The 115,343-nt window shown below is 47.8% G+C and carries 107 protein-coding genes, 12 tRNA genes, 2 rRNA genes and 2 pseudogenes (2 of these 123 cut by a window edge); 27 read left to right on the plus strand and 96 right to left on the minus strand.

Translation table 11 applies throughout. The features are described 5' to 3' along the window. The 15 genes from NSU00_RS14490 to NSU00_RS14560 form a co-directional block, all read right to left on the minus strand. Positions 1-1,283: ribosomal RNA gene (locus NSU00_RS14490) — 23S ribosomal RNA — on the minus strand (it extends 1,649 nt beyond the left edge of the window). A 319-nt stretch (positions 1,284-1,602) separates the two neighbouring features. Next, a 16S ribosomal RNA gene (locus NSU00_RS14495) occupies positions 1,603-3,158 on the minus strand. Together the 16S and 23S rRNA genes with 12 tRNA genes alongside form the textbook arrangement of a ribosomal RNA operon. Before the next feature lie 120 nt (positions 3,159-3,278). Next, positions 3,279-3,352: transfer RNA gene (locus NSU00_RS14500), tRNA-Gly, on the minus strand. 7 nt (positions 3,353-3,359) lie between these two features. Then, positions 3,360-3,433, minus strand: a tRNA-Pro gene (locus NSU00_RS14505). A gap of 120 nt (positions 3,434-3,553) precedes the next feature. Further along, positions 3,554-3,627 (minus strand) — tRNA-Arg (locus NSU00_RS14510). A 5-nt stretch (positions 3,628-3,632) separates the two neighbouring features. Next, positions 3,633-3,717 (minus strand) — tRNA-Leu (locus tag NSU00_RS14515). Positions 3,718-3,778: 61 nt separating this feature from the next. Continuing rightward, a tRNA-Gly gene (locus tag NSU00_RS14520) sits at positions 3,779-3,853 on the minus strand. Positions 3,854-3,869: 16 nt separating this feature from the next. Then, positions 3,870-3,951 (minus strand) — tRNA-Leu (locus NSU00_RS14525). A 7-nt stretch (positions 3,952-3,958) separates the two neighbouring features. Further along, positions 3,959-4,034, minus strand: a tRNA-Lys gene (locus tag NSU00_RS14530). 5 nt (positions 4,035-4,039) lie between these two features. Continuing rightward, positions 4,040-4,114, minus strand: a tRNA-Gln gene (locus NSU00_RS14535). A gap of 1 nt (position 4,115) precedes the next feature. After that, positions 4,116-4,191, minus strand: a tRNA-Asp gene (locus NSU00_RS14540). Positions 4,192-4,215: 24 nt separating this feature from the next. Beyond that, positions 4,216-4,287: transfer RNA gene (locus NSU00_RS14545), tRNA-Glu, on the minus strand. Positions 4,288-4,308: 21 nt separating this feature from the next. Further along, a tRNA-Ser gene (locus tag NSU00_RS14550) sits at positions 4,309-4,399 on the minus strand. 4 nt (positions 4,400-4,403) lie between these two features. Next, positions 4,404-4,478: transfer RNA gene (locus NSU00_RS14555), tRNA-Asn, on the minus strand. A 111-nt stretch (positions 4,479-4,589) separates the two neighbouring features. After that, positions 4,590-5,081 (minus strand): SprT family protein, encoded by a 492-nt coding sequence (locus NSU00_RS14560; protein ID WP_017553282.1) that lies wholly within the window; start codon positions 5,079-5,081, stop codon positions 4,590-4,592. Positions 5,082-5,229: 148 nt separating this feature from the next. Between NSU00_RS14560 and cmpA the strand changes: the two genes are divergently transcribed. Beyond that, entirely contained in the window at positions 5,230-5,346 is a 117-nt protein-coding gene (gene cmpA / locus NSU00_RS14565) for a cortex morphogenetic protein CmpA (protein WP_100181618.1), read from the plus strand. 22 nt (positions 5,347-5,368) lie between these two features. Here cmpA and NSU00_RS14570 read toward each other — a convergent pair whose 3' ends face one another. From NSU00_RS14570 to acpS, 14 genes are all read right to left on the minus strand, one after another. Next, complete coding sequence (locus tag NSU00_RS14570; RefSeq protein ID WP_017553284.1) at positions 5,369-7,546, minus strand: Tex family protein; 2,178 nt, start codon at positions 7,544-7,546, stop codon at positions 5,369-5,371. A gap of 301 nt (positions 7,547-7,847) precedes the next feature. Beyond that, positions 7,848-8,441, minus strand: coding sequence for a PP2C family serine/threonine-protein phosphatase (locus NSU00_RS14575; protein ID WP_328004998.1), 594 nt, complete (start codon positions 8,439-8,441; stop codon positions 7,848-7,850). 5 nt (positions 8,442-8,446) lie between these two features. After that, the gene (gene sigB, locus NSU00_RS14580; RefSeq protein ID WP_328004997.1) at positions 8,447-9,226 is read right to left on the minus strand and encodes an RNA polymerase sigma factor SigB; all 780 of its coding nucleotides are present in this window, start codon (positions 9,224-9,226) and stop codon (positions 8,447-8,449) included. Continuing rightward, a complete protein-coding gene (rsbW, locus tag NSU00_RS14585) occupies positions 9,204-9,674 on the minus strand; it encodes an anti-sigma B factor RsbW (protein WP_017553287.1) in 471 nt (156 codons plus the stop codon). Before rsbW ends, sigB begins: the two co-directional genes overlap by 23 nt. Before the next feature lie 3 nt (positions 9,675-9,677). Next, positions 9,678-10,007, minus strand: coding sequence for an anti-sigma factor antagonist (locus NSU00_RS14590; protein ID WP_340703933.1), 330 nt, complete (start codon positions 10,005-10,007; stop codon positions 9,678-9,680). Between the two features lie 68 nt (positions 10,008-10,075). Then, the gene (locus NSU00_RS14595) at positions 10,076-11,086 is read right to left on the minus strand and encodes a PP2C family protein-serine/threonine phosphatase (protein ID WP_340703862.1); all 1,011 of its coding nucleotides are present in this window, start codon (positions 11,084-11,086) and stop codon (positions 10,076-10,078) included. 14 nt (positions 11,087-11,100) lie between these two features. Further along, positions 11,101-11,502, minus strand: coding sequence for an anti-sigma regulatory factor (locus NSU00_RS14600; RefSeq protein ID WP_013860676.1), 402 nt, complete (start codon positions 11,500-11,502; stop codon positions 11,101-11,103). Between the two features lie 4 nt (positions 11,503-11,506). Next, positions 11,507-11,863: an STAS domain-containing protein gene (locus NSU00_RS14605; RefSeq protein WP_017553290.1), complete on the minus strand. Its 357-nt coding sequence runs from the start codon at positions 11,861-11,863 to the stop codon at positions 11,507-11,509. Between the two features lie 3 nt (positions 11,864-11,866). Continuing rightward, positions 11,867-12,694, minus strand: a complete 828-nt coding sequence (locus tag NSU00_RS14610; RefSeq protein WP_061574530.1) for an RsbT co-antagonist protein RsbRA — start codon at positions 12,692-12,694, stop codon at positions 11,867-11,869. A 566-nt stretch (positions 12,695-13,260) separates the two neighbouring features. Continuing rightward, on the minus strand, positions 13,261-13,611 hold the full coding sequence (locus NSU00_RS14615) for a type II toxin-antitoxin system PemK/MazF family toxin (RefSeq protein WP_013860680.1): 351 nt from the start codon (positions 13,609-13,611) through the stop codon (positions 13,261-13,263). 4 nt (positions 13,612-13,615) lie between these two features. Continuing rightward, positions 13,616-13,894: a CopG family ribbon-helix-helix protein gene (locus tag NSU00_RS14620; protein WP_014096808.1), complete on the minus strand. Its 279-nt coding sequence runs from the start codon at positions 13,892-13,894 to the stop codon at positions 13,616-13,618. A 152-nt stretch (positions 13,895-14,046) separates the two neighbouring features. After that, positions 14,047-15,198 carry an alanine racemase gene (gene alr, locus NSU00_RS14625; protein ID WP_019720977.1) on the minus strand — a complete coding sequence of 384 codons (1,152 nt, stop codon included), beginning with the start codon at positions 15,196-15,198 and terminating at the stop codon, positions 14,047-14,049. 209 nt (positions 15,199-15,407) lie between these two features. Further along, a complete protein-coding gene (locus NSU00_RS14630) occupies positions 15,408-16,424 on the minus strand; it encodes a LolA family protein (protein WP_340703076.1) in 1,017 nt (338 codons plus the stop codon). A 140-nt stretch (positions 16,425-16,564) separates the two neighbouring features. Then, complete coding sequence (acpS, locus tag NSU00_RS14635) at positions 16,565-16,915, minus strand: holo-ACP synthase (RefSeq protein WP_328196268.1); 351 nt, start codon at positions 16,913-16,915, stop codon at positions 16,565-16,567. 274 nt (positions 16,916-17,189) lie between these two features. Between acpS and NSU00_RS14640 the strand changes: the two genes are divergently transcribed. Beyond that, complete coding sequence (locus tag NSU00_RS14640; RefSeq protein ID WP_340703077.1) at positions 17,190-17,789, plus strand: rhomboid family intramembrane serine protease; 600 nt, start codon at positions 17,190-17,192, stop codon at positions 17,787-17,789. Between the two features lie 238 nt (positions 17,790-18,027). Here NSU00_RS14640 and NSU00_RS14645 read toward each other — a convergent pair whose 3' ends face one another. Next, positions 18,028-19,452: a DEAD/DEAH box helicase gene (locus NSU00_RS14645; RefSeq protein ID WP_019720981.1), complete on the minus strand. Its 1,425-nt coding sequence runs from the start codon at positions 19,450-19,452 to the stop codon at positions 18,028-18,030. A gap of 398 nt (positions 19,453-19,850) precedes the next feature. Between NSU00_RS14645 and NSU00_RS14650 the strand changes: the two are divergent. From NSU00_RS14650 to NSU00_RS14705, 12 genes and pseudogenes are all read left to right on the plus strand, one after another. After that, positions 19,851-20,309 (plus strand): annotated as a pseudogene (locus NSU00_RS14650) (IS30 family transposase); the annotation flags it as partial. Positions 20,310-20,714: 405 nt separating this feature from the next. Then, the gene (locus tag NSU00_RS14655) at positions 20,715-21,335 is read left to right on the plus strand and encodes a LysE family transporter (protein ID WP_340703078.1); all 621 of its coding nucleotides are present in this window, start codon (positions 20,715-20,717) and stop codon (positions 21,333-21,335) included. Between the two features lie 363 nt (positions 21,336-21,698). Beyond that, positions 21,699-22,382, plus strand: a complete 684-nt coding sequence (gene pgmB, locus NSU00_RS14660; protein ID WP_340703079.1) for a beta-phosphoglucomutase — start codon at positions 21,699-21,701, stop codon at positions 22,380-22,382. 6 nt (positions 22,383-22,388) lie between these two features. Then, entirely contained in the window at positions 22,389-23,345 is a 957-nt protein-coding gene (locus NSU00_RS14665; RefSeq protein WP_340703080.1) for a LacI family DNA-binding transcriptional regulator, read from the plus strand. A gap of 160 nt (positions 23,346-23,505) precedes the next feature. Next, positions 23,506-25,197, plus strand: a complete 1,692-nt coding sequence (locus NSU00_RS14670) for a glycoside hydrolase family 13 protein (protein WP_340703081.1) — start codon at positions 23,506-23,508, stop codon at positions 25,195-25,197. A 19-nt stretch (positions 25,198-25,216) separates the two neighbouring features. Then, a complete protein-coding gene (locus NSU00_RS14675) occupies positions 25,217-27,022 on the plus strand; it encodes an alpha-glycosidase (RefSeq protein ID WP_340703082.1) in 1,806 nt (601 codons plus the stop codon). Between the two features lie 129 nt (positions 27,023-27,151). Then, complete coding sequence (locus tag NSU00_RS14680; RefSeq protein WP_340703083.1) at positions 27,152-28,423, plus strand: extracellular solute-binding protein; 1,272 nt, start codon at positions 27,152-27,154, stop codon at positions 28,421-28,423. 300 nt (positions 28,424-28,723) lie between these two features. Then, positions 28,724-30,031, plus strand: coding sequence for a sugar ABC transporter permease (locus tag NSU00_RS14685; RefSeq protein WP_340703084.1), 1,308 nt, complete (start codon positions 28,724-28,726; stop codon positions 30,029-30,031). A gap of 1 nt (position 30,032) precedes the next feature. Further along, positions 30,033-30,884: a sugar ABC transporter permease gene (locus NSU00_RS14690; protein ID WP_340703085.1), complete on the plus strand. Its 852-nt coding sequence runs from the start codon at positions 30,033-30,035 to the stop codon at positions 30,882-30,884. A 96-nt stretch (positions 30,885-30,980) separates the two neighbouring features. Then, a complete protein-coding gene (locus NSU00_RS14695; RefSeq protein WP_340703086.1) occupies positions 30,981-31,823 on the plus strand; it encodes a DUF1189 family protein in 843 nt (280 codons plus the stop codon). A gap of 29 nt (positions 31,824-31,852) precedes the next feature. Further along, positions 31,853-34,135 carry a glycoside hydrolase family 65 protein gene (locus NSU00_RS14700; RefSeq protein WP_340703087.1) on the plus strand — a complete coding sequence of 761 codons (2,283 nt, stop codon included), beginning with the start codon at positions 31,853-31,855 and terminating at the stop codon, positions 34,133-34,135. Continuing rightward, entirely contained in the window at positions 34,132-35,799 is a 1,668-nt protein-coding gene (locus tag NSU00_RS14705; RefSeq protein ID WP_013860699.1) for a glycoside hydrolase family 13 protein, read from the plus strand. Before NSU00_RS14700 ends, NSU00_RS14705 begins: the two co-directional genes overlap by 4 nt. An 83-nt stretch (positions 35,800-35,882) precedes the next feature. Here NSU00_RS14705 and NSU00_RS14710 read toward each other — a convergent pair whose 3' ends face one another. From NSU00_RS14710 to NSU00_RS14720, 3 genes are all read right to left on the minus strand, one after another. Continuing rightward, positions 35,883-37,259, minus strand: coding sequence for a UDP-N-acetylmuramoyl-tripeptide--D-alanyl-D-alanine ligase (locus tag NSU00_RS14710; RefSeq protein ID WP_061574547.1), 1,377 nt, complete (start codon positions 37,257-37,259; stop codon positions 35,883-35,885). A gap of 59 nt (positions 37,260-37,318) precedes the next feature. Then, positions 37,319-38,386, minus strand: coding sequence for a D-alanine--D-alanine ligase (locus NSU00_RS14715; RefSeq protein ID WP_195850669.1), 1,068 nt, complete (start codon positions 38,384-38,386; stop codon positions 37,319-37,321). Between the two features lie 241 nt (positions 38,387-38,627). Further along, the gene (locus NSU00_RS14720; RefSeq protein ID WP_019720997.1) at positions 38,628-39,401 is read right to left on the minus strand and encodes a hypothetical protein; all 774 of its coding nucleotides are present in this window, start codon (positions 39,399-39,401) and stop codon (positions 38,628-38,630) included. A gap of 442 nt (positions 39,402-39,843) precedes the next feature. Between NSU00_RS14720 and NSU00_RS14725 the strand changes: the two genes are divergently transcribed. The 3 genes from NSU00_RS14725 (at position 39,844) to NSU00_RS14735 (ending at position 43,211) form a co-directional block, all read left to right on the plus strand. Next, the gene (locus tag NSU00_RS14725; protein ID WP_017554381.1) at positions 39,844-41,157 is read left to right on the plus strand and encodes a hemolysin family protein; all 1,314 of its coding nucleotides are present in this window, start codon (positions 39,844-39,846) and stop codon (positions 41,155-41,157) included. Positions 41,158-41,317: 160 nt separating this feature from the next. Further along, positions 41,318-41,746, plus strand: a complete 429-nt coding sequence (locus NSU00_RS14730; RefSeq protein ID WP_061574549.1) for a MerR family transcriptional regulator — start codon at positions 41,318-41,320, stop codon at positions 41,744-41,746. A gap of 82 nt (positions 41,747-41,828) precedes the next feature. Then, complete coding sequence (locus NSU00_RS14735; protein ID WP_013860705.1) at positions 41,829-43,211, plus strand: hemolysin family protein; 1,383 nt, start codon at positions 41,829-41,831, stop codon at positions 43,209-43,211. Positions 43,212-43,306: 95 nt separating this feature from the next. Here the strand turns inward: NSU00_RS14735 and NSU00_RS14740 are convergent, their stop codons facing one another. After that, positions 43,307-43,450: an Lmo0850 family protein gene (locus NSU00_RS14740; RefSeq protein WP_013860706.1), complete on the minus strand. Its 144-nt coding sequence runs from the start codon at positions 43,448-43,450 to the stop codon at positions 43,307-43,309. A gap of 352 nt (positions 43,451-43,802) precedes the next feature. Here NSU00_RS14740 and NSU00_RS14745 point away from each other — a divergent pair, with 352 nt between their 5' ends. From NSU00_RS14745 to NSU00_RS14755, 3 genes are all read left to right on the plus strand, one after another. Then, positions 43,803-45,401 carry an SWIM zinc finger family protein gene (locus NSU00_RS14745; protein WP_340703863.1) on the plus strand — a complete coding sequence of 533 codons (1,599 nt, stop codon included), beginning with the start codon at positions 43,803-43,805 and terminating at the stop codon, positions 45,399-45,401. Further along, positions 45,385-48,186: a DEAD/DEAH box helicase gene (locus tag NSU00_RS14750; protein WP_340703864.1), complete on the plus strand. Its 2,802-nt coding sequence runs from the start codon at positions 45,385-45,387 to the stop codon at positions 48,184-48,186. The genes NSU00_RS14745 and NSU00_RS14750 overlap by 17 nt, the downstream gene beginning before the upstream one ends. A gap of 90 nt (positions 48,187-48,276) precedes the next feature. Then, the gene (locus NSU00_RS14755) at positions 48,277-48,711 is read left to right on the plus strand and encodes a DUF4944 domain-containing protein (protein WP_013860709.1); all 435 of its coding nucleotides are present in this window, start codon (positions 48,277-48,279) and stop codon (positions 48,709-48,711) included. 23 nt (positions 48,712-48,734) lie between these two features. Here NSU00_RS14755 and NSU00_RS14760 read toward each other — a convergent pair whose 3' ends face one another. Next, complete coding sequence (locus NSU00_RS14760) at positions 48,735-49,157, minus strand: YwpF-like family protein (RefSeq protein WP_013860710.1); 423 nt, start codon at positions 49,155-49,157, stop codon at positions 48,735-48,737. 349 nt (positions 49,158-49,506) lie between these two features. Between NSU00_RS14760 and NSU00_RS14765 the strand changes: the two genes are divergently transcribed. Further along, entirely contained in the window at positions 49,507-49,866 is a 360-nt protein-coding gene (locus tag NSU00_RS14765; RefSeq protein WP_013860711.1) for a single-stranded DNA-binding protein, read from the plus strand. A gap of 6 nt (positions 49,867-49,872) precedes the next feature. Continuing rightward, complete coding sequence (locus NSU00_RS14770) at positions 49,873-50,037, plus strand: hypothetical protein (RefSeq protein ID WP_013860712.1); 165 nt, start codon at positions 49,873-49,875, stop codon at positions 50,035-50,037. Between the two features lie 189 nt (positions 50,038-50,226). On the opposite strand, the gene fabZ is transcribed toward NSU00_RS14770, so the two are convergent. The 47 genes from fabZ to NSU00_RS15005 all read right to left on the minus strand — a co-directional run bounded on the left by fabZ (position 50,227) and on the right by NSU00_RS15005 (position 92,909). Continuing rightward, entirely contained in the window at positions 50,227-50,652 is a 426-nt protein-coding gene (gene fabZ / locus NSU00_RS14775) for a 3-hydroxyacyl-ACP dehydratase FabZ (protein WP_019721004.1), read from the minus strand. A 130-nt stretch (positions 50,653-50,782) separates the two neighbouring features. After that, positions 50,783-51,613 carry a flagellar hook-basal body protein gene (locus NSU00_RS14780; protein WP_061566098.1) on the minus strand — a complete coding sequence of 277 codons (831 nt, stop codon included), beginning with the start codon at positions 51,611-51,613 and terminating at the stop codon, positions 50,783-50,785. A gap of 27 nt (positions 51,614-51,640) precedes the next feature. Continuing rightward, positions 51,641-52,429: a flagellar hook-basal body protein gene (locus tag NSU00_RS14785; protein ID WP_019721006.1), complete on the minus strand. Its 789-nt coding sequence runs from the start codon at positions 52,427-52,429 to the stop codon at positions 51,641-51,643. A gap of 38 nt (positions 52,430-52,467) precedes the next feature. Then, positions 52,468-53,469, minus strand: a complete 1,002-nt coding sequence (locus NSU00_RS14790; RefSeq protein ID WP_026683914.1) for a rod shape-determining protein — start codon at positions 53,467-53,469, stop codon at positions 52,468-52,470. A gap of 392 nt (positions 53,470-53,861) precedes the next feature. Further along, entirely contained in the window at positions 53,862-54,128 is a 267-nt protein-coding gene (spoIIID, locus tag NSU00_RS14795) for a sporulation transcriptional regulator SpoIIID (protein WP_017553086.1), read from the minus strand. Between the two features lie 324 nt (positions 54,129-54,452). After that, the gene (locus tag NSU00_RS14800; RefSeq protein WP_013860719.1) at positions 54,453-55,223 is read right to left on the minus strand and encodes a M23 family metallopeptidase; all 771 of its coding nucleotides are present in this window, start codon (positions 55,221-55,223) and stop codon (positions 54,453-54,455) included. A gap of 81 nt (positions 55,224-55,304) precedes the next feature. Continuing rightward, on the minus strand, positions 55,305-56,315 hold the full coding sequence (gene spoIID / locus NSU00_RS14805) for a stage II sporulation protein D (protein WP_195850674.1): 1,011 nt from the start codon (positions 56,313-56,315) through the stop codon (positions 55,305-55,307). Between the two features lie 371 nt (positions 56,316-56,686). Further along, positions 56,687-58,000, minus strand: a complete 1,314-nt coding sequence (gene murA, locus NSU00_RS14810) for a UDP-N-acetylglucosamine 1-carboxyvinyltransferase (protein WP_019721010.1) — start codon at positions 57,998-58,000, stop codon at positions 56,687-56,689. Positions 58,001-58,032: 32 nt separating this feature from the next. Beyond that, the gene (locus NSU00_RS14815; RefSeq protein ID WP_013860722.1) at positions 58,033-58,773 is read right to left on the minus strand and encodes a YwmB family TATA-box binding protein; all 741 of its coding nucleotides are present in this window, start codon (positions 58,771-58,773) and stop codon (positions 58,033-58,035) included. A gap of 232 nt (positions 58,774-59,005) precedes the next feature. Next, positions 59,006-59,242, minus strand: a complete 237-nt coding sequence (locus NSU00_RS14820; RefSeq protein WP_013860723.1) for a DUF1146 family protein — start codon at positions 59,240-59,242, stop codon at positions 59,006-59,008. A 131-nt stretch (positions 59,243-59,373) separates the two neighbouring features. Next, on the minus strand, positions 59,374-59,784 hold the full coding sequence (locus NSU00_RS14825) for a F0F1 ATP synthase subunit epsilon (RefSeq protein WP_013860724.1): 411 nt from the start codon (positions 59,782-59,784) through the stop codon (positions 59,374-59,376). Between the two features lie 22 nt (positions 59,785-59,806). Further along, the gene (atpD, locus tag NSU00_RS14830) at positions 59,807-61,228 is read right to left on the minus strand and encodes a F0F1 ATP synthase subunit beta (RefSeq protein ID WP_013860725.1); all 1,422 of its coding nucleotides are present in this window, start codon (positions 61,226-61,228) and stop codon (positions 59,807-59,809) included. 75 nt (positions 61,229-61,303) lie between these two features. After that, entirely contained in the window at positions 61,304-62,161 is an 858-nt protein-coding gene (gene atpG / locus NSU00_RS14835; RefSeq protein WP_029142415.1) for an ATP synthase F1 subunit gamma, read from the minus strand. Positions 62,162-62,304: 143 nt separating this feature from the next. Further along, complete coding sequence (gene atpA, locus NSU00_RS14840; protein ID WP_013860727.1) at positions 62,305-63,819, minus strand: F0F1 ATP synthase subunit alpha; 1,515 nt, start codon at positions 63,817-63,819, stop codon at positions 62,305-62,307. A 23-nt stretch (positions 63,820-63,842) separates the two neighbouring features. Next, positions 63,843-64,379, minus strand: a complete 537-nt coding sequence (locus NSU00_RS14845) for a F0F1 ATP synthase subunit delta (RefSeq protein WP_017553094.1) — start codon at positions 64,377-64,379, stop codon at positions 63,843-63,845. After that, entirely contained in the window at positions 64,376-64,897 is a 522-nt protein-coding gene (atpF, locus tag NSU00_RS14850) for a F0F1 ATP synthase subunit B (protein ID WP_017553095.1), read from the minus strand. Before atpF ends, NSU00_RS14845 begins: the two co-directional genes overlap by 4 nt. 184 nt (positions 64,898-65,081) lie before the next feature. Further along, positions 65,082-65,294, minus strand: a complete 213-nt coding sequence (atpE, locus tag NSU00_RS14855) for a F0F1 ATP synthase subunit C (RefSeq protein ID WP_026104500.1) — start codon at positions 65,292-65,294, stop codon at positions 65,082-65,084. 65 nt (positions 65,295-65,359) lie between these two features. Then, entirely contained in the window at positions 65,360-66,076 is a 717-nt protein-coding gene (gene atpB / locus NSU00_RS14860) for a F0F1 ATP synthase subunit A (RefSeq protein WP_014096761.1), read from the minus strand. Positions 66,077-66,092: 16 nt separating this feature from the next. After that, complete coding sequence (locus tag NSU00_RS14865; protein ID WP_017553097.1) at positions 66,093-66,467, minus strand: ATP synthase subunit I; 375 nt, start codon at positions 66,465-66,467, stop codon at positions 66,093-66,095. Between the two features lie 495 nt (positions 66,468-66,962). Next, on the minus strand, positions 66,963-67,592 hold the full coding sequence (upp, locus tag NSU00_RS14870) for a uracil phosphoribosyltransferase (RefSeq protein WP_013860732.1): 630 nt from the start codon (positions 67,590-67,592) through the stop codon (positions 66,963-66,965). A gap of 244 nt (positions 67,593-67,836) precedes the next feature. Then, positions 67,837-69,081 carry a serine hydroxymethyltransferase gene (gene glyA, locus NSU00_RS14875; protein WP_013860733.1) on the minus strand — a complete coding sequence of 415 codons (1,245 nt, stop codon included), beginning with the start codon at positions 69,079-69,081 and terminating at the stop codon, positions 67,837-67,839. Between the two features lie 134 nt (positions 69,082-69,215). Then, positions 69,216-69,779, minus strand: a complete 564-nt coding sequence (locus NSU00_RS14880; RefSeq protein ID WP_041819525.1) for a TIGR01440 family protein — start codon at positions 69,777-69,779, stop codon at positions 69,216-69,218. Positions 69,780-69,793: 14 nt separating this feature from the next. Further along, complete coding sequence (rpiB, locus tag NSU00_RS14885; protein WP_013860736.1) at positions 69,794-70,234, minus strand: ribose 5-phosphate isomerase B; 441 nt, start codon at positions 70,232-70,234, stop codon at positions 69,794-69,796. Between the two features lie 260 nt (positions 70,235-70,494). Further along, complete coding sequence (locus tag NSU00_RS14890) at positions 70,495-71,784, minus strand: methyl-accepting chemotaxis protein (protein ID WP_013860737.1); 1,290 nt, start codon at positions 71,782-71,784, stop codon at positions 70,495-70,497. 3 nt (positions 71,785-71,787) lie between these two features. Next, the gene (locus NSU00_RS14895) at positions 71,788-72,237 is read right to left on the minus strand and encodes a low molecular weight protein arginine phosphatase (RefSeq protein WP_081106229.1); all 450 of its coding nucleotides are present in this window, start codon (positions 72,235-72,237) and stop codon (positions 71,788-71,790) included. A 116-nt stretch (positions 72,238-72,353) separates the two neighbouring features. Then, entirely contained in the window at positions 72,354-72,905 is a 552-nt protein-coding gene (locus NSU00_RS14900) for a manganese efflux pump MntP (RefSeq protein WP_340703094.1), read from the minus strand. Positions 72,906-73,054: 149 nt separating this feature from the next. Beyond that, a complete protein-coding gene (locus NSU00_RS14905; protein WP_340703193.1) occupies positions 73,055-74,110 on the minus strand; it encodes an L-threonylcarbamoyladenylate synthase in 1,056 nt (351 codons plus the stop codon). 198 nt (positions 74,111-74,308) lie between these two features. After that, entirely contained in the window at positions 74,309-75,070 is a 762-nt protein-coding gene (spoIIR, locus tag NSU00_RS14910) for a stage II sporulation protein R (protein WP_340703095.1), read from the minus strand. 75 nt (positions 75,071-75,145) lie between these two features. Further along, entirely contained in the window at positions 75,146-75,997 is an 852-nt protein-coding gene (prmC, locus tag NSU00_RS14915) for a peptide chain release factor N(5)-glutamine methyltransferase (protein WP_340703934.1), read from the minus strand. An 11-nt stretch (positions 75,998-76,008) separates the two neighbouring features. Next, a complete protein-coding gene (prfA, locus tag NSU00_RS14920; RefSeq protein ID WP_013860743.1) occupies positions 76,009-77,079 on the minus strand; it encodes a peptide chain release factor 1 in 1,071 nt (356 codons plus the stop codon). 140 nt (positions 77,080-77,219) lie between these two features. Further along, positions 77,220-77,606: a hypothetical protein gene (locus NSU00_RS14925; protein ID WP_013860744.1), complete on the minus strand. Its 387-nt coding sequence runs from the start codon at positions 77,604-77,606 to the stop codon at positions 77,220-77,222. 65 nt (positions 77,607-77,671) lie between these two features. Next, entirely contained in the window at positions 77,672-78,244 is a 573-nt protein-coding gene (locus NSU00_RS14930; RefSeq protein WP_029142835.1) for a thymidine kinase, read from the minus strand. Positions 78,245-78,360: 116 nt separating this feature from the next. Continuing rightward, positions 78,361-78,561 (minus strand): 50S ribosomal protein L31, encoded by a 201-nt coding sequence (rpmE, locus tag NSU00_RS14935; RefSeq protein ID WP_013860746.1) that lies wholly within the window; start codon positions 78,559-78,561, stop codon positions 78,361-78,363. A 160-nt stretch (positions 78,562-78,721) separates the two neighbouring features. Then, positions 78,722-80,002 (minus strand): transcription termination factor Rho, encoded by a 1,281-nt coding sequence (gene rho, locus NSU00_RS14940; protein WP_328013754.1) that lies wholly within the window; start codon positions 80,000-80,002, stop codon positions 78,722-78,724. A 434-nt stretch (positions 80,003-80,436) separates the two neighbouring features. Beyond that, positions 80,437-81,402 carry a class II fructose-bisphosphatase gene (gene glpX, locus NSU00_RS14945; RefSeq protein WP_014096744.1) on the minus strand — a complete coding sequence of 322 codons (966 nt, stop codon included), beginning with the start codon at positions 81,400-81,402 and terminating at the stop codon, positions 80,437-80,439. Positions 81,403-81,511: 109 nt separating this feature from the next. Beyond that, positions 81,512-82,798 carry a UDP-N-acetylglucosamine 1-carboxyvinyltransferase gene (locus NSU00_RS14950; RefSeq protein WP_017554520.1) on the minus strand — a complete coding sequence of 429 codons (1,287 nt, stop codon included), beginning with the start codon at positions 82,796-82,798 and terminating at the stop codon, positions 81,512-81,514. Between the two features lie 178 nt (positions 82,799-82,976). Further along, entirely contained in the window at positions 82,977-83,624 is a 648-nt protein-coding gene (gene fsa / locus NSU00_RS14955) for a fructose-6-phosphate aldolase (RefSeq protein ID WP_013860750.1), read from the minus strand. Positions 83,625-83,923: 299 nt separating this feature from the next. Beyond that, complete coding sequence (locus tag NSU00_RS14960; protein WP_013860751.1) at positions 83,924-84,781, minus strand: class II fructose-bisphosphate aldolase; 858 nt, start codon at positions 84,779-84,781, stop codon at positions 83,924-83,926. Positions 84,782-84,992: 211 nt separating this feature from the next. After that, positions 84,993-85,358, minus strand: a complete 366-nt coding sequence (locus NSU00_RS14965; protein WP_340703865.1) for a response regulator — start codon at positions 85,356-85,358, stop codon at positions 84,993-84,995. A 197-nt stretch (positions 85,359-85,555) separates the two neighbouring features. Next, on the minus strand, positions 85,556-86,698 hold the full coding sequence (locus tag NSU00_RS14970) for a hypothetical protein (protein WP_340703866.1): 1,143 nt from the start codon (positions 86,696-86,698) through the stop codon (positions 85,556-85,558). Between the two features lie 12 nt (positions 86,699-86,710). Next, a complete protein-coding gene (locus NSU00_RS14975) occupies positions 86,711-87,544 on the minus strand; it encodes a hypothetical protein (protein WP_340703867.1) in 834 nt (277 codons plus the stop codon). Continuing rightward, positions 87,541-88,230 carry an ABC transporter ATP-binding protein gene (locus NSU00_RS14980; RefSeq protein WP_340703868.1) on the minus strand — a complete coding sequence of 230 codons (690 nt, stop codon included), beginning with the start codon at positions 88,228-88,230 and terminating at the stop codon, positions 87,541-87,543. The genes NSU00_RS14975 and NSU00_RS14980 overlap by 4 nt, the downstream gene beginning before the upstream one ends. After that, positions 88,223-88,627 carry a GntR family transcriptional regulator gene (locus NSU00_RS14985; protein WP_019721030.1) on the minus strand — a complete coding sequence of 135 codons (405 nt, stop codon included), beginning with the start codon at positions 88,625-88,627 and terminating at the stop codon, positions 88,223-88,225. Before NSU00_RS14985 ends, NSU00_RS14980 begins: the two co-directional genes overlap by 8 nt. 272 nt (positions 88,628-88,899) lie before the next feature. Then, positions 88,900-90,501: a CTP synthase gene (locus NSU00_RS14990; RefSeq protein WP_133537293.1), complete on the minus strand. Its 1,602-nt coding sequence runs from the start codon at positions 90,499-90,501 to the stop codon at positions 88,900-88,902. Between the two features lie 230 nt (positions 90,502-90,731). Then, positions 90,732-91,289 (minus strand): DNA-directed RNA polymerase subunit delta, encoded by a 558-nt coding sequence (rpoE, locus tag NSU00_RS14995; RefSeq protein WP_017554528.1) that lies wholly within the window; start codon positions 91,287-91,289, stop codon positions 90,732-90,734. A 668-nt stretch (positions 91,290-91,957) separates the two neighbouring features. Further along, on the minus strand, positions 91,958-92,506 hold the full coding sequence (locus NSU00_RS15000; RefSeq protein ID WP_340703869.1) for a VanZ family protein: 549 nt from the start codon (positions 92,504-92,506) through the stop codon (positions 91,958-91,960). Between the two features lie 16 nt (positions 92,507-92,522). Next, positions 92,523-92,909, minus strand: coding sequence for a hypothetical protein (locus tag NSU00_RS15005; RefSeq protein WP_061575676.1), 387 nt, complete (start codon positions 92,907-92,909; stop codon positions 92,523-92,525). Between the two features lie 253 nt (positions 92,910-93,162). Between NSU00_RS15005 and NSU00_RS15010 the strand changes: the two genes are divergently transcribed. Together NSU00_RS15010 and NSU00_RS15015 are read left to right on the plus strand one after the other, a co-directional pair. Then, positions 93,163-93,843: an ABC transporter ATP-binding protein gene (locus NSU00_RS15010; RefSeq protein WP_061575694.1), complete on the plus strand. Its 681-nt coding sequence runs from the start codon at positions 93,163-93,165 to the stop codon at positions 93,841-93,843. Next, positions 93,836-96,301: an ABC transporter permease gene (locus NSU00_RS15015; protein ID WP_327077165.1), complete on the plus strand. Its 2,466-nt coding sequence runs from the start codon at positions 93,836-93,838 to the stop codon at positions 96,299-96,301. Before NSU00_RS15010 ends, NSU00_RS15015 begins: the two co-directional genes overlap by 8 nt. A 412-nt stretch (positions 96,302-96,713) precedes the next feature. On the opposite strand, the gene NSU00_RS15020 is transcribed toward NSU00_RS15015, so the two are convergent. The 7 genes and pseudogenes from NSU00_RS15020 to NSU00_RS15050 form a co-directional block, all read right to left on the minus strand. Beyond that, on the minus strand, positions 96,714-96,893 hold the full coding sequence (locus NSU00_RS15020) for a zinc ribbon domain-containing protein (protein ID WP_259299137.1): 180 nt from the start codon (positions 96,891-96,893) through the stop codon (positions 96,714-96,716). 1 nt (position 96,894) lies between these two features. Beyond that, positions 96,895-97,974: pseudogene (locus NSU00_RS15025) on the minus strand (cobalamin-dependent protein); the annotation flags it as partial. 85 nt (positions 97,975-98,059) lie between these two features. Next, positions 98,060-98,695 carry a TetR/AcrR family transcriptional regulator gene (locus NSU00_RS15030; protein WP_019721034.1) on the minus strand — a complete coding sequence of 212 codons (636 nt, stop codon included), beginning with the start codon at positions 98,693-98,695 and terminating at the stop codon, positions 98,060-98,062. A 19-nt stretch (positions 98,696-98,714) separates the two neighbouring features. Beyond that, positions 98,715-99,857 carry an acyl-CoA dehydrogenase gene (locus tag NSU00_RS15035; RefSeq protein WP_017550325.1) on the minus strand — a complete coding sequence of 381 codons (1,143 nt, stop codon included), beginning with the start codon at positions 99,855-99,857 and terminating at the stop codon, positions 98,715-98,717. 32 nt (positions 99,858-99,889) lie between these two features. Then, a complete protein-coding gene (locus NSU00_RS15040; protein ID WP_340703870.1) occupies positions 99,890-101,026 on the minus strand; it encodes an acyl-CoA dehydrogenase in 1,137 nt (378 codons plus the stop codon). A gap of 41 nt (positions 101,027-101,067) precedes the next feature. After that, positions 101,068-102,246 carry an acetyl-CoA C-acetyltransferase gene (locus NSU00_RS15045; protein ID WP_340703104.1) on the minus strand — a complete coding sequence of 393 codons (1,179 nt, stop codon included), beginning with the start codon at positions 102,244-102,246 and terminating at the stop codon, positions 101,068-101,070. Positions 102,247-102,682: 436 nt separating this feature from the next. After that, positions 102,683-104,800, minus strand: coding sequence for a heterodisulfide reductase-related iron-sulfur binding cluster (locus tag NSU00_RS15050; protein WP_013860766.1), 2,118 nt, complete (start codon positions 104,798-104,800; stop codon positions 102,683-102,685). 238 nt (positions 104,801-105,038) lie between these two features. Here NSU00_RS15050 and cls point away from each other — a divergent pair, with 238 nt between their 5' ends. Further along, positions 105,039-106,238: a cardiolipin synthase gene (gene cls / locus NSU00_RS15055; protein WP_326242363.1), complete on the plus strand. Its 1,200-nt coding sequence runs from the start codon at positions 105,039-105,041 to the stop codon at positions 106,236-106,238. A 341-nt stretch (positions 106,239-106,579) separates the two neighbouring features. On the opposite strand, the gene argS is transcribed toward cls, so the two are convergent. From argS to speB, 3 genes are all read right to left on the minus strand, one after another. Continuing rightward, a complete protein-coding gene (gene argS, locus NSU00_RS15060) occupies positions 106,580-108,250 on the minus strand; it encodes an arginine--tRNA ligase (RefSeq protein ID WP_019721039.1) in 1,671 nt (556 codons plus the stop codon). Next, the gene (locus NSU00_RS15065; RefSeq protein WP_017552683.1) at positions 108,247-108,687 is read right to left on the minus strand and encodes a DUF1934 domain-containing protein; all 441 of its coding nucleotides are present in this window, start codon (positions 108,685-108,687) and stop codon (positions 108,247-108,249) included. Before NSU00_RS15065 ends, argS begins: the two co-directional genes overlap by 4 nt. A gap of 155 nt (positions 108,688-108,842) precedes the next feature. Then, positions 108,843-109,715, minus strand: a complete 873-nt coding sequence (speB, locus tag NSU00_RS15070; RefSeq protein WP_017552682.1) for an agmatinase — start codon at positions 109,713-109,715, stop codon at positions 108,843-108,845. Positions 109,716-109,896: 181 nt separating this feature from the next. Here speB and NSU00_RS15075 point away from each other — a divergent pair, with 181 nt between their 5' ends. Further along, a complete protein-coding gene (locus NSU00_RS15075; RefSeq protein ID WP_029713825.1) occupies positions 109,897-111,948 on the plus strand; it encodes a transglycosylase domain-containing protein in 2,052 nt (683 codons plus the stop codon). A 106-nt stretch (positions 111,949-112,054) separates the two neighbouring features. Here the strand turns inward: NSU00_RS15075 and NSU00_RS15080 are convergent, their stop codons facing one another. Together NSU00_RS15080 and NSU00_RS15085 are read right to left on the minus strand one after the other, a co-directional pair. After that, positions 112,055-112,567: a YwhD family protein gene (locus NSU00_RS15080; RefSeq protein ID WP_013860773.1), complete on the minus strand. Its 513-nt coding sequence runs from the start codon at positions 112,565-112,567 to the stop codon at positions 112,055-112,057. A gap of 30 nt (positions 112,568-112,597) precedes the next feature. Then, the gene (locus NSU00_RS15085) at positions 112,598-113,260 is read right to left on the minus strand and encodes a site-2 protease family protein (RefSeq protein WP_014096720.1); all 663 of its coding nucleotides are present in this window, start codon (positions 113,258-113,260) and stop codon (positions 112,598-112,600) included. Positions 113,261-113,406: 146 nt separating this feature from the next. Between NSU00_RS15085 and NSU00_RS15090 the strand changes: the two genes are divergently transcribed. Then, entirely contained in the window at positions 113,407-113,592 is a 186-nt protein-coding gene (locus NSU00_RS15090) for a 2-hydroxymuconate tautomerase (protein ID WP_013860775.1), read from the plus strand. Positions 113,593-113,606: 14 nt separating this feature from the next. On the opposite strand, the gene NSU00_RS15095 is transcribed toward NSU00_RS15090, so the two are convergent. Both NSU00_RS15095 and NSU00_RS15100 read right to left on the minus strand, forming a co-directional pair. Then, positions 113,607-114,125, minus strand: a complete 519-nt coding sequence (locus tag NSU00_RS15095; RefSeq protein WP_019721043.1) for a YwgA family protein — start codon at positions 114,123-114,125, stop codon at positions 113,607-113,609. 17 nt (positions 114,126-114,142) lie between these two features. Further along, positions 114,143-115,343, minus strand: the 3' portion of a protein-coding gene (locus NSU00_RS15100; protein WP_017552678.1) for an HD domain-containing protein. The gene runs 116 nt beyond the window's last position; the window shows 1,201 of its 1,317 coding nt (coding positions 117-1,317); its start codon lies off the right edge, out of view; the stop codon is at positions 114,143-114,145.

Here is a 115,343-nt window from a genome sequence, read left to right on the forward strand (position 1 = left end):
GCTCCACCGGTCCTTCCGGTCCGGCTTCAACGCCCTTAGAACGCTCTCCTACCACGGACACCAAACGGTGTCCATCCGCAGCTTCGGTGATACGTTTAGCCCCGGTACATTTTCGGCGCAGCGTCACTCGACCAGTGAGCTATTACGCACTCTTTGAATGATGGCTGCTTCTAAGCCAACATCCTGGTTGTCTAAGCAACGCCACATCCTTTTCCACTTAACGTATACTTTGGGACCTTAGCTGGCGGTCTGGGCTGTTTCCCTTTCGACCATGGATCTTATCACTCACAGTCTGACTCCCAAGCATAAGTTTTTGGCATTCGGAGTTTGTCTGAATTCGGTAACCCGATGAGGGCCCCTCGTCCAAACAGTGCTCTACCTCCAAAACTCTCCGCTTGAGGCTAGCCCTAAAGCTATTTCGGAGAGAACCAGCTATCTCCAAGTTCGATTGGAATTTCTCCGCTACCCACACCTCATCCCCGCACTTTTCAACGTGCGTGGGTTCGGGCCTCCAGCAAGTGTTACCTTGCCTTCACCCTGGACATGGGTAGATCACCTGGTTTCGGGTCTGCGGCCTCATACTCTTTCGCCCTGTTCAGACTCGCTTTCGCTGCGGCTCCGCTTCTTCAGCTTAACCTTGCATGAGACCGTAACTCGCCGGTTCATTCTACAAAAGGCACGCCATCACCCGTTAACGGGCTCTGACTACTTGTAGGCACACGGTTTCAGGATCTCTTTCACTCCCCTCCCGGGGTGCTTTTCACCTTTCCCTCACGGTACTGGTTCACTATCGGTCACTAGGGAGTATTTAGCCTTGGGAGATGGTCCTCCCGGATTCCGGCGGGATTCCTCGTGTCCCGCCGTACTCAGGATCCACTCGGGAGAGAACGAAGTTTCAGTTACAGGGCTTTTACCTTCTCCGGCAGGCCTTTCCAGGCCGCTTCACTTACCCCGTTCTTTTGTAACTCCCATATGAGTGTCCTACAACCCCGGAAGGCAAGCCTTCCGGTTTGGGCTGTTTCCTGTTCGCTCGCCGCTACTTGGGAAATCGCAATTGCTTTCTCTTCCTCCGGGTACTGAGATGTTTCAGTTCCCCGGGTGTGCCCTTCCTGCCCTATGGATTCAGGCAGGAATCCTGTCCGATTAAAGACAGGGGGTTTCCCCATTCGGAAATCTCCGGATCAAAGCTTACGTACAGCTCCCCGGAGCATATCGGTGTTTGTACCGTCCTTCATCGGCTCCTAGTGCCAAGGCATCCGCCGTGCGCCCTTTCTAACTTAACCATAAAAGGTTTAAATCCAAAAATAAGCGATTCTCGGTTTACTTGGTTTATTTCTCCTATCCGGTTTTCAAAGAACACATACTGAAGGATTGGACCTTCAAAACTGAACAAAACGGAAACGCCAAACTTAATTTCGGAAAACCGAAGGTTTTCCTTTTATGTCTAGCTCCGGGCGCTATCGGCTAGCGTATTTCTACGTCTTCTCCCTACGATAAGCGGGCATCGATTCGCCTTTAAGGCTCATCGTGTTTCCTTTATCTCAGTCGAAGACTTCGAAATCCGTACGCCGATGAACGAGCGCCCTACGCTTTTCCCCTTAGAAAGGAGGTGATCCAGCCGCACCTTCCGATACGGCTACCTTGTTACGACTTCACCCCAATCATCTGTCCCACCTTCGGCGGCTGGCTCCGTAAAGGTTACCTCACCGACTTCGGGTGTTACAAACTCTCGTGGTGTGACGGGCGGTGTGTACAAGGCCCGGGAACGTATTCACCGCGGCATGCTGATCCGCGATTACTAGCGATTCCGGCTTCATGCAGGCGGGTTGCAGCCTGCAATCCGAACTGGGAATGGTTTTCTGGGATTGGCTTAACCTCGCGGTCTCGCAGCCCTTTGTACCATCCATTGTAGCACGTGTGTAGCCCAGGTCATAAGGGGCATGATGATTTGACGTCATCCCCACCTTCCTCCGGTTTGTCACCGGCAGTCACCTTAGAGTGCCCAACTCAATGCTGGCAACTAAGGTCAAGGGTTGCGCTCGTTGCGGGACTTAACCCAACATCTCACGACACGAGCTGACGACAACCATGCACCACCTGTCACTCTGTCCCCCGAAGGGGAAGGCCCTGTCTCCAGGGAGGTCAGAGGATGTCAAGACCTGGTAAGGTTCTTCGCGTTGCTTCGAATTAAACCACATGCTCCACCGCTTGTGCGGGCCCCCGTCAATTCCTTTGAGTTTCAGCCTTGCGGCCGTACTCCCCAGGCGGAGTGCTTAATGCGTTAGCTGCAGCACTAAAGGGCGGAAACCCTCTAACACTTAGCACTCATCGTTTACGGCGTGGACTACCAGGGTATCTAATCCTGTTTGCTCCCCACGCTTTCGCGCCTCAGCGTCAGTTACAGACCAGAGAGCCGCCTTCGCCACTGGTGTTCCTCCACATCTCTACGCATTTCACCGCTACACGTGGAATTCCACTCTCCTCTTCTGCACTCAAGCCTCCCAGTTTCCAATGACCGCTTGCGGTTGAGCCGCAAGATTTCACATCAGACTTAAGAAGCCGCCTGCGCGCGCTTTACGCCCAATAATTCCGGACAACGCTTGCCACCTACGTATTACCGCGGCTGCTGGCACGTAGTTAGCCGTGGCTTTCTGGCCGGGTACCGTCAAGGCGCCGCCCTGTTCGAACGGCACTTGTTCTTCCCCGGCAACAGAGTTTTACGACCCGAAGGCCTTCTTCACTCACGCGGCGTTGCTCCGTCAGACTTTCGTCCATTGCGGAAGATTCCCTACTGCTGCCTCCCGTAGGAGTTTGGGCCGTGTCTCAGTCCCAATGTGGCCGATCACCCTCTCAGGTCGGCTACGCATCGTTGCCTTGGTGGGCCATTACCCCGCCAACTAGCTAATGCGCCGCGGGCCCATCTGTAAGTGGCAGCCGAAGCCGCCTTTCCTTTTTCCTCCATGCGGAGGAAAAAACTATCCGGTATTAGCCCCGGTTTCCCGGCGTTATCCCGGTCTTACAGGCAGGTTGCCCACGTGTTACTCACCCGTCCGCCGCTAGCCTTGTTAAAAGCAAGCTTTCAACAAGGCCCGCACGACTTGCATGTATTAGGCACGCCGCCAGCGTTCGTCCTGAGCCAGGATCAAACTCTCAGTAAAGATGTTTGATAAAAGCTCAAAAAGAATTTGACGTTTCGTTTTGTCCAATTTTCAAGGAACAATTTCAAGCAGCAACTTATTAAGTATAGCATGATAACAAGTCACTGTCAACATAAAATTTGGAGCGGGTGATGGGAATCGAACCCACGACAACAGCTTGGAAGGCTGTGGTTTTACCACTAAACTACACCCGCATGCAAATCGGGAAAACAGGATTCGAACCTGCGACCCCATGGTCCCAAACCATGTGCTCTACCAAGCTGAGCTATTTCCCGCTTTTCCCTGCCCCAAAAACTATAAAACCAATGCCTGTTTTTATAAAGTTTTCAACTGCTCGATAAGCTTTTAAGCTTTTTATGCAGATGGAAACCGATCTTTTTTTGCATGAAAAATAGCGCGCCCAAGAGGAGTCGAACCCCTAACCTTTTGATCCGTAGTCAAACGCTCTATCCAATTGAGCTATGGGCGCGTAAATGCGGCCGAGAGGACTTGAACCTCCACGGGATTTAACTCCCACTAGGCCCTCAACCTAGCGCGTCTGCCATTCCGCCACGACCGCGTTATTAACTTGACACCTTTACATTATATCAAAGGGTTTTGTGGATGTCAATCATTTTTTATGGAGCGGAAGACGGGATTCGAACCCGCGACCCCCACCTTGGCAAGGTGATGTTCTACCACTGAACTACTTCCGCATATCATACTAAACAGTGCGGGTGAAGGGAGTCGAACCCCCACGCCGTGCGGCGCCAGATCCTAAGTCTGGTGCGTCTGCCAATTCCGCCACACCCGCGGATAAATGGTGAGCCATGCAGGATTCGAACCTGCGACCCTCTGATTAAAAGTCAGATGCTCTACCAACTGAGCTAATGGCTCAAAAATGGCTGGGCCAGCTGGATTCGAACCAGCGCATGACGGAGTCAAAGTCCGTTGCCTTACCGCTTGGCTATGGCCCAATGGCGGTTCCGACGGGAATCGAACCCGCGATCTCCTGCGTGACAGGCAGGCGTGATAACCGCTACACTACGGAACCACTGATGATATGATAAGTTTTAAATGACCCGTACGGGATTCGAACCCGTGTTACCGCCGTGAAAGGGCGGTGTCTTAACCGCTTGACCAACGGGCCGCGATTACTGCTTTGTATGTATGGCGGAGAAGGAGGGATTTGAACCCTCGCGCCGCTTACGCGACCTACGCCCTTAGCAGGGGCGCCTCTTCAGCCACTTGAGTACTTCCCCAAAATGGCTCCGCAGGTAGGATTCGAACCTACGACCGATCGGTTAACAGCCGATTGCTCTACCACTGAGCTACTGCGGAATAACAAGCAACATCTTGTCGACTCTTAACATTATAATGACGGGACACGAAGGTGTCAACCCTGTTTTGAAATTTATTTTTAAAGCTTGTTTCGAAGATGCTCCATGCCCATTATTTCCGGCCCGGTTCAGCATACATTTTGTGCAGCACCAGTTTGCCGCCGCATCTTCCGCAAACGTACCGGTTGGTGTTGACCTTTCTTTGCCTTCTGTATAGGATGCCGCATTCCCTACAGACATATTCGTAACGCGGGGACGGGCGGCGGGACGGGCGGGAAGCTGCTTTACTCGGCAGGACGGTACAATAGCGGGGCGCGTCCGTTTCCTTTAACAATTGTTTGAAATCCGCATCCCGGTGCCGGTATCCTTTCCCTTCCAGATGAAGATGGTAATGGCAAAGTTCATGTTTGATAATGCCGATCAGTTCTTTTTCCCCGAGTTCTTCTAAATATTTTTTATTGATTTCGATATTGTGGCTTTTTAACAAATATCTTCCCCCGGTGGTCCGCAGCCGGGGATTAAATGAGGCTGCATGCCGGAAAGGTTTGTGAAAATACTCCATCGATATTTTTTCCACAAGGCCTTGCAGTTCCTTGTTATCCATGGCCGTAAGCCCCCTTACTCATAATGAAAATAGATGCCGCGGGCACCCGCGCTTTTCTTTTCACATGACAAGTTATTATAGCATATACTTTAGTAAAAGTGCGGGGGATTGGTTTTGTTTCAGCATTCAGGAACAAGGGGGCGTTTGTGTGCCGGTATGGTTTCAAAACCAAATACGGAGAGCTTTTTGCGAGAAAAGGCGCAGTGAAATTAAACTGCTAAATGAATGCTGGTTTTTTTACAATGAAAAGAAGATGCGCGCATGACCGGCGCATCTTCTTTTCGCTTTTAAGCGTTCGGAAGCATGGTGAGCGATAATCTTCCTTTTTGGACGTCCACTTTCTCCACCCACACGGTGACAATATCGCCGACCGAGACGATATCAAGCGGATGTTTAACAAAACCTTTACTTAATTTCGAAATATGGACAAGCCCGTCTTCTTTCACGCCGACATCGACAAACGCCCCGAAATCGACGACATTCCGGACGGTTCCTTGCATCTCCATCCCCGGTTTCAGATCTTCCAGTTTCATAATATCCTTTTTCAAAAGCGGTTTCGGCAGTTCGTCGCGCGGGTCGCGGCCCGGTTTTTTCAAGGCTTCAAAAATATCTTGCAAGGTCAGTTCGCCGATGCCGAGTGTCTTCGCCATTTCCGGGACAGACAGCGCTTCAAGCGATTGGATCAGCTTTTCTGTCCCGATATCCGCTGTCGTCATGCCCAGTTCATTCAGCAAAGCTCTTGCCGCATCATAACTTTCCGGGTGGATCGGTGTTTTGTCAAGCGGTTCTTCCCCGTCCGGTATGCGGAGAAAGCCAATACTTTGTTCGTATGTTTTTGCGCCGAGGCGGGGAATCTTTTTCAGTTCGGCCCGGTTTTTGAATTTGCCGTTCTCGTCGCGGAATTTTACAATATTGCCCGCTACAGTGCTGCTGAGCCCGGACACATATTGCAAAAGAGACGGGGATGCGGTATTGACATCGACCCCGACCTGGTTGACGGCCGTTTCAACGACGAAAGTGAGCGATTCATTCAGTTTCTTTTGCGAAACGTCATGCTGGTACTGCCCGACACCGACCGATTTCGGATCGATTTTCACAAGCTCTGCCAGCGGATCCTGGAGCCTGCGGGCGATGGAGACAGCGCTCCGTTCTTCGACATGCAAATCGGGAAATTCTTTGCGTGCAAGGTCGGATGCGGAGTAGACGCTTGCCCCCGCTTCATTGACGATCACATAGGAAACATCTTCTTCTATTTCTTTTAAAATACCGGCAATCCATTGCTCCGTTTCCTGTGAGGCTGTGCCGTTTCCGATCGCGATGACCTCCACCTTAAAATCCCGGATGATGCTTTTTACAATCGCTTTGGCTTCTTCTGTTTTCGGTTTTGGCGGATGCGGGTAAATCACGCCGATTTTCAGCACTTTGCCCGTTTCATCCACGACTGCGAGTTTGCAGCCGGTCCGGTACGCAGGGTCAACCCCGAGCACCGTTTTTCCTTTTAAAGGCGGCTGGAGAAGCAGGTTCCTTAAATTTTCGGCAAAAATATGGATCGCCCGGTCTTCCGCTTTTTCGGACAGTTCGTTGCGGATTTCCCTTTCAATGGCGGGCTCAATCAGCCGTTTGTAGCCGTCTTCCACCGCTTCCTTGACGATTCGAGCTGTAATGGAGGCTTCATTCCGGATCACTTGCCGGTTCAAATACGCCAAAATCCGCTCGGTGTCCGCCTCAACGGATACGCGCAGAATGTTTTCTTTTTCGCCGCGGTTAAGGGCAAGCACGCGGTGTGGAACGATTTTGCGGACCGGTTCTTCGTAGGCGTAATACATTTCGTAAACCTTTTTCTCATCTTTTTCCGCATCTTTGACAGTGCTTGCCATCACACCTGTTTTAAACGTTTGGCCGCGGATCCAGCCGCGGTATTTTGGCTCATCCGAAACCATTTCGGCGATAATATCTTTTGCGCCCTGCAATGCTTCTTCGGCAGATGCCACCTGCTTTTCCGCTGATACATACGATGCCAGTTCAGCATCCAGATCGCCTTCAACCGGAAACGAAAGCATCCAGCTGGCCAGCGGTTCCAGCCCTTTTTCCTTTGCAATCGTGGCCCTTGTCCGGCGTTTTTGCTTATACGGGCGGTAAAGGTCTTCCACCAGCTGAAGCTTTTCTGCCTGTAAAATTTTCCCTTTTAGCTCTTCTGTTAATTTCCCCTGCTCATCGATCAGGCGGATGACTTCCTCTTTCCGCTGCTCAAGATTTTGCAAATAGTTCCACCGCTCCATAATGTCCCGGATCTGCACTTCATCAAGCGCACCGGTCATTTCTTTCCGGTAACGGGCAATAAAAGGAACGGTATTGCCGTCTTCCAGCAAACCGATGACATTCCGGATGCTCTTTTCCGGGAACTGTAATTCTTTTCCCAGCCGGCTGATCAGCCTTTCCTGTTTTTCTTCCAAATTGAACACCACACTTCTGATTACTGGTTCCGAAAATCTACATAAAGCTATATAATAATACAGATTATCCAGATTTCCGAATGATTCGCTCCTGAAAACAGGTCTTAGTTGAGCCAGTGAAACAGCTGTACACACAATTGCTTTATGCCATCATCGTTTCTTCCCACAACCGTAATTTTGAAATACAGATAGGCCCTCACCACCCCAGAGTAAAATGTAACCAGTGGTGACATTTGTAATAGGAGAAGGCCTCTTCTGTTATTTTACCATGCTTTCCGGGCTGAAAAAAACCGCAAAATAAAAAAGCTTGCCTTTACTGCAAGCTCCCAATAATAAATGTAGCATCGTCATCCATGGTCTGTTGTTCTTTTAACTGGTCGGCAATCCGTTCGATGGATTCACATTTCTTCAAATAGGATTGGACATTCCGCTCTTTCACGCCGTCTGAATGGATGATAAACCTGGAACCCGGTTCATAATCAAAAATCTCGGTTTTGAATTGCTGCGGCCTGCCGGACAAGTACCCGGTAATCGGAATTGGGTAAGTCAGTTTGCCGCCCGGTGCCACCATAAAAAAGCGGATGTTGCCGACACAGCTGTAAACAAATTTGCGCGATTTAAAACAGGCTTTGAAAATGGCAACCGCTGCGCCCCGTTTCCGGTACAAAGCGCGATTGCACGCATCCATCAGCGTGTCAACATCGTCATCCGATTGTTCTTTCACAACTTTTGCAACAGCCTGGGAAGAGTAATAGGCATATTCCCCGCTCCCCAGCCCGTCTGCCAGCACACAGAGGAAATAGTCATCCGTCTCCTTCATAAAATAGGCGTCTCCGCACAAGTCCCGGCCGGCCTTTGTTGTCTGAAATCCGTATACTTCCACTTGCTTTGAACTAAGATAATTCATAATGGCTAATTCTCCACATGTTGCAGTTCACCTTCTATGGCGTCCCGCAGTTTTTTGATCGCACGGCGTTGCAGGCGCGAGACGTGCATTTGCGAAATCCCCAATCTCTCGCCTGTGTCCTTCTGGCTTAAATTTTTAATATACGTGTAGTGGATGACCTGGCGTTCCCTCTCGCTCAGTACGTGCAACACTTTTTCCAGCACAAGCCGCTGGTTGACTTTTTCATATCCGTCATCTTCACTGCCGACCATATCCAGCAGGGTCACGGTACTGCCGTCTGAATCCGACTCAATTGAATGGTCAACGGAAAGTGCGTGGTAGCTTTTGCTCATTTCCATTGCTTCCAGCACTTCTTCTTCCGAAATCTCAAGATGTGCAGCAATTTCAGCGATTTTTGGCGAGCGTTGCAGTTCGTTCGTCAGTTTTTCAACAGTGGATTTAATCCGCGGGCCGAGTTCTTTAATCCTTCGGGGGACGTGGACACTCCATGTTTTGTCTCTCAAAAACCGCTTAATTTCTCCGATGATGGTCGGAATCGCAAAGGATACAAAGCTTTTTCCAATATTCGGGTCAAAGCGCTGAATGGCGCCGAGCAGGCCGATAATCCCCACCTGGAAAATGTCCTCCTGGTAGGCCCTTCCTTTCGAATATTTGCGGGCAAGCGACTCCACAAGTTTCTGATAGTGCGCGACAAGTATTTCCTGCGCCTCTTTGTCGCCGTTTTGCTGATAAGATTGTATCAATTGATTGACATCAATCTGATCAGGTTGAGGCAGTTTTGACATTGGTCTCCACCTGCTCCCCTTGAAGGTACTTGGTCATCATGACTGTTATTCCGCCATCATAATGTATGCGGACTTCATCCATTAAACTTTCAATGAGATAAAGGCCCAATCCTCCTTCTCTCATAAATTCGATCTGCACATCTTCCGTGTAAGGCCCTGCGAGTTCCCTTACTTTTTCCAGATCAAAACTGTCTCCTTTATCGGAAACCATTACTTCAAGGCGGTCCGGATAGAGGCTGAAATCGATGGTGACTTCCCCGTCCTCCTTGTCCTTATAGGCATGCTGGACAGCATTGGTAATGGCTTCGCTCGCGGCGATCTTCAAATCCTCGATGAGTTCGTAATCAAACCCCATGCGGCTTGCAATACCGGAAATGGTGAGGCGGATGACTCCGACATATTCCGCTTTGGCAGGGATTTTCATACTGATATGATCAAACTCCTCCATGTCTCACACTCCACCTTCTATTTCGGTATTAATCTTCATGATGTCGGAAAGGCCTGTAATATCAAACAGCCGTTTCAAACGGTCGGAAAGCCCCGTCAACGTGAGCATCCCGCCGTTTGCCCGCAAGCTTTTGAACAAACCGACCAGTACGCCCAGCCCGGTGCTGTCCATGTAAGAAACATTGGTAAAATCTATTAAAACTTCCAAACCTGCTTTTCCTTCATATGGTTCAAATGCTTCTCTTAATTTTGGAGCTGTAAATGCGTCAATTTCCCCCGAAATGGTTACGTTTAAGGCATTCTGTTTTTCCTTTACATCTACTTCAAAGTCCAATTCTTTCACCTCTTTAACATTCATCACTAAGTGCTTCTACCCTTTCCGGGCTGATGACAAACCTCCTTTTAGGCAGTTCTTTTTAAAATCAGCAAGGTAAAATCATCCCGCAGTTCAAATTCCTGCCATCTTTCCAGCTCCCTGTACACATTTTCCACGATTTCCTGTGCGCTCTTGCGGATATTTTTCCGGATCAAGCTGGTAATCATTTCCCGGCTGACAAATCCTTCCTTTGTTCGGCATTCCGTTACGCCGTCTGACAACAGCACAGTCATATCGCCAAGCTGCACATCTTTTATATATTCATGGTACTTCGATTTTTTTTCTATGCCTAAAAGGAGCCCTTTTGCGATTAAATCCTCAAATTCATCCGTTTCCGCATGATAGAAAAAACCGGGCTCGTGCCCGGCGGATGCGTAGGAGAACTTATGTACTACCGGGTCATACATACCGTAAAACATCGTAATAAACATACTCGGGTCGACATTCTGTTCAACGACGCGGTTCAGATTTTCCAAAATAATATGGGGCTGGTGGCTGTATTCCTGCAAACTGTCCATCGCATATTTGATCATCGACATGCAGAGCGCCGCCGGGATCCCTTTCCCGATCACATCCGCGATCGCGATGCCGATGCGGCGGTTCTCATCTTCAATAAAATGATAATAATCGCCGCTCATTTGTTTGGCCGGCATGCTGATCACGCCAATATCGATGCCGTCCTGCTCCGGGACATCCGCCTTAAGCAGGGTTTGCTGCATGCCCGCAGCAATCTCGATTTCACTCTTCAGTTCTTTTTGTCTTGTCCGGAGGCTTTGCTGTTCCCTGTAAACGAGCCCGTAGGCAAGCATGACTTCCAGCAGGACATCAAAGGACTGCTGCACCGTTTTGGAAAGCCCGGGTTCGATTTGCTGCAAAACAGAGCGATGGCACATAATCATGTCTTCAGGAGAGATCCGGTTTTCAATCAGTTTGCGGCTGAACTTCTCGCACTGGTACAGCGCCTGTTCATCCGGATGCTGTAGAAAATGGCTAAGAATTTCTTTATACTCCTGCTCCATGGCATCGCGGAAATCCATCTTTTTCCCTCCTATCATCGTATCCATTTGATTGCGGTAACGGTTGTTCCCTCATTCGGCGCCGAAACGATATCAAATTCATCCATCAGGCGCCTTACGCCCGGCAGGCCTGCCCCAAGCCCTCCGGATGTGGAGTAGCCGTCTTCCATCACTTTCCGGATGTTTTCAATCCCCGGCCCTTTATCTGTAGCGATCACTTTCAGCCCCTTTTTCCCGTTTTGCAGAACTTTCTCAATCCGGATTTCCCCTTGTCCTGCGTATATAAAAATATTGCGGGCGAGTTCGCTGATGGCCGTTGTGATTCTTGCCTGGTCGACAGCACCGAAATGGAGCTCTCTTGCAATGTTTCTCCCAAGCTGACGGGCGGCCACAATATCCCACTCATTCAAAATTTTTACACAGGAATGGTTATCCATACAGCTAGTCCCCCAATTCCTGTTTTAATTTCTCAAGGCCGCTTTCCAAATCCAGTGCCGTCATGACGCCCTCCATCGTAATCCCCAACTCGATCAGGGTAATGGCGACTGCAGGCTGGATTCCGGTGATGACCACTTTTGCGCCCAGCATTTTGGACATATTGACCACATCGCCCAGCACTTTTGCGATGAATGAGTCAATAAAATCAATAGAGGTGATGTCGATGACAACACCGCTTGCATTCGTTTCGTATATTTTTTGAAGCAAATCTTCCTGAAACTCCAAAGCTGTCTGGTCATCAAGCTCCCATTGGATCGAGACCAGCAGGCAGTTTCCCAGCTTTAAAATGGGTATGCGCATCAATCAACCCTCCCATTCCACAATTTTCCTCCCTGTCATTTCAAGAGCCTGTTCAATTCCTCTTTGCAGTGTACTCGTTGTTGTAATATGGTTTAATTTGATCCCCAAATTTGTTAACGTATGTGCAATTTCAGCGCGGATGCCAACAAGCATGCAGCGGGAGCCGACAAGCCGGACAGCATTTGCCGCCTGAATGAGATGATGGGCAACAACCGTATCGACAACCGGCACGCCCGTAATGTCGATCAGCACCACCTCCGACTTGTTTTTCACAATGCCGTACAGCAGGTTTTCCATAATCTGTCTTGCCCTTTCCGAGTCAATGGTGCCGACCAATGGGAGAACAGCAATTTTGTCAAACACCGGAATCAAGGGGGCGGACAATTCCTTTAACGCACTTTGCTGAAGCGAAATGGTCTTTTCCCAAATGGTGGTGTAGGCATTGACAAATTCATTTTGGACGGCATTGGTCCATTCCCGAAAGATTTCCCAGAATTCCCGGTGCTTTTCAAACACCGCATCCGGGTTGTGGTTCATCATCAGGTTGTAAACAATATCCCCGAGAATTTGAATGCCGGTCGTTGCAAAAGTGAGCGGCCAGCCCAGCGTCACGATTCTTTCGGAAAACTCGCCGAGCTGTTTCTCATATTCGTGATTGCTTTTCGTCAGCCGCGCAAGAATCACTTCGACAAAATCCCGGCTTGTTTTTTCAAACACCACACCTTCATCGAAATGAAATGGGGCACCACCTTTTTCCTTCATGCTTTTCATCCATTTGTCCAGTATTTCATCTTTATGTTCCGGTATAAATTCCGCTAAATATGATTGCATGGTCAACCCTCTTTCCTCCGAACAGTTTGAAGCGCCCGTCTTTGGCAGCCGGCGGCAGACATGCCGGGCTTTTCCGGAAGGCTTGCAAAAAGACAAATGAGCTGCTGCCTTTAGCCCCGGCGGATTTTCTGAACCGGTTTGTTGAAAAAAACAGGGAAATCCATTTGATTTATATGTTATTATATCTGTTTTTGCCAGCAACCGGAAAATATTTTTTATGTAAATGGCACAGAAATCGGGCAAAAGGCATTTTTCCGGAAAATTTCTTTCGTTCGTCTTATAGCGTTATCATATACCCGCTATAAGACAGATTTAAACCCCTTTTCCTGTATTTTTTGAAAGCAGGTTTCATTATTTCAGTTCCGACGCGTGAAAAAATATGTGATTTTTTACGTTTGAATTTCAGGCCGGACGAAAGGCGTGAAATTCAAAGAGGGTAAAATTCTCGATGAAAAAACTGCAACACCCGGCCTGAAGCTTGAAAAAATCCGAAAAAGTATAAGCTGCTTCTTATTAGCCGGCAATGAGCCAGTAGCATGAAAAAACGCCCTTTAAAAAGAGCGTTTCTAAAATTCGACCAGTCCCAGGCTGATTTGCAGGGCGTCGTCAATTTTCTCCATGACTTCTTCATCAAGATGCGTAATCTTATCCGTTAAGCGTTGTTTATCGATTGTGCGTATTTGTTCAAGCAATATCACAGAATCCCTTTCCAAACCGTAACGCTTTGCATCGATTTCCACATGCGTGGGCAATTTTGCTTTCTGGATTTGCGCTGTTATAGCGGCAACAATGACAGTGGGGCTAAAACGGTTTCCAATGTCGTTTTGTAAAATGAGGACAGGACGTACGCCTCCCTGCTCGGAGCCGACCACCGGAGATAGATCGGCGAAGTACACGTCTCCACGCTTAACAATCAAAGGATTACCCCCCGCTTACTAGGCTTTCAACTGTATGTTCTGCTTCGTATTCAGCCTGGATCGCTTCGGAGGCAATCGCCAAATTAATTTTTGCCATTTCCATGTAGCCACGCCTCATCGTTTCGCGGATTTGGCGTTTTTTCCGTTCTTTTAAATACATTTTTGTGGCACGGTAAATTAACTCATTGCGATTCATATTTTCAGTTTCAGCAAATCCGTCCAATTCCGTCAACAGCTGCTGCGGCAAGCGGACTAAAATTTCTGTTGAAATAGGTTCAGACACCTGCTACACCTCCACGCACTAGACACCGTTTCTGCTTTCCATTCCCTTTTCATCATACCATCAAATACACTATATGCAAAGGCCAAATCACCATTCCTGTCTATTATCGGCAAAAAAATCATGCCATTATTCAAAATTCGCCAAAACATTTTTCACCCTTCAAGGACCGGATTCGACACGCCCGCGGCATCGTTCCCGTTTTTCCGGAAAACGCGCGGGACCCGGCTTGAAATGGAACAGGTCACCTCATAGTTGATGGTATCGAGCTTTTTGGCAATTTCATCAACAGGAACGGACAAATCCCCCTGTTTTCCAATCAGCGTTGCTTTTGTCCCGACAGCAACCGGACGGGGGATCCTTACCATACACTGATCCATGCAAATCCTGCCGACAATAGGCGCTCTTTCCCCGTCGATGATCACTTCCTGACCTGAAAGCCTGCGAATCCAGCCATCTGCATATCCAATCGGCAGCGTGGCGATCCATTCATCGCCGGAAGCCTGATAAGTGGCACCATAACTCACCGTGTCCCCGGCATGGATTTGTTTCACATGCGTCACCTTCGTATGAAGGGAGAACGCCTCTTTTAACGGAAACGGCAAAACCGGCTTGATTTCGGGCGAAGGGGAGAGCCCGTACATCGCAATGCCGAAACGGACAGCATTAAACGGAGACTGGTCAAATCTCAAAGCGGCGGCGCTGTTTGCGCAGTGCACATACGGCGGTCGGTTTTCAAGGTTTAAAACCATATCCTGAAACCGGCTGTATTGCTTTTCATACAAAGTCATATCGATTTCATCCGCTGTCGCAAAGTGGGTAAAAATCCCTTCAAAAAAGAAACAAGATTGTTGGTTCACGATTTTTTCCACTTCTTTTAATTCCTGTACGGTTCTTACGCCAATCCGGCCCATTCCGGTATCACATTTAAGATGGACGGATAGTTTCCGCCCGGTTAAATACCGGCCTGCTTCCTCGAGCCAGTCTTTTTGAAAAACAGTCAGGGAGATGTTTTCTTCAGCAGCGATTCCGGCATCTTCCGGACGGGCTGCCCCCAAAACAAGTATCGGAGCGGTAATCCCTTTTTTTCGTAACGCGAGCGCCTCGTCCAAAAATGCAACCGCAAGCGCTGAAGCTCCGGATGCAAGCGCGGTTTTCGCCACATATTCCGCGCCGTGCCCGTAAGCGTTAGCTTTTACAACCGCAATGATTTGCGTATGCTCCGGCAACAGGCGGCGCATATTTCCGACATTCTCCGAAATGGCATCCAAATCGACTTCCACCCATGTATCCCGGTAAAAAGCCATGATTACACTTCCTTTATCATTCCATATCCTGATTATCGAACGCGTAGCCAGTGTTGTCAATGGTTTTTAAAAAGAAGTCTTATCAAACCGGTTTGGAGCAGGTTGCCGGAAGAGACGTGCTAAACCCCTTCAAGAAAAAAACCCGCAGAGAATGGCTGCGGGCTTGTGCTTTTTGTGCTTGCGAAAGGGTTTCTCCCGTTATCCGCATTTTATTTTTCCGGTTCTCTTCCGACAGACTGGGCGACTTCCATCATTTCCGCAGCCGATAGCGATTTGGAGGCAAGCGTGTATTCGACACCGTTCACCGTCCAGGACAGGGAGTCACCTGTCTTGATCCCGAACGCAAACCCGAGATCCGCCATTTCCCCGTTTGCAGGAATCGGTTCTGTGGAAGCAGCTGGAAGTACCTCTGCCTTTTCCTCAATCAGCGTATACGTTTTATCGCCCGTATAGGTCAAAATAACGCGCTTACCGTTTGCAACGGCAACTTCCTGTTCATCGAGCAGCGTCGTTCCCCCGATTTTTGCCGTTGGATATTTTACCGAAAACTCTTTGTTGCCGACTTTTCCATCCACCGGCACTTCGAGTTTCGCTCCTGTCATATTTTTTTTCGTGTCAAACGCGTTGCTGTCGAATTTTGCATTAAAATCCACTTTTGTAAAAAGCACACTGACAAGCGTATTGCGGTCCGTGTCCATCACTTTCACACTGACTGGTGCAAGCGTCCTTTTGTCAAAAGTAATTTGCTGGTACGGCAGCATTTTATGGTTTTGATAGCGTGTCTTCGTCTCAAACACATACCGGTTCTTTTTCACCGTCATCTTTGCCTCTTTATCTTTCAATATGTCTTTCACAAGCGATTCATAAAGGTACGCCTGGCTTGTGTTGTTCGGCCAGTCGCTTTGAAATTTGTAGCTTTTGTTGAGGGCGGGCGTGACCACAAACACGCCTTCTTTATTGCGCAAAATCATCTGGCTTTGCCCCTCGCCCGCATTTTTCAGGTTGACACGGTAATATCCCGGCCGGTTGTGCCAAACTTCAATATTGTATGTCCGCGGTTCATTGCCCGTTTCAAGCGTCATTTTCGCATTCAGCTTGTAGCCGTCCATCTTCTCCACTTTTTCATTTAATTTTCCGGCCACATCCTGCGGTTTTTTCGCTCCGCAGGCGGAAAGCAGAAAAATAACAAACAGAGCCGCAAACAAAACCCAGTACTTTCTCTTCATCCTTTCAACCCCTTTATTGTCTCAAATCTTATGAAGAGAAAGGCTTCATCAAAAGCCCGTGCCTTGTCTCTCCTCTCTTACTTTGAATATATGAGACAACCCGGGCCTGTATGATGGGGAATTGAAAAAACGTTATAGCTTCAGTCTTCCAGCATCACTTGGGCGAATGCATATTCACGGCTGTGCGTGATCGACAAATGGGCGCGGGGCCCTGCCGGCTTTGAAAAATACGGGCGGCCGTTCTTATCTTTTGCGATTTCAATTTCCTGAAAAGATAACGCACCCCCGATTCCCGTTCCAAAAGCTTTGGAATATGCTTCTTTCGCCGCAAATCTGCCGGCAAGGAATTCAATTTTCCTTTTTTCTGCCAATTTGCCGAACTGTTGCTGCTCCACTTTCGTTAAAATCCGCCCCGGAAACCGCGGCTGCCGTTCATACAGCTTTTTTATCCTTTCAAGCTCGACAATATCAATGCCAATGCCTTTAATCATGTGCTCACCTTCTGTTTTCCCTGGGTATAAACCACAAAATTTCCGATTTTTACGCTGCTGCCGGTGCCTCTGCCTTCCGTGAAAATATGCGCCGGTAAATCGTTCTGCTGGTATCCATGATGGCGGTTCGGCCCTTTTTGAAAATACGAGCCGGATTTGGGCTATCCCTTTTTCCATCCTGCTGGCGGTTGCGGTTAGAAGCAAACCGGACGTCTAATTCGTCATTTCCGGCATATGTATAAATAGAGCTTTTCCATTGAAAGGAGTATTTGCAATGCTGATCCGCCCGATCCGTTTTTCCGCTTTTATCGGTTCCTATCCCGTTGTATTTGCCATTTTCCTGGCCCAGTGCCTCCTGTTTGCGGCCATGCGGCTTCCGTTTTTTCCAACACAGACCTTTTATGAAGCGCTGGCCGGTGTGAACCTCTATATTGCCCAAGGGGAAATATGGCGGCTTGTCTCTCCCGTTTTTGTCCATATTGATTTCCGCCATCTGCTGCTGAATTCTTTCTCCCTTCTCCTGCTCGGCCCCTGTCTCGAACGGCTGGCCGGAAAATGGAAGTTTATCCTGTTATATTTGGGCTGCGGATGCTGCGCCAATCTCGCTTCTTTTTTTCTGCTTCCGCTTACCTATTCCCATGCCGGTGCGAGCGGCGCCCTGTTTGGCCTGATCGGCGCATATGTCGCCCTTGTCTGGGTCGGGGAAGGTGTGCCAAAAACAAGCCGGCAAACCATTTTGTCGATTGCGGTCATTTCCGTTGTAACGGCTATGATGCAGCCTGGCGCCAATCATACAGCCCATCTTTCCGGACTCGTTGCCGGCATGCTGCTTGGAGGCATGCTTTTGCAAAGAAAGGCGGCTTCTCCCACTTAAAAAACAGCCCGTCTTTTCGGACCCGTTGCGGCGTGCCGCTCGGGGGGAATGCTTTTGCGGGCAAAAGCGGCTTCTTCCGCTTTAAAAAAAGCAACGGGAGCTGCCGTTGCTTTTTTAATGGGGCGCCGGCACTTTTGCCATACCGGCATTTTTACTTGTAAAGAGTCGCAGCCGGATACAAACCGGCCCGCTCGTAAAGCTGATGATGCTCTATTTTTTTGGCCCCGCCTTCGTTTGGTTAAAATGGTTTGCGGTTTGTTGTTCTTCTCGGCTTTCTTCCCTTATTGTAAGACCCTTTGTAGGACCCTGCAGGCTTGCCCCGTCTGCTATGGTCTTTTTTATGCGGAAGCGGCCGTTCTTCTGAAATATGAACTGGTGTTTTATCCGGCTCTTTCGTCATCAGTTTCAAAGCAGCTGCCGTGACCTCGGCCGGGTCATATTCTGCAAGCAGCTCTTTCGCTACCGACATATATTCATCAATATTGCCTTCTTTGATGGTTTCCCCGATCCGTTCCATGGTGACGCGCTGCTGCCCTTCAAACGCTTCATCCCAGGTCGGCGGGCGCATCGGGAGCATTCTCTTTTTCGTTGTCTGTTCAACCGTTTTGAGATAGCCCATTTCCCGCGGCGTGACAAAGGTCATTGCCATGCCTTCCCGTCCGGCACGGCCCGTTCTTCCGATCCGGTGCACATAGGATTCCGGGTCCTGTGGAATATCGTAATTGTAAACATGGGTTACACCCGAGATATCCAGCCCGCGTGCCGCAACATCGGTGGCAACAAGCACATCAATTTTCCCGTCTTTAAACTTTCGGAGTACCGATAAGCGTTTCGCCTGGCTCAAATCACCGTGAATACCTTCTGCAAGATAGCCGCGCAAGGTCAGGGCATTCGCCAGTTCATCGACTCTCCGCTTCGTCCGCCCAAACACAATCGCAAGGTCCGGAGACTGTACATCCAAAAGCCTTGACAATACATCGAATTTTTCACGTTCCTGGACTTTAATGTAGTATTGTTCAATAGACGGAACGGTCATTTCTTTTGCTTTCACACGGACAAGTTCCGGGTTGTTCATGAAGCGTTCGGCAATTTTCCGGATCGGATCCGGCATGGTTGCCGAGAACAGCATCGTTTGGCGGTCTTTCGGCACGGTGGAAAGAATGGCTTCAATGTCATCAATAAAGCCCATATTCAACATTTCATCCGCTTCGTCAAGCACAAGCGTATGCACATGGTCGAGTTTCAAGGTTCCCCGGTGTATATGGTCAAGAATCCGTCCCGGTGTTCCGACAATAATTTGCGGATGGTTCTTCAGCGCACGGATCTGACGCGAAATATCCTGACCGCCATAAACAGCCAGCACATGAACGCGCGAATACTGGCCGATCCGGTACAATTCTTCAGATACCTGAATGGCAAGCTCGCGTGTTGGCGCGATAATGATTCCTTGAATATTACGGCTTCTATGATCAATCTTTTCAATTAACGGTATGCCAAATGCTGCAGTTTTTCCCGTACCTGTCTGCGCCTGGCCGATAATATCCTTCCCTTGCATGGTGAGCGGAATGGTAGCTGCCTGAATCGGCGATGCCTCTTCAAATCCCATTCTTTTCACAGCTTTTAAAATCGCCGGGCTTAAATTTAATTCTGAAAACTTCGTCAATCTTCTCAATCTCCTTCTAAACGTTCAACAGGGCCGCATGTCTTCCTTAGGGTTTTACCCTTTTCGGCAAAAAAATATACTCTTTTGAGCATTGTCAGCTAAAAGCGTAAACGATGTACGGTAATCGTAACATGAATACGGCAAGATTTCAACGAATATGGAGCCGTGGTTTTTTCACAATCATTTTGGAACTTTCAATTTTTCGGTACCAATGGTCGCCGCTATATTGAAAACTTCCTGTCGAAACCAGAATGCAAGGACAAAATTCCAAAAAACGGAACACAGGGAAGGCTCTTTTTCCATATTCCGTTTCAGCCTTCACATTCACTTGTGGAAGTAATCGTACGACATCGGCATTGGCCACATGTTGTTTGGGATTTAAAAAATCAGTTCGCCATACGGTTATAGGCAAGAAGACTAAAGATCAGGCCTTATTGACTCTTACTGAGCGCAAAACCCGTAAAGAAATAATTTTGAGAGTGACAGCCAAGGATAGTCTATCCGTTTCAGAAGTCATATCTCAGTTGAAAGTGTCTTACGGTAATCGGTTCTCTAAAGTGTTTAAAACCATTACGGCTGATAACGGTTCTGAATTTGCTGACCTCGGCCTTAGTGTTGAAAAAGATCTAACAGAGGTTTATTTTACACACCCTTACACATCCTGTGAACGAGGAACCAACGAGCGTCATAATGGCCTTATTAGGCGCTTCATACCAAAGGGGAGACCCATTTCCTCTGTGGCAGACGAAACCATTACCTATGTTGAAAATTGGCGTAACCATCTTCCAAGGAAGATCCTCAATTATCGTACACCTGAGGAGTGTTTCCAAATAGAGTTAGCTGGCTTAGCTTCTTAACCTTAAGCCAGCTAACCCAAAGGGTTGGTTTTTAGCAACTTGACAAAGAGCCTCTGCGGGCATGGCTACCAGCCATGAAGCCAGGTATACGGTACTGGCTGGGCCAACCAGGCTACCATGCCCGCCACTCCACGTCAAGTTGCGCAGCGTGTCCCGATTCTACTTAATCATGGGTTATCTGGTCTTTCAATACTTGTTGCATTTAATATTGCAATTTAAGATTTTAATTTCTTCAATCCATGGAAGAATAATGGCGCACTTTTAACCCATCGACTCTGTTTATGCACTTTCATCGTTTGGGTTCATTTTTTCCATTTATGGCATCCATTTTGCTTTTATAAGTTGTACAGGCTATGGTTTCTGAATACAAATATACTAATCGCTATGGAAAGGCTGGGGAAAATGATGGAAAGCATGATTAGTTATATTTTTTTGGGGCTATCGCTTGCTGCGCCGATCGGGCCGGTGAATGCCGCTCAAATTGACAAGGGGATTAAAAATGGCTTTCTCCACTCATGGCTGCTCGGAATCGGCGCCATGGCAACAGACGGTTTGTATATGCTGCTCGTTTATCTCGGTGTCGTCCATTTGCTCAGCATCGGATTTGTAAAATCATTCCTTTGGTTTTTCGGATGCTTTGTCCTTACATACACCGGCATTGAAAGCATGATTGCAGCCAATCAGCCGATTTCCGGTTTGATGAGAAACAAAGAAAAATTGTCAAAATCATTCCTGACCGGTTTTCTAATGTCTCTGACCAATCCGCTCACCATTTTATTCTGGCTCGGCGTTTACGGTTCCGTGCTTGCAAAAACGGCTGAATCCGTAGGCCCGCAGCAGTTTCTCCTCTACAGCCTGGCCATCTTTATCGGGGTGGCGCTGTGGGACTTTTCGATGGCTGCCGTCTCAAGCAGCTTCGGAAAACTGTTAACCAACCGTTTGATTCTTTTCATTTCGAGACTGTCCGGCCTGTCTCTTGTCGGTTTCGGCATTTATTTCGGCATTCAGGCGGTCAAGAGCCTGTAGCATAAGCAAACAAAAGGCCCGCCGGACTCTTGTACCTTTTCGCTGGTTTTCCGGAAAAATCAGCCCATCCTTGCTTTCCGCCCGCTTTTTCCCGTCCGGCCCTTTTTGCCGATTCAGTCACCCTTTTTTCAAATAAAGGAACGATTTCTGAAGTGGGCATGGAATCCTTTCATTTAAACCGCGCTTTTCGAAGTGCACCGGGTTTTTCCCCTTTTCGCCGGTTCTTTCGCTTTTTCCGGATCTTTTTCGCCTTTTCGGCTGATTTCAGCAGGCAACTTGTATTTGTTCCCTAGTTTTCAAGAGAAATTTCCCGTATACTTATCATAAAAGCAATCAAACTTATAAGTTGGAGGAGAATTGTCAATGGCAGCATCACATATCCAAGCAGTTCTCTTTGATTTAGACGGGGTCATCACAGATACTGCGGAATACCACTACTTAGCATGGAAAAAGCTAGCTGATGAGCTGCAGGTTCCTTTTGACCGCCATTTTAATGAAGCGCTTAAAGGGCTTAGCCGCATGGACTCTTTAAAGAAAATATTGGAGAACGCCCGGCCGGAGACTTCCTTTTCCGAAGAAAAGCTGAACGAACTCGCGGACAGGAAAAATGAGTATTACAAAAAACTGATCCGCCAAATTTCCCCTGCCAATTTGCTTCCCGGCATCCAAAACCTGCTCGAAGATATAAAGAAAAGGGGAATCAAAACAGCGCTGGCTTCCGCGAGCAAAAACGCCATGTTTGTAATTGACAGACTGGGGATAGCTTCCTATTTTGATGAAATCGTGGACGCTGCCCGCATTCAGCACGGAAAGCCGGATCCGGAAATCTTTTTAACCGGCGCCCGCAAGCTGGACGCGGATCCGGCCTTTTGCATCGGGATTGAAGACGCGGAAGCCGGGATCCAGGCCATTAAAGCGGCCGGCATGTTTGCAGTCGGAGTCGGCACGCCGGATAAAATGAAGCAGGCGGATTTCCTTGTTGAAGGAACCCGGGACCTTGATTTTGAAAAAATTGAAAGCGCATTTCTTCTGAAAAATAAAGGATGAGGCGTCATGGTTACCATTTCCGATGTCGCAAAACAGGCGAATGTTTCCAAAATGACGGTTTCACGGGTCCTTAACCACCCCGAACAGGTTAGAGATGATTTAAAAAAACTGGTGTATGAGGCGATGGAGCAGTTGAACTATGTGCCCAATTATGCGGCGCGTGCCCTCGTCTCCAACCGCACCCAGGTCATCAAGTTCCTGATATTGGAAGAAATGGACACGACAGAGCCGTATTATATGAACTTGCTGGCCGGCATTGCCAGGGAGCTGGACCGGAACCACTACTCGCTTCAGCTGGTCACACGGAAATCGAAGGACATCGGCCAGTGCGACGGCGTGATTGCAACAGGTGTCCGCAGCCAGGATTTTGATACCATTTTAAAAGAATTTTCCAAACCGGTGATTTTATTCGGGCAAAATGACAGAGGGTTTGATTTTATTGATGTGGACAATGAAAAAGGCGTACGGCTGTTAACAGAGCATGTCATTCGCCGCGGATTTAAAAAAATTTATTTTTTCGGCATTGACCTGCAAGAACCGTTTATGTTTGCGAGACAAAAAGGTTATCTGGATGCAACCGAAGCAAACGGATTGCCGCCGTTTCTTTGCAGGGTCAAAAACAGTTCAAGCGCCGCCCAACAAAAAGCGGAAAAAATTTTGTCCAGCCGGAAGGAAAGATGCGCGTTTGTATGCGCAAGCGACCGGATTGCCCTCGGTGTGATCAGAGCCGCCCAATCGCTGCAGCTCGCCATACCAAGTGAGGTTGCAGTCACCGGTTTTGACGGGGTGTTTCTTGACCGGATTTCCGCCCCCCATATTACAACCGTGCGCCAGCCCGTTGTAAAAATGGGGGAAGCGTGTGCACGTATGCTGTTGAAAAAAATTCAGGAAAACGGGAAATCCCAGGGGCACCGGTTTTTTGAACCGGAAGTGGTCATCCGCCCCTCCACCGTCTGTGAATAAGCAGTCTTACACCGGTTGCTTATTTTTTTCAGGATGGGCTTGGGCCAATCAAACCCGTAAAAAGTATTTTGTTAACGGTAACATCGCTGAAAAATTTGTTCCGCATAAAGGGGTGATGATACGTTGAAAGAGTATAGAAGAAACGTGGAGGTGAACCGCTTTGCAAGATGCGTGGTGGAAAGATGTCATTTATCAGGTATATCCGCGCAGTTTCAAAGATTCAAACGGGGACGGCGTGGGCGATATCCCGGGCATCATTGAAAAGCTGGATTATATCCGCGATCTCGGGGCAACGGCCATCTGGCTCAATCCAATTTTTGAATCGCCGCATGTGGACAACGGCTATGATGTCAGCAACTACGAAAAAATCGACCCGGTTTTCGGCACGATGGAAGATGTGGAACGTCTGATTCAGGAAGCGAAAAAACGCGGGCTCAAAATCATTCTGGACCTTGTGCTGAACCATACGTCAGACCGCCACCCGTGGTTCCGGGAAGCGCGGAAAAGTAAAGAAAATCCGTACAGGGATTACTACATTTGGCATGACCCAGTAGAAGGGCGTGAACCGACGAACTGGGCGAGCTTTTTCGGCGGCAGCACATGGGCCTTTGATCAGCAGACCGGGCAATATTATTTTCATCTGTTCAGCGATAAAATGCCCGACCTGAACTGGGAGAACAAAAAAGTGCGCGAAGAAATGGCAAAAATCGCCCTATTCTGGCTGGATAAAGGTGTGGATGGATTCCGGCTGGATGCGGTCATTCACCTGGCAAAGGACACCCGTTTTCTTCCCGTTAAAACAAACTCGGAAGAAGCGTTTGTGCTTGCAGAACAGTATTATGCCAACCTGCCGCGTGTCCATGATTATATCCGTGAATTTAACCGTACAATTAAAGCGAAGCATCCGGAAGCTTTTTTAATCGGGGAAACAGCTTCCGCCGACACGAAGCTTGCCCGGCTTTATTCAAGGCCGGACCGCGAAGAATGCGACTGCATCATTACCTTTAACTACTTGGGGTTTGACACGGAAGCAAAAAAACCCGGCATTCCGCAAAACTGGCAACAGGGAAAATGGAATTTGCTTGCTTTTAAAAAAGCGATGTCCCGGTGGCAAAATGACCTGTACGGGGAAGGCTTCAATTCGCTCTACTGGAATAATCATGATATGCCGCGGGCGTTGTCGCGCTTCGGGGACGAAGGCAAATACCGGCAAAAAAGCGCAAAGATGCTTGCCACTTTGATGTATTTGCAGTGGGGGCTGCCGATTTTGCTGCAGGGCGAAGAAATCGGCATGGTGAATTTGAAGCTCCCGCGGCTTGAAGACTATGAAGACCCAAGTATCAAAGGGCTCGCCACAATTGCGAAAAAGAAAGGCTATTCGGAGGAAGAAATTTTAAAAATGGTGCAGCAGCGTTCCAAAGATACTTCAAGAGGCGCCATGCAGTGGAACAGTGATCGATACGGCGGCTTTTCTACATATGCTCCGTGGCTCGGCATCAATGAAGATACGCGGACCGTAAACGTGGCGGCGCAGGAAAAAGATCCCGGCTCCGTGCTGCATTATTACCGGAAGCTGCTCAAACTGAAAAAAACCATGCCTGTCTTTACGGCCGGAAGCTGGGAAATGCTCGCTGATGAGGACCCGGACATCTACGCGTATATACGGAAGCATGAAGGCAGCTGTGCCATGGTTGTCTGCAATACATCGAAAAAACTGCAGACCTTTACCTGCCCGGAGCTTACCCGCCACAGATGGGCATGCCTGCTCAATAACAACGGCGATCGCGGCAAAGCGGTGCCAAGCAAACTGATGCTATCGCCTTTTGAATGCTTTGTCTTATTACAAATGTAGCATAAGAGGAGGAGAAAAGATGGAACTTGCAGGAATTTTTCATCAGCCGTTCAGCGCGGATGCGTATGTATATGACAAAAAAACGATGCACCTGAAGCTGCGCACGAAAAAAGGGGATATTCAGAAAGCCGTCCTCATTTGGGGAGACCCGTATTTATTTAAAAAAAAGCAAGACGGGGAATACCACTGGGAATCTGAACGCCTCGAAATGGAAAAAAAGACTGAAACAGAGGCGCACGATGTCTGGTTTGCCGAAGTCCGCCCGCCGCACCGCCGCCTGCAGTACGCCTTTATCCTTATCGGCACGGATGGCAGCGACATTTTTTATGGCGGGCGCGGCTTTTACCCGGCAAATGAAGATACACTGCGGGTGCCTGACTATTATTTTAAATTTCCGTTTATGCACGAAACCGATATGTTCAAGGCGCCTGACTGGGTGAAGTCCACCATCTGGTACCAGATTTTTCCTGAACGGTTTGCAAACGGCAATCCCGCCATTTCTCCGGAAAATGCCCTGCCGTGGGGAAGCAAAGACCCGGGCGTGGACGACTTTTTCGGCGGCGACCTCGAGGGGATCATCGGCCATCTCGATTATCTCGCCGATCTTGGCATTAACGGGATTTATTTGACGCCGATTTTCGAAGCCCCTTCCAATCATAAATATGATACATTCGACTATTTTACGATTGACCCACATTTCGGCGATAAAGAAACATTCCGCAAACTGGTGGAAGAAGCCCACAAACGCGGGATACGGATTATGCTCGATGCGGTGTTCAACCATATCGGGAAAAATTCAAAACAGTGGCAGGATGTGCTAGAAAACGGGGAGAAATCGCGCTACAAAGACTGGTTCCATATCCACTCTTTCCCGGTCCGCGAAGGCGAAAACGGGAACATTGACGGGCAGGATACGCTCTCATTTGATACGTTTGCTTTTACGACAAGCATGCCGAAGCTGAATACGGCCAATCCCGAAGTGCAACAGCATTTGCTCGATATTGCGACTTACTGGATCCGTGAATTTGACATCGACGGCTGGCGCCTTGATGTCGCCAACGAAGTCGACCATGCTTTTTGGAAAAAGTTCCACCAGGCCGTTGTAGGCGAGAAACCAGATGTTTTTATTCTCGGCGAAATTTGGCATGATGCATGGCCTTGGCTTTTAGGCGATGAGTTTCATTCGGTCATGAATTATCCATTTACGCAGACAATAATTGAATACTTTGTGGATGAAAAAATTTCCGCCGAAAAACTGATGCACAGCCTCAACCAGCAGTTTATGCATTATATGCAGTCCAACAACGAGGCTTTGTTTAATATGCTTGACAGCCATGACACCCCGCGGATTTTGACAAAGGCAGGCGGCGACAAGCAAAAGGTGAAGCTTGCCCTTGCCTTTACGTTCGCGCATACCGGTTCGCCGTGCATTTATTACGGCACGGAGGTCGGAATAGACGGCGCAGGTGACCCGCTTTGCCGGAAATGCATGGTCTGGGATGAAGACAAGCAGGACCGCGACATGCTCGCATTTATGAAAAAGCTGATCCGCTTCCGGAAAGACCATCAACAAACCTTGACATACGGCGATCTCGTCTGGCTGAAAACCGATAACGAAAAACAAGTGGTCAGCTTCCTGCGCAAAGGGGAAAAATGCACCTTGCTGTTTGCCTTTAACCGGTCGGACCAGGAACAGGCCATCCCGTGGAGCGAGCTGGATGTAAAACCGGGCACCGCAAAAAACGTTTGGGACAACAAACCGGTTCCCAACAAAACCCTTGTCCTTTCGCCAATGGACTTTGCAATTCTGGAAATAACAGACTGACCCTCCCTCCCCTGCCTGAATCTTGGCAGGGGCTTTTCATTCTGTTACCGTTAACAGAAAATTTTAGGTTGTAACCGTTTTCCCCTCTCTTCTATAATAAAGTTGTACCAAAAAAGGGAGGTTCATAAAATGAAAGTATTCAAGAAGCTGTTCGTGCTTACGCTTGTCTTGGGCGTCATCATGGCGCTCGCCGCGTGCGGGGGATCGAAAAAAACAAACAGCGGATCTTCTCAAGACAGCGGCGGCAAAAAGACGCTTACGGTTTCCGTGGAAGAAAAATATGCCGATTATGTCAACAGTATTAAGGGCGATTTTGAAAAGAAAAACAATTGTACTGTAAAAGTGGTCAAAAAGCCGATGTTTGACCAGCTGGAAGCACTGCCTTTGGACGGCCCGGCAGGAAAAGCCCCGGATGTGATGCTCGCTTCTTATGACCGGATCGGTGGCCTCGGCCAGCAGGGGCATCTGCTTAAACTGTCCAAAAAAGATGTCAGCGCCTATGATGCAAAAGACCAGCGCCAAGTCATGATCGACAACAAAGTTTACGGCGTCCCGTTCGTTATTGAAACGCTCGTCCTTTATTACAACAAAGATTTGTTGAAAAGCCCGCCAAAAACATTTGCCGACCTTGAAAAACTGGCGAAAGACAGCAAATATAATTTTTCATCCGAATCCGGAAAGAATACAGGGTTCCTTGTTAAATGGACGGACTTCTACTATTCTTACGGCTTGCTCGCAGGTTACGGCGGCTATGTGTTCGGCGATAACGGCACAAATACAAAAGATATCGGATTAAACAATGCCGGTTCCGTAAAAGCCATTACGTACGCCACACACTGGTTCAAGGATATCTGGCCGAAAGGAATGAAAGATACAAAAAGCTCCGGCGACTTTGTAAAAGAAGAATTCTCAAAGGGCAAAGCAGCTGCCGTCATTGACGGTCCTTGGTCGGCGGAAACCTACGCGAAAGCAAAAGTAAATTACGGCGCAGCCCCGATCCCGACGCTTCCGAACGGCAACAAGTACGAAGCATTCAGCGGCGGAAAGGGATGGGTCGCTTCCAACTATACGAAAGAACCAAAACTTGCGGAAAAATGGATTCAATACGTCACCAACTCTGCAAACAGCTACAAATTCTATGAAAAATATAAAGAAATCCCTGCCAACCCGGCTGCACGCGAAAAAGCGGCTGCGACAAATGACGAACTGACAAAAGCGGTTGTTGAACAGTACAAATCCGCCCAGCCGATGCCGAACGTTCCGGAAATGGCAGAAGTCTGGACCGGTATGGAATCGACGATGTTTGACGCAGCGAGCGGCAAGAAAACACCAAAGCAGGCAGCCGATGCAGCGGTGAAGACGATCAAAGACAATATTGCCCAAAAGTATTCCAATAAATAGACCGCTTTATTCATTTCCAGGTGGGGATACGCTCCACCTGGTTTAGTAACATAAGTCAACTGCGCGTATTTTCAAGATTGGCACCCGGACCACAAAAATCTGCTGCCAACAAAAAATGAAATATTTTCAAAAGGTGTCCGTGCCGCAAAAATGCAGCACTGTATCACATGGACTTGAGACCAAGTCATCTATTGCAAAAGGCACAAAGTAGCCATATTTCGCTCATTTTCTATAGCTGCAGCATGAAAATCTGCCAGCGGGATTTTTTGGAAAGACCAATATAGAAACGAGGCGATCAAAATGGAAACCGAACTGAATAAACTGAAGGATGTCCGAAAAGCCGGCCTCTTCTCCCTGATCCCGGGGCTCGGCCAGTTTTATAACAAGCAGCCTTTTAAAGGCGTCCTTTTTCTGGCCATTTTTATCCTTTTTGTCATCCAAATGGTCATAGCAGGCATCCCGGCAATAAACGATTTTATCACGCTGGGTTCTGTCCCGCGGGTTGACCATTCGCTGTTTCTGCTGATCAAGGGTTCCCTGCAAATCATCTTGATCGCCATTTTTCTTGCTTTTTATTTGCTGAATATTTATGATGCCCGGCGTGTTGCCGCCATCTGGAACTTAAAGGGGACAGCCAACACATCTGCCAAGGCCATTTTAAAAAATGCATGGGATGCAGGCTTCCCTTATTTGCTGACGATTCCGGCTTATGTGGCCATGACATTCGTGATCATTTTTCCGGTGCTTGTGACGCTGTTCACTGCTTTTACAAACTATGATTTTTATCATATTCCGCCTTTCCGCCTAATTGACTGGGTCGGGATCAAAAATTTCTTAAATATTTTTTCACTTAGCTCGTATCGGGCCACGTTTACAAGTGTGTTCAGCTGGACAATCATCTGGACATTATGCGCGACCACCGGCCAGATTGTGCTCGGCATTTTAACAGCCTGTGTGGTAAACCAGCCTTTTATCAAAGGGAAAAAGCTGTTTCGGATCATTTTTTTGCTACCGTGGGCGGTGCCATCCTTTATTACCATTATGAGTTTTTCCAATATTTTCAATGACAGTATCGGCGCCATCAATGCCCAGGTCATTCCGCTGCTCAACCATCTTCCGTTTACCGACATTCCGGCCATCTCGTGGAAAACGGATCCGTTCTGGACAAAAGTGGCCTTGATCATGATCCAGACATGGCTCGGTTTCCCGTATATTTATGTGATGGTCACCGGCGTCCTGCAGTCGATCCCGGGCGATTTATACGAAGCCGCCATCATTGACGGCGCGAATTTCTGGCAAAAGTTCCGCAGGATTACCCTGCCGATGATTTTATTTGCCACCGCGCCTGTTCTGATCACCCAGTACACATTTAATTTCAATAACTTCACGATTATTTATCTCTTTAATAACGGCGGGCCGGGCAGTGTCGGAGCGGGAGCCGGGACGAGCGATATTTTAATTTCCTGGATTTATAAACTGACGACCGGGACATCGCCGCAGTACGCGATGGCAGCGGCGATTACCCTTATGATTTCATTTATTGTTATTGCCGTCTCGATGATCGCCTTTAAAAAGACGAACGCTTTCGGCAATGAGGAGATGATGTAGGATGAAGGCGTTAATGAAAAATCAAAAATTCACCCGTTTCTGGAACCGGTTTTTCACCTATGCGTTTTTAATTCTTTTAAGTGTAATCATTCTGTATCCGCTGCTGATTACGGCGGCGTCTGCTTTCAGGGAATCCAATATCGTTTCCTTCCAGCTGGATTTTCATTCCCATTGGACATTGGACAATTTTCGCCAGCTGTTTACCCATACGCTGTATCCGGAATGGTATAAAAACACGCTTATCATCGCGGTTGCAACGATGGTTTTGCAGGTCGTCATCGTGACCCTTGCTGGCTACACTTACAGCCGCTACCGTTTTAAAGGAAGAAAGTACAGCCTTGTCTTTTTCCTGATCATCCAAATGGTTCCGACAATGGCGGCCCTGACCGCATTTTATGTACTGGCGAATATCCTGGACGCGCTGGACACGTACTGGTTTTTAACCTTGCTTTATGTTGGCGGCGGCATTCCGATGAATACGTGGCTGATGAAAGGGTATTTCGATACGGTGCCGCGCGATTTGGACGAATCTGCAAGAATTGACGGGGCCGGCCATTTGCGCGTATTTTGGCAAATTGTGCTCCCGCTTGTTAAACCGATGCTTGCCGTCCAGGCACTCTGGGCATTTATGGGGCCGTTCGGGGATTTTTTGCTGGCCAAATTTTTGCTCCGGACACCGGAACATTTAACCGTGGCAGTCGGCCTCCAGCAATTTATTTCCAACCCGACCGAGCAAAAGGTGACGCTCTTTGCTGCCGGCGCCATTTTAGCCGCGCTGCCAATCTGTATTTTGTTTTTCTTCCTGCAAAAAAACTTTGTATCCGGGCTGACGTCGGGCGGCACAAAAGGATAAAGGGCGTAACGGGATGGACAGCTTTAACAGCTGCCGGCCCGGGCGGAAAAAACTTGTAAAAAACATAGCATACTTTATTGAAATGTGGGATTGCTTATGGAACAGATTCAAAGATTCCCTGCTGGTTATTTTGCGATGATCGTTTCACCTGTAAAAATTTTCCGGTACCGGGGTGCGCTTAACGTTTGGAAACTGATTCTCATTTTTCTCTTTTTAAACGCCTGCCTGATTGCCCCGCTTTCACTCTCTTTTGCGCGGGCAGGAAATATCAGCTTAGAGCAAGTGGCGCCGCATTTAAATGCAGCGATACAAACCGGGTATACCGGGCAAAACGCCGTCCTTTCCTTTCAAAACGGCGTGCTCCAATCCGGCAACGCGTGGACAAAGGAGCACGGAGATACGATTATCTCCTTTGATCCGCGCAAAACCACGGCCGTTTCGGAAAGCCGTTACCATACAAAAGTCGCGCATTACAAAAATGCGCTCCTTTTCCGGAAAGACCGGCTCATTCTGGCTGATGAAAACGGCTTTGGCTTTTCCGTCCGCTACCCGGCCGGAAACGAGAAGATCATCATCCAAAACGGCCGTGATCTTGCTTCTTTTGCCGGCGCTCTCTGGTTCCGGCAACATAAAGTCATCCTGATTCCGCTTGTTTCATGCCTGATCGGAATCCTGTTTCTTTTCAGCAATATGCTATTGATGGGGGCGGTGTCCCTGATACTTTGCCTGACACGTTTTTCAAGTTTTTCCGGCATCCGGTCATTGAAACAGGCTGCAACCATTACGCTGTCTGCAGCAGGGGTTCCGTCCATTATTGCCATGTTGGCAGGCTTTTCCGGCGCAGGTGCTGCAACAATGATGATGATCCAATCACTGGGCATGGTGCTTTTCATTGCGATGATTTTTTTAAAAACAAAATTTCTGACGGACGACATGTAAGTACAAGATGCTGACGAGGAGGATTTCTAATGTATTACAACCGGCTTTTCGATGTAGATGAATGGACTTTAAAAACAACGAAGCTCCACCGTGAACATATCCGGCTTCAGGAAAGCATCACTTCTTTAGGAAACGGCTATATGGGCATGCGCGGAAATTTCGAGGAGTCTTATTCCGGGGATCATCACCAGGGCACATATATTGCAGGGGTCTGGTACCCGGATAAAACAAGGGTGGGCTGGTGGAAAGTCGGCTATCCCGATTATTTCGGAAAAGTCATTAACGCGGTCAATCTTGCCGGGTTGCGCGTCTGGATTGATCAAGAGGAAATTGACCTGTTTCTGGACCCGCTCGAACAATTTCAGCTGGAACTTGATATGAAAAATGCCGTCTTGCGCCATTCCTATCTTGTCGAAAAGTCCGGCAAGAAAGTCAAAATTGAATTTGAACGCTTTTTCAGCATTGTCCATAAAGAAATTGCCGCGATCCGAATCCGTGCCACCAATCTTGGCAATCCGGCCGTACTCACGTTAAAACCTTTCCTGGACGGCAATGTCAAAAACGAAGACGCCAATTATGATGAAATGTTCTGGACGGAAATCCGGTCTGAGGCAACGGAAGACAAGGCCGCGGTTGTCACGGAAACAATTGAAAACCCGTTTGGCGTTCCCCGTTTTACCGTAGCCGCCGCCATGGGCAATCTGACGGAGGCAACGCTTGCTTCCTGTGAGTCGGATACGCTTTATGCCGGCTATGTATATGAAAAAACGCTCGGCGAAAACGAGTCGCTCCTTCTGGATAAAATGGTTTCTGTCACGACAAGCCGGGACTATGAAAAGGATGCGCTCCTCCCCCGCGCCTACGAATTGCTTGAACAGGCTTTGGAAAACGGGTACGAAAAGCTATATGAGGAGCACGCAGCAGCCTGGCATAAACGGTGGGAGAAAGCAGACGTCCGCATTTCCGGCGATCCGGAAGCCCAGCAAGGGATCCGCTTTAACCTATTTCAGCTTTTTTCGACCTATTACGGCGATGATCCGCGCTTAAACATCGGCCCGAAAGGTTTCACCGGCGAAAAATACGGCGGCGCGACGTACTGGGATACAGAAGCCTATGCCGTACCCATGTATCTGTCTGTTGCCGCGCCGGAAGTCACAAGAAATTTACTGCTCTACCGCTACCATCAGCTCCCCGAGGCGTATGAAAATGCAAAAAAACTCGGGCTGAAAGGCGCTTTATACCCGATGGTCACTTTTACCGGAATCGAATGCCATAACGAATGGGAAATCACATTCGAAGAAATTCACCGGAACGGCGCCATTGCTTATGCCATTTACAATTATGTCAATTACACCGGCGATAAAGCCTACATCAGCCAGTACGGGATTGATGTCCTCGTCGGCATCAGCCGCTTTTTCGCCGACCGCGTCCATTTTTCCGAGCGAAAGCAAAAATACATGATCCATGGCGTAACCGGCCCGAACGAGTATGAAAACAACGTCAACAACAACTGGTACACAAACCGAATTGCCGTCTGGACGCTTAAATACACCCTTGCGTCCCTTGACTTTGCCGGTGCGGAAAAAGCAGCCGCGCTGAATGTTACGGATGAAGAACGCGCGCATTGGCAGGATATTATCGGCCGGATGTATTTCCCGTATGATGAAGAGCTGGGCATTTTTCTGCAGCAGGACGGCTTCCTGGATAAACCGATCAAACCGGCCGCCTGCCTCCCGAAAGAAGACCTGCCGCTCAACCAGCACTGGTCATGGGACCGGATCCTCCGCTCCTGTTATATTAAGCAGGCAGACGTCCTGCAAGGGTTTTATTTCTTCAATGATGAGTTTACAATAGAGGAAAAGCGGCGCCATTTTGAATTTTACGAACCGCTCACCGTCCATGAATCGAGCCTCTCCCCTTGCGTCCATGCGATTCTGGCGGCTGAGCTCCGGAAAGAAGACAAAGCGGTCGAACTGTATAAACGCACGTCCCGGCTTGATCTTGACAACTATAACCATGATACGGAAGACGGGTTGCACATCACGTCCATGGCCGGAAGCTGGCTCTCCATTGTCCACGGGTTTGCCGGCATGCGCACCTTCCATGAAACCTTGTCGTTTGCGCCGTTTTTGCCGAAAGACTGGGGTGAATACGCATTCAAAGTCAATTACCGGCACCGCCTCCTTGAAGTAAAAGTGAACAAAAGAGAAGTCGCCGTCTCCCTTCTGGAAGGCAAACCGCTTCAATTGAAGTTATATGGGGAATTCATCCATCTAACAAATACGTACACGAAGGAGTATAAGCTGTCATGACAGAATGGTGGAAAAAAGCCGTTGTTTACCAGATTTACCCGCGCAGTTTTTATGATACAAATGGTGACGGGATCGGCGATTTGCGGGGAATTATGGATAAGCTCGACTATTTGAAAACACTCGGGATCGACTGCATCTGGATCAGCCCGGTGTACGACTCGCCGCAGGATGACAATGGCTACGATATCCGTGACTACCGCAAGATCGACAAGATGTTCGGGACAAATGAAGATATGGACCGCCTGCTTGACGAAGCCCATGCACGCGGGATTAAAATCGTAATGGATCTTGTCGTGAACCATACCTCCGATGAACATGCCTGGTTTGTCGAAAGCCGGAAATCGAAGGATAATCCGTACCGCGACTTTTATTTTTGGAAAGACCCGAAACCGGACGGCACCCCTCCGAACAACTGGGGTTCGATGTTTTCCGGTTCCGCCTGGGAGTACGACGAAACAACCGGGCAATACTATTTGCACTATTTTTCAAAGAAACAGCCTGACTTAAACTGGGAAAACGAAAAAGTGCGGAAAGAGATTTACGATATGATGAAGTTCTGGATGGATAAAGGGGTGGACGGCTGGCGCATGGATGTGATCGGCTCGATTTCCAAGTTTCTTGATTTTCCTGATTATGAACTTCCGGAAGGGCAAAAATACGGCATTGGCAAGTATCATGCAAACGGGCCGCGCCTCCATGCGTTCATCCAGGAAATGAACCGCGAAGTGCTGTCAAAATACGACTGCATGACTGTCGGGGAAGCCATCGGATCCGATGTCGAAATCGCCAGGAAATATACAGGGCCGGACCGCCATGAACTCAATATGATTTTTAATTTTGAACATATGGATGTCGATACGAAACCGGGCAGCCCTGCCGGCAAATGGGCTTTGAAGCCTTTTGACCTGGTCGAATTGAAACAAATCCTTTCCCGCTGGCAATATGAGCTCGCGGATACCGGCTGGAATGCGCTCTATTTTGAAAACCATGACCAGGCGAGGGTGGTATCGCGCTGGGGCAATGATACAACGTACCGGGCAGAATGTGCCAAAGCGTTTGCCACCATTTTGCACGGGCTGAAAGGGACCCCTTTTATTTATCAAGGGGAAGAAATCGGGATGGTGAACGCCGATCTCGAACTCGAAGAATATGATGACATTGAAATCCGGAATGCTTATCAAGAGCTTGTGATGGAAAACCAAATCATGTCGAAAGATGAATTTTTAACAGCTGTCCGAAAAAAAGGACGCGACAATGCACGGACGCCGATGCAGTGGGACGGCAGTTTGAATGCCGGCTTTACAACCGGAACACCGTGGCTTAAAGTCAATTCCCGCTATTCGGAGATCAACGTGGCAAAAGCGCTTCAAGAGCCTGATTCGATTTTTTATTACTATCAATCTTTGATTAAGCTGCGGCATTCATACGATGTGTTTACAGACGGCCGGTATGAGCTGCTGATGCCGGACCATCCGCATTTGTACGTGTACACGAGGGAAAATGAATCGGAAAAACTGCTCGTTGCCGCCAACTTAAGCGAAAACACAGTAAGCTTTGATCAACCGGATGACAACTGGAAACTGCTGCTTGGAAACTATGAAGATACTGGCACAAGCACGCTGTTCCGCCCGTATGAAGCGGCCATTTACTATCTGGAAAAATAGTTTTTTGCGTGCGGTTTTTGCCCGATGGCCTTTTTATGCAAAGAGCCTCCATACTACGTATGAGGGGCTCTTTGCTGTTTCCTTTATGAAACTGTAATGGCCTTTACCACTTCTTCTAGCTGCATGCCTCTTGAGGCTTTGACCAGAATCAAATCGCCGGCTCCGATTTTTCCTTTCAACATATCGATCAACCGCTCCTTGTCCTCAAACGCAAACACGCGGTTGCCCGGAAAATCGCAAGCTTCCGCGATCAAACGGCCCAACTTGCCATATGTAAAAACAAAATCAATTTTTTCAGGGTTCAAGCTGCGGCCGACCTCCCTGTGAAACGCCGCTTCCTTTTCGCCCAGTTCAAGCATATCCCCGAGCACGAGGATTTTCCGGCCCGTTCCTTCAAACTGCTCCACAAGCCGGATGGCCGCACGCATCGACGTCGGGCTTGCATTATATGCATCGTTGATGATTTTTGAGCCGTTGATGCCATCCGCCATTTCCATCCGCATTGCGCTCAGCCTCGTTTTCCCAAGCCCTGCGCGGATTTCCTCAAACGGCATGCCAAACTCGCGGCCGGCAAGAATGGCGGCAAGCGAATTGATGACATTGTATTCGCCAAGGACCGGCAGATGAAAACCGATATCCCCCGAAGCATTTGTCCGGAACGCGCTGCCGTTTGTCTCTTGTCTCCATCCCACCGGATAAAGATCATTTCCGTGCCCTTTGCCGAACGTCTTTGTCCGAATGCCGGTAATGTTTGGCACCCGTTCCTGCAAAAGCGGTTCGTCCCCCATATAGATCAGCAGCCCGTTTTCCGGAAGGCCTTCTGTAATTTCGAGTTTTGCATCGGCAATCGCTTCACGGGAACCGAGATTTTGAATATGCGCCTCGCCAATATTTGTAATAATGGCCACATCCGGGCGGGCAATCGATGTTAGAAAAGAAATTTCCCCTTTTGCACTCATGCCCATTTCCACCACGGCGATTTCCGTATCTTCATCAAGGGACAGGAGCGTTAACGGAACGCCCTGGTGGTTGTTAAAATTGCCTTCTGTTTTTTGCACTTTAAATTTTTCGGAAAGGACGGAGGCGACCATATCTTTTGTCGTCGTTTTCCCGTTGCTGCCGGTAATGCCGACGACTTTTGCCCGCAAGGCGTTCCGGTAGCTTTTTGCCAATTCCTGCAGGCTTTTCTCTGTATCTTCCACGATAAGAAGCGGCACGTGCGCCGGCGGGTTCGGCACATCTTTTTGCCAGAGGGATGCAGCTGCGCCTCTGCGAAATGCGTCCTCCACAAATTGATGGCCGTCCGCATGCCTGCCTGTAAGCGGCACATACAGATTACCTTTTTCGATTTTGCGCGAATCAATGCATACACCTTGTACAAGCGTTTCGTTGCGCTGCAGTTCTTCCCCGTTTTCCACATGGATCATTCCGGTCATTTCCCGGATCGTCCGTCTGATCATTTTCGCTCTTTTCCTCCTTGAAAACAGAACGGGAACCATTGTCAATGGTTCCAAATTCGTTACAAAGTATATTTAATCCGCTGTTTTTCAGCATGCCGCTCCAGGGCAAGTTCAATCAGCTTTTCGATCAGCTGCGGGTAATCCAGCCCCGCCTCTTTCCACAGAAGCGGAAACATGCTGAATGGCGTAAATCCGGGCATCGTATTGATTTCATTGATGATCACCCGTTCGTCTTCTGTCACAAAAAAGTCAGCGCGCACCAGCCCCGAGCAGTCGAGTGCTTTAAATGCCGTAATCGCAGCTTCGGTTAGCTTTTTATATACCGTTTCGGAAATTTCGGCCGGAATGATTAACGCCGTATCCCCATCTTCGTATTTCGCTTTATAATCGTAAAAATCTTTTTTCGCGACAATTTCGCCGGCAACGGAACATTGCGGATTGTCATTCCCGATCACGCCAAGTTCAATTTCCCTTGCCGTGACGCCTTCTTCAACAATGATTTTCCGGTCGTATTGAAAGGCTTCCTTAAATGCGGCTTCCAGTTCTGTGCGGTCTTTACACTTACTGATCCCGACACTTGAACCGAGATTCGCCGGCTTGACGAAACAAGGGTAACCGGTCTTTTCTTCCACTTGTTGAAAACAGGTTTCGGGCGCTTTTTCCCATTCGCTGCGGATAAAAGAAACATATTTCACCTGGTCGAGCCCGGCTTGCGCAAACAGGTTTTTCATAATCACTTTATCCATTCCGGCTGAAGAGGCAAGCACGCCATTTCCAACATACGGCAGATTTAACAGTTCAAGCATGCCCTGTACGGTGCCGTCCTCCCCGTTCGGCCCGTGCAACAGCGGAAAAATGATGTCATAGCCGCCCTTTTCGTCCGATACGGTGGTTGAAAGCGCATTAGGGGCCATTTTCTTTCCGTCATGGAATTCAAGCTGTTTCACGGTTTCAACAGGCCCGGTTAAAAGCGGCCCTTTTATCCAGTCCCCTTCCGTTGTAATGAAGATAGGGTAAATATCGTATTTTTCGTGATCCAAGGCCTGTATTACAGCTTTGGCGGTTTGCAGGGATACTTCATGCTCAGCGGATTTTCCGCCGTAAAGCAAACAGATTTTCTTTTTCATTGTCATCCTCCATCATACGAACAGGATATTCCTATTTTAACATTTTACACACCCGGTGTGCGCCAAATTTGCCATTTTGATTTGTTCAGTTTCTTCCCTATTGTATGTCAAAACAGGCATTTGTGTAACACGTGTATAATGAAAAGCGGGGTGGCTTTCCCGCTTTTCTATCCTGAAACATTGCGCCAGCTGCTTTTCATCCATCTGCTGCGCTGGTACAGCGTTCACCGCACATGGGCGTCTAATGGATTAAAATTTTCCATTCCTGCATCCTGCGGTCATAGACCATTTTTCCATCGATTGGCGTGCCGGAGATGACGGCATATTCTTCGTGCATTTCATCCATATCATGAAAATCGCCGATCGTCCAAAACGGGATTTCAATTTGCACCCGGGTCTGCACGGCATATTCCATTGAAATGACCATCCCTTCCTTCATTTTATCCAAAAGAGGCAACAGCACCTCCACCGGGATAGCAGGCAGCGCTTTCCGCTTTTTCCGCCCGAACAGAAACGGCTTCTCTCCTTTGATCCTGTTGATCCGCTCGGCAACTACACAGCCAAGCATCGCATAAAAATCACGGAAAGAACGGAAATAAATTTTGCTGTAGTAGCCGTCATCCTGCGATAAATAGACGAAACGGTTATTTAATTTCCGGTAAAAAGGCCTCCGCAAATGATGTTTCATATGGCTCAGATACAGCAATTCCGCAATTTCATACCCCTCCAGCAGATCGAGCCCTTCCTCATCCTCAAAATCAACCCAGCAAAAATCCCCGTAGCTGTATATGTCTTCTTCCAGCAGCCGCCCGATTGTTTCTTCATCCGCATATTCAAACAGCGTATGTAAATTTACAGTGCCCGCCTCAAATTGATGACGGAGAAGAAGGAGATTCGTCAAATTGGGGAAAGCATGGTAAAATTCATAAAAACAGATGCCGTGCGATAAAACATAGTGATTCACTTCATTCGCGTGAACGTAAATGAGCTCCCTGTTGCCACCATGGTTTTTCAAACTATTACCCCCGATTGTGCAAAGCATGTTATGAACTAAAGCCCGCCAGTTCTCATAATTTTATTTTAACAAAGTTGGCGAAAAAATTGGATTTTTATTTCATTCCTATCTGAAAAAGGGGCATCCTTTATCCTCACTGATGATTATAATGTATTTCCGCTAAATGCAAAACCATATACTACTGTTTACCCCCTCACCAGCATTGCCATTTTTTAACCGGGAAAAGACGCCCTTGTGCTTGCAGTTCCTATTAAAATGATTCAAAATATGGATAGGAATATACAGAAAACGACGGGTACTTTCTTGTTCCCGGGCAAGCCCCGTTTTTTCTCCTGTTTTTCGGGAACAGTATACAGGAAGAGTCTCTTAAGGAGGTGCATGTCTTGCCGAATCAGGGGCCATGTAAAACGATTCATTTTTGCATCTCTTGGCAGGACAAACCATGCTGACGATCAAATTGCTCATTATTGTCTTATTAATCGGGGCCAATGCGTTTTTTGTCGCCTCGGAATTTTCTCTCGTAAGGGTGCGAACATCGAGAATTGACCAGCTCATTGCGGAAGGCAACAAAAAAGCCGCTTCCGCCAAAAAGGTAATTTCCAGCCTGGACAGCTATTTGTCGACAACACAGCTGGGCATCACCGTGATTTCTCTTATTCTCGGGTGGCTGGGCGAGCCGACATTAAGGGTGATTTTTAATCCGCTTTTAATCAAACTCCATGTTCCCGGGACACTCATCCACGTGGTGACCTTTATTCTTTCTTTTCTCATCATCACCTTTTTCAGCGTCGTGGTTGGGGAGCTTGCACCGAAAAATATTGCTATCCAGACAGCAGAAACGATTGTGCTGCTCGTCGCCAAACCGCTGATTTTCATCAACAAAATCATGTATCCCTTTACGTGGACGCTGAACAAGTCGTCACGGTTTGTGACAAAAGCGCTCGGTTTCGACATGCAATTGGACAATGAAATCACCCATTCAGAGGAAGAACTGCGGATTATTCTGTCGGAAAGCTTAAAAAACGGTGAAATTAACCAGTCCGAATATAAATATGTCAACAATATATTTGAATTCGATAACCGGATCGCAAAAGAAATTATGGTCCCCCGAACAGAAGTGGTCACCGTCGACAAGAGCGACCGGATTGCCGATCTCATCCGGCTTGCACAATCGGAAAAATATACGCGTTACCCGGTTACAGACGGGGACAAGGACAATATCATCGGCGTGCTCAACATGAAAGAAGTGCTGACGGATTATGTTTCAAACCCGGATCTCCGGGACGATGCGACGATTGAACCGTATATTAATCCAATTATCCATGTCATTGAAACGGTGCCGATTCAGGGTGTCCTTGCCCGCATGCAAAAAGATAACACTCATATGGCCGTTTTACTGGATGAATATGGCGGGACTGCCGGCATTATTACAGTCGAGGACATTTTAGAGGAAATCGTCGGTGAAATCCGGGACGAGTTTGATACGGATGAAATCCCGCTTATCCAAAAAATCGGGGATGCGCATTATATTTTGGACGCCAAAGTGCTGATTGAAGATGTAAATGATCTCCTTGCGATCGAAATTCCCGATGATGACGTGGACACGATTGGCGGATGGCTGCTGACACAGAAATACGATTTAAAAAAGGGCGATTCCGTGCCATTCCAATCGTATGATTTCAAAGTAAAAGATATGGAAGGTTCGCACGTCCTGTATGTGGAAGTATCAAAAAAACAGGAAGCGGCTTCCTCATAACGGGGGGCTGCCCAACCTGGTTTTCCACTTTTAAACTAATTGAATTTTCCTAATTACATTTTATTTCTAACCGGTACGTTTGACTGTATGGTATTTATGTTTTATAATAGTCATAATATAAGTGTGCTTTTTCAGAGATTGGGGTGATTCCAATGGGGCTTTGTACCGCATCGGGGAATTAGCATCCATTGCCAATGTTTCAAAACGGACCATTGATTACTACACCCGGCTCGGGCTGTTAAAACCAAAACGCACCGGCGCAAATTACCGGATTTATGACGAAGATGCCGTAAGTGACCTGCAATTTATAGAAGAATGCAAAAAAATGCATCTCCCGCTTGAGGCGATCCGGGTCAAACTGGAATGCAGAAGGAACGGCATATCGAATGCACATGCCCTGGTCCAGCAGTTGAACCTCTTTTCCGAACAGTTAAAACAGCTCAATATGGAACTGAAAGATATGACACCGAATCTGGAGAAACTGCCGGAAGAGCAAAAAGAAACATTGCGCAATCAATTATCAGGAGACAGCCGGGCACTCGTCCAGTCCCTTTCCTCCATTTTAAACAAGGAAGTGGTCTGGCGCTGAAACCGGGAATAGGATCATTTAATTTTGCAAATATACAGGAGGTGACTCCTGCCCCGTCTCTATTCGGAGCAGGGAAACTTATTTGGACATATTTAAATTGGTGCTGATTTTTATTTTAATCGCACTTTCCGCTTTTTTTGTAGCTTCAGAGTTTGCAATCGTAAAGATTAGAAGTTCCCGGATTGACCAACTCATCGAAGAAGGAAACAAAAAAGCGATTTCGGTAAAAAACATCATCACAAATCTTGATGAGTATTTATCGACCTGCCAATTGGGCATCACCATCATTTCGCTTCTGATCGGATGGATCGGGGAAGAAACCGTTTCGCATCTTCTCGCTCCCGTACTCGGGCTGTTGCATCTTCCGGGGTCTTTTGGCGCCGTTTTCTCCGTCATCCTTGCCTTTTCTGTCATTACCATTGTGCATGTCGTGGCAGGAGAACTTGCGCCAAAAACAGTTGCGATTCAAAAAGCGGAAACCATTGCGTTTCTTGCAGCAAAGCCGTTAATTTTGTTCCACAGGCTGATGTACCCGTTTATTTGGCTGCTGAACAGTTCTGCCGGCCTGATTACAAAAATGGCCGGGCTGGAACCCGCATCCCGGCATGACGTCGCCCATACGGAAGAGGAATTGCGCTTTATCCTGTCCGAAAGCTATAAAAATGGTGAAATCAATCAATCAGAGTTTAAATATGTAAATAAAATTTTTGAGTTTGATAACCGGATTGCGAAAGAAATTATGGTGCCGAGAACCGAGATTGTCTCCCTTTCCAAAGGGGACTCCCTCCAGACGTTCATGGACCTCGTGCAGGAAGAACGGTTTACCCGCTACCCTGTCATTGACGGAGATAAGGACCATATTATCGGGATCATCAATTTAAAGGAAGTTTTAACCGATGTATTGAAAAAACAGGCTCCCCCTTCGTCACTGGAAGCGTATATACGGCCGATTATCCGCGTGATTGACACGATTCCGATTAATGAGCTGCTCGTCATGATGCAAAAAGAACGCATTCACATGGCTGTATTGCTTGATGAATACGGGGGCACGAGCGGCATAGTGACGGTCGAGGATATTTTGGAAGAAATCGTCGGTGAAATCCGTGATGAATTTGACATGGATGAAGTGCCGCTGATCCGGAAAGTCAAGGACGGCCACTTTATTATCGACGCCAAAGTACTGATCAGCGAAGTGAACGACCTGCTCGGCACACAAATTTCCGATGAAGACATTGATACCCTCGGCGGTTGGATTTTAACCAAAAAATTCGAGGCAAAGCAGGGCGACACGGTTGAAACCGATGAATACACCTTTACGATCAGTGAAATGGAAGATATGCATATCCGCTATATCGAAGTGAAAAAGAAAGCGGCACGGCCGGCCAAACGAACTGCAAAACAGGAACCCACGCCGATGATTCAAAATGAATCCGGACATCCTGAAATGTTAAAAGCTTTTGAGTAATGGAGGGCGCCAGCTGCCCTCTGATGCCAATTCAAAATCCAAAAACGCGGGCGATCGCTTGGTCGCCCGCGTTTTTCCGCTCCGCAAAACAGAAATTAATGCTTTTTGTAAACCGGTTGCAGCTTTCTCCCTTCGAGCACTTCGAACAATTCCAGCCGGGATTTCGTAAAGGAGGTTTTGATTCCCATTTCCGAAAAAGCCGATATCATCTTTATTAAATGATCATGGTTTTTTTTCATACGACCACCTCATCTATCATGGATTTCCGTACTGTTTCCTTATCTGTATATGTATTCCCATCTATATAGGATTTTACACGGCATTTCTTAAATTTTTATGAAAATTTTCTTGCCTTACTCTTAATATAGCAAAAAATTTAAAAAAATATAAGGGTTTTCATCAAAATTGTTTGATTTCCTTCCTCAAGTCTGCGAGAAGAACAAATAGACCGGTTGCGGCTGCCCTCTTTTCCGCACTGGACATCAACAGAAATGTGTATTATGCTAAATAGTTGAATTATCACTTGCCACAAACCGAAGCAGCCTGTCTGCTTTTCGTTTTACATATTTTTCCAAGGAAGTGTGTCGCCCTATGGCCGCCTTACTGAACGATTATGCCACAAAACTTCAGAACCGGTTGCAGCCGGAGCGCGAATCCCACCAGAAACTGGTGCAAAAAGGGCTGCTGTTGTACCGCCAGCATCTCGTCCATGCCAAACGGGTTTCGGGGCGGTTTTTGCGCGGGAAAGTCCAGGATGTGACACCGGTGGATTGCGAACTGGACCTGCTTGACCCGTTGAATTTTGACTGTGCCTGCCCCCATGACGGTTTTTGCCGCCACCTGATGGCTTTGTTTTTCTCTGCCTACAGTGAAGCAAACAGTGTATTCGACTGGGTCCGCGAGTGGAAGCGCCGCAGTACGGACGGGGACATCCTGCAATCCGTGAAGCGGGCAAGCGATTTGCTGGAGAAAAAAAAGCCGGAAACAACCGGGCAAACCATCAGCATGTGGCTGGATGATTTCCATATCGCGTTTGAAGAGATCAATGTGAAGGATGAATTTCTTCTCGATCTCTCGGCAAGGGAAGTTTACCGCCGGCTCACCCTTTTTTTGCCGGTCGAACGGGAATGGGAACCGCTTTACAGACTGGCCGCTGCCTATGAATTGTTTAAATACCTTCACACGGTTTGTTTGAAAAATGGCTTTTTTTCGTCCGCGGCTCTCATGCAGTTTTTGGCCGGCGAAGCGGAAGAGGCGGCAAACCGGCTGTCGTCCGCAGCGCTCCCGTTTGCTTTTGATCCGTTTATTGCTTATTTTCGCGAGAACACCCGCGAGCTGGCGGACAGTGCATCCATCTATGAACTGGAAACCGTTGATTTTTACCGGATGCTCTGGTCGCGCCTGCTCAAGAAAGAAAATTGGCGGAAAGAGGAAGAGGCGCGTTTAAGAAAGGAAATTTTAAACAGCATTGACGCCGGTGAAAACCTCTCCACTCTGAAGGTGCTCTGCTTTATACATCTCGCCTTTTTGCTCGGGAATGACGACACCGCGCTGTTTTTTCTCGGGCAGCTGGCTGCAAGCGGCGCCCATACAGCCGTATATATGCCGTACTGGTTTTTGGAACTGAAAGCAGATGAGAGGCTGTCCCGCTATATTTCCGCCGCCGTGCCGATGATCCCGCGCCTTTTGGAATCTTGCACGGACGACTTCGAAAGGGCTGCCTATATGCGCATGTTTTTCCGTTCCATCAATGAACAGGCACTCTCCGCCCAGCAGCTGAAATTGCTGGAAAAACTGTACCGCGCCTTTTTGCCTGTCAGCGCACCGAAATACGGGGACGTTTTGTTTTCATCCGCAAGATACAAGGAGTGGGCGGAACTCCAGACACTTACCGGCCATACACCCGGAGATATTGAAAAAGAAAAACTCGAACAGGTTGCAAAACAAGCGCCTGAAGCCCTTCTCCCTCTTTACCACCGGGCGGTCGTCATCTGTATCGGGGAAAAAAACCGGAAGTCCTATCAAAAAGCCGTCCGCTATTTGAAAAAATTAAAAGCCATTTACCGGAAACGCCATGAAGAGGAACGGTGGTACGCATTCTTTGATGAAATCAAGGAGCGGACAAAACGGATGCGCGCTTTTCAGGAAGAATGCAGGAGGGGAAATTTGACCGATGCAGATGGAATATGATGTAAAAATCAATATACAGCCGGTTCCGGACGGGCGCTATTTCTTATTTGCCGAAGACCGGGCCGGAAACGGGGCCGATCCTTCCTACTGGGCGCCGTCTTTGTTTATGTGGCATGAAGAAAGTTTTTACGGCGCCTTTATGCCGTACACGCGTTTCGGAAGCCGCCGCGGGATTTTGGCTGACAGCTTTACGCTTTTGTCCCTGCTCGGAAAAGAAGGGTTCAGTTCGATGTTGCGCTGGGATTGGGATGAACGCGGGCAAATTTATTTGGCTGCGGCTCCCGTGCTGCTTGATGCCGTTTTAAGCGGCGGCTGGCTTGCTGAGGCGGCTGCACTTCCGGAAGAAGAAGCATGGGAGATAGAGCTGCCTGATGCCGTCATCGATGAGTTCAGCCCGTCGTTTTGGGGTCGGATGCTGGATGAAAAACCTTTGTCCCGCGTCCTCTCCGAATGGTACGGAGAAGCTGCCCGTTCTTTTATCACCAGCCGGCCCAAATTGAAGCGGCAATTCATGGAGCTGAAAAAATTAGGCTTTACCTCCCGGGAACTCTCCTCGTATTTTGACAAGCGGCGTTTTCAACTATGGGCGGGCGAAGCGTCCCTCCCCTTTACGATTGGGATCCGCCTTTTTGAACCGGACGCTGACGGCGGGCGCTGGAAGCTTGAAACCGTGCTGCGCGGCCGTGATAAACCGGAACGGATGCTGGTCTACCCCCGGCAAAAGCTGTATAAAAAATGGCAGCCGTTTGAAGAAGAGGTCCGGCTCGAACAGGCAAGATGGGGAAAACTGTTCCCCTGGCTTCAAGATGAAAACGGGCAGCTGCGCAATGAACTTGAAGAAAACCGCGCATGGGAGTTCTTCGTTCATGCCAGCGAAAAGCTTCTCCCGCTCGGTGTGGAAATTATGCTGCCGTCCTGGTGGTCATCTGTTAAAAACGCCAATATGCGGCTGAAAGCAAAACTGAAAAAAAACACAAGCTACCGGTCCTTTTTCAATCTCAATACAGTGCTCGAATTTGACTGGCGGATTTCCTTAAACGGGATGGAAATGAGCGAAGAAGAATTTCAAAACCTCGTAAACGGAGGGCGCCGCTTTGTGAAAGCGGGAGAAGAGTGGATCACGCTTGATCCGAAGATGATCCGGTCGCTGCAGGCGCTCATGGAAAAGGCCAAAAAAGAGGGCCTCCATCTTCAGGATCTGCTCGCGCAAACTTCCGGATCCGAAGAGGAAACGGACGAAGAAGAAACAGAGGATATGCAGGCGCTCGCCCGGATTCAAATTGAACTGAATCAGTCATTAAAAAAATTCATCCGGAAACTTTCCAATCTGGACGAAATTCCATCCGTCCCGATCCCGCCCGGATTTCAGGGCGATTTGCGGCCGTATCAGCAGCTTGGCTTAAACTGGCTCTCCTTTTTGCGTGATTGCGGGTTTGGCGCCGTACTGGCAGACGATATGGGGCTTGGGAAAACCGTGCAGCTGATCGCTTACCTCCTCCATGTGAAACATGCAAAACAGCCGGCAAATCCGGCGCTCATCATTTGCCCGACATCTGTCCTCGGCAACTGGCAGCGGGAGATTGAAAAATTTGGAAATGGCTTAAATGCCGCCCTCCATTACGGGCCGAACCGGAAAAAAGAAAACCTGGGGGACTGCTATCAGCATGCCGATGTTGTGCTGACGAGCTACGGGATTGCCCACCTTGATTTCGAGGCATTGTCAGCTGTGGAATGGAGCACGATTGCCCTTGATGAAGCGCAAAACATTAAAAATGCAGAGACGAAACAGTCGCGGGCGATCCGGAAACTAAAGGGCAGGCACTATATTGCTTTGACCGGCACCCCGATGGAAAACCGGCTCTCAGAACTGTGGGCGATCTTTGATTTTACCAATAAAGGCTATTTGGGCACGTTCAGGCAGTTCCAAAAACGGTTCATCGCCCCGATCGAAAAGGATGGATCGAAAGAAAAAATCCGCGAGCTTAAGCGCCTCATCCGACCGTTTTTGCTGCGCCGGACGAAAAAAGATCCGGATGTGGAACTGAATCTGCCCGAAAAGCTGGAGCAAAAAGAATTTTGCCCGCTGACGGCAGAGCAGGCGGCATTGTACGAAGAAACGGTGCAAAATGCTTTTAAGGGGATCGACCAGCTGAGCGGGCTTGGCAGAAGAGCGCTGATTTTGCAGATGCTGAACCGGCTGAAGCAGCTGTGCAACCATCCTGCCCTGTTTCTGAAAGAAGAAAAACCGGCGCACCTTTTGGAACGGTCATTTAAATTGGAAAAACTGGCCACGCTGACAGAAGCCATTTTGAATACGGGAGAATCATGCCTGATTTTCACCCAGTATATCGGGATGGGCCAGATGATTCGGCAAATGATGAAGGAGCTGTTCGGTCTTGACGTTCCGTTTTTAAACGGAAGCATGCCGAAAGCAAAACGCGACCAGTTGATCCGTGATTTTCAAAACAAGGCGTTCCCTGTTTTTCTCCTGAGCTTAAAAGCCGGGGGAACGGGCTTGAACTTAACAGCGGCCAATCATGTCATTCATTATGACCGCTGGTGGAACCCGGCTGTTGAAAACCAGGCAACAGACAGGGCGCATCGCATCGGACAGCAGCGGTTTGTCCATGTCCATAAATTGATTGCGACCGGCACACTTGAAGAAAAGATTGACGCCATGCTTGAAAAAAAACAGGCACTGAACGACGAAATTATCCAAAGTGACAACTGGGTAACTGAGCTGTCCGATGACGAATTGAAACATTTGGTTTTGCTGCAAAGTTAAATAGAAGGGGGGCACCCGCTCTGAGGTTCCCCCCTCTCCTACATTTTTTGAATATTTATTATTATCAATAAAAATGGAGGGTACGTAAACATGAAAAAACCTTGGGCTATCACAGGCATCATTGCTGCAGTTGTCGTAATCGGCATTATAGTCGGTATGGTTGTCCATGAAAAGGAAAAGCCAAGCTACCCGAAATGGGTGGGCCACAGCAAGAGCGGCAAATGGACGGCTGTATTATCGTATAACGGTGAGAAATCTGATGATGTTAATTATTCTGGAGATTTCATTTGGAATGGCTCCAAAAAAGAGAAAAATAAGGTTTCTGTTTTAAAAACACAATATTGGATCGGTGGTGAAATGGAAGCCGGGGACAAAACAGCAAACAAAGAGAAGGTATCTCCAGACACAGGATTTGTAGAATATACAGACGCGCCAAAAAAAGGAGAACATCCAGAAGCCGTCATTTATTGGGAAGAAGATAACAAAGTCCATAAGGAAGTCATCGAATTAAAAAAGCAAAAATAAAGGCGCGAAAGGGCCGCTCTGTTTTATGACGCAGAGCGGCCTTTTCCGTTTAATCTTTCTTTAAATGCCTCAATTAATTCCTCGCCTTCGTACCCTTCGCGGACCAGCTCCTCCAACAGCTTTTCCGCATACGCGATCCGCCTCGAGCGTATTTTCCCTTCGAGCAGGACGCTGATCGTTCCGTCAAATTCTTTTATTCCCCTGACCCGGGTCGAAAGCGGTGCCGGATCATTGTTCTCATACGTGATCACCACTTCAGTATCCAGCTCCGTCTGCTGCTTTTCTTTTTCCGCAAAAAACGGCAGATGCTTGCTCTCCGTGTATGCTTCAATCAGCCAGGTGCCCCGCCCATCTTCCTTGTTCAGAATCAGCCCGTCAATCAACGGAATCGGCACGCGTTCGCCGTCATTCAAAATGGTAAGCGACAGGATCTTAAACGTTTTCATCCCTTTCCTCCCTATTCGTTTGTAAAAATTATAACATACATCCAACAGACGATCACCGGCAACAGCCCATTTTCTCACCTGCATCAAAAAGGCGGAAGTCTGGACAATGCAAGTCCAAGCCGGGAACCAGCTGTTATGTTTCCGCGGTAAAAGTTCCCATTTTCGCCCGGTTGATGCCAAAGAAAAAATTTTAAATAATGCCATAACCTCTTTTTACTGCCGAAATATGTAAAAACCAGGCGTGCAAAAATACATTTTTGCACGAAACGAAGGGGCTATTTTTGAAAAATGGCGATTTTACAAGAAAAATGAAAGCCGGTAAGATAAATGCAGGAAGGGGGTGGATCAGTTGATTAACCAGGTCACATTAGTCGGAAGGCTCACAAAAGATCCGGATCTTCACTACACAGCAGACGGAAAACCGGTGCTAAATATTACGCTTGCCTTAAACCGCCATTACCGGAATCAATTTGGCGAAACGTTAACCGATTTTGTCCAATGTACCCTTTGGAATAAAATCGCGGAGAATACAAGCAAATATTGCGCAAAAGGTTCCATGCTCGGCATTACCGGCCGGATTCAGACCCGCCACTATGATAATAAGGACGGAAAAAGGGTCTACGTCACCGAAGTCATTGCCGACACAGTCCAATTTTTAAGCAAACGGCCGGAAAACAAACCGCTGCAGGAAACCGGCCAGGGAGGGTAGCATGCAATGGAAGATGCTGCAAAACGGTTGGATGCACTTGAGCGGGTATTAGCGGATATGATCGTCAAACAGGGCATGCTGAACCGGCAGCTTGCACTTTTGATGCAGGAAGTAAAACGGATAGAGGAAGAGAGCCGCAAAATGCCCGCACTCGTGCCACATCTGAAGTAAACGTATGAGTTTTCCTTTTCCAACTTTCTTTTCCATTTTACCAGTTCCTAACGTTTCTCCTATTTTGCCCCATCAGAGAGAATGTGTTTGTTATCAATATCGATCCTCTTCTATCCCCTTTTCTTTTTGGTCAGCTGGACATCCGGCTGATTTTTTTTACGGAAAAAAGCGGCAAGATCTGTTCCGCTGCTATTTTTCGAGTGCAAACATGATCTCCGCTTCACAGGCAAGCTCCCCGCCGACTGTAGCAACCGCTTTGCCTTTTCCGACCGGCCCTTTCAAGCGGATGATTTCCACTTCGAGGCGAAGCTGGTCTCCCGGTTTTACCTGGCGTTTAAACCGGCACTTGTCAATACCTGCAAAAAGCGCAAGTTTCCCGCGGTTTTCTTCCTTTTTCAACATGGCGACCGCGCCCACCTGTGCGAGCGCCTCCACAATCAATACACCCGGCATGACCGGATATTGCGGAAAGTGGCCTGCAAAAAAAGGTTCGTTTCCGGATACGTTTTTGATTCCAACCGCACGTTTTCCTTCTTCCACCTCAAGAATGCGATCAATCAATAAAAAAGGATAACGGTGCGGGAGAATGTCTTTAATTTGCTGTAAATCCAACATTGGCAAAAAATCCTCCGTTTTCAGTTTCAGTCCGGGAGAAATAAGGCGGCGGGCAGGATCCGAAACGGCCGCGTCCCCGGATACTGCCTTAAAGTACGTAAGGCAGCTGGTTTTCGTAAAAAGCGAATCATCAGGAACGGATGTTGTTTACAAGGCCCATCATCTGGTCGGACAATGTAATCGTCCTTGACTGGAACTGATACAACCGTTCTGTTTTCGTTAGCTCCGTTATTTCAGCAGAAAGGTCGACATTCGATTTTTCAAGCGCGCCCTGCTGCATAGAAATTTGGCTGCGGTTTGCCCCCTTTAAATCGGTGTATACATTTGCCGCATTGGCGTTTTGCGGCAGCCTCAGCAAGTTGTTCCCGGCCTGTTCCAGCACTTGCGGGTTGCGTATTTGGACAACGCCGAGGTTAAAGCTTTCCCGCGTGCCGTCACTGTATACCACCTGCAAGATCCCGTTTGGCCTGATCGCGTAATCTGCTACTCTGCCCTGGAATGTAATCATCCTGTTATTCTCATCCAGGACAGGATTCCCGTTCGCATCAGTGAGCACACTTCTATTGTTTCCGAGCGGGGACACTTCCAATGCGCCGTTGCGTGTAAATGCCACTTCATCACTGCCATTTGCCCGGGCAAGCACTTTTAAATACTGGTTTTCTTTTGTAAAGGCCATATCAAGGGCGCGTCCGGTATTTTCAAGCGCCCCCTGCGATGGGGAAAGCACCGCTTGTGCCAGTTTTGCCCCCGTGCCGGTCCGGATGCCGTACGGCGTTTTTCTGCCTGTTTCTTTGGATGGATCCGGCTGGTTGTTGATTTGCTGGGCGAGCAGATCGGTAAAGCTCGCCTGTTTGCTTTTATAGCCGTTTGTATCCACATTAGCAACATTATGGCTGATGGTATCGATTTTGTCCTGCAACTGCCTGAGCGTATTGGTTGCTGTCAACATGGATTGATTCATGGCGCTGTCTCACCCCACCATTCTCCGTTATACTTTTCCTACGTCATTTACGGCTTTGCCGAGGCTTGCGTCATAAGCCTGCAGCACTTTTTGATTGGCTTCAAAAGAGCGGTAAGCACTCATCATATCTGTCATTGTTTTTGTCTCATCGACATTGGAAGATTCCAGGCAGCCCTGCTTGATTTGAAAGCCGTTTTGGCCTGCAGCTGGCAGCGCCCCGTTATTCGCGAGCGTATATAAACCGTCGCCTGTTTTCTCAAGCTGTGCCGGATTTTGGGCGTAGGCAAGGCCGATCGTGCCCGCATACCGCCCGTTTTCCGTTACCACGCCAGCCGCATCGACGGAAAAATCGGTTCCCCCCGTCTGAATGCGGCCCCCGTTTTCATCCAGCACGTAATGGCCGGAAGCGGTCGTTAAATAGCCTTCCGGGTTCACTGTGAAATTCCCGTTCCGCGTATAGGCTTCATGCCCGTTGCCGTCATCGATGCGGAAGAACAGGCTTCCTTGCGGTGAAGCCTGATCTAATATGGCCAAATCGGTCCGGTTGCCTGTTTCTTTAAGGTCACCCTGTTTAAAAAGCGGCAGTGTTTCCTGCATATAAACACCGGTCGCAAGTGACCCGACCGATTTCACTACTTCGCCTGTTGTCCCGTTTTTATCCATATAACTGAGCAGCATTTTCGGGAAAGAGCGGATCGATGACTGGTCCGTTTTATACCCCGGCGTGTCTGCGTTGGATAAATTATTGGCGAGCAAATCCGTTTTCCGCTGCTGGGCGATCATCCCGGAAGCCGCTGTATATAAACCCCGTAACATTGCCATTCACCTCGCTGGAGCATTCATCAAACGTTTGATTAAACGAGTTTTCTTCTTGAAATTTTATCGATATTTTCAAGCATGACGCCTGTTCCGATCGCTACGGAACTCATCGGATTTTCGGCAACAAGGACCGGCACTTTAATTTCTTCGGCAAGCAATTGGTCAATACCGTGCAAAAGGGCCCCACCGCCTGTTAAAATGACACCGCGGTCAATAATGTCGGCTGACAGTTCAGGAGGCGTTTTCTCTAAAACGTTTTTCGTGGCGTGGACAATGATGGACACGGATTCACGCAGCGCTTTTTCAATTTCAGCGGATTTGATCGTAATCGTCCGCGGCAAGCCGGAAACCATATCTCTGCCCCGGATGTCCATTTCTTCATTGCGGGCGCCCGGAAATACCGTGCCGATATTCATCTTGATATTCTCTGCCGTCCGTTCGCCGATCAGCAGTTTGTACTCCCGTTTAATATACTGCAGAATTTCATTGTCAAATTTGTCACCGGCCATTTTGATGGACGAGCTTGTCACAATGTCCCCCATCGACAGTACCGCAATATCCGTCGTGCCGCCGCCGATATCGACCACCATATTCCCGCTCGGCTGGAAAATATCCATGCCTGCACCGATGGCCGCCACTTTCGGTTCTTCTTCCAGGTAAACATTTTTCCCGCCGCTTTTTTCTGCTGCCTCGCGGATCGCTTTTTGCTCCACGCTCGTAATATTTGTCGGGCAGCAAATCAAAATGCGCGGTTTCGATAAGAATCCCTTTACATTCAACTTGTTAATAAAATACCGCAGCATCGTTTCCGTTACGTCAAAATCGGCAATGACGCCGTCTTTCAGCGGGCGGATGGCGACAATATTGCCCGGCGTCCTGCCAACCATGCGGCGCGCTTCCTCCCCGACCGCGAGCACTTTATTGGCCGTTTTCTCAATGGCTACAACAGACGGCTCATTCAGCACAATTCCCTGGCCTTTTACGTGGATCAGTACATTCGCGGTACCCAAATCAATTCCTATATCCTTTGCAAACATGTATGTGCTCCTTCCTCATTTTTTCAAACTTTTTTAGGACGATTTATCTATTCGAAGTCTATCATTGTCTGTTATCCCTGATTATTTATTTTAGCATATTTTTGCCGGGTTTCGGGACCATTTGTCAAATTTTATTTTCGGGTATTTTTCAAGCGAGGCAAACGGAGGGGATTTTACGGGGGGCCGGTTTGCAAAAAAGCAGCTTTCGCGCGGGGTGTCCGTTTCAATTCTGCGAAAGCCGTTTGCCGGATGGAAGCAGCTGCGCATCCTGTGGCCGGAACCGCTCCCAAAACGGGCCCGGACCGTAAAAAGAAGCAACCGCGCAATTCGATTGCTTCTTTCAGGAATCATGGAGCCCTCATGAGCCGGAAAGCGCTGCTGCGGTTTTTCTGTTACTCTGTGACCGGATACTCTTCTTTTTTATATTTTTGCTTTGTTGCTTCCCCTCCGCGCAAATGACGGACAGATTTATGGTAATCGAGGATATTCTTTACCTCATTTGCCAGTTCCGGATTGATTTCCGGCAGCCTTTCCGTCAAATCTTTATGGACAGTACTTTTGGATACGCCAAACTCTTTCGCAATTACGCGAACTGTTTTCCTCGTCTCCACGATATACTTCCCAATCTTGATAGTCCTCTCTTTGATGTAATCGTGCACACTACTCGCCCTCCCCCAAAATTGGATGTGAGGCGTGTGAAATGAGACTCGCCGGATTCAATTTTGTACTAGATCCCGCAGGCTGTTCATGCTTGCGGCAGAAAGTGAAGCCTTTCTGATGGTGCAGAATATAATCAAGTCTGTAGCGAAGATGCTCCCGTCATTAACGATTCCTCACCTCAAACACTCCCGCTTTTTTGTCAAGTTTGTAACAGTTTATTAGCTTGTGTACCATTTTATGCAAGAAACTGCTTTTTTTACGGGAAGCGGGCGGAAAACAAAAAAAGGACAGAGGTTTTCTGTCCTGTATACACGCGGGCTGTATTAATGGCTGTTCTGGCTGGTTGATGTTTTTTCCGAAGACCGGCTTTGCTTGGACTGGCTGCTTTCGGATGAAACTTCCGGCGTTTTGACGTCGCTGGCCGTTTTATTGAAGTAGCCTTCCGGATTGACCGCCACATCGTCTTTGCGGATTTCAAAATGAAGATGCGTCCCGGCGGCTTTGTTCAGCTCGCTCCGGCCGGCTTTTGCGATCGTTTGTCCTTGCTTGACCATATCGCCTTCTTTCACCGCAATGTCTTTCACCGATTGGTATTCGGTCGTCACGCCTTTGTCATGTTCGACTTCAATGACATTGCCCAAAACGGCATCTTCCTGCACTTTTGTGACGGTACCGCCCATTGCAGCAACAACGTCAAATGTTTTGCCATTTTTCATCGTGATGTCAATTCCCTGGTTCGGCTGATATGTGTTGCCGTATACAACGAGTGCGGCTTCCTGGTCCTTGACGGAAGCATTCGCGTCGTAAAACTTCTTCTCAATCGTGGCCAGTTCAGGTTTTTGTACCGGCATTCTGAAGTTTTCTACCGCTTTGTTTACTTCGATTGCGTCATTGCCGGATCCTTTCTGGCTGATGGATGCATCGTTTTTAAATTTTTCTTTTGCCGAATGGGTTCCAAGCGACTGATACCAAATAATCCCTGTAATCAACAGCACCGCACTTACTAAATAGATTGCCGGATAGACCCAGCGTTTTTTGAAGAAATTTTTTATGTTCTTTGGTTGAGAAGGCCGTTTCTTTTCTTCCTCTCTCATTTATCATCACCTCAGCAACCATTCTGAACATTTCTTCATTTGTTTATACATAAAGTTTAAAAAATTTTTGTCCGGGAGGGATTATTTTTTTGCCAGGGCGCCGGCTCCGGCAATTTGGCTGAATGGTTTCACCGTGACGCCTTGATAATAATACGCCACAATCGCTTTATAATCTTTCCCTTCCTGTGCCATGCCGTTTGCCCCGTACTGGCTCATGCCGACGCCGTGCCCGTATCCTTTCGTTATAATTTCAATTTCTTTTCCTTTTCTTTCCCATGTAAAATCTGAAGAAGGCAGCCCCAGCTTCTCCCTCACCTGCCTGCCGGTGAAAACTTTGCCGGCAATTTTGATTTTCGCCACTCTTTTTCCTTCTGTCCTGGATAAGACAGTTCCCGTATCATTCGCTTGAATCCGGATCCCCAGTTTTTGTTCGAACGCCGTGGTGGGGATGGATGTGACTTTCTTGAATTTAGGCGAGTTTTGATCCCACGGGCTTTTCACGCTTTTTAAATAGGGTACGGCACTGGACCAGTAATCGCCGGCATTTTCTGTGTAGCCGTTGCTGGTGGAAAAAAACGCTGCATCGATCGGCTTGTTATGGTAAGTGATGATTTCGCCTTCTGTTGCAGCAACCGCTTTGTCGATTTTCTCCATTTTTTCCTGATACGCTTTCCCCCAAACGTTTTTCAGTTCATCCCGGCTCAAATATACCTGGTCGTTGACCGTATCTGTCACATTGGCATTATCCGGCAAATCCCTGTTTCCGCCATTTAACATCCGGTTGACAATGAAAGTGCGGGCAGTCAGTGCCTGGGCTTTTAATGCCTCGAGTTTAAACGTTGCAGGCATTTCAGCTGCGACCACGCCTGCAACATAGTCTTCCATTGGCACGCGGTCAACCTTTTTCTCCATGCTTCTGTATACGGATACCTGGACGGATGCCGCTTTTTTCTCCTCCTTTGGCGGTTTTTTTTCATGCAATTTTCCGCTCACCTTGTCGTTGTGGAACGGAAGGACGACAAGGGCCGGAATGAGAAAGGAAAAGGCGAGGACGAGGATCGCTGCGATTACAACGGGTTTGATTGGTTTCATGCTGACGCCTCCATATGGTCGAAGTGGTGGAAAGCCTATACTCCAATTTATGGGACGGGACAAGCATTTATGATTAAAAATGCACGCTCAAGGGTGTGCGGGGCAAGCATGGGGCAGCACCGAAAAAAAGCCGACGAACCTTCCCGGCGCGCTCTGGCGACAACCGGATAAGTTCCGGAGGCGCATCGCTTGAGGCGGGAGGAAACGCATTGGACGGCGTTTCAACATAAACTGTTTCAACAACTGCATGAAAAATCAAGGCCTGTACGTTTGAAACCGGCCTGCTTTGTCCATAATGGGAACAGCAGAAGAAAAATGGCGAAAAAAAAACCCTGCACATGGGGGAATATGTACAGAGGTTTTTATACAAACTAAAGATTGGCGTCAGCAAGCAATTGATCTTGTTTTGCCGGCGCAACTTCCGCTTCGTCGTCGACCCTTTCAATGTCGGCCCCAAGTGCAGCCAGTTTTAAATGAAAGTTCAAATAGCCGCGGTCCAGATGTTTTAATTCGGTCACCCGGGTAATGCCTTTTGCCGCCAGCCCGGCAATAATTAAAGCGGCGGCTGCCCGCAGGTCTGTTGCGGCAACTTCAGCCCCCTGCAAATTGCACGGCCCGTTCACAATAACCGAACGCCCTTCTATTTTTAAATCCGCATTCATGCGCCGGAATTCTTCCACATGCATGAATCGGTTTTCAAATACCGTTTCCGTAATCACGCTCGTGCCTTCAGCACACAAAAGGAGCGCCATCATTTGTGACTGCATATCGGTCGGGAATCCAGGATAAGGCATTGTCTTTATGTCTACTGCCTTTAATGTTTCCGGGCCGATAACCCGGACACCGTTCTCTTCTTCAATGATGGTGACACCCATTTCCTCCAGCTTTGCAATTAAGGAAGAAGTATGCTCAGGTACCGCACCTTTTACCAACACATTTCCCTTTGTAATCGCAGCGGCAACCATAAATGTCCCTGCTTCAATTCTGTCCGGTATGATGGTATGATCAGCAGCATGCAGCTTCTCCACACCTTCGATCTTAATGGTTCCCGTGCCGGCACCTTTTACATTTGCGCCCATTTCATTCAGGAAATTGGCAAGATCCACAATTTCAGGTTCTTTTGCACAGTTTTCAATGACCGTTTGTCCGTCAGCCAGCGATGCGGCCATCATGATATTCTGGGTTGCGCCGACGCTTGGAAAATCCATATATATTTTCGCGCCATGCAAGCGGCCGGATACAGACGCTTCAATAAAGCCGTTTCCCACATCTACTTTGGCGCCCATTGCTTCAAATCCTTTTAAGTGCAAGTCAATAGGGCGGGATCCAATGGCACAGCCTCCCGGTAATGCGACCCTTGCTTTCCCGGTTCTCGCCAGTAATGGCCCCAGCACTAAAAAAGATGCCCTCATTTTGCGTACATATTCAAAAGGCGTTTCAATTGATAACTCCCTTGATGCATCTACAGTGATTTCATTATCCAGAAACGTAACTTCAGCATTCAAGTGGCGCAGCACTTCACTGATTGTAAATACATCGGAGAGTTGTGGTACATCACGTATGATGCTTTTTCCTTCACTTGCCAATAACGATGCAGCGATCACAGGCAATACGGCATTCTTTGCACCTTCCACTTGAACGGTGCCCTGAAGCCTGTTTCCGCCGCGGACGATGATCTTTTCCAAGAGTATTCCCCTCCGCGTCCATATTCTCTATATTAATATTCAATCGTAATGATGGGTGTGCCAATTACGACCGTTGTCTTACCGCCCAAACCGCTGTCTCGCAAACCGATTTGCACATTCATTTTCCGGTTTTTGGCATGGATATTTTCAGAAAACTTAGGCGAGTATCCGGAAACCGCATAAAAGTTCTTTTCTTCCATTGTTTCAATTTCTTGCGCATCAAGACGTTTCAGCAATTGTTCTTTTTTTCCACGTAACAAAACATGGTCCATTTTATCACTGAATTCGCCTTTGATACAAGAGAAAACCATGGGCTTTTTCGTAAAAAGCGCTCGAGTGCGGGCAGATACCAATTGATTGACTTTGCGCATTTGCGCGCGGTCCCATCCTTTGCCATTCACTTCATAAATGATATACGAACCGTTTTCAGCATTTGATAGGGTCGACATCAATTTTACGGTTTCGACATAATGGCTTTTTTCCAACTTGCCCGTGAGCACCTTCACATGCCTGTCCTTTTTTACCGACCAGTGCATTTCAGGGAATGTATCCTGCAATGTCTGCACTTTTTCGGCCCATTCCGGTTCGGACGGCGCCCGCAGGGGTTCTCTTGTATATAAAGACCATTCAGTGACTTTGCCGTTCAATTTTGCAATGGACGCCTGAAATAACTGCAATTGATCCGTAAAATTGGCCGCATCTGTCTTATTCCCCATGAAAATCAGTGTCAAACCAACAATTGCCAAAACCGGATATACAAATCGGAATTTCATCTTTGCGCTCCCCTCTCCCTTATTAAAAGTGTTAACAAGAGAGACGGCAGACATACCAGGTAAAAGTCGTCAAGTTTTGACACCCTATACACTAGTATAATGAATTTTGTCAAAAAAGCATACCTAAATTGTATGCAACGGATCATTTTTTGGAAACAGGAAAAACGAACCATTTTTCAGCCTCAAAAGAACCGATCAATTGGAATTTTGAAACAATGCTTAGCGGTACCCGTCATTGGAACAGGAAATGCAGGCGCTGCGCCCATAGCAAATAGTCAAGGAAAAAATTGCTGACGCTGTATCCGATTGCGACAGAAAGGAAAATATACAAAAGCCTTGCCTGGACAATGCGGTTTTTCTTTATGATCTTGTCAATATGGACGGCTTGAAGGATCCAAAACGTCATGCCAATAAAAAACAAATTCACAAGGATGCTGAGCACTGCCTGCGTTCCGAATTCAGCTGTCATCTGTCCTCATTCCCTTCCTGTTTTTGCCCGTTCAGGCGCCTTGCCCGGCAAACCGGCTGCTTAAAGAAAAACACCTTCCGAAGAAGCAGAAGGTGCCTTTTTGATCATAAAATGACAGTAAGGAAAAGCGGTTATCTGGAAAAGTGGCGATAGACTTCAATCCGGTTCATCGCGCGTTTTAAAGCAAGCTCCGCCCGTCTAAAATCGATATCATCCTGATGGGACTGGTGCAATCTTTTTTCTGCACGCTGCTTTGCTTCTTCCGCCCGCCGGATGTCAATTTGTTCGGGTGTTTCGGCAGCCTGTGCCAGAATGGTCACCTGGTTGGAGCGTGTTTCCAAAATGCCGCCGCTCACTGCAACTACTTTTTCCTGGTCGCCGTTTTTAAATCGGACAACTCCGATATCAAGCGGCGCAACAAGCGGAACATGCCCGTACAGGATACCGATCTCGCCGCTTTTGGCTTTTGCAATTACCATTTCCACTTCCGCATTGTATACCGGGCCGTCCGGAGTGACAACACTGGCTTCAAATGTCCTCATTTTACTTCCTCCCGGTCCCGCATTATGCTTTTACGCCCATGGCTTCCGCTTTTTTCACAGCATCCTCGATCGTGCCTACGAGGCGGAAAGCATCTTCAGGAAGATGGTCGTATTTCCCTTCAAGAATTTCTTTAAAGCCGCGGACAGTTTCCTTAACCGGCACATAAGATCCCGGCTGGCCGGTAAATTGTTCCGCAACGTGGAAGTTTTGCGACAGGAAGAACTGGATGCGGCGTGCGCGCGCAACAACCAGTTTGTCATCTTCGCTCAGTTCATCCATCCCGAGGATCGCGATAATGTCCTGGAGCTCGCGATAACGTTGCAATGTTTGCTGTACCTGGCGGGCAACGTTGTAATGCTCTTCCCCGACAATTTCAGGGGACAATGCCCTGGATGTCGAAGCGAGCGGATCTACAGCAGGATAAATCCCCATTTCCGACAAACGGCGTTCAAGGTTGGTCGTCGCATCGAGGTGGGCGAATGTTGTGGCCGGAGCCGGGTCAGTGTAGTCGTCAGCCGGCACATAGATCGCCTGGATCGATGTGATTGAACCTTTATTTGTAGATGTAATCCGTTCCTGCAGCTGGCCCATTTCGGTTGCAAGGGTCGGCTGGTAACCTACGGCTGACGGCATACGGCCGAGCAACGCAGACACTTCAGAACCTGCCTGTGTGAAACGGAAAATATTGTCGATAAAGAGCAATACGTCCTGGCCTTGTTCGTCACGGAAATATTCAGCCATCGTCAGGCCTGTTAAAGCCACACGCATACGTGCGCCAGGCGGTTCGTTCATTTGCCCGAACACCATTGCTGTTTTGGCAATAACGCCGGAATCTTTCATTTCGTAGTAGAGGTCGTTCCCTTCACGCGTCCGTTCCCCTACGCCGGCGAATACAGAAATACCACCGTGTTCCTGTGCAACGTTGTTAATCAGTTCCTGGATTAACACGGTTTTGCCAACGCCGGCACCGCCGAACAAACCGATCTTCCCGCCTTTGATGTAAGGCGCCAAAAGGTCAACGACTTTAATGCCGGTTTCAAGAATTTCAACCTGCGTGGATAACTGCTCGAAAGAAGGCGCCGGTTTTTGGATCGGGTCGCGGCGCACATTGCCTTTCAGTTCGCCGTCAAGGTCAATGACTTCCCCGAGCACATTAAATACACGGCCAAGGGTTGCTTCCCCTACCGGTACAGAAATTGGCGTGCCTGTGTCCACTACTTCCATGCCGCGACGGATACCGTCTGTGGAAGCCATCGCAATTGTGCGGACGGCATCATCGCCTAGGTGTAATGCAACTTCCAGTGTAACATTGATATCCACTTCATTGGCATTTTTTGCTTTATAATTGATTTTTAATGCGTTATAAATATCAGGGAGCTGACCGTTTTCAAACTTTACGTCAACTACCGGACCCATTACTTGCAGAACGTGTCCAATGCTCATACTGTTCCCTCCTAACTTGCTTGATGGCACATGCCCGATCCGTTTCGGCAAAAGAGCGGTTTGCCAAAACGGAAATTATTCCAGTGCAGCTGCTCCACCGACAATTTCTGTAATTTCCTGTGTGATGGATGCCTGGCGGGCACGGTTATATGTCAATGTCAACGAGTCGATTAATTCAGTTGCATTGTCCGTCGCATTTTTCATTGCAGTCATGCGTGCCGCGTGTTCACTTGCTTTGCTGTCCAGCAGCGCGCCATAAATAAGGCTTTCTGCGTATTGCGGCAGCAAAACATTCAGGATTTCTTCTACAGACGGTTCAAATTCATAGGAAATGAGCCGGTTTGTCGCCGTTACATCCGTAAGCGGCAGCAGCCTTTTTTCCGTCACATCCTGGCTAATGGCGCTGACAAAATGGTTGTAATACAAATACAACTCATCGAATGTCCCGTCTTCATACATCGCGACCGTTTTCTTCGTGATATTTTCGATATCCTGGAATGTCGGATGGTCAGACAGGCCGACAATCTGCAGCACAACATTCATCTTTAGACGCCTGAAAAATTCGTATCCTGTACGGCCGATCACAATAATCGCATATTCATCATCAGATTGATGGCGTTCCCGGATGGTCTGGGTTACAAGCCTTAAAACGTTGCTGTTAAAAGCGCCGGCCAGTCCGCGGTCAGATGTGATCACGAAATAACCGGTCCTTTTAACCGGGCGGGAAACAAGCATCGGATGCCGGGCGCCGCCTGTCCCCTGGGAAATGCTGACTACTACATCCTGCATTTTCTCCATGTAGGGGACAAATGATTTGGCGGACAATTCCGCACGGTTCAGTTTTGCAGCCGACACCATCTGCATGGCCTTCGTAATCTGGCTTGTTTTCTGCGTAGAGTTGATCCGGTTTTTTATATCGCGTAAGGATGCCACTTCACTTCACCACCCTTGTGAGTTAATCAGGATTCCAATCCTGGATTGAAATCCTTTGTCTGTCCGGCCCGTTTGCCTTCGGTTCGGATGCTGCAGTGAAAAAGCACGCATGCCGCATACGGGTAACGGGGTTCTCTGTCCAATTATTGATGTTCAGAGGCTACGAAGGTCTTTTTAAATGCCTGAATGGCTTCTTTCATTTTTTCATCGTCAGGAAGATTTCCGGTTGTACGGATTTCTTCGAGCAGTGATGCCCGGTTCTGGTCCAGCCAGTCATAAAGTTCCGATTCAAAACGGAGAATGTCTTCCACTTGAATATCGTCCAGCAATCCTTTTGTTAATGCATACAGGATGCATACTTGTTTTTCGACTTTGATTGGCTTGTTCAGGTCCTGCTTCAATACTTCAACCGTACGCTGCCCGCGTGCCAGTTTTGCCTGGGTGGCTTTATCCAGATCCGACCCGAATTGGGCAAATGACTCAAGTTCACGGTAAGATGCCAGGTCAAGGCGCAGTGTGCCGGAAACTTTTTTCATTGCCTTGATTTGCGCGGCACCGCCTACGCGGGATACGGATAACCCTGCATTGATCGCCGGGCGGACACCTGAGAAGAACAAGTCGGACTGCAGGAAGATCTGCCCGTCTGTAATCGAAATCACGTTTGTCGGAATGTAAGCCGAAATATCGCCGGCCTGTGTTTCAACAAACGGCAGGGCGGTCAATGAACCTCCGCCTTTTGCATCGCTTAATTTGGCGGCACGTTCAAGCAGGCGGGAGTGCAAATAGAATACGTCGCCAGGATATGCTTCACGGCCCGGCGGACGGCGCAAGAGCAAGGAAAGTTCACGGTAAGCAACAGCCTGTTTGGATAAGTCATCATACACAACGAGCACGTGTTTTCCGTTGTACATGAATTCTTCGCCCATCGCAACACCGGCATACGGTGCCAGGTATTGAAGAGGCGCTGGTTGCGAAGCGGAAGCCGTTACCACAATCGTATAATCCAAAGCCCCGAATTTGCGGAGCGTTTCAACTGTACCGCGGACGGTCGATTCTTTTTGGCCAATCGCAACATAGATACAAATCATGTCCTGGTCTTTTTGGTTTATAATCGTATCAATCGCAATAGTCGTTTTACCAGTTTGGCGGTCGCCAATAATCAATTCCCGCTGCCCGCGGCCGATCGGCACAAGTGCATCGATCGCCTTAATCCCCGTTTGCAGCGGTTCGCTTACCGATTTCCGGTCCATTACGCCAGGCGCTTTAGATTCAATCGGGCGGGTTTTCGTTGTGTTGATGGGCCCGAGCCCGTCAACCGGCTGGCCGAGCGGGTTGACGACACGGCCGATGAGTTCCTCCCCGACCGGCACCTGCATGATCCGGCCTGTACGCCTTACTTCATCGCCTTCATGAATTTCGCGGTAAGGCCCGAGAATAATGATCCCGACATTGCTTTCCTCAAGGTTCTGCGCAAGCCCCATGACCCCGTTGGAAAATTCCAGCAGTTCCCCGGACATGGCCTGGTCAAGACCGTGTGCACGCGCAATCCCGTCACCGACTTCGATGACGGTACCGACATCGCTCACTTCAATTTCAGACTGGTAATTTTCAATCTGTTTTTTTATCAGCAAGCTGATTTCTTCAGCCTTAATGCTCATAAATCCAGCACCTCATTTCTCACTTAACTGATTAATGTTTTTTCAAGACGTTCCAATTTTCCGCGCAAACTGCTGTCAAAAATAGAGTTGCCGATTCTAATCTTTAATCCGGCCAGCAGACCGTCATCCACGATATTCTCAATGTTTAAAGACCGCTTTCCGACCTTTTTGGCAAATACTTCGGATATCGCTTTGCTCTCGTCAGCAGAAAGCGGGCGAGCAGAGTAGACAAGTGCATCTGCAATACCGCGTTCATCATTCACCCGTTCAATAAAAGCACGGCATACCCTCGGGATGAGCTCGTCCCTGTGCCGCTCAGTCAAGAGCAACAACAAATTCAAAGTGAAAGTGGATAATCCAGAAAAAATGTTTTTAAGGATTTCTTGTTTCTTTTCTATCGTCAATTTCGGAGATTTAAGGAGCTTTCGGAACGGTTCGTTTTCCTCAAAAACCTCTCTTACCGCCCGGACTTCTTTTTCGATTTCTTGAAGCTGCCCGTGCTCTTTTGCAAGCTCGAAAAGTGCCGAAGCGTACCGTTTTTCTACCGCCTCATTACTCATTTCATTTCTCCTGCCTCTTTAATAGAATCGAGTATGAATTTCTCGTGGTCTTTCTCGGAAATTTCTTTTTCAATCACTTTAGAGGCAATCATCACGGACAAGGATGCTACCTGTTCACGCAAAGCAGCAACAGCTTTCGCTTTTTCCTGTTCGATTTCAACTTTGGCAGCATCTTTCATGCGTTCTGCTTCCTGGCGCGCTGTTGCAACGATATCATCATGCTGCACTTCTGCCTGTTTCCTTGCATTTTCAATTAAATTCTGGCCTTCAACACGTGCTTCTTTCAGCATCTTGCGCTGTTCTTCCAAAAGCCTGGCTGCTTCTTCGCGGTTTTTTTCCGCCGTTTCAATTTCTTTTGCAATATGTTCCTCACGTTTCCTCATCATTTCAACTAGAGGGCCGTAAGCAAATTTTTTCAATAGCAGAAGCAACACAACAAACACAATGGCCTGGAATAAAATATCGCCTGTGTTGAGCTTCCCTAGCACAAATCCGAGTACTAAATCAGTCTGGGACACCCGGGTTCACTCCCTTCCACACGTTCTTAAAACATTCTTTCGCACCTTTTACCAAAAAAAGAAGCAAAATGGTTCAAAAATGATTGCCCTGAACCGCTCATAACCGAAACTACAGCTGTTCCCGGCTAAACCATAAAGGAAAGGCGAAGGTCTCTTAGAATCCGCTTCGCCGTCAACATGTTCCTTATCTTCCCAGTGCAATAAATGCGATAACAACCGCAATGATAGGAAGAGCTTCAACTAAGCCAATGCCGATAAACATTGTTGTCTGCAAAAGGCCGCGTGCTTCCGGCTGCCTTGCGATCCCTTCAACTGTACGACCGACAATAAGGCCGTTGCCGATACCGGCGCCCAATGCTGCCAAACCAACCGCGATTGCTGCTGCAAGAATACCCAAACTCATGATAAGATTTCCTCCTTTGGAATATATAAATAGATGATTTTTCAAAAATATAGAAATGGTTATTCCTCATGGGCAATCCTATGAGAAATATAAACCATTGTTAACATGGTAAAAATATATGCCTGGATCGTGCCGACAAAAATGGAAAATCCTTGCCATACAAGGGTCGGAATAATCGCTCCGATTGTCCCCCAAATGTTTGTATGCATCGCCAAAGTGCCCGCAAGCAGCGACAGCAGCACTTCGCCGGCATAAATATTCCCGTAAAGCCGGAGCCCTAATGTTAACGTGTTGGCAAACTGTTCGATCAGGTTAATCGGGACCAAAAACCATAACGGTTCAGCATAGCTTTTCAGATATCCGCCAAACCCTCTCTTTTTGACACCGTAAAAGTGGGACAGGCCCATGACCAGAACGGCCAGCGTAAGGGTAACAACCGGGTCGGAAGTAGGTGACTTCCACCAGGAATAATGATCATAAACAACCATAAACGGCAATCCGAGCATATTGGAAACAAAGATATACATGATCAATGTTAGGCCCAGAATATGAAAGACGCCGCCGGTTTTCCAGTCCATATTGCTTTTAATGATCCCTCTGACAAAATCCATGACCCATTCCATAAAATTCTGCATGCCTGTAGGTTTCAACGCCAACTTTCTTGTTGAGATGACCGCAATGATGAACACGATCAAGGATGAGACAGTAATCATCATGACGTTGGACAGGTTAAAATACAACCCCATGAATTCGACTATCGGTTGCTTATGTTCCACCGAAACTCACCTCACTTTACTTTTTTCTTTGTTGAAGCAAACCTACAAAAAAATCTATCATAATGACGAGATAAGATGTCATTATGCCAATCACTACAGCCAATAGATGAAACAAATCCGGAAAACGGAGCGCCACCGCTACCGCGAGTACGGCAGCCGCCATTCTCATCCCGGTACCGAGCGAGATCCTTTTTTTGCCCGGAGAAACATCGGTAACAGCCATTGTTTTCTTCACCATAAGCCATAAGTTAAAGAGGCTGACAGTTGTGCCAAGCAAAAGCCCGAGGAAAACAGAACGGTAACCGGGAAACATCGCCCCCGCCAAATAAAGGCACAAAAGAATCACCAAATACTTGCGCTGTCTTTTGTAAATACGTAGAAGTTCCGGCATGCCTTAAACACTCCTGACAAGGGACGCCGATCGTTTGCAGCACAGCAGGAAAGCGGTATGTCACTTCCTCACCTAGCAAATCGCAACATTCTTAACCAAAACTTGCAATTTGTTAAGGTTACGAACAGCCTGCAGCCCCGGCTTTACTGGTTTTTCACATTTCCGGCATATTAATAGTAGAATCCCAACCTCATGAAAACCTTCTCATTATGTACACTTTTTTAGCATACAATAGCGCTTATCCAATGTCAATAGGAGTTTCCTTGATATAGTCATTAGAACTTATTTTTTCGGAAAATGGCCATCCCGCTTCCCGGAACAGGAAGGAAACACCGTACACCGGCGTAAGCTTGCGCTGCTTTTCCAATCGTTTACATGCCTGGCATTCATCTCTATACCGAAAACATACCGTTATTATAGACCCTTTTTATTTTTTTACCAGCCTGTTTCTGACGGGTTAACAAAATTGTAAAACACTAAGCGCATCCATACATTTTATTTTGTCCCAAACAGGCGGTCCCCTGCGTCTCCGAGACCCGGCACAATGTACCCTTGCTCATTCAGCTTCTCATCAAGGGCTGCTGTATAAATATCAACGTCCGGATGGGCTTTCTGCACGGCTTCCACGCCCTCAGGGGATGCAATCAGGCACATGAATTTAATGTTTTTTGCACCCCGCTGTTTTAAGGACTGGATCGCATCCACGGCAGAACCGCCTGTAGCCAGCATCGGATCCACAATGATAAAATCGCGTTCCTCTACATCGCTTGGAAGTTTTATGTAATATTCAACCGGCGTCAGTGTCTTCGGATCGCGGTACAGGCCGACATGTCCGACTTTTGCAGCCGGGATTAGTTTCCGCACGCCGTCTACCATGCCCAGGCCCGCACGCAGGATCGGGACAATGCCAATTTTTTTGCCGGATAAAATTTTTGATTTTGCCTTGCAGACTGGCGTTTCAATTTCAATTTCTTCAAGCGGCATATCACGGGTAATTTCAAATGCCATCAAAGTCGAAACTTCATCGACAAGTTCGCGGAATTCTTTTGTCCCCGTATGTTTATCGCGGATATACGTCAACTTGTGCTGGATCAGCGGGTGGTCAATGACATGAAGTGTACTCAAATGAATTCTCTCCTTTAAAGGTTGGTATCAGGTTCGGCAAATGCTTACCCCAACCATTTTACACGAAAAAAGCGCCCAATCTCAAGGAAAGCCAAAAGAAAATCCTGAGGCCAGGCGAAAGGACCGGCCCCGCGGTTTACGAGGCCTTCCTGTTCAATTTTTTTGCCGGTTCGTTTTTATGCCGCATTGGAAGTGCACCAGCCAGCTATCCGTCCGGAAAAAGCGGGCGCTAAAATGCGCCTGCTCAGTTTTGGCCGGCGTACAGCGGGAAGCGTTCCGTAAGATGCCGGACGCGTTCTGCCGCTTCTTTTAAGACTGCTTCGTTATCCGGATTTTTCAATGCCGATCCGATAATGGACGCCACCTCATCCATTTCTTCCAGGCCGAATCCCCTTGTTGTGACTGCAGGGGTACCGATTCTGAGACCGCTTGTTACAAACGGGCTTTCCGGGTCATACGGAATCGTATTTTTATTGGCCGTGATGCCGATATCATCGAGCACCTTCTCCGCATCCTTCCCGGTAATCCCGAAAGAACGCAAATCAATGAGAATCAGGTGATTGTCTGTCCCGCCGGATACAAGGTCAAATCCTTCTTTTTGGAGTCCTTCCGCCAGCCGTTTTGCGTTGTCCACCACTTTTTGTGAATAGGTTTTGAACCCGTCTGTAAGCGCCTCTCCAAAAGCGACGGCTTTGGCAGCAATTACATGCATAAGCGGGCCGCCCTGGATCCCCGGGAAAATCGACTTGTCCACTTTCTTTGCAAATTCCGCTTTGCATAAAATCATGCCGCCGCGCGGTCCCCGCAAGGTTTTATGCGTTGTGGTCGTGACAAAATCCGCATACGGCACCGGGTTCGGATGTAACCCTGCAGCCACAAGCCCTGCAATATGCGCCATATCCACCATTAAATAGGCGCCTGTTTCATCCGCAATTTCCCTGAACTTTTTAAAATCAATCGTGCGGGGGTATGCACTTGCACCTGCGACAATCAGTTTCGGCTTATGTACGCGCGCTTTTTCCAGCACATCTTCATAGTCAATATGCTGCGTTTCCTTATCCACACCGTATTCCACAAAATGGTACTGCATGCCGCTGAAATTGACCGGGCTGCCGTGTGTCAAATGCCCGCCGTGGGACAAATTCATGCCAAGCACCGTGTCGCCGTGCTCCAGAATGGTGAAATAAACCGCCATATTGGCCTGTGCGCCGGAGTGCGGCTGGACATTGACATGTTCGGCGCCAAAAAGCTGTTTGGCCCGCTCCCGCGCAAGGTTTTCCACGATATCCACATATTCGCACCCGCCGTAATACCGGTGCCCCGGATACCCTTCCGCATATTTGTTGGTCAGAACGGAACCTTGTGCTTCCATCACTGCTTCGCTGACAAAATTTTCGCTGGCAATGAGTTCAATCTTGTTTCTTTGCCGGTTCAATTCCTGCCGGATCGCCTCGTAAACTTCCTTGTCTTGATTTGCAATATGGCTCAATTCGGTACCCCCTCAAGATCGTTTTCATATTCTTTTTTATTTTACCATAATGCTTTGCAAATTTTGTCCATTTTTTTAACAAGAAGAAAAAAACATACCCCGCACACAACATGCGGGGCAGTACGGATGGTCCCTTATTCCGGCTGTTCTTTTTCGTAAACCGCCCGCACGCCGCCGATCAGTTTCGGCCGCGTTTTGGCAAATGTAACATGGGCTTTCCCCAGCTCTTTTCCGGAAACCCTTACAGGGACGGCAACATGCTTTAAATGCATGCCGATCAAAGTGTCCCCAATGTCGATGCCCGCATCAGCGCGGATGAATTCGACGACAACGGGATCTTCCATATGGGCGAATGCATACGCAGCCATCGCGCCGCCCGCCTTCCGGACAGGCACGACCGCCACTTCTTCCCATCCCCTTTCATCGGCAAGCGAACGGTCAACCACAAGCGCCCGGTTCAGGTGTTCACAGCATTGAAATGCCGGTTGGAACCCGAACCGGCGTGCAAACTTCTGTACGCCGCCATAAATGATTGCGGCAATGTCCATTGCCCCGGCTGTCCCGATTTTTTTCCCGGTTACTTCAGATGTCGAGCATCCAACAACAAAAACCTGTCCTTTTTTCATTGGCGCCTGCCGGAAAAATTCATCCAGCATGCGGTCCAACTGTTCCTCCAAACGTGCCGGATCTGATTGCAACAAAAACACCTCTGTTATTTTTGTTCATACTGCGCGATTTTCTCAATCCTGCGTGCATGGCGGCCGCCTTCAAACGGCGTTCCGAGCCATTCTTTCACAATTTCACAGGCAAGCCCCGGGCCGATGACCCGCTCTCCCATGGCGAGGACATTGCTGTCATTATGGGCCCTTGTAGCCTTCGCGCTGAAGACATCATGCACAAGCGCGCAACGGATGCCCTTTACTTTATTGGCGGAAATACACATCCCGATCCCGGTGCCGCAAATGAGGATCGCACGGTCAAATTCCCCTTTTGCCACCTTTTCCGCAACCGGAAGCGCGTAATCTGGATAATCAACCGACCCTTCACAATCGCATCCGAAATCTTCGTACGCCACACCCAGATCTTGAAGCAAACCGGCAATTTCCTGTTTGAGGCGCTTACCGCCGTGATCTGAAGCCAATGCAACTTTCATGTTTTCCCCCCTCCTTCATGCATCTGATTCTATTGTGGCACAGAACGGCGAAAAAGAAAATAAAGCGCCGCAGCCGAATGTCCGGGCCGCTTAAAACGCCCGCCGTTTTCGGGAAAATGCTAGGCAACGGCCGCATGTCCCGCATCTGCCCTTATCTTCAGGGCACCTTTACGCGGAATTTCCCGGCGCGCAACCGGAATTGCCGCGCTTCTTCCAGCCAAAACCGGTGCTTCCTGTCCAAAACCAGGCGGGCGAAAACCTCACCGGATATGAAAACGGCGGGTGCTCCCTTTTAATTTCTCCGCATCCTGCTCGAGCTGCGCGATAAGCCTTTCAATCAGTTCCATGTTCTGCGCCTGCTCATTCGTAATTGCCGTCACTTCTTTTGCCCCGGCAGAAGTCTGTTCGGTAATGGCCGCCACTTCCTGCGACTGGCTTGAGGCTTCGTGAATCGCATCCATTTGGTTTTTGGCCATGCCGGCAATTTGATCAACCGCCCCCGCAACCAAATGGATCGATTCCGCCATTCTGTCCATCGCTTCATTGGCCTTTTGCCCTCTGGACACTTCTTCATTGGCTTTTTGAACCTGCGCTGTAATTTGTTCGACTACACGGGTGCCTTCCTGCTCAATGTGCTGGATCATCCCGGTAATGCCTTGGACGGCTTGGGCGCTTTCATCTGCAAGCTTCCGGACCTCATTTGCGACCACCGCAAACCCGCGCCCGTATTCCCCGGCGCGTGCCGCTTCAATAGAGGCGTTCAGCGCCAGCAAATTGGTTTGCGCCGCAACTTCGCCGACAAAAGAAATGATCCCCTCCACTTTCTTCGTTTCTTCCGCAAGGCCCCGCACGGCTTCCAGCGAAATGGTATTTTCTTTCGCCAGTTTTTCAACTCCTGAAATAAGCGAGTCCATTGTCTCTTTGCTCGTCTTTAATTCGCTCAGCATGTGGTCAGAAGATTTTTTGCAAGTATCCGCTTTCCCGCGGACTTCGGATGCAAGCTGATAAGTTTTTTCAACCAGGTCAGCCGCAGATTGGGTAGCAGCCGCGGATTGCTCGGCGCCAAGTGAAATCTCTTCAACCGTCTTGTTTACATGTTCCGCCTGGCCCGCAGCCAGTGCTGTTTTTTCCGATATTTCCGATACACTTTCTTTGGTGCGTTCCACATTTGCATCAATTTGTTCAACCGTCTCCCGCAAATTCGAAAGCAAGGAATTAAAAGCAGCTGCGAGCGACTCGATTTCATCGCCCGATTTCGGCACGGGGACTTCATCTCTTAAATCCCCGCGGCTTGCTTTAAGTGCTGCATCTTCCAGCTTGCGCATCGGGCCTGCAATCAGGAATGAACCGAAAAAGCTTAAAATCCCGGACCAGATAATCCCCAATGCAAGTGTAATGACAATAAACCACGGCAGCTTTATCCAGTCTGAAAAAAACGGATAGATAAAATAAATGAAAAGACCGCTTGCCGAATATGTAATAAAAGACAGCCCGGTTACGAACAATACAATTTTCTTCGTTAAACTGAATCTGTAGCTTCGCTTTTCCATCCGTCACACCCGCCCCTGGTTTCCCGTTTTCCTGTTTTTAATCAAACGATTGATCAATGCATGCAATTGTTGATAAGTTTCTCTGTAAGCATCCAGGCTGCCGCCGTACGGGTCCGGTACATCCCCGCTGCTTCCGGCATACTCCGCGATGGTAAACGTTTTATTGCGGGCATGCGGATACCGTGCTGCCACTGCCTGTTTGTGCCCGGACGTCATCGTAAGAATCACGTCAGCCCAACCCGCCAAATTCTCCGAAAGGTTCCGGGCGTGGTGGCGGAAATCGATTCCATTTTCTTTCAGCACCTCGTAGGTATGGACAGAAGCGTCTTCACCCTCGGGCGCAAAAAGGCCGGCTGATTCCACTTCAATGCCCGGCAGCTGTTTCGCTTTTAAAATGGCCTCCGCCATCGGGCTCCTGCATGTATTCCCGGTGCAAACAAAAAGGATATTCAAAAGCTGTCCTCCTATCCTGAACTTTTAAATCTACTATTATTATAGTAAAAAAGACCTTAATTACAAGGTTAATCTATAGATAGATAAAAAAAGCCGGAAAATTGAAACCAGCTTTTCTAAATAGAAAACAACAATTTCAGTCCAAAAACAACGAGGATCGTTCCCCCGAGCACTTCGCCGTACACCCCGATCCAACCCTGGAATTTCCTGCCGATCAAAAGGCCGAGCCAGGTTAAAAAAGTAGCAGCAACACCGAAGCAAATCATAACAGCAACAGTCCGCACGCCGAAAATGCCAAGTGATAGCCCGGCAGAAAAACTGTCCAGGCTTACACTCAACGCAAACAGCATCGTTCCCCGTCCGGACGGGCTGACAGCTTGTGCCCCCTCCTTTCTGAAGACCCATACAATCATCTGTATCCCCATGATAACAAGCAATATGCCGCCAATATACTGGGCAAACAGGCCAAAAGTATGGGAGAGAAGATGGCCCGCAAAAACACCGAGAACCGGCATCAACACATGAAAAATGCCGACCGTTAAACCTATGTAAAAGATTTGCCTCAGTCTGGGCTGCATCATGCCCACGCCGAGGCTTACCGAAAAAGCATCCATGCCGAGCGCCAGAGCCATGATCGCCAAAGTTACCATTTCTGCGAGGACTGCCATTCTTTTTCCCCCTTTGGACGTGCCTATTCCAACTTATGCACGTCCGGGGTGTTTTAGAAGCCGCAGATCTCCCGGCACCCCCCCTCCCGCGCACACAATCCGTAATGAAGCAAGACCAAGTGATAAGGGTGGTTTGGAAACGTCCGGAGTTACTGAACATCCTTTTCTTTTACATAACGATGCCCCGCTGCTTTTTCAAGCCGGTTCATAATCGCCCGGCCTATGCCTTCACGCGGGAAAATTTCAGAAAATATCACGTCCACTTTTTGCGCATCAAATGATCGGAGTGTATCATACAAGTGCCGGGCAACGGTCTCAAGGGATGACCGCCTGCCGCACACCGCGACCACATCAGCACGGATTTCACCGGATGTTTCTTCCGTCACAATCGCCCCTGTTACTTCCCCTTTTTTCCGGTGTGCATCGATCATTTGCTGCATAAAAGCCGTGCTGCCGTCCACAAGATAAACCGGCGCATTCGGCGCATAATGCGTATATTTCATGCCGGGCGCTTTCGGCCGGGCGCCGGTCCCCTTAAGCCCCGGATCAAGCCTGACTTTTCCGATCCATTCTTCGAGCTGTTCTTTCGTAACACCGCCCGGGCGCAAAATCACAGGCACTTCCGCGGTCACATCGAGCACGGTCGATTCCACTCCGACACCCGTTTCTCCCCCGTCCAAAATCCCGGCAATTTTACCGGCAAGATCTTCCCGGACATGGCGGGCCAATGTCGGGCTCGGCTTGCCGGACCGGTTGGCGCTCGGGGCGGCAATCGGCAGCCCGGCCAGGCGGATGAGCGCCAGTGCAACCGGATGCCGGGGCATGCGGATCCCGACCGTGTCCAGCCCGGCCGTCACCTTTTTGGACAATGCCCCCTTCTTCACCTTTACAACGAGCGTAAGCGGGCCCGGCCAAAAAGCTTTCATCAGCACTTTCGCCGTTTCCGGTATTTCTTCCGCCAATTCTTCCAGCTGCTTTTCCTCCGCAATGTGGACAATCAGCGGATTATCGGATGGCCTTCCTTTTGCCTTGAAAATCTTATCCACCGCTTCATCGCTTGTTGCATCGGCTCCTAAACCGTATACCGTTTCAGTCGGAAAAGCGACTGTCTGCTTCTCTTTCAGTAACTGTGCTGCTTCTGCAAGTTGTGGATAAGACCCGGAATTCTCCACAGTTTTATCCACAACCCAGTATTTTGTTTCCATCCTTTTCACCTTTCTCCATCCAATCATCGGCCTTGCCAGGATATTTATTTATCAAGTTTTCTCCCGGCAAGGATACAAAAGTTTGAAAAATGAAACAAGTATTATCCACATCTTGTGGATAATACTTTGCATTTTGTTGATAACCCGACTTCGTTCCAGCCCGTTTGTCCGGCTTTTCCACAAACCGGGCGAAAAATGTTAAAACAGTTCCTTGATCACTTTCACAATCAGCAGCTTTTTCTCCACCCCGCCATCATCGCCGGCGTAAACAGAGCCGTTGCGGTTTGCTGTTTCACCGGCTGGCTGCTTGGTTCCGCGGTCTTGTGCCCCTGCCTGGTTTTCGTGCGGTTTCCGGTTCACTTTTTCAGCTGCCGCCTCTTCCGCAGGTTTTGTGCCGGCATTGGAAGCCGCAACCTTCTTTGTTTCCGGTTTCTTTTCTTCACCCCCGCTACTTGTTGCAACGCCGTTGGAAAAATCGAGAAAACAGAGGGGCGGATACAGGACGCACCACCAATTGGCGCCCTTGCCTTCCCCAAGCGTAATCAGAACTGCTTCATACTTCCCGGCCGGATATAAGTACTGGCCGTATAATTTTGTCGGAAAGGCGACCTTTCCAAGTTCTGCCTTGACCGGTTCGTTCAGATGTTCTTCCGCCATCACCCTTCTTGCAATGTTTTCAATTTCCGGCAAGCGGGAGCGGATGACTTTTTCCGCTTCTTTTTTGGACGTTAAGTGGTCCACCCATTTGGCAATGTTCGCATTCACTTCATCGCGGATTTTCCGTTTTACCCCCTGGTCTTCCGGCTTGTCGCTGTTTGCCAGAATCCGCAGCCGGATCGCGTCTTTCGGAATGACGATGGTTTCAGCCTCCGCCGCTTTTTGTTTCGGTGCATATAAACTGATGATCGTTGCGATCGATAACATGAAAATATACAATGATACCACTGTTTTTCTTTTCATTTTCTTCTCCCCGTCCCTTCGTATTCCCATTGTGGGCAGGAACAGGGGATTTTAAACTATGAATCTGAAAAAAATCTAATTTTTTTCGCAAAATACCATCCGCTCATGGCCGTTGAGATCGCGGACCACTTCCACAACGCTTTCCGGGAACGTATCCCGCAGCAGGCAGGAAACGCGTTCCCCCTGGCCTGAACCAATTTCAAAACCGACGAGCGCCCGCTTATTTAAAACATACGGCAAGGTTTCCACCAAGCGCCGGTAAAATGCAAGGCCGTCTTCTCCGCCAAACAGGGCCGTTTCAGGATCATGATCGCGCACCACAACGGATAACGAGCTGCGGTCCGTTTCCGGGATATACGGCGGATTGGATAACACTATGTCCAATTTTTTGCTGCCCATGAACGGCTGGAGCAGATCCCCGTGCACAAACCGAATATCCGCATGCAGGGCTTCAGCATTTTTTTCAGCGACGGCAAGCGCTTTTTCCGAAATATCGGATGCGTACACAAAAAGCTTTGGCAACTCCAATTTAATTGTGGTTGCAATAATGCCGCTGCCTGTCCCGATATCTGCCAATGTAAGCCCTTTTGTTTCCCCGAAATGGCGGCGGATCCGTCCGATTGCGCCCTGCACCAGCTCTTCCGTTTCCGGGCGCGGAATGAGCACATCCCGGTTGACAAGAAATTTCCGGCCGTAAAAGTATTCGTAGCCTGTGATATGCTGGACCGGAACCCCTTTTGCATGGGCTTCTACCGCTTGCCGGAACTTCACCTCCGCATCCGGGGGCAAAGCCATCCGCAAGTTGGAAAGCAGGCGGGTTCTGTCCATATCCAGAAAATGCCCGAGCAAAAGTTCACCCGCATTCGCGTCACGGCCGTTTTCCGTTAAAAAAGAAGAAGACCACTTTAAGGCTTCATACACTTTTATGTTCCTTTCCATCAGCCATTCACACTCTCCAGTTTTTTTGACTGGTCTTCAAGGATAAGGGCATCAATGATTTCATCGAGTTTGCCATCAAGCACCTGGTCAAGCTTTTGGATCGTTAATCCGATCCTGTGGTCTGTCACACGGTTTTGCGGAAAATTGTACGTACGGATCCGCTCGGAACGGTCCCCCGTTCCAACGGCGGATTTCCGGTTGGCATCATATTCCGCCTGCGCTTCCTGCTGAAATTTATCATAAATGCGGGCACGCAGCACTTTCATCGCTTTTTCTTTATTTTTGATCTGCGATTTTTCATCCTGGCAGGACACAACAATCCCGGTCGGAATGTGGGTCAGGCGCACAGCCGACATCGTCGTGTTGACGCTTTGCCCGCCCGGCCCGCTTGATGCAAACGTATCGACGCGGATATCTTTTTCATTGATATCCACTTCGACTTCCTCCGCTTCCGGCAAAACCGCAACCGTTGCCGTAGACGTATGGATACGCCCGCCCGATTCCGTTTCCGGCACACGCTGCACCCGGTGGGCCCCGTTTTCAAACTTCAATTTTGAATACGCGCCCTTGCCGTTCACCATGAAAACAATTTCTTTGTACCCGCCGATCCCCGTGACATTGGCTTCAATCACATCGATTTTCCAGCCTTGCGATTCGGCATAACGCGTGTACATACGGTACAGGTCGCCTGCAAACAACGCGGCCTCATCCCCGCCGGCAGCCCCGCGGATTTCCACAATGACGTTTTTTTCGTCATTCGGGTCTTTCGGCAGAAGCAAAATTTTCAGGCGTTCTTCGTATTCCGGGATTTTTGACTCGAGTTCATGGATCTCTTCTTTCACCATGTCCTTCATTTCAGGATCGAGTTTTTCCGACAGAAGCGACTTTGCATCCCGGAGCTGTTTCTGCACTTCTTTATATTCACGGTACACCTGCACGGTTTCCTGCAAATCCGACTGCTCCTTCGAATACTCCCGCAGTTTTTTCGGATCATTGACGATCTCAGGATCACTTAACAACTCATTCAGCTTTTCGTACCGGTCTTCCACGGCCTGCAACCGATCGAACATCGAACCCCACCTCATTTCACAACGTATTCCCATTCCGGTAACAGCAAAACCCGCCCTTCAGACATAACAAATTTATTATAGTATACGCACGGGGAAACTTAAAGCGGAACATGGGAGCAACGCTGCTGAAACGCCTTTTCCTATTTCACGTCTATTCGGACATGAATGTCGTAGCGGGGCGCCACTTTCAAAAGCCGGCTGCGGATGTCCGCCGCTTTTTTCATTCTTTCCCTGTGGTTCAGCTGTTCCTCCGTATGGACATTGACCCACATATCTTTCCCGTTCACATATACCGAATGGGGGACAGCACTGTCCATTTTCCAAACCGCTTCCCGCACCCTCTCGATATCCGCATTTACAGCAGCTGCCCCACCAGCATTCCCGTTTCTTTGCCCTGCCTTTTGCGTATCCGCCGTGCTTAACGGCTTCGTTTCAATGCGATCCGGCGCAGCTTCACGGGTCCGGCTTTGGGCCGTGCAACCTGAAAGCACCATCATTAAGCAGAGGAAAATCAGCTGTTTTGCCATAAAAAAAACCTCCTTTTCCAGTAGGTTTCCCTTCGGATGGAGGTTTATTTATGCATCACATGCCGTCACAGCGGCGGATGGTCGTGGCATTTGCGGCAAACAGGATAATACGTGTCGTTCCCGCCAATCTGGATCTGGTCCCCTGTATACACCGGCTTCCCGTTCTCGTCGACGCGCAAATTCATCGTCGCCTTCCGTTCGCAAAACCAGCAGATCGTTTTCATTTCTTCGATTTTATCGGCATACAAAAGCATGTACTTGCTGCCCTCAAAAAGCTCATTTTGAAAATCATTTTTAAGGCCGAACCCCATTACCGGGATATGCAAATCATCAACAATGCGGGCAAGCTGCAGCACATGCCTTTTTTTCAAAAACTGGACTTCGTCGATCAGGACGCAGTATGGCGCGGGATTGTACCCTTTCACCATTTCAAAAATATCCGTATCATCGTAAATCGGGATCGCTTTCCTGCGCAAGCCGATTCTGCTCGAAATATAGCCTTCTTCATCGCGCGTATCGATGCCCGATGTAAAGATGAGAACCGGTTTATTCTGCTCTTCATAGTTATGGGCGACTTTCAAGATTTCAATCGATTTGCCGCTGTTCATTGCGCCGTATCTGAAAAATAGCTGTGCCATCATCCCCGCTCCTTATTTCAACAAATATGGTTTTTAGACCTGAAAAATCCGTCCGGGCAAACCGGCATCCCATAAAAAAAACAGGCAAACGCATCGCCTGTTTTTCATGGATTCTTTTATTTAAGTCCGTATTTTTTATTAAAGCGATCAACACGTCCGTCAGCAGTCGCGAATTTTTGGCGTCCTGTATAGAATGGATGGCATTCGGAACATACTTCCACGCGCAGTTCATCTTTTACGGAACCACTTTCGAATTCGTTGCCGCACGCACATTTGACCATTACTTTTTTGTATTCTGGATGAATTCCTGGTTTCATGCTTTTCATCTCCTTCAGCCCTGAGTCATTGCGAAACAGAGTTCTATTGTTTTACGGGACACGCCCTGTAAAATTTCACAAACACACTGCCATTATTATAACAAGTCCGGAGTGGAAATGCAACATCACTGCCTGAAAAAAAGTTCTTCCTTATTTTTCCTTATATTACACGCCTTGACAATGATACTTTCAAGTCTGCTTTGATCATTTCCACAAACTCGTCGTTTGTTTTGGATTGTTTCAGCTTGCGCAAGAATTTTTCGACAAAATCCGGAGAATCGGACATCGATTTGCGGATCGCCCACAGTACTTCGAGATGGTCTTTCGAAAGCAGCAGTTCTTCTTTCCTTGTACCGGAACGGCGGATGTCGATGGCCGGGAAAACGCGCTTTTCGGCGAGGGAGCGGTCAAGATGGAGCTCCATGTTCCCGGTGCCTTTAAATTCTTCATAAATCACATCATCCATGCGTGAACCGGTATCGACCAGCGCGGTGGCCAAAATCGTCAGGCTGCCGCCTTCTTCAATATTACGTGCCGCCCCGAAAAACCGTTTCGGACGATGGAACGCAGCCGGGTCAATCCCGCCTGAAAGCGTTCTCCCACTCGGCGGAATCACAAGGTTATAGGCGCGTGCGAGGCGCGTAATGCTGTCCATTAAAATGACGACATCGCGCTTATGCTCGACAAGGCGCATCGCTCTTTCCAATACGAGTTCCGCAACCTTGATATGGTTTTCCGGCACTTCGTCAAAGGTCGAGCTGACGACATCCGCATGCACGGAACGTTCAATATCTGTTACTTCTTCCGGCCGTTCATCAATCAACAGAACGATCAATTCCGCATCAGGATGGTTCACGGTAATAGAGTTGGCAATTTCTTTCAGCAGCATCGTTTTACCGGCTTTCGGCGGCGCCACAATCAAACCGCGCTGTCCGAAACCAACCGGGGTGATTAAATCCATAATCCGGGTGGACAGTTTTTCGGGAGCCGTTTCAAGGATAATCTGCCGGTTCGGATAAAGCGGCGTCAGAGCCGGAAAATGAACCCGTTCCTTAGCGGTTTCCGGGTTTTGGCCGTTTACCGCTTCCACATGCAGCAAGCCGTAATAACGTTCGTTTTCTTTCGGCGGCCGGACTTTGCCGGAAACCTTATCGCCGTTTCTTAAATCAAAGCGGCGGATTTGCGAAGCAGAAATATAAATGTCCTCCGAACTTGGGGAGTAGTTGATCGGGCGCAGGAATCCGAATCCTTCCGACTGGATGATTTCGAGCACGCCTTCCATAAAGAAATACCCTTCTTGCTCTGCCCGTGCTTTTAAAATCGCAAAAATTAACTCTTTTTTCGTCAGTTTGCTGTAGTAGGATACTTTATACTCTCTTGCAAGGGCATAAAGCTCTTTTAACGTCATATTTTCCAGACTTGATATTGATAAACTTTCCATAAAAACACCACACTTTTTCAATTTACAGTCGGGTAGAGCAGGCTGTTTCTTCCGTTACATCAAAATTTTCCATTTGTTCCCGGCGCTTAAAACTATACCGGTATACCAATGGAACAGAACAGGCTAAAAATAAAGGAATGTGAAGGCAAGATATGAACATCCACAGTTTTGCTTTGCGCATAGATAGAAAACATGAGCTGTCTGCAAAGAGGCAATGTTGCAGCACGTGCATCTATGGAGCCGCACCATGTACGGAAGAAAAAGAAGACAAACAATTGAATATTTATAAATAAAACCATAATCATTTTAACCCTGAAACAGAAGAGAAATCAACTAAAAATAGCATAAGAGGTAAAAAACTTTGTTGAAAATGGGAGGGAAGGCGGCACTTCCGCCCTTCCCCCGCCGCTATAGCTGCATGTTCCCCCGGAGATTTACGCTTTGATCACAAGGTTCGGCTTTTTCTTCAGACTGTGCTGCCCTTCAATAAAGCGGACCGTCCCCGACTTTGCACGCATGACGACAGAATGGGTGGATCCGTACTGGCCCTTAAATTGGACACCGCGCAAAAGTTCCCCGTCGGTTACGCCGGTCGCAGCAAAAATGGCGTCATCCCCGCTCACAAGGTCGTCCATCATCAGCACTTTATTGATGTCAACCCCCATGCTCAGGCAGCGTTCTTGCTCCGCGTCGTTTTGCGGCAGAAGGCGTCCCTGGATCTCGCCGCCGAGGCATTTCAGCGCAACTGCTGAAATAACCCCTTCCGGCGCGCCGCCCGATCCGAACAAAATATCTACACCGGTATGGTCGAATGCCGTGTTAATGGCAGCTGCCACATCCCCGTCATTGATCAGTTTGATCCGGGCACCTGCAGCACGGAGCTGCGCAATAATTTCTTCATGGCGCGGACGGTTCAGAACTGTTGCCACCACATCCTCGATATCTTTATTTTTCGCCTTTGCCACAGCCTTTAAATTATCGATAATCGGTGCATTAATATCAATCATGCCGACTGCTTCAGGGCCGACAGCAATTTTATCCATGTACATATCCGGCGCATGGAGCAAATGTCCGTGATCTGCTATCGCCAGCACACTGAGCGCATTCCAGCCGCCGGATGCCAGGATATTCGTTCCTTCCAGCGGGTCAACTGCAATGTCAACGCGCGGGCCGTATCCGTTCCCGAGTTTTTCCCCGATATACAGCATCGGCGCTTCATCCATTTCCCCTTCGCCAATGACGACAGTGCCTTTCATCGGAATGGTGTCGAACACATCACGCATCGCGGACGTTGCCGCATCATCCGCTTCATCTTTCAATCCGCGCCCCATCCATCTTGCGGATGCAAGTGCTGCTGCTTCCGTGACACGGACCAATTCCATTGACAAGCTTCTTTCCAATTTTACTACCCCCATAAATAGATTTTTAATTAGTATAACACATTTAAAAAATTATTGTGTCATAATTTATCCGTTTTTTTCTATTTATGGGGGAGCCGGCAATTGCCCGCTAGGAATGGTTCAGGTGTTCCATCTCCTTTTCGGACATGCCTTCCCGCCAAACAGCGGCACCAAGACCGGTTAATTTTTCCACGAGGCAGCTGTATCCGCGGTCGATATGTTCGACCCCTGTCACTTCTGTCACCCCTTCTGCCATCAGGCCGGCAATGACAAGGGCGGCACCCGCACGCAAATCACTCGCTTTTACCTTTGCCCCCTGAAGCCGGGCCGGGCCGTTGACAATCGCAGACCGTCCTTCCACTTTAATATTGGCGCTCATTCTCCGCAACTCGTCAATATGTTTAAAGCGGGCGGAATAGATTGTATCGGTTACGATAGACGTGCCTTCTGCCCTTGTCAAAAGCGTGGTGAACGGTTGTTGCAGATCTGTCGGAAACCCCGGATAAACGAGTGTTTTAATATCAACCGGTTTCAGCTTGTCTGCTTTTCCGATAAAAATCTGTTCATCCCCGGTTTCCACCGGTATGCCCATTTCCCTGAGCTTTGCGGTCAGCGACTCGAGATGATGAGGAATGACATTGTCAACCAGTACCCCTTCACCCGCCGCCGCCGCCAGGATCATAAACGTACCAGCTTCAATTCTGTCCGGGATAATCGTATGCCGGCAGCCGCTCAAATGGTCCACGCCTTCAATCCGGATGACATCTGTTCCCGCGCCTTTAATTTTTGCGCCCATATTCGTCAAAAGTGTGGCTACGTCAATGATTTCCGGTTCTTTTGCAGCGTTTTCAATGACTGTCTTTCCCTTTGCTTTGACGGCAGCCAGCATAATATTGATCGTTGCTCCGACACTGACAACGTCCAGATAAATACGGGCACCTTTCAATTCATCCGCCCTTAAATAGATGGCACCCTGCTCATTTGTCACTTTTGCGCCCAATGCTTCAAAGCCTTTAATATGCTGGTCGATCGGCCGCGGTCCGAGATGGCACCCGCCCGGCAGCCCGATGACAGCTTTTTTGAACCTTCCGAGCATCGCGCCCATCAAGTAATATGAGGCACGCAGTTTCTTCACCCTGCCATTGGGCAGCGGCATCGAGATCATATGGCGGGGATCCACCGTAATTTCCCCGTCCTCTGACGTAACCGTTGCCCCGATCTCTTCCAGCAAGCCGGTCAATGTCCGGACATCGGAAATTTCAGGCAAGCCTTCTATTGTTACAGGAGATTCCGCGAGGATGGTCGCAGGTATTAAAGCGACAGCGCTATTTTTTGCGCCGCTCACTTTAATGGTGCCTTTCAAAGGATATCCCCCGGCAATTTTTAGCTTTTCCATATTAAGCTCCCTTCTTTAGCGGGTATGGATGTACATTCCGGTTGTAAATGGCCGTTCGCAAACTGGTCCGAAAGCTCCGTAAAACAATATGAATCCCAGCAACAGGATTGCCGAACAGGCGGAAAATCAAACTGCCCCGGAGAAAGCAAGAAATAAAGAGCAATTTTAAATATTTCCGTTATTTTTCTGTACGGCTGTTCCAGTCGCGTGTAAATTGTTCAATCCCTTTATCCGTTAACGGATGTTTGAACAGCTGTGTGAGCACTTTAAACGGGACGGTTGCGATATGCGCCCCTGCGAGCGCCGCTTGTGTAATATGCTGCGGGTGGCGGATCGAAGCTGCGATGATTTCCGTATCAATTTGATGAATGGAAAAAATTTCGGCAATCTCTGAAATAAGATGAATGCCGTCATGCCCGATATCATCCAGCCTGCCAAGGAACGGCGAAACATAAGTTGCACCTGCTCTTGCTGCCAAAAGCGCCTGGTTGCTGCTGAAAACCAGGGTGACATTTGTGCGGATGCCTTCCTGTGCCAATTGATGGACAGCTTTCATTCCTTCCGGCGTCATCGGCACTTTGACCGTAATATTCGGGGCAATAGCCGCGAGTTCCTTTCCTTCTTTTACCATGCCTTCCGCATCTTCGGACACGACTTCGGCACTGACAGAACCGGGCACGAGCGCCGTAATTTCTTTTAACCGGTCATGGAATGAAACATTTTCCTTGGCCACAAGAGACGGATTTGTCGTTACACCGGACAAAATCCCCCATTCATTTGCAGTTTTAATTTCCTCGAAATTGGCAGTATCAATAAAAAATTTCATTCTGCTTCCATCTCCTTTTATGGTTCCTATGTATCCATTTCCACTATACCACGGAACGAAAAGAAAGTTCAGAAAAACAACCATTTTTTTCACAGGCGCCTACCCAAAAAACGGCCGCAAACCCTCTTGTTCCGGGCGTTTGAACCGGTTTCCCGAAAAAAGCACAAAGGTAAAACGCTTAAAGCCGCCCGTATTTTAAAGCAACCAAAAAAGCCCGGCACGCACGGGGCAGCGCCAGACTTTTTTATCGTGAACACCCATCCTTAAGGCATTGCGTGTTCACGGTTAATCTAAAACAATCATGCTTTTTGGTTAGAACCGAACTCGCGGATTTTGCCGATAACGGTTTGTTTAATCGTTTCGCGTGCAGGCCCAAGGTATTTGCGCGGATCGTATACATCCGGATCAGCGGCCAATACTTCACGAACCGTTTTTGCGGAAGCAATTTGGTTTTCCGTATTCACGTTAATTTTTGCAGTACCTAAAGAAATGGCTTTTTTGATGTCAGCTTCAGGAATGCCTGTCCCGCCGTGGAGCACAAGCGGAATGCCGGTAATTTTGCTGATTTCTTCCATTTCTTTGAAGCCAAGGTTTGGTTCGCCGTGGTAAGGGCCGTGAACTGAACCAAGAGCCGGCGCCAAAGCATCGATTTTGGTTGCGTCAACCAGTTTTTTGCATTCTTCCGGGTCCGCATAAATGATGCCTTTTCCGACAACATCGTCTTCCTGGCCGCCGACAGTGCCGAGTTCTGCTTCCACAGATACGCCGCGGGCATGGGCATATTCCACCACTTTAGAAGTAATTTCCACGTTTTCGTCAAACGGATGGTGGGAAGCATCGATCATTACAGAAGTAAAGCCTGCATCGATAGCTTTCTTTGCATTTTCAAAGCTTGAACCATGGTCAAGATGGATCGCGACCGGAACCGTGACATTCAAGTCTTCCATTAATCCTTCAACCATTTTTACAACGGTTTTAAAACCGCTCATGTAACGGCCTGCTCCTTCGGAAACACCGAGGATGACCGGGGATTTTTCTTCTTCTGCAGCCATCAGGATGGCCTGGGCGTATTCAAGGTTATTGACGTTGAATTGCCCTACCGCATATTTCCCTTCTTTTGCTTTATTCAGCATTTCAGTCATGGAAACTAAAGGCATGAATTTTCCTCCTTATCATTTGTGTTAAAAAGATTGCCCGAGGTTATCATTTTTATGATATACAATCTTGATAACATCATACTAGCCTATTGATCATTCCTTAACAATCATAACAAACAAAACCGGGATTTACCAATGAACTTTATTTGTCGGTAAAAAGAAATAAAATTATCAAAATTTTACGGTTTAGCACTTTTTTCACTTCATGCGCTTACATCGCCAAATATTTTTTCACTGCCTTGCGGATGTCGTCAATATCAAACGGCTTTGCAAAATGGGTCAGCGCCCCGAGCTCCTTCGCTTTCTCAATCAGATCCAGTTCGCCGTAAGCGGTCATAATGATGGCCCGGATATCCGGTTTCACTTCTTTCAGCTTTTTTAAAATTTCAATGCCGTCCATGCCGGGAATTTTCATATCCAGCAGGACAAGATCGATTTCATGGTTTGCGGCCAGGGAAAGCGCCTGGGGGCCGTTTGCCGCCTGAAAGGTTTCATAGCCTTCTTTCTGCAGCACTTCCGTAAGCAGAACCCGGATGCCAAACTGGTCGTCAACAATTAAAATATTCGGCTCTCTCATTTTTTCCCTCCGTCACATGATCATTTTTACCAAAATTTGTATGTACTTTTGGTAACTCCCACTTGCCTTTATGATATGTAAAACTATTTCTACTCCCGGTTGCTTTTTTCCTGCTTATGCAAGTGGCAAATTCAATGATCACAGACGGATTCCGAAAGACGCGGAAAAGCGGTGAAAAAATAAGGGGGAGGGCCCCTTTATTTTATCGTCAACTCAACTCCCTCCACATACCGGGCTTTCACTCCTTTCCCTTTTTGAACCACTTTTCCGCTGTACAACTGCTTGCCGCTTGAAATGTCAAACACATACAGGAGGCACGCTTTTTCCCGGGAATCGTTCGGGATAAGGAAGTACAACCTGCCGTTTTTGATTTCAGGGATAGGGTTGCCCGTACTCTGGTACTTGATAGAAAATGTCTTGTCTGCTTTCAGCTTTCCGTTCCCGTCAAAGGTTAAAAGGCGAGCGCCTCCGTTCTTTTTTGTGATTGCCGTATAAACCGTCTTTCCGTTGTAAACAAACTTCCAGTTATCGCTGTCCCGCAACGAAATGTCTTTTGGCAACCTGAGTTTTTTCGTTTCATTTGTATGGTAATTGTAAATAAAGGTAGTCATTTCCTTTACTGTACCGTCGTCTATTTTTTCTTTCTGATATGCCAATATACGACTGGGCTTGTTATCCTCGGTTTCTGCCAGCTGGGTATATTGGGTCATTCTCCCTGCCTGTTCTCTTTGTGCAATCACTTTATCCCCGGTTATTTTCTTTTCCGGCAGGCTGACACGATACACGCGGATACCTGTATCCATCCCTGCCGCTACTTTCAGCTCGTTTCCGGTTTTTTGCACATCCCAAACCGATGGAAAAGATTGTTTTGAAAAACCTTGCACCTTCCTCTTCATTGTTTCTGTTTTTCTTGTTTTCTTATCCAGCACCTCGACATACAGTTCTTTATCGAACCGGTGAAGCGGCTGCGGAATGATGTCCGCATAAGCAATCATTTGTCTATCCTCATAAAAGCCGCCATGATTGGTCTTTCCCCTCATAAATCGGGGATACTGCTTGACATACTGCTTGTACCAAGCCGGATCTTCATCCAGTGACAAAAAAGAAGACTCCCTTCTTAAATCGTGGCTCCCGGATGAAGTAATGGAAAACATGCGATTCAAACGGTTTTCCTGGCTATCCATCGCAGTAATTTTAACATTCGGGATTTCATTTTCATTTCCGCTTACCCTTTTCAGCACAAGGCCCGGATCCTTGCCAGCGGCCAATGTGGTGTAAAAAAGGGGGATCGCCGCCACAACCGCAACCAGAATTACCAATAAATTTAAATAACGTCTCATCGTATCTCTCCCTTACACCGTTGCTTTATATTTGATCAAGTATCCCCCCAGGAGGATGGAATACCCCGCAATGATGGCAGTCGTGGCCACTTCAATCCATAATAATTCCTGCTGGTGCAAAACCCCGGGCAGCAACACTTCAAAGAGGAAATCCGGCGTCCAAAATAAAACGAACGAGAGAAAGCCGTACAGCAGGCCGAGCAGGATCCCCTTCATGCGGAAACTTCTTTCCAATAAGATTGCTGTAAATATTACAAGAACCACTGTAAATCCTAACCCGTAATGGAAGAGAAAATCTATCGCTGCACCGGGAAGCAGCAGGTTAAAATAAGGGAAACTTAAGACAGCATCTATGACCGTCATATCCATCCTGTAAATGCGCGGTGTAATAGCATTAAAAAAGAAGTGTTCAACCGGCAGCAAAATAATCTGAACGGCAATAAAGCCAAGCACCATCAGCAAAATGCTTGCCGCTTTCGCCAAATAGAGATTCCATCTTTCAACAGGAAGCATGAAAAGCCGGTAAATAAACGTATGCTTGCCATACCAGTCCCTGTACCAAATCAGGAAGATATAAAACACCATGGCCGCCGCACAAAGCGCAATCGGCCCCATAAACCAAATTGAACCAAAGCAGTCGATAAATCCGATCGAACCATACTGCTTTACGTATGCGAGCTTTGGCAGTGACTGGTGATACATGGTCTCATTTGCTTGCGTGATGTAACGATGCACCGTCAAAAAAACGGACGTAAATTGTGAAAGGATGGTGATTGCAACCAAAGACCAGTAGATTTTCGCAAAACGGTTGATTTCAAAATTTACAAGTTTTACAAAACTTTTCATTGCCGGTATACCTCCCTCATAATATCGACAACGGATTTCCCTTCGCTGCTGCGGATGTCTTCCGTGTAAAATTCCCTTAAAACCTTCCCGTCCCCGAGCAGCACCGCTTTGTCCAGCAAGTGCTCAATATCATTGATTTCATGTGTGGTAATCAAAACACCGCGGTTTTCAACCAGGCCGCTTGCGAACACATCTGCAATTTGCTCCCGGCTGAAAATGTCAATGCCCGAAAAGGGTTCGTCCATCAGCACGTAATCGACATCGAGTGATAGCCCGAGCAGCAAATTCACTTTTGCCATGTTTCCTTTCGAAAGGTCGCCGATCCGGTCATTTTCATTCAGTTTGAAAAAATAAAGCAAGTCTTTTGCGCGCAATGCATTCCAATCCGGATAAAAATCCCGCATAAAAAGAATGACATCTTTGATTTTCATCCGCGGCAGCATGATGGGCGCATCCGGAATGAATGCCAGCTTTTCGTAAATATGTTTGTTGTACGGTTCCCCGTCGATCAGAATCTTTCCTTTGCTGACCGGGACAAGCCCTGCAATCGCTTTTAAAGTGGTCGTTTTGCCGGTCCCGTTCACCCCGATCAAACAGGTAATTTCCCCTTTTTCTGCTGTAAAAGAAAGCGAATCAAGCACTTTTTTCCGCCCGTATTTTTTCGTAACTTCCATAACTTCAATCATGCCCGGCCCCCCCTTTGCCCCTGTATTGCCTTTTTACCAGCTCCAACAGCTCCTCCAGCGGAATATCCATCGGGCGGATCGAATCCAGAAAATCAGCCAATGCTGACTGGATCAGTTCTTCCCGTACCCCGGCAAGCACTTCCCGGTCTGTTGTAATCCGGCTCGGAAGATTGCGTTCTGTGTGGATCAAACCTTGCTCCTCCATTTCTTTATACGCTCTTTGCGCGGTATTCGGATTGATTTTTAACATGGCTGCAAGTTCGCGCCGCGATGGAATTTCCTGTCCCGCCTCAAGGCTCCCTGACGCAATCCGGGTTTTAAAATAACGGATAACCTGAATGTAGACAGGATCGCGGTTATTCCATTTAATCTCTGCGATGATCTGAATCGCCCCCATCCTTTTTCATCTCTCCATGTGTATGAAGCCCTTCATACACAAACGCCAAAATGATCGTATTAATACATTGATACAGCTGATATGTGTATCATACCGTTCATACACTTCTCCGTCAATGGATTTTTATAAAAAAGCCTGGAAAAATTTCCGGGCTTTTGCATTCAAAGAAAACGGGATGCAAAAAAGCGGCGGGAAACCAAATACAATGGCTTCCCGCCGCTTTTTTATCAGTACCTCCGGAAAAAACGGGGCATTTTCCGAAGGGTACAGGTTTATTGTTTACCCTTGATCGACGCTTCAATAAATCCTTTAAACAAAGGCTGCGGGCGTGTCGGGCGCGAGGTAAATTCCGGGTGGAACTGGGAAGCAACGAACCACGGATGGTCCTTCAGCTCGACAATTTCAATGAGCCGGCCGTCCGGGCTTGTCCCTGAGAACGTGAACCCGGCATTTTCCATCTGTTCACGGAATTGATTGTTAAATTCATAACGGTGGCGGTGGCGCTCATAAATGACTTCATCCTGATAAGCTTCATACGCTTTCGTACCTTTCACAAGCCGGCAAGGATAAAGCCCGAGGCGGAGCGTACCGCCGAGGTCTTCAATTTCTTTTTGTTCCGGCAAAAGGTCAATCACCGGATAAGGCGTATCCGGGTTGATCTCCGAGGAGTGCGCATCTTTCAATCCGAGGACATGGCGGGCAAATTCGACCGATGCAAGCTGCATGCCAAGGCAGATGCCAAGAAACGGAATCTTATGTTCCCGGGCATACTGGATGGCAAGAATTTTCCCTTCGATGCCGCGGTCGCCGAAACCGCCCGGCACTAAAATGCCGTCCGCATCTTTCAGCAGGTCCGCCACATTTTCCCCGTCCACCTCTTCGGCATTGATCATGTCAATATCAATATCTGCATCAAACTGGTAGCCGGCATGTTTGAGTGCTTCTGCAACGGAAAGATAGGCATCTTGGAGTGCCACATATTTGCCGACAAGCGCAATTTTCACCGTCTTTTTCAAATTGCGCACCCGGTCAACAAGCCCTCTCCATTCGGCCATATCTGCTTCCGGGCACTGCAGTTTTAAATGGTCGCAAACAAGCTGGTCCAGTTTTTGTTCCTGCAGCATGAGCGGGATGGCATATAACGTATCGGCATCGATGCATTCGACTACTTCACGCGGCTGGATATCGCAGAACAATGCAATCTTGTCCTTCATATCCTGCGAGATCGGCATTTCCGTCCGGACGACAATGATATTCGGCTGGATCCCGAGGCCGCGCAACTCTTTTACGCTATGCTGGGTCGGCTTCGTCTTCATCTCGCCCGATGCCTTTAAATAAGGTATTAATGTGCAATGGATGTACATGACATTGTCAATGCCGACATCCGTTTTGATTTGCCGGATTGCTTCAAGGAACGGAAGTGATTCAATATCACCGACCGTCCCGCCAATTTCCGTGATGACGACATCTGCATTGGTTACTTTTCCGGCACGAAAGACGCGTTCTTTGATTTCATTGGTAATATGCGGGATGACCTGTACGGTGCCGCCGAGATATTCGCCGCGGCGTTCTTTCCGGATGACTTCGGAATAAACTTTGCCGGTCGTAACGCTGCTGTATTTTGTTAAGTTAATATCAATAAAACGCTCATAATGGCCGAGGTCAAGGTCGGTTTCCGCGCCGTCGTCCGTTACAAACACTTCCCCGTGCTGGTACGGGCTCATCGTACCCGGATCAACATTAATATACGGATCAAATTTCTGGATCGTAATATTCAGCCCTCGGTTTTTCAACAACCGCCCGAGCGATGCTGCAGTAATCCCTTTTCCCAGCGAGGAAACGACCCCGCCAGTTACAAAGATATATTTTGTCACGTGTTGTCCCCTCCTGTAATGTAACATTATTGTTGCCCCAATACATGGCTTCATCCATTTTTAAGAGCCGGATCTGTTCCGGGCCGTTCTCCGGATCTGCCCCCGTAAAAAACAAAAAGCCCCTCTTGCAATACGGGTTGCAAGGGGGAGCTTGATTTATTTTGCGATATTCCGTCCTTCTCAAAGGAGCCCAAACATAATACTACCGTTGTCCCGGAAAGAAGTCAAGACTAATCTTCTTTGTCGTTAACGTCTTCCTCGTCTTCGTCTTCGGTAACGTCGAAATCATCCGTGAGCAGTTCTTCGTCTTCGAAAGTTTCTTCTTCATCTTCATCGATATCGGAAAACTCATCGTCAACCAAATCTTCGTCTTCCTCGTCTTCGTCGGCGAAGTCCTCTTCTTCATCTTCGGCGACATCATCGATATCCTCAAGGTCAAGGTCTTCATCATCTATAAAGTCCTCTTCTTCCTCGACAACTTTCGCTTTTTTCCGCTTCGTTTTCACGGTGTGGGTCACTTCTTCATCAATCTGGTCAACCGGGTACCAGGCGCGGAGGCCCCAGGTGTTGTCCCCAAGGCTGATAAATCTCCCGTCAATATTTAAGTCCGTATAGAACTGGATCATTTTGCTTTCGGTTTCTTCTTTCGGCAACCCCAAAATGGCGCCGATTTCCGCAAGCAAGTCCTGGAAGGAAGTCACTTGTTTTTTTTCCTCCAATATTTGTTCCGCCAACTCGATAAAAGACATTTCCTTCAGCTCTTCTTTCGGCAACTGTCGCAAGCTCACGCGTCGCACACCCTTTCTCATTGATCAAAACTGCTATATGGCAGGTAAATGCTAAACTTTGCATGATTTAATAGAAAACATATTTACCATTATATACAAAAAGCAAACGTTTATGCTAGCCCCGTGGCCTTTTCCGGCTGTTTTTATCCCGGGTTTTTAAGCGGCCCGGCGTCCTCATCAGCCGGTATGCAAGATAAAACAGAAAAAACGAGAGGAGCAGAAAAGGGATGGCACCGAGTTCTTTACTGTATAAATAATACCCGGCCAGCAAAAAAACGATCATACCGCTGCATGATAGTAAAATTTTGATAAAAGAATACAAACAGTCCACATCCCTTGAAAAAATAAGCGATTGACGAGTCCTACTCCCACCTTCCGCCTATTCAAGCACATCTCCTATATCCTTGTCCATTTTACATCCATCTGGCAGAAAGAAACAACAGAATTCTATGTGGAAAGAAAATTTATTTTCGTACTTGCCATTGAGCGAAAGCAAAAAACCGGCATTTAGCTGCCGGTTTTTTGCTTTTGGAAGCACACGCTGCATTTTTGTCCAGCGGCGACTCCTAGCGGAAAATGCTATTTGGGTCGTTCAGCTTTGCATCCCGATTTTCCATTGTCGTTGATAATAAGGTGGATTTTTTTAAAGCTCGGATTTTCCACCAGAGTTACTGTCGCCTTTTAGAATATAACCGCCTTTTGAAGATGTTTACAAGAAAATAGCCTAAGATATACCCTATGAAATTAAGAATTACATCGTCTATATCTATAGATCTAGTACCAAATTTGAGCAAGTATAGAATAAACTGTCCACCTTCTATTACTATTGGAATCATCACACCTAACATGATAATTTTTTTAATCGATAATTTGCTAAATTGAAGCGGGAGTAAAAAACCAAGCGGGAATAATAACAATACATTACCAGCTAGGTTTTTCACGATAACGGAAACCGGAATAGTACCATTCATCAGACTCATCACATAATTCCCTATCGTTTTAAATGGGATTAAATTATATGGCAAATAACCAAAATTTGCAGTTGGAATCAGCCATACAACCGCACCCAGCAAAATGATATATATAATAAATACAAACCTTATAGTAACCGTTTCCAAAACTAAGCGTTCTTTCTTAACATATTTCCCATACAGGAGTAAGCAGATTAAAATAAGTATTAGTATGATGATTAAGGCAATAACCAATAAACTGATCATAAATTCACTAAATCCTTTATTGTATAATTTTCCCGGAGCCTTTTACTCTATACCCTGTTGCAGAATGCTTGTTGACAACCACAACATATGAACCGGAGCTAACTTTACCAATTGTTTTTGTATGTGAAAATCCATCTGCAGCAATAGGATCAGTGTAAGTGGTTAACAATTTTTGTAAACCAACTGTAAATGTAGATTTGCTTGAGCTTACATTTCCAGCTTGATTATACGTATTTCCTGTCACTGTAGTTTTAGCTGTATCATTATTCAATTTATGCTTTTTTGTTCCGGTAACGCTTGCAATAATATTAAAAGAATAGCCGAAACTCGTGGCACTTGCAATAGTTGGAATACATAATGCAAAGATTAACATTATTGGTATGAGCAAACTCTTTTTCCTCATTCTATACATCTCCTTCGCAATTTTTATACTTGCATTATAATTGGAATATTTGTTTAAATCAAGTCTTTTTTTAAAAGATGGCACAATTATAATCATACTGGAAAGATGAAAACTTGAAGTGGAGTTTTATATTTCTTCCATGAATAATTGATTGTGTCATATTTATTAGATAAACGTCACTGCCTAAAAATAACAACAATGATCGATAACTCAAAAAACTATAATATTATAGTTTTATTAAAGGAGAATATTTATGGGTGCCTTAATTGAAGCTAACCGAATTTGTAAAAGATATAATCAAAAGAGCAATAACATGGAATTGAAAGAAACATCCCTTTCTATTGAAAAAGGGAAGATTTATGTTATTGAGGGGAAAAGCGGAGCAGGAAAATCAACTTTGTTAAATATTTTGGGAGGAATGGAGAAACCTACATCTGGAAAGGTATATTACAAAGGAAAATCCTTTTATGATCTGAAGGATTCAGACCAGGCTGCTATTAGAGGAGAAAAATACGGATTTGTATTCCAATCTTTTCAGCTAATTCCGGAATTGACTGTCAAAGAAAATATAGAACTTCCCCTCATATTTACAAATAGACAAGAAAAAATGGATAAGATAGCAGAATTAGCCAGACATTTAGGGATTGAAAATCAATTACATAAACTTCCTGACTTTTTATCAGGAGGGGAACAACAAAGAGTAGCTATTGCCAGGGCACTTATTACTGAGCCTGAAATTATATTTGCCGATGAGCCCACCGGTAATCTTGACTCAGCAACAACTAAAAAAATAATCCATCTTTTTACAAGATTATGTAATGAAAAAAATATAACACTCGTTGTAGTTACACACGAAAAGAATTTATTTGAATTTCCGGATAATTTATTCCTCGTAAAAAACGGAAGATTGCAGGTGGCACAAGAAAATGTTTAATTTAAGCATAAAAGTTCTTTTATCGCGAAAAAAATGGTTATTTCTGATCGCTGGTTCAATTGCCATTGTTCTATCATCAGTAGCTTCTATTTTCACTGCTTCTGCATCTGTAAGATCAGCAATTAAACAAAAGGCCCAGAATACTTACGGAGAACATACCGGTGTGTTAACAAATATTTCAGAAACGAAAACATCATTGCTGAATAAAAACAAGGAAATAACGGCAGGGGTATATCAAATTATAGGAAAAACTAAAGTTAGTAATGATATATTTGCAACAGTTGGTTGGATGGATAAAAAGTCAATCAGATTAGGGCATCTAAGATTAATAAATGGAAAATTTCCGGACAAGCCAAATGAAGTAGCTATAGAATCTGCGTATTTACAAGGTTCATTAAAAAATTGGAAAATTAATGAAAATAAATCAATCAAAATTGGAAACAAGATAAAAAAAATGCGTCTGGTTGGGATAGTAAAAAACTATTCTTCACAGTGGTCGGTAGCGGAGGGTTTCGAGAAGGGAGTCAATGATTTTCCCAATATATTTATATCTAAACAGCTAGCTATCGAGTACAAAAAAAATAATAGTTTTTTATTTAAATATAATGAAAGTACAAAAGATTCGTTTGAAAAATCATTAAATCTTATAGATTACTATGACCAACAAGGAACCGTTAATAGCCGATTATTTAATAACGGACTGAATCGATGTGATACAATCAAATTCTTATCGAATATTTTTCAGTTATTAATTGTGATTCTTTCATTATTTTCTATAAATAGTCTCATTTTACATTTTACCCGGGATCAACATAAAAAAATGGGAATTATGAGATCCGTAGGTGCAAGTCAACGAGCATTATACCGTATGTATATTTACCAAGCTGTCATTATTTTTGTATTAAGTGCCCTCATTTCAATACCTATTGTGTTTTTTATTCAGTCACTAATCATTCATTTCTCATACAGAGAGAATTCAACTAACTTTAAGTTGATTATTGAAATGATTGGAATTAGTGCACTGCTATATGTTGTATTATTTTTTATGATCTTAGTTTTATTCCTTAAAAATGTTAAGAAGACCGGCTCATTGCATATAAAAGAACTATTGAGCCAGCAAAATAGTGTAAATTTTAATGAACGATATAAAAGGGTTTTAAAATATTTTCAATCTATCCATATAAAATTATTAGTGAAAGAATTGTTCTCGAATCCTAAGCAATTTTGTCTTACTATATTCATTTTAAGCTTCTCTTCTTTAATATTCACATTTACAAACTATATTCAAAAAGATAATTTATATGGTTGGGAAGGACTTAAATCCAAGTATTATTTAACCTCACAAGAAGCTTTTAGCTCTAAATCAAAACAAAATCTAACAGTACTAAGCCATCAGGGATTAACCTTTACAGAGACTGACGTGAAAAAACTGGAAAAAACGCCCGGCGTTTTATATATAGATAAAACGCCATTCATGGATGATGTCGAGACATTAATGGATCAGAGAATGATTACTCCTTCCATTAACAGTTGGATATTTAAAGAAAACTCAGCTTATAAAACTTATCATAATAAAATTATTATTCCAGATGTAAATTACGTTCTTCTGAATGAAGACGACTGGAATAATATTGAAACCCCAAAGAAATATAAAAATCCGGGTGGCAAAGTGTTAATATTTAATCCGATTAACAATAAAAGAAAAAACGAGGATAAAGCCTTGGCTGGAAATACATTAACTTTAGTCAGACTATATAAAATGCCATCTGGAATGAAAATCAGCCAAAAAAATTTAACAATTTTAGATGTTATCCATAAACCATTTAAATATAGGGCCAGCCGTTCTGTTGGAATAAAGAAAGATGGCTTTATTATTGTAATGGACACTAAAACCGCAGTAAAATCTGGTTTGTTCCATGGATTTAGTGACCTTGAGATTTACACGAAAAAAGATATTTCCCATAAAGACAAAATAAACCTTGATAAACAAGTAAAATTATTATCAGCAACATTCCCTGGCAGCTTAGTACAGAACATTTCTCAATTAATAAAAGACGATAGTAAAATTTATAATTATCTCAAGGTTCTTGGCAATCTTTTGTTTTTTGTCTCTCTCATTCTCACTGCGATTTCAGTCACAATCATGATCTTTAGCAAATATCAGACACAGAAAAGACATTGGGGCATTTATTTATCTCTTGGAATGAGCAAAAATAACATCATGCAATACGTTTTCAGTGAAATATTTATTTATGTTTTGGTCTCTATGATGTTGAGTATGGCCATTTGTTGTATTGGATTGTTCATGTTGCCTCACCAGTATCCGCTTGTTTTTTACTTTAAGTATTTTCTGTTGTCGATTTTAATTGAAGTCAGTTTTCTCATTATCGGAGGATATATAATACATAGTTCCTTGCAGCGTCAATCAATTGCTGCTTTTCTAAGGAGGGATGAGTAACATTCCTTAGAGAAAATAAAGAAGCGAAAAGCTATCGTCATATTATTCAATAGCCTTTCGCTTCTCTTTCTTTTTGTATTTTTTCAGACATACGTTGTAATAACGTCTAATCCATTCTCAATGAACAGAACACTTAAAATAAAAATCAGCTTACATACACAATTTTGTAATTGACATTGTTCTATCGAGACATTTGTCAGCTTTTTAAGAACCATAAGCTCTACGCAGTGGCCGTTACAGAAAACTTATAAAAAGTTATAATTTCTTACAACTTTTATGTTTCCTTACTTCTTCATCGTGTCTGCTTTCACGTCTATCTATTAAACAGATCGCTACTTGCATTTGGTGTAACACTCCAAAGTCGTAAATTCCCAACTAACGAATCGGTACATGTCTACATTAACTTGCATTGTTAAAATACAGATTCTAAAACATTTTCACCATATTTTTTAAGATTTATAGACGCTTGATAATCTCGGTCAACAATATTTCCACATCCGCATTCAAAAGTTCTATCGGATAACTTCAAGTCTTTTTTAAGTTTTTCGCAGCAAGAACACAACTTAGAACTTGGAAACCATCTATCCGCCAATTTGCACCTGCTTTTTCGCGTCCTCTGAACCTTTGCGCTCAAATTTGTTTATGACAATGAGGTCCGCATAATCGATCATGTCAATTTTTTCAAGCTGGGAAGGCGCCCCGAATTCGCTCGTCATCACATACATTGCGACATCGGAAATATTCGTGATTTCGGCATCCCCCTGGCCGATTCCGCTTGTTTCGATCAAAATCAAATCAAAGCCGGCAGCTTTTCAATCCGGATAGCATCATGAATGGCAAGAGAAAGTTCGGAACGGGATGCCCTTGTAGCCAGGCTCCGCATAAATACATTCGGATGAAAAATCGCATTCATCCGGATCCGGTCGCCAAGCAATGCGCCCCCCCGTTTTTTGCTTCGTCGGGTCGACCGAAAGAACGGCAATTTTACTTTCCGGATGGTCATGCAAAAAGCGGCGGATCAGTTCATCTGTCAAGGAACTCTTTCCCGCTCCCCCGGTACCGGTTATGCCCACGACCGGCGCTTTCTTCACGGCCGGAATGGCAGATTCAAGGGCAGCAAGCGCCTCCTGATGGTTCAAATGGTTCTCGGCATAAGAAATCAGTCTGGCAACAGAACTGATCCGCCCTTCGCTTAAGCGCCCGGCTTCTTTGGCAAAATCCGCTTCCGTTACCGTCGGGTGGTCGCACTCCCGGAGCATCATATTGATCATGCCCTGAAGGCCGAGCTTTCTGCCGTCCTCCGGTGAAAAAATACGCGCGATCCCGTAGTCATGCAGTTCTTTCATCTCACGCGGGATGATGACGCCCCCTCCCCCGCCGTAAATGCGGATCCCGGAGGCGCCGTTTTCCTGCAGCAAATCATACATATACTTGAAAAACTCAAGATGCCCTCCCTGATAGGAAGAAACGGCAATACCCTGGACATCTTCCTGAATCGCCGCCTGGACAATTTCTCGTGCCGAGCGGTTGTGGCCGAGATGGATGACTTCCGCGCCGCTTGCCTGCAAAATCCTCCGCATAATGTTGATGGAAGCATCGTGGCCGTCAAACAAACTGGACGCTGTGACAAAACGGACCGCATGTTTCGGGCGGTAAACCTCTGTCTCAGCCATCATATCCCCCTTGTCTTCATCAGGATTGGAACTTAAAACGCATGAATGAACCCCGGGATGGAAAAACGGAAATGGCGCCAAAAATTTATGCCATCATACCCCTTGTCTCAAGGCCGGAAAACAGCAAATGGGTTTGCAGACGGATATAATCCTCAATTGTAAACTTCTTTTTAAATGCCCAGCGGCGGAAAGCCCACATTTCACCCTGGACAAAAATATTATGGGCGAGCATCTCAATCTCTTTTTCTTCCAGATCAAGTTCGCCGTTTTCCGCACATCTTTTAATCATTTTTTCAAATATGCCGACCATTTCCATTTCCTTTTTTAATACGTAAGGCAGTGCTTCTTTTGTCAGTGATTTTGCTTCCTGGTACATGACAAGCACTTCATCCTGCAGTTCATCAACAATCCGGAAATAATGGGCAATTGCGAGTTTCAAACTTTCAAGCGTCCCCTGGCCGGCATCAATGCGCAGCAGCCTGTCGCGCACTTCATCATAAATCCGGTCGCACACCAAATAGAGGACATCCTCTTTTGCCCGGATATATTCGTAAAGCGTCCCGATGCTAAAGCCGGATTTTTTGGCAATTTCCCTCGTTGTCGTCCGGTGGAACCCCTTTTCCTTAAAAAGCGCGACGGCGGCATTGATCATTTGGTTTCTGCGCTTTTCAATCAGCCTTTCGTCCCTGACCGATGCCGGCACAAACTTTTTTTGGCTCACAAACGGCCTCCCCTCTCCGTCAGTCCCTTGTCAGCATTCTTGAAATGACAAGCCGCTGGATTTCCTGCGTCCCTTCGTAAATTTGCGTAATTTTGGCATCGCGCATGAACCGCTCAACCGGATAATCTTTTGTATAACCGTAGCCGCCAAAAATCTGCACGGCTTCTGTTGTGACTTTCATCGCCGTATCGCCGGCAAACAGTTTGGACATGGCAGATTCTTTCCCGTACGGCAGCCCGTTTGACTCAAGCCAGGCCGCCTGGTACGTTAACAGCCTTGCCGCTTCGACTGCAGTGGCCATGTCGGCGAGTTTGAAAGACACGCCCTGGTTTGCTGCGATCGGTTTGCCGAACTGTTTCCGCTCTTTCGCATAAGCTGCAGCCGCATCGAGCGCGCCCTGGGCAATGCCGACTGCCTGGGCTGCAATGCCGTTGCGCCCGCCGTCCAGCGTCATCATCGCGATTTTAAAGCCCTGTCCTTCTTCCCCCAGCCGGTTTTCTGCCGGCACCATGACATTGTCAAAAATGATTTCCGTTGTGGTGGAAGCCCGGATGCCCATTTTCTTTTCCTTTTTGCCGGTTGAAAACCCGGGAAAATCTTTTTCAATGATAAATGCGCTTGTACCATGGTGTTTGCTTTTCGGATCGGTGAGGGCAAACACGATGTAAATATCCGCCACGCCGCCGTTTGTAATGAAAATTTTGGAACCATTTAAAACATAATGGTCTCCTTCACGCCTGGCCGTTGTCACCATCGCGCCCGCATCAGAACCCGACCCCGGCTCCGTCAAGCCGTACGCGCCGATTTTTTCCCCGCGGGCAAGCGGAACGAGGTATTTCTGTTTTTGTTCTTCTGTGCCGAATTTAAACAGCGGCCAGCTGGCAAGGGAAGTATGTGCCGAGAGGGTCACGCCGGTTGAGGCGCACACACGCGACAGCTCTTCCACCGCAATGCAGTATGCCAGAAAATCGCTCCCGATCCCGCCGTACTGCTCCGGCCATGGAATCCCGGTCAGGCCAAGCGCCGCCATCCGGTCAAAGATGCCACGGTCAAACCGTTCGTTCTCATCGCGTTCCGCTGCTGTCGGCGCTACTTCCTTCACGGCAAAATCGCGTACCATTTTCCGGATCATTTCATGTTCTTCACTTAAACGAAAGTCCATTTTTCTGCCTCCAATTTTTTATTCAAGACAACTTAAAGCCTTTTCTCCCGCAATAATTGATTGCTGATCACGATTCTTTGGATTTCACTTGTCCCTTCATAAATTTGCGTAATTTTCGCATCGCGCATGAACCGTTCAACCGGATAGTCTTTCGTGTATCCATATCCGCCGAAAATCTGAACGGCTTCAATCGCTGTATCAACAGCTGTTTGGGAAGCGAGCAGTTTGGCCATCGCCGCTTCTTTTTTGCAGCCCAGGCCGTTGCTCCGCAAAAAGGCTGACCGGTAGACAAGCAGTTTGCTGGCTTCGATGTTTGTTGCCATGTCGGCAAGTTTAAAACCGGTACCCTCAAATGCGTGGATGGGTTTTCCGAACTGGCGCCGGTTTTTTGCGTATTGAAGTGCCAGTTCATAGGCGCCTTCCGCAATCCCGAGGGCCTGTGCCGCGATCCCGATCCGGCCGGCATCCAGCACCGCCATTGCGATCTTAAACCCTTCCCCTTCTTCCCCCAGCCGGTTCTCAGCCGGAACCTGGAGATTTTCAAAGTGAAGCTGGACAGTTTTTGACCCGTGCAGCCCCATTTTTTTCTCATCCTTGCCGGTCCGGAAACCCGGCATGGTCTTTTCAATAATGAAAGCGGTGATGTTGCCGTCTTCCGTGCGGGCAAATACAATATACGTATCCGCCTCGCCGCCGTTTGTAATGAACATTTTTGAACCATTGAGCACATAATGCCCGCCCTGTTTTACCGCTTTTGTTTTTAAATTCTTCGCATCCGACCCCGCCTCGGCTTCCGTCAGGCAAAAAGCCCCCAGGTATTCCCCGCTTGCAAGCTTTGGCAAATATTTTTGTTTTTGCGCTTCACTTCCGAAATATAAAATCGGCGCGGTCCCGACGGATGAATGGACGGAAAGGATGACGCCAATGGTCGCGCTGGCTTTGGAAATTTCATGAACAGCTATAACGTATGCAGTAAAATCCAGCCCCGCACCGCCGTATGTTTCCGGAATGGTGATGCCCATCAGACCGAGGGTTGCCATTTTTCCAAGTATTTCACGCGGGAACATGCCGCGCTCCATGTCGCCCGTAGCCGGCAAAATTTCTTTTCCTGCAAAATCCCGTACGGTTTTTCTTAACAAAAGCTGTTCTTCCGTAAACTGAAAATCCATGATCAGGTCCCCTTTTTTGGGTGGTCATACACGTTGAAGTTTTATTGCACTTCAATCATGACGGCATCGCCCTGGCCGCCACCGGAGCAGATGGCTGCGATCCCGGTCCCGCCGCCGCGCCGTTTCAGTTCGTATGCAAGGGTTAAAATAATGCGCGTGCCGCTTGCACCGATCGGATGGCCTAACGCAACCGCGCCGCCGTTTACATTCACCTTATCCAAATCGAGCTGTGCGATTTTGCTGCTGGCAAGGGCCACAGCGGCAAATGCTTCATTGATTTCAAACAAATCAATGTCATCAAGCTTTCTTCCTGTTTTTTTCAGGATTTCGTTGATCACAAGCCCCGGCGTCTGCGGAAAATGCTGCGCCTCCACCGCCACTTCCGCATGCGCCACCATCTTTGCAAGCGGCTTCAACCCTGCTTTTGCAGCCCGTTCAGCGCTCATTAAAACAAGTGCAGCCGCCCCGTCATTCACACCCGGAGCATTGCCGGCCGTGATGGTGCCGTCTTTGTCGAAAGCAGGCGGCAGCTGGGACAGTTTTTCAAGCGTCGTATCCGCGCGCGGCGGTTCATCCTGTTCAACAAGCAGCGCAGGGCCTTTTCTTTGCGGGATTTCCACCGGAACAATCTCTTCGGCAAACTTGCCGGAATGAATGGCTTCCAATGCTTTCTGGTGGCTTCTTAATGCCCAGCGGTCCTGAAAGTCGCGGGTCAGCCCGAACGCTTCCGCCGTGCGGTTTCCGTATGTGCCCATATGGACGCCGGAAAATGCGCAGATGAGTCCGTCATGGGTCATCATGTCTTTCAGCTGGACATCGCCCATTTTCAATCCCCATCTTGCCTTGGGCAGGAAGTAAGGGGCGTTTGACATCGACTCCATCCCGCCGGCTACAATGACTTCCCCGTCTCCCAAACGGATGATCTGATCCGCCATGGTCACGCTCCTCATGCCGGAAGCACACACTTTATTCACCGTTTCCGTTTTGACTTCCCACGGAATGCCGGCGTGCCTTGCCGCCTGCCGGGATGGGAGCTGCCCCTGGCCGCCCTGTAGGACATTCCCCATAATCACTTCATTTACTTCCCCGTTTTCAACGCCCGCTTTTTCCAATGCATGCCGGATCGCAATCCCGCCTAACGCGGACGCCGGAAGTGCAGCCAGTTTTCCCCCGAATTTCCCAAATGGCGTACGCGCCCCGTCGATGATCACCGTGTTCAACCATCTTCTCCCCTTTTACAATGGATTTATGATAAGCGCCGGCAATTTGCACGAACGCGAATCATCGTTCATTCATAGTCCCTTTGTTATTTGCTGCCAAAACAGCAGCGAACTTCCCGATGCTTTTGGAATGGATGAAAAGCGCCAATCGAGCGAACGCTCAATCATCGTTCATTCATGGCCCTTTGCCGTTCGTTTCCCAAAACAGCAGTGAGCCTTGCCTTACTGTGTGATTTATGAAAAGCGCCGGCAATATGCATGCGCTTACATTCCCAAACCATTATCATCCTGTGTGATCTGCCGCAAAAAAACGGCGGAGAATCTTCCTTTTGCATATCCTGTTCCCCGCCGCTTTTGCGCAGATGATTTGCCGGTTTACATACAACTGTTGCTAGCTTCCCTGCCGCGCATCCCGTTTTGCGGCGGTATCACCCGCTTAAGATACTGCAGCAGTCTGCCCCGGTGCCCCGCAGACCGAACGTTCCAGAATTTCGGCAACATCCAGGGTTTTCACAGTGTCTTCCACTTCTTTCGCTTTTGTACCGTCAGACAGCATTGTCAGACAGTACGGGCATTCCGTGCTGATGACGGTCGGATTCACGGAAAGTGCCTGTTCAGTCCGCGCCACATTAATCCGGTGCCCGGTATCTTCTTCCGTCCACATTAACCCGCCGCCGGCCCCGCAGCACATCGCGGTTTCACGGTTCCGTTCCATTTCCACAAGCTTTACGCCCGGGATCATTTTTAAAATGTCACGCGGCTGGTTATAAATGTCATTGTACCTGCCGAGGTAGCAGGAGTCATGAAAGGTAACCGTTTCATTGACTTCGTACTTCGGCTTTAAGCGTCCTTCTTTCAGCAGCTCATAAAGCACTTCGGTGTGATGGTACACTTCCCCTTCAAAACCAAAATCTTTATATTCTTTCTTAAACGTATTGTATGCATGCGGATCGATCGTCACAATTTTTTTCACGCCGTTCTTTTCAAACTCGGCGATGTTCTGGCCGGCCAGTTCCTGGAACAAAAATTCATTGCCAAGCCTGCGTGCTGTATCTCCGGAGTTTTTCTCCTTGTTGCCGAGAATGGCGAATTTCACACCCGCTTCATTCAGCAGTTTCGCAAACGACTGCGCGATTTTTTGGCTGCGGCTGTCGTAAGACCCCATTGATCCGACCCAGAATAAATACTCGAATTCCTCATCCGATTTTTTCATTTCTTTGACCGTCTTGACCTCGATATCTTCGCGCCCTTCACGCCACGACTCGCGCTCTTTCCGGTTCAGTCCCCAAGGATTGCCCTGGCGTTCAATATTTTGGATTGCCCGCTGTGCATCTGGTTTCATTTTTCCTTCGGTCAAAACGAGATAGCGCCGCAAATCAATGATTTTATCGACATGTTCATTCATAACCGGGCACTGGTCTTCGCAATTCCGGCAAGTCGTGCATGCCCAGATCTCTTCTTCGGTAATGACATCGCCGATCAGGCTCGGATTGTAATCAAGCGCTACAGCTGCCTCTTCTGCCCCGCGGGTTGCACTCTCCCGGGCGAGCCGGTTCCCTGTCGTGTTGGCAAAAGCAAATGCCGGAACCCACGGTGCTTTGGACGTAACGGCCGCGCCGTAATTGGTCAGATGGTCCCTCAATTTAATGATCAAGTCCATCGGTGAAAGCATTTTTCCTGTTCCGGTTGCCGGGCACATATTCGTGCAGCGGCCGCACTCCACACAGGCGTAAAGATCGACAAGCTGAAGCTGCGTGAAGTCCTCGATTTTCCCGACGCCAAAACTTTCCTGCGATTCGTCTTCAAAATCGATCGCCCGTAATTTCCCGGTATCCCCGAGCCGGTTCAGATACACATTCGCAGGCCCTGCAATCAAATGGGCGTGCTTCGACTGCGGGATATAGACAAGGAAAGTAAGCAGAAGCAACAGATGGATCCACCATGCCACGTAAAACACAACGGCCGCCGCGGTGGGCCCGATCCAATGAAAGGCTGCTGCAATCCCGGCTGCCACCGGTTCCGTCCATGAAGGCTCCTCAAAGTGCCAAATGATTTCCATACCGCCCCCGACCAGGACAGAAACCATTAGCCCGCCGATAAAGATGAGCACAAGCCCCGCTTTAAAATCGCGTTTTAAGCGGACGAGCTTCTCAATGTAGCGGCGGTAAAACGCCCAGCCGACCGCAAATAAAATCACGAGCGTGACGATTTCCTGAAAGAAAGTAAATCCGGGGTAAAGCGGCCCGAGCGGCAAGTGCGAACCCGGCGCAAGCCCCTTCCATATGAAATCAATTGCGCCGAACTGGACGAGAATAAACCCGTAAAACATCATCACATGGATGGCGCCGCTCTTTTTATCCTTGAGCAGTTTTTTCTGCCCGAAAACGTATACCCATATTTTTTTGAGCCGCGCCTTGACATTGTTGTCGAATTCCTGTTTTTTCCCCAATTTGATATACTGGATCCTTGTCCTTACCAAATACGCAAAAAGGCCAATGCCGTAAGCGGTTACAGACAAAAACAACAACCAGTTTAACCATAATAAGATGTGCATTTTTCTCCCGACGCTCCCTTCGTTCATTCGTGCTCGCACAAAAAAGCAGGTAATTTTCCGAATCTTGCTTACCTACATTATATAATGAATGAGCATTCAGTCAATCCTTTTTTCTTTATTTTTTTGAATTTCTTTGTGCCTGTTTCCGGCTTTTGTAAGTAGAATCGGCCGCATTTGGGGAAGAATAAAGACATGGACTCGACCACAAAAAAAATCGATTGAAGCGGGGAAAAAAGATATGATTTTGCTCTTATTCCTTTCTGCCGTCATAGTACTCATCATCTGGCTTTTCACCGATTACACGCTTGGAAAAAGGCATTTCCGCAAAACTCGCAAACAGCGCCAATATCCCGTACGGCACGGAGATTTTACTGTTTTTACATGCGGAGAAAATCTGTTTCCCCACTACTTTTCCGATATCCTGCATGCCAAAAAAAGCATATACGTCCTGTTTTATATTGTAAAAAATGATGAAATCAGCCGTGAATTTTTCAGCCTGCTCGCAAAAAAAGCGCGCGAAGGGAAAGAAGTAAAAGTATTGCTCGATTGGGCGGGCAGCCGGAAGGTCACAAAACAGATGATTGCACAGCTGAAAAACGCTGGCGTCTCGTTTGCCTTCAGCAACCGGCCGAAGTTCCCTTTTTTCTTTTACACGCTCCAGCAGCGGAACCACCGGAAAATAACCGTCATTGACGGGGAGACAGGCTATCTTGGCGGTTTCAATGTGGGGAAGGATTATATCAATGGCAACAAGTCGCTGTCTCCTTGGCGGGATTACCATTTCCGCTTAACCGGCGGAAGTATCCGCGACTTGCAGGAGGAATTTATCAGGAACTGGGAAACGGCTACAGGAGAAAATATGCCATTTGAAACACATCTCTCTCCCCATGAGGAGAAAAGCGGATGCCGCCACCGGATCATCCCGACTGCGGGCGATGAGCTTGAGCACCTGGTTTGCAGCCTGATTGATGAAGCCCGTGAATCGATTTTTATCGGTTCCCCGTACTTTATCCCGACTCCGGCCATCCACAAAAAACTGGTGCAGGCTTTGGCACGTGGCGTAAAAGTCACAGTGCTCACCCCCGATAGGGCGGACCATCCGCTTGTCAAAGAGGCCGCAAGCCGCTATTTCCGGCAGCTGCTTGAAAATGGCGCAGACATTTATTTGTTCAAGCCCGGATTTTATCACGCGAAAATTATGATCATTGACCGGACCGTCTGCAATATTGGAACGGCTAATTTTGACCGGCGCAGTGCCCGTTTAAACTTTGAAGTCAACTGCCTTGTATACGACAATGTGTTTATCCAAAAAATGTGCGCGGTCGTGAAGGATGATATGCGCCACGCTGCCCCTCTTACATCAGACGGCCTGAACCGCCCCGGATTGGCAACGAGGCTGGCCGAATGGGGCGTGAGGGCAATTGAAGGATTTTTGTGATGAAAAAGCCGGCTCTGGGCCAGTCGGCGCAATCAGGAAAATATTGCCTTCCGGAAGACCGGGGACACTGCGAGGGATGATGGGTGCTTGGCCGGCCTTGAATACCATCTTGCGGGCTGTAACGCATTTTGTTGCCCAGTAAATTTACCACACGTTGACTGAAAAAAGCACTGAACCCCGGGCTATCTTGCTGCCTGCAATCCAATTTGCTTTTCTTACACCCGGCGGCAATCGACCACCGGCTTACGGAAAAGCCGGTCCCTGGGACACTGAACTGAAACACCATCTTAATAAAAAAAAGCCGCCCTGAACCCGGAAACGGATGAGGACGGCTTTTGTCTTTACATTTTTTCAGGTGCGGAAACGCCGATCAGCTGGAGCGCGTTTTTCAGCGTAATTTGCACGGCCTTCACGAGGGCAAGGCGCGCTTTGGTGGCGTCCGCATGCGCCGGCTCGATCACTTTCACAGCATTGTAAAAGCTGTGGAAGTTGGCGGCAAGTTCGTTAATATAATTTGTAATGCGGTGCGGGATCCGCTTTTCGGCCGCATCAGCAATCACCTGCGGGAATTCTCCGAGCTTTTTCAGGACATCCGTTTCCTTTTCAGACCGGATCACGGAAAAATCGGCGCCTGTATCCGGCACAAACCCTTTTTCTTCCGCCTGGCGCAAAATACTGCAAATACGGGCATGGGCATATTGCGCATAGTAAACCGGGTTTTCATTGGACTCTGAAACGGCAAGATCAAGGTCAAAGTCCAAATGCGTATCCGAGCTTCTCATCGCAAAGAAGTACCGGGTTGCATCAAGCCCGACTTCGTCAATGAGTTCACGCATCGTGACCGCTTTCCCAGTCCGCTTGCTCATTTTTATTTTTTCGCCGTTTTTATACAAGTGAACAAGCTGGATGATCTCCACTTCAAGATTGCCGCTGTTATAGCCGAGCGCTTCCATTGCCGCTTTCATCCGCGGGATATAGCCGTGGTGGTCAGCGCCCCAAATATTAATCACCGTATCGAAGCCGCGGTCAAATTTGTCTTTATGGTAAGCAATATCCGGGGTCAAGTACGTGTAAGTCCCATCGTTTTTGATGAGCACGCGGTCTTTGTCGTCGCCGAAAGCCGTCGAGCGGAACCACGTTGCCCCGTCCTTTTCATAAATATGGCCTTTTTCGCGCATCAGTGTCAGCATTTCGTCAATTTTTCCGCTCTTATAAAGAGACGTTTCCGAATACCAGACATCAAAACGAACGCGGAAGTCTTCAAGGTCTTTTTTCAGTTTCGCCATCTCGTAATCGAGGCCGTACTGGCGGAAAAATTCGTAGCGCGTTTTTTCATCCGCGTCCACAAATTTCCGGCCGTATTCATCGGCAAGTTTTTTTCCAAGGTCAATAATATCCTGGCCGTAATAGCCATCTGCCGGCATTTCCTTTTCCATCCCGAGCGCCTGGAAGTAGCGCGCTTCGACTGACAAGGCCAGATTGTGGATCTGGTTGCCGGCATCGTTAATATAGTATTCACGGGTCACCTCATACCCTGCTTTTTCAAGAATATTGCACAGTGAATCCCCGACAGCGGCGCCGCGCGCATGTCCGAGGTGAAGATCACCGGTCGGGTTCGCCGATACGAATTCAACCTGGATTTTTTTGCCCCTGCCGGCATCTGAACGGCCGTAATCCGCACCATCGTGAAGGATAGAAGGGATCAGCCGGGTCAAATACGTATTGTCCAAATAAAAATTAATAAAGCCGGGGCCTGCGATTTCCACTTTTTCAATCGACGTTTTCGATTTGTCGATATGTTCGACAATCGCTTCCGCAATCTGGCGCGGCGCTTTTTTTGCCGCACGCGCAAGCTGCATTGCAATGTTTGCGGCATAATCGCCGTGCGCTTTTTCTTTTGGCTTTTCCAGCACAATAGCCGGAATATCCGCTTCCGCAACCAAGCCGGTCTTCATCACCGCTTCTTTGATTTCCGTTTTCAGCGTTTCCTGCATTTGTTCCGCAATGTTCATTTTGCTGCTTGTACCTCCTCATAATGGATCTTCATTTTATATGTACCGACCGAACCCCCATGCATATAAAGCCTGTATCCGAGGGAAAGCTGCCCGGAAAGCGGGCCTGTGCGCGTGTGCACAATCTCATCTGCCGCCGCTTCAATCGGGAATTGGCCATAGCCGTTTTCGTAAGTCCCCGGGCGCCTTGTCCCGGCACGCAAATCAAGCCGCATGGAGACCGCACCGCTTCTCAATACAAGCGCCCTTCCGCTTGCCATTTTGACAACCGTATAAATTTTGCCGGCTTCCTGCACTTCCTCGTACTTTAAATAGGCCGAACCGCCTTTTTCGTAATAATGGCCGAACAAAACCAGTTCGATTTTTTCCGCTTCTTCCTGGAAAATCTCCGTGGTCATATGTATTTTTACAGGGCAAGAAACGGTTTCCCCCGCCATTTTCCCACATCCTTTATTTCATCCATTATAACCCTTCCGGCGGAAAAATAATATGGTAACTCTCCTCATTTTATCATATATAATGGAGCTGCTATCCCGCAAGCTTAACTTTAAAAACCCGGCACCCGCCCCCGCAGCCGGTGCCGGGTTTTCCGTTACTTCACCCAGCCGAGCATCATTTCGCGCACGAGCTTGCTAGCCGTATTGGCTGTTTGCTCGGAATGATCATATACAGGTGCCACTTCAACAAGGTCACAACCAATGACATTTACGCCGGAACGGGCAATCGCATGAATCGATGCCAGCAGTTCTTTTGAGGTGATCCCGCCGGCATCCACCGTCCCTGTCCCCGGCGCAAAAGCGGGATCGAGCACATCAATATCGACCGTCACATACACATGGCGGCCGGAAAGCGCCGGCAACACTTTTTTGAGCGGCTCAAGCACTTCAAACTTTGCGATATGCATGCCGTTTCTTTCCGCCCATTCAAATTCCTCTTTTAAGCCGGACCGGATACCGAATGAATACACATTCGCGGGCCCGATCAACTCCGCCGTTTTCCGGATCGGCGTAGCATGCGAAAGCGGCTCGCCTTCATAATCCGTGCGCAAATCGGTATGGGCATCAAAATGAATGACAGCGAGATCGGGGTATTTTTTGTAAACGGCGCGGATCACCGGCCATGTCACCAAATGCTCGCCGCCAAGGCCGAACGGAAATTTCCCGTCGTCGAGCAATGTCCCGACATAATTTTCAATCATATCAAGGCTTTTTTGCGGATTGCCGAACGGCAGCGGCATATCTCCGGCATCAAAATAGCTGATTTCAGCAAGTTCCCGGTCAAGATACGGGCTGTATTCTTCGAGCCCGATTGAAACTTCCCGGATGCGCCCCGGGCCGAACCGTGAACCCGGGCGGTAGCTGACTGTCCAGTCCATCGGCATGCCGTAAAGCACCACCCGGCTTTTTTCATAATCCGGGCTTGCCCCGATAAAAACATGGCCTGAATAAGCTTCGTCAAATCTCATCTTTTTCTCCTCTTTTTCACAATTTCGGACACATGGAAAAAGTATAGTGAAATTCCGAAAAAAAGCAAGAATCTTTTTACAGCGGGCCACCCTTCCCATCATCCTTTTTTTCGGTTCCGGTGTTTAAAATTTCCTCTCTTACTAAATACTAAGGAAATAAGGAGAAAAAGAGGTGCGGATGATGGAGACACAGACAACACCAAAGATCCGGAAAGCCAAATGGGGCCTGCGCCTGATACTGTTTGCCCTGATTACTTTCGCCATCCTGCTGTCTGCCTTAACGGCAGCTGTCTATCTGTATGCAAAAATTCTCGGTCCGCCGCCGCTGTCCGTACCGCAATCAACGCTTTATTATGCACAAAACGGCAAACAAATCGGCGAGTCGAACAGCGGCCAGCAAAGATACTGGGTGCCGCTTGACGGCATCTCCGAAAACGCCATTGACGCGACCATTTCAATCGAAGACCGAAACTTTTACCATCACCACGGCTTTGATTACCGGCGCATGGCCGGGGCGGTCGCCGCCGATATGAAAGCAATGGGAAAGGTGCAGGGCGCAAGCACCATTACCCAGCAATACGCCCGCAACCTGTTTTTAACGCTTGATAAAACATGGGAAAGAAAATTAAAGGAAGCATTTTACACGGTCCGGCTCGAGTCCAGCTACAGCAAAGACCGGATTCTGGAAGGCTATTTAAATACGATCAATTACGGGCATGGAAAATACGGGATTGAAGCCGCAAGCCGGTACTATTTCGGGAAAAGCGCCAAACAGCTGACACTTGCCGAAGCCGCCATGCTTGCCGGGATTCCAAACGGACCCGGAGTCTACTCCCCTGTCATTTCGCCGGAAAAAGCGAAAAAACGGCAGCTTGCTGTTTTGCAATCGATGGTGAAAAACGGCTATATTACAAAAAAACAAGCAGCAGCAGCCGCCAATGAAACGGTAAAAATCATGCAAAAAGCGGATCCGGATACAAACCGGATCGCCCCTTATTTCCAGGACCTTGTGAAAAAACAGCTGAAAACAAAACTCGGGTTTGATGACCGGACGATTGCGCTCGGGGGATTAAAAGTATATACCACCCTTGATGTGAAGCAGCAAAAAATTGCCGAAGAAACAGTGAAGGAAATCATTCCGGCATCTTCGCAAATCCAGCTCGGTTTTGCGGCAATCAATCCGAAAAACGGCTTCGTAACCGCACTTACCGGGGGCCGCGATTATGCGGAAAGTTCCTTTAACCGCGCCACACAGGCAACGCGCCAGCCCGGTTCCACCATGAAGCCGCTCCTTTATTATGCTGCATTGAACCACGGATTCACGCCGGCAACGATGCTCAAAAGCGAACCGACCGTTTTCCGGCCGGGCGGATCTTCATACAGGCCGCATAATTTCAACAGCCAGTATGCCAATAGGGACATTACGATGATGCAGGCGCTCGCCGTTTCAGATAATATTTACGCCGTGAAAACCCATTTGCTGCTCGGGCAGGATGTGCTTGTCCAAACCGCAAAACAATTCGGCCTTACAACCCCAATGGAAAAAGTGCCGTCACTTGCGCTCGGCACATCCGGCGTGCACCTGCTCGATATGGTGAACGCCTACAGCCTGCTTGCAAACGGCGGCACTCAAAACGGGCCTGTTTTCATCACAAAAGTGGAAGATTATAAAGGCCGCGTCCTGTATGCATACGACAAACACGAGAAAAAACGGGTGTTGGACAAAGCGGCGGCGTTTGTCACCTCGCAAATGATGACCGGCATGTTTGACAAGCGCCTGAACGGCTATGCCCGTGTCACCGGCGCCTCCATTGTCAAAAACCTCACCCGCCCGTACGCCGGCAAATCCGGCTCCACCAACACGGACAGCTGGATGATCGGGTTTTCGCCCCAGCTTGTATCAGGCGTTTGGGTCGGATACGACAACGGGCAGGAAATCACGTTGGCCGCCGATAAAATGTACGCCAAAAAAATATGGGCCCGGTTTATGGAAAAGGCGCTTGACGGGCGCCCTGTAACGGAATTTAAGCCGCCCAAAGGCGTAACCGGTGTTGAAATCGATCCTGCCACCGGGAAAATCGCAACCGCTAACTGCCCGGTGGCAAGGCTGACATACTTTATATCCGGTACCGAACCGGCCGAGCCCTGCAGCAAACATCCCGCTGCAGGAGAAAATGAGTTGTACCCGAAAAAGCACCGGAACTGGCTTGAAAAACTGTTCCCGTTTTTTTAAAACAGCAAACAGAAAGGCCTGTCCGCTGTGCGGTCAGGCCTTTCCTGCTCCTTCAATGCATCGTGAAATTTCGGTCCTTTCCTTACGCAAAAATAAATGCGCGGGGTCAGGCCTTTAATGCTTCTTTCAATTCATCGCTGGATAAGTTCCACATCTCGCTGCTGTGGCCTTTTAAAAAGTCTGCCAGCACTTTTTTGGACCGGTCGTCCATATGGTCTACAATGATATGGCCCTTCATCGACTTGTCGAGGCGGTTGACATGTTCCGGCAGCGATTTGTAGCCGCGGCGTTTTTCCTTGTTGACCACCATTTCGCAGGCTGTCACCCCGTGATAATAAGGCCCGTTTTCGCCGCGTTCAATTGTCACCCACACAAGCCAGTACGGTTTTGCCCCTTCTTCCGGGACTTCCGAACGGTCGGGGAAAAATCTCACCCGTTTTTCCACGGCGCTCCTTGCATGCATCGCCCCAATATCGACAACCGCCGTGCCTTCATTGACATCAATGATCACCGGCGAGACATTTTCAAGGTTCAGCGCCCCGGTGCCAAAACTTTTATGGCCGTCAGTCGGCGCATTTTTAATAATATTAAATTCTGCCTTTTTCTTTTCTTTAGCCATCTTGCACATCCCCTTTCTCTCAATGGCAATCTATCCGAATACGGAAACAATGGTCTGGAATCCCTTCATAATCGACGGAACCGCACTGTTAAGCAGCGGCGAGATCGTATATCGGCCAAGCGGCGTGACCAGCAGGACCAGAAATACAACGATGCTGTATTGCTCGTACTGCGTCAATTTTGCCCGTACCCCCGGCGAAACCAAATCTTCTATGATCCGGTACCCGTCCAGCGGCGGAAGCGGAATTAAATTAAAAATAAACAATACGAGATTCAGCCAGACAAAATAATTGAAAAAGGAAAGGACAAACCATGGCAGGCCTGCGCCAAGCCCGGTTGCCACCAGCACATAAAAGATGATTTCCCCGATAAACGCCATCAAAAAATTGCTGGCAGGGCCCGCAAAAGATACCGCCACCCCTGCCAGGCGCGGATTTTTGAAATGGTAGCGGTTTACCGGGACAGGGCGCGCCCAGCCGAAGCCGGCGACAAAAATAAGCAGCGCGCCAAGCGGGTCAATATGCTGCGCCGGGTTCAATGTCAGCCGCCCCTCGCGTTTGGCAGTCGGGTCGCCGCACAAATAAGCTGTATAAGCATGGGAAAACTCATGGACGGTAAAAGCAATGATCAGCACCGCCGCGACAATCGGGATATCCCTTAACGGATATGCCAAAAACTGTTGTAATTGTTCCACGTACCGGTCTCCTTTAAAAACAATATATTGACTATAGTATACAAAATTTTCATTCGGTATTCACATGTTTTAAAAGTGCCACTTGCAGGCGGGCAAAAAAGACTTTACAATTTTTAAATGAAAACATCCAAAAGGAGATGCACCCTATGCCATATGTAACTGTCAAAATGCTGGAAGGCCGTACAGACGAACAAAAGAAAGCGCTGGTCGAAAAAGTAACGGCCGCGGTCAGCGAAACCGTAGGCGCCCCGAAAGAAAACATTACCGTTTTTATTGAAGAAATGTCAAAAAACCATTATGCTGTCGGCGGCGTCCGCAAAAGCGACGAATAAGGGAGAAAAAATCGCTAAGCCTGCTGGACGGGCCTGGCGATTTTTTTCAATTTTTCTATGTAATCGTACGCCTCGTTGATTTCCTCCTCTGTATAACGCTGCTTCGCTTTTAATGTAAAGATTTTCTCTTTTACTTCCTCTTTCGGAAGCGTGTCAAAATACATGACGGTTGAAACAAGTTCAAGGAAACGCGCATTTTGCCCGTTCATTTCTGCCAAGCACGCATCTAGCCCCGGCAGATCCGGTTCGTACATTTCCAGAAATTCCCGGCCTTCGTCTGTCACCGTATACCGGTATTGGACATATCCGCCTTTTTTCTCTTTTACTTCGTTTACAAACCCGAGATTGGTCAGTTCCTCTACTTTGAGCGTCAACTCTTCAGAATACGGGCCGTAAAAGTGGAACTCGAATTTTTCCTGAAACGGGAAGGATAATTTTTTCGCAATATAAATCATTTTTTGCAGCTTTTTACGCCCGACAATCTCTCCGCTTATGGCAAGCGCACCCATTATTTTCACATGATCTTCTAACACAAACCATTCACTCCTGACTAAATTTCCGAACTCCGGGGCAGTTTCAGCAAAGCGGCAATTTCCCTTTTCTTTTCCCCGTGTGTCGTTTCGTCTTCGATCAAATCAAGCGGAAAATACAATTTATGATCCGTTCTTCTTTTCCCCGAAATGGCGTCCACAATATCCGATTCCCTTGATAATTCCTTCAGGTCGCCGTTTCGCATCAGCAAATTGATCGGCAGCCGTTCCCCTTCCTCGCCCGGCCGGTAAAAATCGTACGGAAGGTCTGAAGACGAATCAATGACCAAATAATAGTTCGGGTCGATCCCGGCTTCTTCAAAAAGCTTTTCAAGCCGGCTGTGCACCTTAAATTCTTTTGCCGGGTCAAACTCAATGTATTTAAACAGATTCCGGTTTACAAAGCGGGCGCAAAGATCCCGCAAAACCGGGTCATCTTCTTCCTGCCAAACTTCAATATAATACAGCATGATGTGCTCATCCAGCTTTAAATAATCTCGCAGGGTAAGCCTGCCTTCAAAAAGCGATTGGAAATGGCTGGGCCCGTGTTTGAACGGATAACGGGCATCGTACAACGTTTTCGCGCGCTGCAAAATTTTTGTTAAAATCACTTCCGCACTTCTTGTCACCGGGTGGAAATACACTTGCCAGTACATTTGGTAACGGCTTAAAATGTAATCTTCGACCGCATGCATGCCGCTATATTTAAAAACGGCCTGGTCTTCATGCGGGCGCATGACGCGGAGCAGCCGTTCAATGTCAAAATGGCCGTAGCTGACCCCTGTATAGTACGCATCGCGCAGCAAATAATCCATCCGGTCCGCATCAAGCTGGCTTGAAATCAGGCTGACCACCAGCTTGTTTTCTGAAGTTTTCGCAATCACTTCCGCCACTTTTTTCGGGAAATTTCTGCCGACCCGCCGCAATACTTCATTGACTTCCGTCTCCCCGAGGATGATTTGCCTTGTAAACTCCTCATGGTCCATACCGAACACTTTTTCAAACGAATGGGAAAACGGGCCGTGGCCAAGATCGTGCAAAAGCGCAGCGCAAAGCGACAGCAGCCTGTCCTTTCCGTTCCAGTTCACCCGGTCTTTAAAAACATCATCTGTAATTCTCCTGACAATTTCATAGACGCCGAGCGAGTGGCTGAAACGGCTGTGTTCCGCCCCGTGGAAAGTCAGGTAAGTCGTGCCGAGCTGCCGGATCCGGCGCAAACGC

The organism is Weizmannia sp. FSL W8-0401 (assembly GCF_038009125.1).
Taxonomy (GTDB): Bacteria; Bacillota; Bacilli; order Bacillales; family Bacillaceae_C; genus Weizmannia; species Weizmannia coagulans.

Excerpts from the sequence above, each read along its gene's own strand:
- NSU00_RS14970 (WP_340703866.1), bottom strand. The coding sequence starts at position 86,698 with ATGAGACGTTATTTAAATTTATTGGTAATTCTGGTTGCGGTTGTGGCG.
- NSU00_RS14890 (WP_013860737.1), bottom strand. The coding sequence starts at position 71,784 with ATGGAAAAGCGAAGCTACAGATTCAGTTTAACGAAGAAAATTGTATTG.
- NSU00_RS14680 (WP_340703083.1), top strand. The coding sequence starts at position 27,152 with ATGAAAGTATTCAAGAAGCTGTTCGTGCTTACGCTTGTCTTGGGCGTC.
- NSU00_RS14930 (WP_029142835.1), bottom strand. The coding sequence starts at position 78,244 with ATGGCACAGCTATTTTTCAGATACGGCGCAATGAACAGCGGCAAATCG.
- NSU00_RS14675 (WP_340703082.1), top strand. The coding sequence starts at position 25,217 with ATGGAACTTGCAGGAATTTTTCATCAGCCGTTCAGCGCGGATGCGTAT.
- NSU00_RS15065 (WP_017552683.1), bottom strand. The coding sequence starts at position 108,687 with ATGGCGGGGGAAACCGTTTCTTGCCCTGTAAAAATACATATGACCACG.
- rsbW (WP_017553287.1), bottom strand. The coding sequence starts at position 9,674 with ATGGAGGAGTTTGATCATATCAGTATGAAAATCCCTGCCAAAGCGGAA.
- cls (WP_326242363.1), top strand. The coding sequence starts at position 105,039 with ATGATTTTGCTCTTATTCCTTTCTGCCGTCATAGTACTCATCATCTGG.
- NSU00_RS15015 (WP_327077165.1), top strand. The coding sequence starts at position 93,836 with ATGTTTAATTTAAGCATAAAAGTTCTTTTATCGCGAAAAAAATGGTTA.
- NSU00_RS15040 (WP_340703870.1), bottom strand. The coding sequence starts at position 101,026 with ATGGATTTTCAGTTTACGGAAGAACAGCTTTTGTTAAGAAAAACCGTA.
- NSU00_RS14745 (WP_340703863.1), top strand. The coding sequence starts at position 43,803 with ATGGCCGCCTTACTGAACGATTATGCCACAAAACTTCAGAACCGGTTG.
- NSU00_RS14695 (WP_340703086.1), top strand. The coding sequence starts at position 30,981 with ATGGAACAGATTCAAAGATTCCCTGCTGGTTATTTTGCGATGATCGTT.
- NSU00_RS14750 (WP_340703864.1), top strand. The coding sequence starts at position 45,385 with ATGCAGATGGAATATGATGTAAAAATCAATATACAGCCGGTTCCGGAC.
- NSU00_RS14845 (WP_017553094.1), bottom strand. The coding sequence starts at position 64,379 with ATGAGTAATGAGGCGGTAGAAAAACGGTACGCTTCGGCACTTTTCGAG.
- fsa (WP_013860750.1), bottom strand. The coding sequence starts at position 83,624 with ATGAAATTTTTTATTGATACTGCCAATTTCGAGGAAATTAAAACTGCA.
- pgmB (WP_340703079.1), top strand. The coding sequence starts at position 21,699 with ATGGCAGCATCACATATCCAAGCAGTTCTCTTTGATTTAGACGGGGTC.
- NSU00_RS14755 (WP_013860709.1), top strand. The coding sequence starts at position 48,277 with ATGAAAAAACCTTGGGCTATCACAGGCATCATTGCTGCAGTTGTCGTA.
- NSU00_RS14690 (WP_340703085.1), top strand. The coding sequence starts at position 30,033 with ATGAAGGCGTTAATGAAAAATCAAAAATTCACCCGTTTCTGGAACCGG.
- NSU00_RS15035 (WP_017550325.1), bottom strand. The coding sequence starts at position 99,857 with ATGGACTTTCGTTTAAGTGAAGAACATGAAATGATCCGGAAAATGGTA.
- NSU00_RS14800 (WP_013860719.1), bottom strand. The coding sequence starts at position 55,223 with ATGAGAGAGGAAGAAAAGAAACGGCCTTCTCAACCAAAGAACATAAAA.
- fabZ (WP_019721004.1), bottom strand. The coding sequence starts at position 50,652 with ATGTTGGATTTACAGCAAATTAAAGACATTCTCCCGCACCGTTATCCT.
- rpmE (WP_013860746.1), bottom strand. The coding sequence starts at position 78,561 with ATGAAACCAGGAATTCATCCAGAATACAAAAAAGTAATGGTCAAATGT.
- NSU00_RS15075 (WP_029713825.1), top strand. The coding sequence starts at position 109,897 with ATGGAGACACAGACAACACCAAAGATCCGGAAAGCCAAATGGGGCCTG.
- NSU00_RS14980 (WP_340703868.1), bottom strand. The coding sequence starts at position 88,230 with ATGATTGAAGTTATGGAAGTTACGAAAAAATACGGGCGGAAAAAAGTG.
- NSU00_RS14600 (WP_013860676.1), bottom strand. The coding sequence starts at position 11,502 with ATGGATAACCATTCCTGTGTAAAAATTTTGAATGAGTGGGATATTGTG.
- NSU00_RS14685 (WP_340703084.1), top strand. The coding sequence starts at position 28,724 with ATGGAAACCGAACTGAATAAACTGAAGGATGTCCGAAAAGCCGGCCTC.
- NSU00_RS14780 (WP_061566098.1), bottom strand. The coding sequence starts at position 51,613 with ATGAATCAATCCATGTTGACAGCAACCAATACGCTCAGGCAGTTGCAG.
- NSU00_RS14610 (WP_061574530.1), bottom strand. The coding sequence starts at position 12,694 with ATGCAATCATATTTAGCGGAATTTATACCGGAACATAAAGATGAAATA.
- NSU00_RS14605 (WP_017553290.1), bottom strand. The coding sequence starts at position 11,863 with ATGCGCATACCCATTTTAAAGCTGGGAAACTGCCTGCTGGTCTCGATC.
- atpA (WP_013860727.1), bottom strand. The coding sequence starts at position 63,819 with ATGAGCATTAAGGCTGAAGAAATCAGCTTGCTGATAAAAAAACAGATT.
- speB (WP_017552682.1), bottom strand. The coding sequence starts at position 109,715 with ATGAGATTTGACGAAGCTTATTCAGGCCATGTTTTTATCGGGGCAAGC.
- NSU00_RS14825 (WP_013860724.1), bottom strand. The coding sequence starts at position 59,784 with ATGAGGACATTTGAAGCCAGTGTTGTCACTCCGGACGGCCCGGTATAC.
- NSU00_RS15000 (WP_340703869.1), bottom strand. The coding sequence starts at position 92,506 with ATGATCAGTTTATTGGTTATTGCCTTAATCATCATACTAATACTTATT.
- NSU00_RS14815 (WP_013860722.1), bottom strand. The coding sequence starts at position 58,773 with ATGAAATTCCGATTTGTATATCCGGTTTTGGCAATTGTTGGTTTGACA.
- NSU00_RS14925 (WP_013860744.1), bottom strand. The coding sequence starts at position 77,606 with ATGGCAAAACAGCTGATTTTCCTCTGCTTAATGATGGTGCTTTCAGGT.
- NSU00_RS14965 (WP_340703865.1), bottom strand. The coding sequence starts at position 85,358 with ATGAGAGAGCCGAATATTTTAATTGTTGACGACCAGTTTGGCATCCGG.
- argS (WP_019721039.1), bottom strand. The coding sequence starts at position 108,250 with ATGAACATTGCGGAACAAATGCAGGAAACGCTGAAAACGGAAATCAAA.
- NSU00_RS14630 (WP_340703076.1), bottom strand. The coding sequence starts at position 16,424 with ATGAAGAGAAAGTACTGGGTTTTGTTTGCGGCTCTGTTTGTTATTTTT.
- NSU00_RS14700 (WP_340703087.1), top strand. The coding sequence starts at position 31,853 with ATGTATTACAACCGGCTTTTCGATGTAGATGAATGGACTTTAAAAACA.
- NSU00_RS14595 (WP_340703862.1), bottom strand. The coding sequence starts at position 11,086 with ATGGATTTCCGCGATGCCATGGAGCAGGAGTATAAAGAAATTCTTAGC.
- NSU00_RS14655 (WP_340703078.1), top strand. The coding sequence starts at position 20,715 with ATGGAAAGCATGATTAGTTATATTTTTTTGGGGCTATCGCTTGCTGCG.
- spoIID (WP_195850674.1), bottom strand. The coding sequence starts at position 56,315 with ATGAAACCAATCAAACCCGTTGTAATCGCAGCGATCCTCGTCCTCGCC.
- NSU00_RS14575 (WP_328004998.1), bottom strand. The coding sequence starts at position 8,441 with ATGAATTATCTTAGTTCAAAGCAAGTGGAAGTATACGGATTTCAGACA.
- NSU00_RS15080 (WP_013860773.1), bottom strand. The coding sequence starts at position 112,567 with ATGGCTAAAGAAAAGAAAAAGGCAGAATTTAATATTATTAAAAATGCG.
- prfA (WP_013860743.1), bottom strand. The coding sequence starts at position 77,079 with ATGTTCGATCGGTTGCAGGCCGTGGAAGACCGGTACGAAAAGCTGAAT.
- NSU00_RS15005 (WP_061575676.1), bottom strand. The coding sequence starts at position 92,909 with ATGAGGAAAAAGAGTTTGCTCATACCAATAATGTTAATCTTTGCATTA.
- NSU00_RS14785 (WP_019721006.1), bottom strand. The coding sequence starts at position 52,429 with ATGTTACGGGGTTTATATACAGCGGCTTCCGGGATGATCGCCCAGCAG.
- acpS (WP_328196268.1), bottom strand. The coding sequence starts at position 16,915 with ATGATTAAAGGCATTGGCATTGATATTGTCGAGCTTGAAAGGATAAAA.
- sigB (WP_328004997.1), bottom strand. The coding sequence starts at position 9,226 with ATGTCAAAACTGCCTCAACCTGATCAGATTGATGTCAATCAATTGATA.
- NSU00_RS14865 (WP_017553097.1), bottom strand. The coding sequence starts at position 66,467 with ATGCCGGAACTTCTACGTATTTACAAAAGACAGCGCAAGTATTTGGTG.
- atpD (WP_013860725.1), bottom strand. The coding sequence starts at position 61,228 with ATGAGCATTGGACACGTTCTGCAAGTAATGGGTCCGGTAGTTGACGTA.
- NSU00_RS14975 (WP_340703867.1), bottom strand. The coding sequence starts at position 87,544 with ATGAAAAGTTTTGTAAAACTTGTAAATTTTGAAATCAACCGTTTTGCG.
- NSU00_RS15010 (WP_061575694.1), top strand. The coding sequence starts at position 93,163 with ATGGGTGCCTTAATTGAAGCTAACCGAATTTGTAAAAGATATAATCAA.
- NSU00_RS14705 (WP_013860699.1), top strand. The coding sequence starts at position 34,132 with ATGACAGAATGGTGGAAAAAAGCCGTTGTTTACCAGATTTACCCGCGC.
- NSU00_RS14665 (WP_340703080.1), top strand. The coding sequence starts at position 22,389 with ATGGTTACCATTTCCGATGTCGCAAAACAGGCGAATGTTTCCAAAATG.
- NSU00_RS15090 (WP_013860775.1), top strand. The coding sequence starts at position 113,407 with ATGCCATATGTAACTGTCAAAATGCTGGAAGGCCGTACAGACGAACAA.
- NSU00_RS14820 (WP_013860723.1), bottom strand. The coding sequence starts at position 59,242 with ATGACAGCTGAATTCGGAACGCAGGCAGTGCTCAGCATCCTTGTGAAT.
- alr (WP_019720977.1), bottom strand. The coding sequence starts at position 15,198 with ATGGCTTTTTACCGGGATACATGGGTGGAAGTCGATTTGGATGCCATT.
- NSU00_RS14560 (WP_017553282.1), bottom strand. The coding sequence starts at position 5,081 with ATGGATAACAAGGAACTGCAAGGCCTTGTGGAAAAAATATCGATGGAG.
- NSU00_RS14725 (WP_017554381.1), top strand. The coding sequence starts at position 39,844 with ATGCTGACGATCAAATTGCTCATTATTGTCTTATTAATCGGGGCCAAT.
- NSU00_RS14900 (WP_340703094.1), bottom strand. The coding sequence starts at position 72,905 with ATGGCAGTCCTCGCAGAAATGGTAACTTTGGCGATCATGGCTCTGGCG.
- NSU00_RS14640 (WP_340703077.1), top strand. The coding sequence starts at position 17,190 with ATGCTGATCCGCCCGATCCGTTTTTCCGCTTTTATCGGTTCCTATCCC.
- NSU00_RS14740 (WP_013860706.1), bottom strand. The coding sequence starts at position 43,450 with ATGAAAAAAAACCATGATCATTTAATAAAGATGATATCGGCTTTTTCG.
- NSU00_RS14905 (WP_340703193.1), bottom strand. The coding sequence starts at position 74,110 with ATGGAAACAAAATACTGGGTTGTGGATAAAACTGTGGAGAATTCCGGG.
- NSU00_RS14960 (WP_013860751.1), bottom strand. The coding sequence starts at position 84,781 with ATGCCTTTAGTTTCCATGACTGAAATGCTGAATAAAGCAAAAGAAGGG.
- NSU00_RS14715 (WP_195850669.1), bottom strand. The coding sequence starts at position 38,386 with ATGAAAAAGAAAATCTGTTTGCTTTACGGCGGAAAATCCGCTGAGCAT.
- NSU00_RS14770 (WP_013860712.1), top strand. The coding sequence starts at position 49,873 with ATGGAAGATGCTGCAAAACGGTTGGATGCACTTGAGCGGGTATTAGCG.
- NSU00_RS15050 (WP_013860766.1), bottom strand. The coding sequence starts at position 104,800 with ATGCACATCTTATTATGGTTAAACTGGTTGTTGTTTTTGTCTGTAACC.
- rho (WP_328013754.1), bottom strand. The coding sequence starts at position 80,002 with ATGGAAAGTTTATCAATATCAAGTCTGGAAAATATGACGTTAAAAGAG.
- spoIIR (WP_340703095.1), bottom strand. The coding sequence starts at position 75,070 with ATGAAAAGAAAAACAGTGGTATCATTGTATATTTTCATGTTATCGATC.
- NSU00_RS14985 (WP_019721030.1), bottom strand. The coding sequence starts at position 88,627 with ATGGGGGCGATTCAGATCATCGCAGAGATTAAATGGAATAACCGCGAT.
- NSU00_RS14760 (WP_013860710.1), bottom strand. The coding sequence starts at position 49,157 with ATGAAAACGTTTAAGATCCTGTCGCTTACCATTTTGAATGACGGCGAA.
- NSU00_RS14950 (WP_017554520.1), bottom strand. The coding sequence starts at position 82,798 with ATGGAAAAGCTAAAAATTGCCGGGGGATATCCTTTGAAAGGCACCATT.
- NSU00_RS14710 (WP_061574547.1), bottom strand. The coding sequence starts at position 37,259 with ATGATCAGACGGACGATCCGGGAAATGACCGGAATGATCCATGTGGAA.
- NSU00_RS14790 (WP_026683914.1), bottom strand. The coding sequence starts at position 53,469 with ATGTTTGCAAAGGATATAGGAATTGATTTGGGTACCGCGAATGTACTG.
- rpiB (WP_013860736.1), bottom strand. The coding sequence starts at position 70,234 with ATGAAAGTTGCATTGGCTTCAGATCACGGCGGTAAGCGCCTCAAACAG.